The organism is Variovorax sp. RO1, assembly GCF_002849325.1.
GTDB lineage: Bacteria > Pseudomonadota > Gammaproteobacteria > Burkholderiales > Burkholderiaceae_C > Variovorax.
This window is the reverse complement of sequence record NZ_PKMT01000001.1, coordinates 1734606-1847272: the sequence shown is the minus strand read 5'-3', so window position 1 is coordinate 1847272 and position 112667 is coordinate 1734606. Positions and strand designations below refer to the sequence as shown.

Genomic DNA, 112667 nt, shown 5'->3' with positions numbered 1-112667 from the left:
CGCGCCGCTCAAGTCGACCGGCGTGCTGTTCCAGGTGAGCCCGATGTCGGTCATGGGCTTCAGCGAGAAGAACATCAAGACGCCCAAAGACATCATCGGCAAGACCGTGGCCGTGACGCCCGGCGACTCGATGTCGCAGATGTGGCCGCTGTTCCTCAAGGTCAACAACATCAAGGCCGACCAGGTGAAGATCGTCTCGGGCGACGGCCAGACCAAGCTCAATGCCGTGACCAACGGCCAGGCCGATCTGCTGCTGGGCTACGTGATGGACCAGGCCATCAAGCTGCAGGACGCCACCGGCAAGCCCGTGACGCCGATCCGCTTTGCCGACTCGGGCGTGAACCAGATCAGCTCCGGGATCATCACCAACAAGAACCTGCTGACCGAAAACCCCGACCTCGTGAAGCGCTTCATGCGCGCCTCCACCAAGGCCGCCGAAGCCGCCGAGAAGAGCCCCGAAGCCGCGGTCGACGCGATGCTCAAGGCCAACCCGAAGGCCGGCGTGCGCGACACGCTCATCGTCGGCATGAAGCAGAGCGTGGCGCTGTATCACACGAAGGACACAGCCAACCAACGGCCGTTCCGCGTGGCGATGAAGAACGTGAACGACTCACTGGACCTGCTGGTGCAGTACGGCGGCATGGATGCGTCCACGCGCGGCAAGCCCGAGGACTACGTGACGCTCGACTTCCTGCCGAACTGATTCCCTGTCCTGCACGCGCTCGCTGTTGTCACCTTTCACGCACCCCATGTCCCAAGTCAACCTGATAGAAGCGCGCGGCGTCTCGAAGACCTACCAAAGCAAGGACGGCCCGGTCGAGTCGCTCAAGCCACTGGACTTCGCCATCGAGGAAGGTGAGTTCGTCTCCGTCGTCGGCCCCTCGGGCTGCGGCAAGAGCACGCTGCTCAAGATGGTCGCGGGGCTGCTGCCCATCAGCGGCGGCGAGCTCACGCTGGCCGGCAAGCCGATCAACGGGCCGCAGAAGGACGTGGGCATCGTGTTCCAGAGCGCCGTGCTGCTGCCCTGGCGCAGCGTGGAAGACAACATCCTGCTGCAGGCCGAAATGCGTCATCTGCCCAAGGCCGCCTCACAGACCCGGGCACGCGAGCTCATGGAAATGGCCGGCCTCAAGGGCTTCGAGGGCAAGTACCCGTGGCAGCTGTCGGGCGGCATGCAGCAACGCGCTTCGATCTGCCGCGCGCTGCTGCACGACCCGTCGGTGCTGCTCATGGACGAGCCCTTCGGCGCGCTCGACGCGATGACGCGCGAGAAGATGAACCTCGAACTGCAGCGCATCTGGATGGCCTCGAAGAAGACCGTGATGCTCATCACCCACAGCATCCCCGAGGCGATCTTTCTCTCGGACCGCGTGATCGTGATGAGCGAGCGCCCCGGCTCGATCGCCGCCGTCTACGACATCGACCTGCCGCGCCCCCGCACGCTGGACATGATGGCCTCGCCCGAGTTCGGCCAGTACACGAAGCTGGTGCGCGCGCATTTCTTCTCGCAGGGCATCCTGGACCACTGAAGCGGCCATGACCGACGCGCCCCGTTTCCACATCGAAGAGATCCGCTTTTCCGAGCGCGACGTGGCCCTGCGCCTGCCGTTCCGCTTCGGCGCCGCCACCGTCACGGCCTGCCCGCAGGTCTACGTGCGGGCGCGCATCCGTTTCGAGAACGGCGGCACGGCCGAGGGCTGCGCCGCCGAGATGATGGTGCCCAAGTGGTTCGACAAGAACCCGGCCCTCACCAACGAGCAGAACTTCGAGCAGCTGCGCTTTGCGCTGCGCGATGCACGTGACGCGTACGTCGGCGAAGACGACGCGCAGACCGCATGGACGCACTTCGCCTCCAACTACGCCGCGCTGCAGACCCGCGCGAAGGCCAAGGGTTTGCAAGCGCTGGTGGCGAGCTACGGCCCCGCGCTGATCGACCGCGCCGTGATGGACGCGCTGTGCCTGCACACCGGCACCAGCTTCGCAACGGCCATGAGCGCCAACCTCTGCGGCATCGACATCGCAGGCAGCGGCCTCGCCGACGACCTCGCGGGCTTCGACATGCCCGCGTTCCTCGCCCGCCAATCGCCGCGCAACAGCATCGCCGCACGCCACACCATCGGCCTGGCCGATGCGATCGACGACGGCGACGCGCTGCCCGACGCACCGACAGACGGCCTGCCCACCACCCTCGCTGCGGCCGTGAAGCGCTACGGCCTCACCCACTTCAAGCTCAAGCTCTGCGGCAACACCGCGCAGGACATCGACCGGCTCCAGCGCATCGCCCGCGTGATCGACGGCCACGCGCAGCTCGTGACGCTCGATGGCAACGAGCAGTACGCCGATGCCGACGACTTCGCCGTCTTCCTCGACCGCATGCTGTCGACGCCCGTGCTGTGGAAGCTCGCGCAGAAGACGGTCTTCGTCGAGCAGCCGATCCGCCGCGATGCCGCGCTGGAGCGCAGCGTGTCGGCGCTGGGCAAGCGCATTCCGCTGCTGATCGATGAATCCGACGCCGCGCTCGACGCCTTCGTGCAGGCGCGCGCGCTCGGCTACACAGGCGTATCGAGCAAGAGCTGCAAGGGCTTCTACAAGTCGGTCGTCAACGCGGCACGCTGCGCGCACTGGAATGCGGCAGAAGACAAGCCGCGCTACTTCCTCTCCGGCGAAGACCTGACCATGCAGGCCGGCATCGGCGTGCAGCAGGACCTGGCGCTCGTCGGCTGGCTCGGCCTGTCGCATGTCGAGCGCAACGGCCACCACTACGTCAACGGCCTCGCGGCCGTGCCCGAGGCCGAGCAGCAGGCGCTGTCGCAGCTGCACCCCGGCCTCTACAAAACCAGCGACGGCGCCACGCGCCTCGCCCTGCGCGACGGACAGTTGTCCCTGTCCTCGCTCGCCACCGCGCCCGGTTTTGCCACCGGCAAACCCGGCGCCGGCATCTCGTGGGACGCCATGCGTTCCGTCTACTGAAGCACTCCTCTCGCATCCCAAGGAAGAAAACGATGGCCACCCAACGTCTCGGAATCATCATGCACGGCGTCACCGGCCGCATGGGCATGAACCAGCACCTGATCCGCTCCATCTGCGCGATCCGCGCGCAAGGCGGCGTCACGCTGTCGAACGGCGACAAGGTCATGCCCGACCCGATCCTCATCGGCCGCAACGCCGAGAAGATGGAAGCGCTCGCCAAGACCCACAACATCGCACGCTGGGGCACCGACCTCGACAAGGCGCTCGAGAACAAGGACGACACGATCTTCTTCGACGCCGGCACCACGCAGATGCGCCCCACGCTGCTGGCCAAGGCCATCCGCGCCGGCAAGCACGTGTACTGCGAGAAGCCGATCGCCACCAACCTCAATGAAGCCGTCGAAATCGCGCGCCTGGCCGAAGGCTCGGGCCTGAAGCACGGCGCGGTGCAGGACAAGCTCTTCCTGCCCGGCCTGCGCAAGCTCGACATGCTGCGCCGCGCGGGCTTCTTCGGCCGCATGCTCAGCGTGCGCCTGGAGTTCGGCTACTGGGTGTTCGAGGGCGACCTGCAACCGATCCAACGCCCGAGCTGGAACTACCGCAAGGAAGACGGCGGCGGGATGATCCTGGACATGATGTGCCACTGGCGCTATGTGCTGGACAACCTGTTCGGCGAGGTGAAGTCGGTGTCGTGCATCGGTGCCACGCACATCCCCACGCGCTGGGACGAAGCCGGCAAGCCGTACGAAGCCACCGCCGACGACGCGGCCTACGCCACCTGCGAACTGACGGGCCACAACGGCGAACCGGTGATCGCGCAGATCAACATGAGCTGGGCCACGCGCGTGCGCCGCGACGACCTCGTGACCTTCCACGTCGACGGCACCGACGGCTCGGCCGTGGCCGGCCTGTCGAGCTGCCGCGCCCAGTCGCGCGTCGCCACGCCGCGCCCGGTGTGGAACCCCGACGAGAAGCAGATGATGAATTTCTTCGACCAGTGGCAGGAGATTCCGGATTCGCAGGTCTACGACAACGGCTTCAAGATCCAGTGGGAGCATTTCATTCGCCACGTGGTCGAGAACGAGCCCTACAAGTGGACGCTGCCCGAAGGCGCCAAGGGCGTGCAGCTGGTCGAGGCCGCGCTCGAGTCGTGGCAAGACCGCCGCTGGGTCGACGTGCCCGCGCTGAAGGTCTGACGAAGCACACGCCATGGCACTGTCGCTGACCCTCCCCACCGCGAGCGGCACGCTCGCACCCTACGCCCTGCGCGGCACCGCGCCGGTGAAGCCCGAAGCGGGCGTCAAGTTCAACCGCATCGCCTACTCAGCCGCGCACGTCGTGGCCGACCCGCTCGCGGCCGTCGACCCGTGGCTGCAGGCCGCGGTCGACTGGGACACCACCATCGCCTACCGCCGCCACCTGTTCTCGCTCGGCCTGGGCGTGGCCGAGGCCATGGACACCGCGCAGCGCGGTATGGGCCTCGATTGGCCCACGTCGCTCGAACTGATCCGCCGCTCGCTCGACGCCGCGAAAGATGTGCCCGGTGCACTGGTCGCCTCGGGCTGCGGCACCGATCACCTGAACCTCGACGACGTGAAGAGCGTCGACGACGTGATCCGCGGCTACGAAGAACAGATGGCCGCCATCGAAGCGCTCGGCGGCAAGCTGATCGTGATGGCCAGCCGCGCGCTGGCCCGCGTGGCGAAGAGCCCTGCCGATTACGAGCGCGTGTACGACCGCATCCTCAGCCAGGCAAAGCAGCCTGTGGTGCTGCACTGGCTGGGCGACATGTTCGACCCGGCGCTGGCGGGCTACTGGGGCACGAAGGACGTCGATGCGGCCATGGACACCGCCGTGGGCATTATCGCGGCGCATCCGGACAAGGTCGACGGCATCAAGATTTCGCTGCTCGACAAGGACAAAGAAATCGCCATGCGCCGCCGCCTGCCGAAGGGCGTGCGCATGTACACGGGCGACGACTTCAACTACGCCGAGCTCATCGCCGGCGACGGCTTCGGCGACGAGCCGACGCATGGCAAGAGCGATGCGCTGCTGGGCATCTTCGACGCCATCGCGCCTGCCGCGAGTGCTGCGCTCGGTGCCCTGGCGCAAGGCAACACCGAGAAGTTTCACGCGATCCTCGGCCCCACGGTGCCGCTGTCGCGCCACATCTTCGCGGCGCCCACGCGCTTCTACAAGACGGGCGTGGTGTTCATGGCCTGGCTCAACGGCCACCAGAAGCACTTCACGATGGTGGGCGGCCAGCAGAGCACGCGTTCGCTGCAGCACTTCGCGGAACTGTTCCGTCTCGCGGATGCGGCCAATCTGCTGGAGCAGCCCGAACTCGCGGTGCGCCGCATGAAGACCTTGCTGGCGCTGCACGGCGTGGAAGGCTGAGCGACCTCATGCGCGATTTCTCGCAGAACCACGACTGGCTGTCGATCAACACGGCGACCATCCGCAAGCAGTCGGGCGCCGAGGTGCCGCTCGACCGCCTCATCGACCAGTGCGCCGAACGCGGCATCCGCGCCATCAGCCCGTGGCGCGACCAGGTCGCGGCCGTCGGGCTCGACAAGGTGGCGAAGCAGCTGAAGGCGCACGGCATCGGCCTCTCGGGCTACTGCCGCGGCGGCTTCTTCCCCGCGCCTGATGCGGCAGGACTGAAGGCCGCGCTCGACGACAACCGCCGCGCCATCGACGAAGCCAAGACGCTCGAGGCGCCCTGCCTCGTGCTCGTCGTCGGGGCGCTCCCCGGCGCGCTCGAGGGCAAGGCGGCGTACACCGACATCGCCCGCGCACGCAGCGAGGTGCGCGACGGCATCGCCACATCGCTCGAATACGCCCGCGAAGTCGGCATGCCGCTCGCCATCGAGCCGCTGCATCCGATGCAGGCGGCCGACCGCGCCTGCATCAACACGCTTGAACACGCGCTCGACCTGTGCGACGAACTCGACGCGGGCAAGACCGGCATGCTCGGCGTGGCGCTGGACATCTATCACGTGTGGTGGGACCCGAAGCTGCAGCAGCAGATCGCCCGCGCCGGCCGCGAACGGCTGCTGGCGTACCACGTCTGCGACTGGCTCACGCCGACGCGCGACCTGCTCTCTGATCGCGGGATGATGGGTGACGGGGTCGTCGAGTTGAAGAAGATTCGCGGTTGGGTCGAGGACGCGGGCTTTGCGGGGTTCAGCGAGGTCGAGATCTTCTCGAACCTCGACTGGTGGCAGCGCCCCGGCGCCGAGACGCTCGACGTCTGCATCGAACGACACCGCAGCGCGGTCTGATCGATCCTGCCGAAGCGAAAGGCAGCCGCTTGTGCTGCAATCCGCCCCATGGCTGACCCGACCCTCGACGACCTGCGCCGCTACGCCGTCGCGCGCACCCTCTTCACGCCCACGACGCTCCCCGCCGCGATCCGCAAGCTCGGCTTTGTGCAGGCCGACCCGATCCGCGCGCCGGCGCGGGCGCAAGACCTCACGCTGCGCCACCGCGTGAAGGACTACCGTGCGGGCGATCTCGAAAGCCGCTACGCGCGGCTGGCGATCGAAGAAGACTGCCTCGTCAACTACGGCTTCCTGCCGCGCGAGCACCTCGCGCTGATGCATCCGCGCCAAGCCAAGCAGGCCTGGGACGCCGACACGCGCCGCAAGGCCACCGACGTGCTGGCCTATGTGCGCGAGCACGGGCCGGTGCATCCGCGCCAGGTCGAGCAGCACTTTGCGCATGGCCGCATCCAGAACTACTGGGGCGGCTCCAGCAACGCCACCACGCACCTGCTCGACGGCATGCACTACCGCGGCCTGCTGCGCGTGGTGCGACGCGACAGCGGCACGCGGGTCTATGAAGCGGTGAACCATCTGCCCGCCGACGACAGCCCCGCCGGGCGCGCGCAGCGTGCGGCGGCGCTCATCGAACTGGTGGTGCGCAAGTACGCGCCGCTGCCGGCCACGAGCCTGACGTACCTCGTGCGCCTGCTCGGCTACGGCGCCCCGCACCTTGCCGCGCAGACGCAGGCGGCGCTGCGGCTGGCGCGCGAGGAGCTGGCCAGTTGCCGCATCGACGGCACCATCTGGTACTGGCCCGGCGACGAGAACCCCGCCTCGCGCCGCCATGCGCCCGACGATGCGGTGCGCCTGCTCGCGCCCTTCGACCCGGTGGTGTGGGACCGCCGCCGCTTCGAGCTGCTGTGGGGCTGGACGTACAAGTTCGAGGCCTACACGCCCGCGCCGAAACGGCAGTTCGGCTACTACGCGTTGCCGATGCTGTGGCACGACCGCGTGATCGGCTGGGCCAACGTGAGCGCGCCTGAAGGTCGGTTGCAACCTACCTTCGGCTACGCCGATGCGAAGAAGCCGCACGGCGCGGCCTTCCGCGCGGGCCTCGACGACGAACTGCACCGCATGACGCAGTTCCTCGCCGGCCGCTGACGCGGCCTTTTATAATCGCCCGCCTCAGCCAGCCGCTCGCGCCCGCCGCGAGCCCGCCAGCCGTCTTCGAAGGAACGAAGACGCAGCAGCCCGAGCGACGACACCTCCCGTCGTCGCCCCCGGCCACTGCCCCCACGACGCCGTAGACACACAACACCAGCCGGTGCGCTTTCCTTTCGGAATGCGCCACGGCACGCGCTCGTTCGTTTCCGTTTTTTCGCTCGCACCCGAGAAGCCATGGCACGCCCCGACCGCGCGCCGCAGCCACTCCCCCGCCCTAGACACATCCGACGCAGGACCCAGGAGAAGCTGCACATGACATTCAAGAACCGTTGCCCCGGAACGCCGCTCACGCGGCGGGGCTATGCCACGCTCGCGGTCACCGCCGTGGCACTCGCCGCCAGCGCACACGCCCATGCACAAGAAGCCGCCGCGGCCGACACACGGCAGGCGCTGCCCACCGTGACCGTCTCGGGCGATGCCGGTGAAACCGCTACCGGCCCCGTGACGGGCTTCGTCGCCAAACGCGGCAGCACCGCCACCAAGACCGACACGCCGCTGATCGAGACGCCGCAGGCCATCTCGGTCGTCACGCGCGACCAGATCGAGGCCCAGGGCGCGCTCACCTTGCGCGAGACCACCAACTACACGGCCGGCGTGGTGTCGAGCTACTTCGACAGCCGCGGCGACTCGTTCAAAGTGCGCGGCGGTGACGCAGTCCAGTACCTGGACGGCATGCAACGCACCTACGGCGTCTACAACAGCAGCAAGCCCGAGCCGTACATGCTCGAGCGCGTCGAGCTGCTGCGCGGCCCCTCGTCGGTGCTCTATGGCCAGGGTGGCGTCGGCGGCGTGCTGAACCTCGTGTCGAAGCGCCCGCAGGCCGAGACGCAGCGCGAAGTGCAGTTGCAGCTGGGCAGCAACTCGCGCAAGCAGATCGCCGCCGATTTCACCGGCTCGCTCGATCCCGAGAGCAAGTGGATGTACCGCCTCGTGGCCGTGAACCGCGACAGCGGCACGCAGGTCGACCACGTGTCGGACGACCGCATCGCCATCGCACCCTCGCTCACCTGGCGCCCGAACGCCGACACCTCGCTCACGCTGCAGGCCTCCTACCAGAAGGACAAGAGCGGCTCGCTGATCGGCTTCTTCCCGTGGCAGGGCACGCTGCTGCCCTCGCTGTACGGCCGCATCCCGACCTCGACCTTCACCGGCGAGCCGGGCTTCGACCGCTTCGACACGCGCAGCACCTCGCTCGGCTACCTGTTCAGCCACCGCATCAACGACACCTGGACGGTGCGCCAGAACCTGCGCTCGACGGAGAGCAAGGTTTGGTACAACACCTCGTACACCAGCTTCGCGGCCAACCGCCTCACGGGCCGTCCGGCGCGCCCGGTGTTCAATGCCGACCAGCGCACCATTGAGCGCGACCTGAGCAGCGACATCAACGGCGGCAAGATGCTGCTGCTCGACAACCAGGCCGAAGCGCACTTCAAGACCGGTGAGGTCGAGCACACGCTGCTGCTGGGCGCCGACTTCCAGCGCAACACCACCTCCAAGCTCTCGGGCCGCGGCCGTGCGGGCGCGCTCGACGTGTACGCACCGGTGTACGGCAACTACACGGCGCCGACCAGCTACACACGCGCGCCCGAAGTGGTGCAGAAGCAGGCGGGCCTGTACGTGCAGGACCAGGTCAAGTACGGCCGCTGGATCGGCCTGCTGGGCCTGCGCCATGACAAGGCCACCACCGACACCGAAGGCCGCCCCGCCGCGGCGGCCGACGACAAGGCCACCACCAAGCGCGCCGGCCTGGTCTACCTGGCCGACGGCGGCTGGGCACCGTACCTGAGTTACGCCGAATCGTTCCTGCCGCTGGGCGGCGTCGACACGTCGAACAACCCCTTCAAACCGCAGCGCGGCAAGCAGTGGGAAGCCGGCGTGAAGTGGGAGCCCGCGGGCCAGCGCACCTCGTTCATGGCGGCGGTGTACGACCTGCGCGACACCAACCGCAAGACCACCGACCCGACCAACCCGCTCAACAGCGTGCAGCTCGGCGAAGTGCACGTGAAGGGCCTGGAGCTCGAGTACAAGGGCAGCATCGCGCGCGACTGGGACTGGACCACTTCATACGCCTACACCGACGCGCGCGTGTCGAAGAGCAACGGCTCCGACCTGGGCAAGCGCATCTCGGGCGTGCCCAAGCACACGGCATCGGCCTGGGTGACCAAGCGCTTCTCGATCGGCGGCCTGCACGGTTTCTCGGCCGGCGGCGGCGTGCGCTACATGGGCAAGTCGTACGACGGCATGGACAACAACCCCGTGCCCGCGGTCACGCTGTTCGACGCGATGTTCGCGTGGGACAACGGCCCGCTGCGCCTGGCGCTCAACGTGGCCAACCTGACCGACAAGGTGCAGATCACCACCTGCCTGGCGCGCGGCGACTGCTTCTACGGCCAGCGCCGTACCCTGACCGCCAGCGCCACGTACCGCTTCTGAAGAAAATCCCCGCGCGGGCGAAGGTCTGGCGCGCGGGTGACAACCCCGCGCTGCAAGGGGCTTCTAGAATCGCGCCGTCGTCCGGTTCGCCGGATGGCAAGCGTTCTCAGGGCGGGGTGCAATTCCCCACCGGCGGTGATGGCGACGAAAGTCGCACAAGCCCGCGAGCGCCTCGGACCTGCCACAGGTCCGAGGGTCAGCAGATTTCGGTGCGATTCCGAAGCCGACGGTCACAGTCCGGATGAAAGAGAGCGCGAAATGCGGGCATGCCCGCGCGCCTTGCTTTGCTTTTTTGAGGCAAACCGGCGCGCGAGCGGGCCTGTGGTTTCGTGCGCCCTGATTCAGGAAACCTGCTTTCTAGAGGCACACCATGAGTCAGATCAACGACCTTCCCCTTTCTGCCGTCACCGCGTCGGGTTCGCCGCGCGGCCAGCGCATCGCATTCGTCGAGGCGCAATGGCATTCCGACATCGTCCACCAGGCACGTGACGCGTTTCTCGAAGAGATGGCGCGGCTCGGCGTGGCGCGCGAGCTCATCGACATCTTCGATGTGCCCGGCGCCTTCGAGATTCCGCTGCACGCCAAGCGCCTCGCCAACTCGGGCAAGTACGCGGCCATCATCGGCTGCGCGCTGGTGGTGGACGGCGGCATCTACCGCCACGAGTTCGTCGCCAACACCGTCGTCAGCACGCTGATGTCGCTGCAGCTGGAGACCGACGTGCCGATCTTCTCGGCCGTGCTCACGCCGCACCATTTCCACGAGCACGTGGAGCACCGCAAGTACTTCCACCGCCACTTCGCGATCAAGGGCACGGAAGTGGCCGAGGCCTGCTTCAAGACGCTCGAGGCGCTGGACAAGGTCGACGCGCTGCTCGCCGCCTGACCCCGCAGTTGGCAAGCGGCGCAAGCCTGCAGTAACCTGCGCGGATGGCCTCTCCATCCGCTCCAGCGGCCGCAGCAGCTGCCGACCGCTACACCCTCTATGGCGCGCCCGGTTCGGGCGCCACGCCCGTCCATGCCGCGCTGACGCTGATCGGCGCGCAGGTCGACACGGTCGACATCGCCCCCTGGGAGGGCGAGTCCGAGCGCGAGCGACTGACCGATGTCAACCCGATGCAGCAGGTGCCCGCGCTCGTGCTGCCTTCGGGCGAGGTGATGACCGAGAGCGCGGCCATCCTCATCTGGCTCGGCGACCGCTACCCCGAAGCCGGGCTCTGCCCCGCGCCCGACGATCCGCTGCGCACGCGCTACCTGCGCTGGATGGTCTATTTGCCGGCGTCGATCTATTCGATGTTCTGGGTGCGCGACGACCCGCAGCGCCTCGTGCCCGACCCCGCCGCACAGGCCGCGATGCTCGAACGTTCGGCCGAGCGCATCGCGCACTGCTGGCACCTGATGGACACGCAGATCGACGAACCCGCGCCCTACCTGCTCGGCGAAAAGCTCAGCATGCTCGACCTGTACGTGACCGTGATGTCGCGCTGGACGCCGACCCGCCGGCGCTTCTACCGCGTGGCGCCGCGCATGGCGCGCGTGGTGCGCCGCGTGGACGCCGACCCGCGGCTCGCGGAATTCTGGGCGGCGCGCTTTCCCTTCTCGCTGGATACGAGCGCGCCGGGCAGCTGAGGCAACCCAGTTTTCTATCATCGACCCCATGACCGCACGCACACCGACCACCGCCTACCCGATGACGATCTATCACAAGCCCAACTGCAGCACGTCGCGCAACGTGCTGGGCTTGATCCGCGAAAGCGGCGTGGAGCCCGAGATCGTGCTGTACCTGGAAACGCCGCCCTCGAAGAAGAAACTGCGCGAGCTGACGAAGGCGATGGGCCTGACGGCGCGCGACCTGCTGCGCACCAAGGAAGCGCCCTACGAAGAACTGAAGCTGGCGGACGAGAAACTGACCGACGACCAGCTGTTCGACGCGATCGTGGCGCACCCGATCCTCTTGCAGCGGCCCATCGTGGTGTCGCCGCGCGGCACGCTCATGTGCCGGCCGTGGGAGCGCGTGCGCGAGATTCTTCCGGCCTGACGTCTTCCTGCGCCAGCCCCCACGCGACATGCTCGCGCACCAGTTCACTCGGATGCTCGGCACGCGTGGCCAATGCCTCCTTCGCACCGGCCTCGCCTGACCGCACCGCATTGCCCAGCGCCACCGCGATGTTGCGCAGCCAGCGCTCGTGGCCGATGCGGCGGATCGGGCTGCCTTCGGTGCGGCGCAAAAAGTCTTCCTCGCTCCACGCAAACAACTCGGCCAGCGTGCGCCCCGTGAGCCCCTCGCGCGCGTCGAAGTCGGGCAGCGTGCTCTTCTTCGCGAACTTGTTCCAGGGGCAGATCAGCTGGCAGTCGTCGCAGCCGTAGATGCGGTTGGCCATCAGCGGGCGCAGTTCCGTCGGAATGGCGCCGGCATGCTCGATCGTCAGGTACGAGATGCAGCGGCGCGCATCGAGCCGCTGCGGCGCGACGATCGCGCGTGTCGGGCACACGTCGATGCAGGCGCTGCAGCTGCCGCAGTGCGCGCTGACGGGCTCGCTCGGCGGCAGCGCCATGTCGACGTAGATTTCGCCGAGAAAGAACATCGAGCCCGCGTCGCGGTCGAGCACCAGCGTGTGCTTGCCGCGCCAACCCTGGCCGCTGCGCGAGGCCAGCTCGGCCTCGAGCACCGGCGCCGAATCGGTGAAGGCACGGTGGCCGAAGGGGCCCACCTCTTCGGCGATCTGCTCGGCCAGTTTGGCGAGGCGGTTGCGCAGCACCTTGTGATAGTCGCGGCCTCGCGCATAGACCGACACGATGGCCTCGCCGGGCCGCGTGAGGCGGTCGAACTCGACGGCCTGCCAGTCGTCCGGCGTGGCGCGCGGCAGGTAGTCCATGCGCGCGGTGATCACGCTCACCGTGCCCGGCACCAGCTCCGCGGGCCGCGCGCGGCGGGTGCCGTGTGTTGCCATGTATTGCATCTCGCCATGGAACCCATGGGCCAGCCATTGCATCAGACCGTCCTCGGCGCTCGACAGATCGACGCCCGCGATTCCGATTTGGGAGAATCCGAGTTCCCGGGCCAAGGCCTGAATACGAGCAATGAGTGGATGGCTGACGATCACTTGCCGATTGTAGAAACGCATGCCCATGCCCGCACCCTGCGCTGGCATGGCGAAGACGACACCGACGCACTGGCGCGCGCGCTCGCCGCATCGCCCGCGTTGCGCGACGCGTTCATCGCGCTGCAGGGCGACCTCGGCGCCGGCAAGACCACCTTCGTGCGCCACCTGCTGCGCGCGCTCGGCATCACCGGGCGCATCAAGAGCCCCACCTACGCGGTGGTCGAGCCGCACGAGGCGCCCGACGGGCTGGCCATCTTCCACTTCGACTTCTACCGCTTCGCCGATCCGCGCGAATGGGACGACGCGGGCTTTCGCGACATCTTCGCGGGCCCCGGCCTCAAGCTGGCCGAGTGGCCGGAAAACGCCGCGGGGCGCACCCCACCTGCCGACCTAGCTATTAAAATAGAAGCAATGACCGACGACACCCGCAGCGTGACTCTTCTTGCGAACACCCCTCGCGGCAGCGATCTGCTGGCGTGCCTCGCCGCATGAAGGCGACCGGCCTGAAACGGCGCGTGCTGCTGCAAGGCGGCAGCATCGCGCTGATGCTGGGCGTGCACCAGATCGCGCGCGGCGCCAGCATCCTCGCCGTGCGCGTGTGGCCCGCCGCCGACTACACCCGCGTGACCATCGAGTCCGACGCCCGCCTCAACTCGCAGCAGCTCGTGGTCGGCAGCCCGCCCCGGCTGGCCGTGGACATCGAGGGCATCGACCTCAACACCGAGCTGCGCGACCTGGTCGGCAAGATCAAGCCCGGTGACCCGTTCATCAACGGCCTGCGCATCGGGCAGAACGCACCGAAGGTGGTGCGCATCGTGTTCGACCTGAAGCAGACCGTGCGCCCGCAGGTGTTCTCGCTGGCGCCCGTGGCCGCCTACAAGCACCGGCTGGTGCTCGACCTGTACCCCGAACAGGCCATCGACCCGATGGAAGCGCTGATCGCCGAGCGGCTGCGCGATGCGCCCAAGAACGGCAGCAGCACCAGCGCGCCGAGCAACGGCCCCGCCGTGGCAAGCGCCCCGCCCGCCGCGCCATCACCAGGCCCCGCGCCCGTGCGCCCCGCCATGCCGCCCGTCGACCCGCTGGGTGACCTGATGGCGCAGCAGGCCATGCGCCCCGGCCCGTCGACGCCCGCGCCGGCCCTGCCGCCCGGCGGCATGCCACTGCCGATGCCGCCGGCACCGCCGCCCGTCGTGGCCGCGGCGCCGCCGGCGCGACCCGTGACACCGCCCGGCCCCCCGCCCCGCGCGACGGCCAGCCGCACCGACCGCATCATCATCGTGGCGCTCGACCCCGGCCACGGCGGTGAAGACCCCGGCGCCATCGGCCCGAACGGCACGCGCGAGAAAGACATCGTGCTGCAGGTGGCGCACCGCCTGCGCGACCGCATCAACGCGGCCAGCGTCAACGGCAGCCCGATGCGCGCCTTTCTCACGCGCGACGCCGACTTCTTCGTGCCGCTGGGCGTGCGCGTGCAGAAGGCGCGGCGCGTGCAGGCCGACCTGTTCGTGAGCATCCACGCCGACGCGTTCACCACGCCCGCCGCGCGCGGCGCCAGCGTGTTCGCGCTGAGCCAGAGCGGCGCCTCGAGCAGTGCCGCACGCTGGCTCGCCAACAAGGAAAACGACGCCGACAAGGTCGGCGGCGTGAACGTGGGCACCCACGAGGCGCAGGTGCAGCGCGCGCTGCTCGACATGAGCACCACCGCGCAGATCAACGACAGCCTGAAGCTCGGCGGCGCGATGCTCGGCGAGATCAAGGGCATCGGTGCGCGGCTGCACAAGGCGCAGGTCGAGCAGGCCGGCTTCGCGGTGCTCAAGGCGCCCGACATCCCGAGCGTGCTGGTCGAGACGGCCTTCATCAGCAACCCCGAGGAAGAAGCCAACCTGCGCCGCGCCGACTACCAGGAAAACCTGGCCGACGCGCTGATGCGCGGCATCCAGCGCTACTTCGCGCAGAACCCGCCGCTGGCGCGCAGCCGGCAGCTCTGACCTAGAAGCCAGCGACGCGGGCGACCCACGCGGCCGCATAGAGGCCGGCGCCGAAGACCGCGTGCGTGACCAGGCTCTGGAATCGCGCCATCGCAGGGCGCGGCGTGCGGCGCGCGGCAAAGCCCGCGCCCATCGCGGGCTGCATCACGCAGAACGGCACGAGCACGGTGCCGATGCCGACGATCAACGCAGGGGCGAGCGTCGGCTGGCGGGCCCATTCCAATCCCCAGCCCGCGAGCAGCACGGCCGCGAACGCGATGCCGAGCAGGTAGTGCGCAGTCCAGCCGATCACACCCTCGCCCGCCACGCGCGGCGACTTGCCGATGGGGTCGTGAAAGAAGCGCCCGCGCGGCAGGTGCACGAGCCAGCGGCCGACGAGGGCGTAGTCCAGCGAGGGAATACCGAACAGGCGCTGGCGCAGCACCGCCCACAGGTCCATCACCACCGTCGCGCCGGCGCCGACCCACAGCGTGCGGACCACGAACTCGATGGTCTCAGACACGGTCGCGCTCCTGCTCCGAGGCACGCGCGGCGATCATCCAGCAGGCCGCGACAAAGCGCACTTCGTCGCCCTGCACATACGGCGCGAAGGCGGCGTGCAAGGTCTCCACGACCTGCGCGCGCGTCTGTGCATCCGTCTCCTGCAGGATCAGCCCGACCGGTCCGAGCCGCGTGAAGTAGTCGACCAGCGCCGTCGCAGGGAACGCGCACTCGACCTCGAACGGCTGGATGTCGACCTCGCCCCACCCGCTCGCCTCGAGGATGCCCGCGACCCTCGCGCGGTCGGCAAACGCGAACTGGCCCGGCGCGTTCGGCCGGCGCGGCGGCAGGCCGGGCAGCAGCGGTGCGGCGGCGCGCTCGGCCGTCGTCATGAACGGGTTGTCGGCTCCGCCGCGCCAGGCGATGCAGCGCAAGGCCGCACCGTCCGTCGTGGCTCGCCGCAGGTTCGCGAAGGCCCGCACCGGGTCGTCGAAGAACATCACGCCCAGGCGTGAGATGACCATGTCGAACGCGGCCGGCTCGAAGGCATGACTCTGCACATCGGCGCAGACAAAGCGGGCCGACGGCAACACCTCGCGCGCGGCGCGGGCCTTCGCCGCCTCGATCATCGGTGCCGAGATATCGACGCCGAGGCACTGACCGGTCGCGCCGAGCTGCCGCGCCACGGCGAGCGTCGTGCGGCCGGTGCCGCAGCCCACGTCGAGCACGCGGCGGGCGCCCACGGCGCGCACCGCATCGGTCAGCCGCGCTTCGAGCGGCTGGAACATCGCGTCGAGCACGGCCTGCGTCTGGACCCAGGCGCTGCCGGCGCGGCCGTTCCACAAGGCGGCCTGTTCGGCATTGGCGGGAGATGTGTCGTCCATGATCGTTTTCCTCAAGGTGCCTTCAAGCGGCGAAGGCTAGACTGTGCCAATTCAAGTCGACTTGAAGTCAAGGGGGGCCTGCACATGGACATTTCGGAAGTCGCGCAACGCGCCGGCGTTCCCGCCTCGACGCTGCGTTTCTATGAAGAAAAAGGGCTGATCGCCTCGACCGGCCGGCACGGCCTGCGCCGCGTGTTCGCGCCCGACGTGCTGGAGCAGCTGGCGCTCATCGCGCTGGGCCGCGCCGCCGGTTTCTCGCTGGAAGAAATCGGCCGCATGTTCTCGCCCGAAGGCAAGCCGCGCATCGACCGGCAGGTGCTCGCCGACAAGGCACAGGACCTCGACCGCACGATCCGCCAGCTCACGGCGATGCGCGACGGCCTGCGGCACGCAGCGGTCTGCCCCGCGCCCAGCCACATGGAATGCCCCACCTTCCGCCGCATCCTGCGGGCGGCGTCGTCGGGTGCATTGGAAACGGCGCCGAAGAAGAAGGTGCCGAAGCCGCGCGCCACGTAGCCACACCCGCTTTCAGGCGTTGCGTCCCGCAACACGCGCCCTGTCCCACGCCACGCGGCCCGCCACCGCGCACAGGCACGTGCGGCAGGCTCCTACACCGCGAAATGCATACTTTTGACCATGATGAGCCATCACTCCTCGAAAGGTGGACACCATGTTGAAGACACGTCTCTGGATCGCCGCTGCAGCTGCCACTTCGGTCATGACGCTGGCAGGCTGTGCGAGCGGTCCCAACCAGAACCTCGGCACCGGTATCGGCGCACTCGGCGGCGCGGCGGTGGGCCATGCGATCGGCGGCAACACCGGCGCAACGCTGGGCGGCGCAGCCATCGGCGGCGTCATCGGCAACCAGGTGGGCCGCAACGTCGACGAACGCAACTACTACAACCAGCAGCGCTATCCGCGCGGCAGCGGTTACTACCCGGACAACGGCCCGCGTTACTGATCACCCACACCCTCAACGAAAAAACGCGCCCTCGGGCGCGTTTTTTTGTGGGTGAGTTTGCAGCGACTCAGGCCTGCGATGCCGCCGCCCGTGCCTTCTCGGCCTTCGAGGCGCGCCACGCGCCGAAGATCGCCAGCAGGCCGGGCACGAAGATCAGCGCCCAGATGATCTTGTCCAGGTGCAGCCGCACGAACGGCAGGTTGCCGAAGAAGTAGCCCGCGGTGGCGATGCCCAGCACCCAGAGCAGTGCGCCGCCCACGTTGTAGGCCGTGAACTTCGCGCGGTTCATCTCGGCCACGCCGGCCACGAAGGGCGCGAAGGTGCGAATGAAGGGCATGAAGCGCGCGAGCACGATGGTGATGCCGCCGTAGCGCTCGTAGAAGCTGTGGGCCTGGTCGAAGGCCTTGCGGTTGAAGAAGCGCGAGTTCTCCCACTGGAACACCTTGGGCCCGAAGTAGCGCCCGATCGAGTAGTTGCACTGGTCGCCGAGGATGGCCGCCACGATCAGGATGCCGCAGGCCAGCGGGAAGCTCATGAGCCCCACGCCGCACAGCGCGCCGACGATGAACAGCAGCGAGTCACCCGGCAAGAACGGCATGACCACCGCGCCGGTCTCGACGAACACGATCAGGAACAGCAGCGCATAGACCCAGGGGCCGTAGGCGACCACGAAGGCCTCGAGGTGTTTGTCGACGTGAAGAATGAAGTCGACGAGAAAGCTGATGATTTCCATGGGCGCGGATTATCCTTGTTGGCATGCTGCCCCCTTTTCGAATCACCCCATGATCCAGATCCGCGAAGCCCTCGATGCCGACTGGCCCGCCCTCTGGGCCGTCCTCGAACCGACGTTTCGCCGCGGCGACACCTACACCTACACCTACCCGCCCGATGTCACGGAAGAAGAAGCCCGCCACTCGTGGATGAAAGTGCCCACGCATACCTTCGTGGCCTGCAATGAAGAAGGCACCGTGCTGGGCACCTATGTGATCCGCGCCAACCAGCCGGGCCAGGGCGCACATGTGAGCAACTGCGGGTATGTGGTGTCCGAGGCTGCGCGCGGCCTGGGCGTGGCCTCGGCGCTGTGCGAACACTCGCAGCAGCAGGCCCTGCGCATGGGCTTCCTGGCGATGCAGTTCAACTTCGTCGTGTCGACCAACGAGCGCGCGGTGCAGCTGTGGCAGCGCATGGGCTTCGCCATCGTCGGCACCTTGCCGGGCGCGTTCCGGCATCCGCAGCATGGCTTCGTCGACGCCTTCGTCATGTTCAAGCAGTTGCAGCCGCTGCCCGGCGCGGCATGAAGAAGATCGAGCCCCGGCTCCTGCAGGCCTTTGTGGCCGTGGCCCGCGAGGGCTCGGTGTCGCGCGGCGCGCAGCGCCTGTTTCTCACGCAGCCGGCCGTGAGCCTGCAGCTCAAGGAATTGGGCGCGCTGGTCGAGCTGGAGCTGTTCCAGCGCACGCCCACCGGCCTGCTGCTCACGCGCGACGGCGCGGCGCTGCTCAACCATGCGGAGCATGCGCTCGAAGGTTTGAACGATTTCGCGGTGGCGGCCGAGAGGCTCAAGGGCGGCGTGCGCGGCTCACTGCGCATCGGCACCATCCTCGACCCCGACTTCACGCGGCTCAGCCCCTTCCTCACCGAACTGGTGGCGCTGGCGCCCGAACTCGAGACCGAGCTGCACCAGGGCACGAGCGGCGACGTGCTCGCCCAACTGCTCAACAAGGAACTGGACATCGGCTTCTACCTCGGCGACCCCGAAGCGACCGACCTGCCGCAGGCCAGCGCGGCCGCACGCCGCCAGGAAGGCGGCCTGCTGTTCCATTCGCAGGTGCTGACGCGCTTCAACTACCAGGTGATCGGCCCGAGCGGCTGGGCGCCGCAGGTGCTGGGCCGCGAGTGGCCCGAGCTGGCCTATTTGCCGTGGGTACTGGCACCGCCGACCTCGTCGCATTCGCGGCTGCTGGCGCCGGTGCTGCAGGCCCACAAGCTGGTGCTGAAGAAGGCTGCGCAGGCCGACCAGGAGATGTCGATGCTGGCGCTGGTGCGCGCCGGCGTCGGCATTTCGCTGGCGCGCGATGCGCTGGCATTGCAGGCCAGCCAGCGCGACGGCCTGGTCATTGCAGACCGCGTGAGCATCGGCTGCGACCTGCGCTTTGTCTGCCTGGCCGGCGCGCTCAAGCGGCCGGAGGTGGACTGCGCGTGGCAGGCGCTGTCGCGCGTCTGGCGACAGGCCTTCTGATCAGCTAGGCGCGCGCCCGACCGTCGCGCACGGCCGCAGGCGCTGCCGCCGCCCCGCTCTTCTTCGCCACGCGCCAGCCCTTGGGCATGAGCGCCAGCATCAGTGCGGCCAGCAGCGCTGCACTGCCCAGCGTGTACAGCCCCGCGGCCGAGCCGCCGTGGTTCTGTTCCACGTAGGTCCGCAGGTTGGGCGCCACGAAGCCGCCGAGGTTGCCGATGGAGTTGACCAGCGCAATGCCCGTGGCAATGCCCAGGCCCGACAGCCGCTCCGACAGGAAGGCATAGAAGATCGGCGTGCCCGACAGGTAGGTCGACGCACCGATCGACAGTGCCGCGATCGCGAAGACCGGCGAGCCGTGCGCCGACAGGCACACGCACACACCGAAGATCGTGTACAGCGTGGCCACGGTGACGCGGCGACGGTCGTGGTGACGGTCGGACCAGCGCGTGACGAAGTACACGACGAACAGCGCCAGCAGCCACGGGATGCTGGTGACGAAGCCGACCAGGAGGCCGATCTTCTGGCCCAGGATCTGCGCCACCTGGGTCGGGAGATAGAAGATGAGGCCGTAGGCCGCGATCTGCACGATGAAGAAGTTCAGCGCGAAGAACATGACGCGCGGATTGCACAAGGTCTGCCACACGGTCTGCGGGCTGTCGGCCGACTTTTCTGCCGCTTCCTGGTCGAGCACGGCCTGCAGCGCGTTCTGCTGCGCGGTCGTGAGCCAGGGCGCGTTGTGCGGCCGGTCGACGATGACGAAGAAGGCCACGATGCCCACCACCACAGCCATCAGGCCTTCGATGAGGAACATCCACTCCCAGCCCTTGAGGCCGCCGATGCCGTTCATGTCGAGCAGCGCACCGGAGATCGGCCCGCCGATGACGAGCGCGCCTGCAAAGCCGAACAGCAAAATGCCGTTGGCCTGTGCACGCACCTTCGCCGGGAACCAGTAGGTCAGCGTGAGCAGCACGCCGGGGTAGAAGCCCGCTTCCGCGATGCCGAGCAGGAAGCGCAGCACGTAGAAAGAGGTCTCGCTGGTCGCGAACATCATGGCCGACGCCACGAGCCCCCAGGTGACCATGATCCGGCACAGCCAGATGCGCGGACCGACGCGCGACAAAATCACGTTGCTCGGCACTTCGAAGATCGCGTAGCTCACGAAGAAGATGCCGGCGCCGAGCGCGAAGGCGCTGTTGCTCAGGCCGGTGTCGATCTGCAGCGCCTGCTTGGCGAAGCCGACGTTCACGCGGTCGAGAATCGACATGATGTACATGACGATGAGCATCGGCAGCAGGCGCCAGCGCGCCTTGTGGATGGCGCCTGTGACCAGCTCGCCGTAGGGACTCGTGGTTGTCATTGTTGTTGTCTCCTGAATAGGTATGTCTGTCTGAAAGCCGCCGAGGCTAGCCGCGTGCGACCGCGCCGTGGACGGGGTTCGTCACCGAACCCAACCCATCGATCTCGACCGAGACCACGTCGCCGCGCTTCAGGAAGCGTGGCGGCTTGAGGCCCAGGCCGACGCCGGCGGGCGTGCCGGTGAGGATCAGGTCGCCGGGTTCGAGCGTGATGGCGCGAGAGAGGTACGCCACGAGGAACGCGACCGAGAAGATCATTTCGCTCGTGTTGGACGACTGCACGGCCTCGCCGTTGACGAGGCAACGGATGCCCAGCGATTGCACGTCGGCCACTTCGTCGCGCGTGACGACGGTGGGCGCGAGCGGGCAGAAGCCGTCGAGCGACTTGCCGCGCACCCATTGCGCCTCGCCCAGCTGCACGTCGCGTGCGCTCACGTCGTTGGCGGCCACGTAGCCGAACACATGCGAGAGCGCGTCAGACTCGCTCACGCCTTGCGCGCGCTTGCCGATGACAACGCCGAGTTCGGCTTCCCAGTCGACCTTCTCGGTGAAGCCTTCGGGCCAGGTGATCGCGTCACCGTCGGCTGCCAACGTGTTGGTGAACTTGGCGAACACGACGGGCTTCTCGGGGATGGCCAGGCCGGTCTCGATGCAATGGTCGCGGTAGTTGGCGCCGATGCAGATGATGTTTCTCGGGGCGAACGGCAAGGTGGGCTTGACTTCGGCGAGGGGGATCGGTTGGCCTGCATCGTTCCAGGCTTTCCCTTCGACGATGTCCTGCATGCGGGCCGCGTCGACGGGCTGCAAAGCGCCGTCCTTGATGTAGCCCACGCGGGGGCCCTGCGGCGTTTGAACGCTCATCCACTTCATGTCTGACTCCTTCTTTGATTTGAAAAAAAATCTTGTGCGGATTTGTTCAGGGCGTGTGCTCAGGCCACCGGGTACTTCCCTCCGCGAATGTCCCCCGGGCTTCGCCCTCCTCCTTGATTTCGCTGCGGGAAGCACCCAGTGTCCTGAGCACGATGGGCGCGGTCGTTATGCGGGCCGATCAACAGATGCTCTGAACACGCTCACGTCGATGGGGTGCCTTGCGCAGCGAAATCAAGGAGGAGGGGCGCAGCCCCGGGGGACATTCGCGGAGCAAGGCTCCCCGTCGGCGGGAGCGTCGCCCTGAACAGCAACCGTCCTCAGTGATTCCGACGCGGAATCCCGGCGGTCTGCGCCACGCGCTGGTACTTGGTCGCGGGCTTCAGCACCATGCCTTCGGAGAGCGTGTCCACCATCGCGCGCTGGATCTCCTGCCATGGCGTCTGGCTCGCGGGAATCGGGTAGCCGCCCTTCGCCTCGAGGTCGCGGGCGCGGGTTTGCAGCACCTCGTCGTCGACGAGCATGTTGACGGTGCGCTCCTTCAGGTCCACGCGCACCTTGTCGCCGGTCTGTAGCAGCGCCAGGCCCGTGCCTGCGGCGGCTTCGGGCGAGGCGTTGAGGATCGACGGCGAGCCCGAGGTGCCCGACTGACGGCCATCACCGACGCAGGGCAAGGCCGACACGCCGCTCTTGAGCAGGTGCGACGGCGCGCGCATGTTGACCACTTCCGACGAGCCCGGGTGCCCGATGGGGCCGACGCCGCGCATGAACAGGATGCAGCTCGCGTCGATGTCCAGCGACGGGTCTTCGATGCGGGCCTCGAAATCTTCCGGGCCGTCGAACACGATGGCACGGCCCACGAAGGCGTCGAGGTCGCCGGCCTTGCTCAGGTAGCGCGCGCGGAACTCGTCGGAGATGACGCTGGTCTTCATGATCGCGCTGTCGAACAGGTTGCCCGACATCACGAGGAAGCCGGCGTTCTCGCGCAGCGGCTGTTCGAAGGGGCGGATGACGTCGGCGTCTTTCACCGGCGCGTCGGCGCAGTTGACGGCCAGGGTGTGGCCGTTGACGGTGCATGCGTCGGTGCGGATCAGGCCGTGGCGGTGCAGCTCGGCCACCACCGCGGGTACGCCGCCTGCGCGGTAGAACTCTTCGCCGAGGTACTTGCCGGCGGGCTGCATGTCGAGCAGCAGCGGCACCTCGAGGCCGACCGTTTCCCAGTCCTGGATATTCAGCTCGACACCCGCATGCTTGGCGATGGCGATGAGGTGGATCGGCGCGTTGGTCGAACCGCCGATGGCCGAGTTGACGACGATCGCGTTCTCGAAGGCCGAGCGCGTGAGGATGTCCGAGGGCTTGAGGTCTTCGCGCACCATGTCGACGATGCGCCGGCCCGTTTCGTAGGCCATCTGGCCGCGCTCGCGGTACGGCGCGGGAATGGCCGCGCAGCCGGGCAGGCTCATGCCCAGGGCTTCGGCCAGGGCGTTCATGGTCGAGGCCGTGCCCATCACGTTGCAGTGGCCGGCCGAGGGCACGGTGGAGCCGACGAGGTCGATGTAGCCGGGGAAGTCGATGCTGCCCTTGGCGAACAGCTCGCGCGCCTTGAACAGCGTGGTGCCGGTGCCGGTGCGCTGGCCTTCGTGCCAGCCGTTGAGCATGGGGCCGCCCGACAGCACGATGGCGGGAATGTTGGCGGTGGCCGCGGCCATCAGCGCGGCGGGCGTGGTCTTGTCGCAGCCGGTGGTCAGCACCACGCCGTCGATCGGGTAGCCGGTGAGGATTTCGACGAGCCCCAGGTAGGCCAGGTTGCGGTCGAGCGCGGCGGTCGGGCGGCGGCCGTTCTCCTGGATCGGGTGCATCGGAAATTCCATCGCGATGCCGCCCATCTCGCGGATGCCTTCGCGCACGCGCAGCGACAGCTCGCGGTGGTGGCGGTTGCAGGGCGTGAGGTCGGAACCGCTTTGCGCGATGCCGATGATCGGCTTGCCCGATTGCAGCTCTTCGCGGGTGAGGCCGTAGTTCAGGAACCAGGCCAGGTGCAGGACCGAGAGTTCGCTGTGTTCGGGGTTGTTGAACCAGGCGGCGGAGCGCAGGGGGCGGGGTGTCGTCATGGCGTCGGCTTTCAGGGTGGTCGGCGAACGCGCGCGGCGGCCCCCTGCGCGGCATGGCGGCGTGCCATGGCGGTGTCCTGGGTGTCTCCGGTGCGTTCTTGTTTGTTGTGCGAATACGTTGGCGAAGGGGAGCTTAGGTTTTCGCCTTCGCCAAAGCCAATGAGATCGGTTGAGGATCGGTATAAGCGCACCAAATACACCCCGATACCCCGCCAGCCGCCCGGTCGGCGGCCCGCTTCTAGAATGTTTCCGGTGAGTGCCCTACCCTCTTCCCTCCCCCCCGCCGAACGCCGCCCGATCCGTGAACTCCCCGACGAGCTGATCAGCCAGATCGCCGCCGGTGAAATGGTCGAGCGCCCCGCCTCGGTGGTGCGCGAACTGCTCGACAACGCGCTGGACGCCGGCGCGCGCCAGATCACCGTGCGGCTGGCCTCGGGCGGCGTGCGGCTGATCTCGGTCGAAGACGACGGCCTGGGCATTCCGCGCGAAGAACTCACGGTGGCCCTGCGCCGCCACGCCACCAGCAAGATCGCGAGCCTGAGTGACCTCGAAACGGTCGGCACCATGGGCTTTCGCGGCGAGGCGCTCGCGGCCATCAACGCGATTGCCGAACTCAGCATCCTCTCGCGCTTCACCGGCGCCGACAGCGCCTTCGTGCTCGACGGCGGCACCGGCGAGCTGCGGCCCGTAGCGCGCTCGGTGGGCACCACGGTCGAGGTGCGCGAGCTGTTCTTTGCCACGCCCGCGCGCCGCAAATTTTTGAAGACCGACGCCACCGAGCTGGCCCACTGCATCGAGGCCGTGCGCCGCCATGCGCTGGCACGGCCCGAGGTGGGCTTTTCGGTCTGGCACGACGGCAAGCTGATCGAACAGTGGCGCGCCGCCGCCACACCCGAGCAGCGGCTGGCCGATGCGCTGAGCGACGACTTCGTGTCGCAGAGCGTCTCTGTGCTGCGCGAAGGCGGCCCGGTGCGCGTGGTCGGCCGTGCCGGCATTCCCGACGCGGCGCGCTCGCGCAACGACCAGCAGTTCTTCTACGTCAACGGCCGCTTCGTGCGCGACAAGGTGCTGTCGCACGCCGTGCGCAGCGCCTACGAAGACGTGCTGCACGGCCAGCGCCAGCCGGTGTACGTGCTGTACCTCGAGATCGACCCCGCGCGCGTCGACGTCAACGTGCACCCGACCAAGATCGAGGTGCGCTTCCGCGACGGGCGCGAGGTGCACCAGGCGGTGCGCCACGCCATCGAGGACGCCCTGGCCGCGCCGCGCGCCGGCGATGCCCTGGCACCGGCCGACGCGCCACCGCAGCCCTTCTTCAAGCAGACGCCGCTGCCGCCGAGCGCGAGCTGGTCGCAGCCCGCGATTGCGTTCCAGGCGCGCGAGCGCGGCACCGGCGACTTCGAGGCCATGTGGCCGCGGCGCTCCGAAGAACAAGGCCATGCGCCGGTCACGGGCGCGTCGCAGTGGCAGACCGAAGCGCCAGCGATGTCGTTCCGCGCACCGGTCGGGCTGCCGGACGACGGGGCCGCAGCGCCCGCCCCGGCTCCGGTCATGAACCAGGACGCTTGGCCGCTGGGCCGCGCGCTGGCTCAGCTGCAAGGCATCTACATCCTGGCCGAGAACAGCCAGGGCCTGGTGATCGTCGACATGCATGCGGCGCACGAGCGCATCGTCTACGAGCGGCTCAAGACCCAGCTCGACGGCGCGGCCATCACGAGCCAGCCGCTGCTGATCCCGGCCACCTTCGCGGCCACGCCGCAGGAAGTGGCCACGGCCGAGGCCTGCGCCGACGTGCTGCCCACGCTGGGGCTGGAGATCACGCCCTTCTCGGCCCGCACGCTGGCGGTGCGCGCCGTGCCCGGCACGCTGGCCGACGGCGACCCGGTGGAGCTCGCGCGCAGCGTGCTCGCCGAACTGGGCCAGCACGACGCGAGCACCGTGGTGCAGCGCGCGCAGAACGAGCTGCTGTCGACCATGGCCTGCCACGGCGCGGTGCGCGCCAACCGCAAGCTGACCATCGACGAGATGAACGGCCTGCTGCGCCAGATGGAGGCCACCGAGCGCTCCGACCAGTGCAACCACGGCCGGCCGACCTGGCGCCAGCTGTCGATCCGCGAGCTCGATTCGCTGTTCATGCGCGGGCGCTAAGCCCTTCGTCGGTCGCTGCGCCGACATGCCGCAGCGTGACGGCAGCCAGCACCGCAAGGATCGCAATGCTGACGGCGCTGGTGGCTGCGGCTGCATTCAGTCCCGCGAGGAAGGCGGCTTGCGCCTGCTCCAGCACGCCGGCAGGCAGTTCGCGCGCCACCGAGGTGGCGCCGGCCAGGCTGTCCGATACCGCGCGTTGAACCACCACGCTCATGCCGTCGATCGGGTCGCCCATTCGCGTGCGATACACCGCCGTCGTCAGACTGCCCAGCGTGGCGATGCCCACGGCCAGGCCCAGCTCCTGCACCGTTTCGGACAGGGCCGAGGCCGACCCGGCCTTCTCGGGCGGCGCAGCGCCCACGACCAGGTCGGTGCCCAGCGCAGCGATGGTGCCCAGGCCGAGATACACGAGCGAGAACGAGGCGGTCACCAACGCGGTGCCATGCGGCGTGCGATCGAGCTGCCTCAGCATCAGATACCCCACGACCGACAACCCCAGCGCCCCCGCCATCACATGGCCCGGCCGGATGCGCCTTGCGAGCAGCGGCGCCGTGATGCCGGCCACCAGCATGGCAAGCGCCGGCGGCCCCATCCACAGCCCGGCCGCGAGCGGTGACAGGCCCGCCACCAGTTGCAGGTACTGGGTCACCAGCAGCATCGTGCCGCCGACACCGACCAGCCCCACGAGCAACACCACCAGCGCGACGCTGAAAGCCCGGCTGGCGAACAGGTCGAGGTCGATCAGCGGATGGCGCAACCGCCGTTGCCGCCGGACGAACAGCAGCGCGAAGGCCAGCCCACCGACGAGCGCCAGCACGGCCTCCACACCGATCCCGTCCTTGGCGACCTGCTTGATGCCGTAGACCACCGGCAGCAAGGCGAGCAGCGACAGCGCGACGCTGGGCAGATCGAGCCGGCCCTGTTGCGGCGCGCGGTACTCCGGCAGCAGGAACGGCGCGGCCACCAGCAGCAGCCCGACCACCGGCAGCGCGACGAGAAAGGCCGCGCCCCAGCCGTGGTGCGCGAGCAGCAGGCCACCCACGACCGGCCCGGCCGCCATGCCGAGCGCGAACATGGTTGCCCACAGCCCGATGGCCAGTGCGCGCTGGTGCGGGTGCAGGAACATGTTGCTGATCAGGGCCAGCGTCGACGGCATCAGCGTCGCGCCCGCCACGCCGAGCACGGCACGTGCCGCGATCAGCTGGTTGGCGCTGGTCGAACAAGCCGCCAGGACCGACGCCACGCCGAACGCCGCCGCGCCAGCCATGAGCAGCTTGCGCCGCCCGATGCGGTCGCCCAGCGTGCCCATCGTGACGAGAAAGCCGGCAATCATGAAGCCGTAGGCATCGACGATCCACAGCGCCTGCGCGCTTGTGGGGCGCAGGTCGAGGGCCAGTGCGGGCAGCGCGAGGTGCAGCAGCGTGAGGTCGAGGCCGAGCAAAAGGGTTGGCAACGCCAGCAGCGCGAGCCCGGTCCATTCGCGGGCGCCTGCAAGGCCTTCGCGCCTCGCGGTCGGAAGGCCTTCGGAAAGGGAAAGTAAATCGCAAGGTGCTGTCAAAAGGGGCCTCCGGGTGCGCGTTCGGGTTGCGGAAGACCCATCTTCAGGACAAGATCATCACATTACAATTTAAGTGTTTATCCTATTACTGGAGACAACAGCCGTGATCGAACGCAGCCTCAGCCGCACCAAGAACGAGCTGTCGGAGTTCCTGACCCGGCACCGCCGGAAGCTGAAGCCCGCCGACGTCGGCCTGCCCTCGCAGGGCCGGCGCCGCACGCCCGGCCTGCGGCGCGAAGAAGTCGCGGTGATGGCCGGCGTGGGGCTCACCTGGTACACGTGGTTCGAGCAGGGGCGCGAGATCCAGGTGTCGCAGAAGTTTTTGCTCGGCGTGGCGCTTGCCTTGAAGCTCGACGACGCCGAATGCAGCCACCTGTTCCTGCTGGCCCACAAGCGCCCACCGCCGCCCGAGGCCCATCAGCAGGTGTCGGTCACGCCCCACATCCAGCAGCTGATGGACGACCTGCCGACCCGCCCTGCTTACGTGTGCAACCTGCGCTGGGACGTCGTGGCCTGGAACGCCGCGGCCGAGGCGCTGTTCGGCTTCAGCGCGCGCGAACGCGAGGTGCGCAACCTGCTGCGCATGGTGTTCGCCGACCCCGAGCTGCGGCGGCGCCTGCCCGCCTGGCGCGACGATGCGCCCCAGCTGCTGGCGCAATTCCGTTACGACTTCGCCATTGCACCCGACGATCCGGCCATGTTGGGCCTGGTCGCGGACCTGAAAGAACTCTCGCCCGACTTCCGCCGCTGGTGGGACACCCCCGACAGCGCGCCCGCCCGGCGCGGCCTCGGATGCGTACGGATGGCCGACACCGGGCCGTTGGACTTTCACCACGAAACGCTGGTGGTCGACGCGCACCGGCACCTGCGGATGGTGGTGTATTTCGCGCAGCCGGCACCGGCCTGAGCACAGCGGCTCGCGCGCCAGATAGGCGCCGTCAGCGCCCGTTTTGAGGGTTTTCGAGGGTTTTTGCGCGTCATCCGCGGCGCGGGCACGCACGTTGCATGGTCTCGTGCGAAGCGCCGGCGAGCGCCGCACAGGGGGAGCTGACACGCGATGCCGACGCGTTTCAGAAAGCAAGCAGATGAACTTTCGGCCGACTTTCGCTGTCCCTCCACGCAATGATCAAACGCTGGCCCCTCCTCGCGTCCATCTTTTCGCTCTGTGCCCTCCTGGCCGCCGGCTGTTCGACCCTCGACGAACGGCAACGCGAATGGATCTTCCAGCCCAGCGACCGCAGCTGGGGCAACTCGGCCCAGATGACCGAAGGCATGCAGGACGTCTGGATCGACTTTCAATCGTCCATCACCGGTGAACCCGCACGCCTGCACGGCCTGTGGCTCGGCGGCGCCCCCGAAACCACCGAGACCCCCGTGCTGCTGTACCTGCATGGTGCGCGCTACAACGTGGCCGGCTCGGCGCCGCGCATCCAGCGCATGCACGAGCTGGGCTTCTCGGTGCTGGCCATCGACTACCGCGGCTTCGGCAAGAGCTCCAAGGGCCTGCCCTCGGAAGCCTCGGCCCGCGAAGACGCCCGCGCCGCCTGGACCTGGCTCGCCGCGCGCCATCCGCGCCAGCACCGTTACATCTTCGGCCACTCGCTGGGCGGCGCCATCGGCATCGACCTGGCGGCCACGGTGGGCGACGAGAGCGGCACCATCGTCGAGAGCACCTTCACCTCCATCGCCGACGTGGCCAGCAGCTTCAAGTGGGGCTGGCTGCCCTTCGGCCCGTTCATCACGCAGCGCTTCGAGGCCATTCGCACCGTCAAGGACATCGGCGCGCCGCTGCTCGTGGTGCATGGCACCGCCGACAGCCTGATCAACCCGACGCTCGGGCGCAAGCTGTACGAGGCGGCCACAGTGCCGAAGATGTTCGTGCTGGTCGAAGGCGGCTCGCACCACAACACCAACTCGGTGGGCGCGACGCAGTACCGCGCGGCGCTGTCGCAGCTGTTTCGCATGAAGCCCGAAGGCAGCAGCACCGTGGCGGACAGCCGGCCGCAGCCGCGGCTGGTGTCGCCGCAGCCGTCGCTGCCTTCTTCACTGCCCTCCGCCGCGCTGTCGCCGCAAGAGGTGCGGGGCGAGGCGCACACGCCGCCCGCCCCCGCTGCCATCTAACTAAAAAATAAACCGGCTTTTCAGCCGGTTCCGTTCCCGCGTCAGGCCGAGGCCAGGTCGAACGGCAACTGGCGCAACGGCTTGCCCGTCAACCGCGCCACGGCATTCGCGAACGCAGGCGCCAGCGGTGGTAGGCCCGGTTCTCCCATGCCCTTGGGCGCATCGGCGCTCGGCACGATGTGCACATCGAACTCGGGCATCTGCGTGATGCGCGCCACCGTGAAGTCGCCGAAGTTGCCCTGCTGCACGACGCCGTCCTTCAACGTGATGGCGCTGCCCTGCAGGCAGGTCGACAGCCCCATCACCGCCGCGCCCTGCACCTGCGCTTCCACGCTGCGCGGGTTCACGGCCAGGTTGCAGTGCACGCCCGAGGTCACGCGGTGCAGCACCGGCTGGCCGTCTTTCACCGACGCTTCCACCACATAGGCCACCACCGACTCGAAGGACTCGTGCACCGCCACGCCCCAGGCGCGGCCTTCGGCCAGCTTCTTCTTGCCGTAGCCGCTCTTGTCGACCGCGAGTTGCAGCGCGGCGCGATGGCGCGGGTGCTTGTCGCCGAAGAGGTTCATTCGGTAGGCCACCGGGTCTTGCTTGGTCGTGCGGGCGACCTCGTCGATGAGCGTTTCCATCACGAAGGCGGTGTGCGTGGACCCCACGCTGCGCCACCACAGCACGGGCACGTTGACCTGCGGGTGATGCACCGTGAGGCGCATCGGCACGGGGTACGGATCGCGCATGCCTTCGACGGCCGTGGCGTCGATGCCGTCCTTCACCATGGAGCCGGCGAACACCGTGCCCCCGGTGATCGACTGGCCCACGATGACGTGGTCCCACGCGAGGATCTTGCCGCGCTCGTCGAAGCCGATGCGTGCGCGGTGCAGGTGCATGGGGCGGTAGTAGCCGCCCTTGATGTCGTCCTCGCGGCTCCACAGCAGGCGCACGGGCGCGTCTTTCAGGCCGGCGGTGCGCGCGGCCTTGGCGATCTCGCAGGCCTCGACCACGAAGTCGCTCGAGCCGACGAAACGCCGGCCGAAACCCCCGCCCGCCATCTGCACGTTCACCTTCACCTGCGCGGAATCGAGCTTCAGCGTGCGCGCCGCGGCCTGGCCGTCGAGGTCGGCGGACTGCGTGCCGACCCACAGCTCGGCGCGACCGTCCGTCAGCTTCACGGTGCAGTTCAGCGGCTCCATGGGCGCGTGGGCCAGGTAGGGAAACACGAACTCGGCGTCGAGCTTGTGCGGCGCGCTGGCCAGCGGCGCCATGTCGGCGTCGAACTTGCGATTGCCGGGGCGGCCGGCGAGTTCGCGGTACTGCACGAGCTGCTTCTCGCTGTCGACCTTTTCCACGGCGGACGTGTTCCATTCCAGCTTCAGCGCGTCGCGGCCCAGCTTGGCCGGCCAGTAGCCGTCGGCCACCACGGCCACGCCCTCGGCGCCGCGGTCCAGCGGAATGCGCAGCACGGCCTTCACGCCCTTGACGGCGCGCGCCGCGCTGTCGTCCACCGAGGCCAGGCGGGCACCGAACACGGGCGGATGGGCCACCACGGCCGTGAGCAGGCCGGGCTGCTTCACGTCGATGCCGAAGTCTTGGCGCCCGCTGCTCTTGGCGCGTGCGTCCAGGCGCGTGGTCGGACGGCCGATGATGCGGAAGTCCTTCGGGTTCTTCAGCGTGACCTTCTCGGGCACCGGCAGCGCCATGGCTGCTTCGGCCAGTTCGCCGTAGCCCGCCTTGCGGCCGCCCGGGCCGATGACCGTGCCGGCCTGCGTGCGCAGCGTGGCCACGTCGACCTTCCAGCGCTGTGCGGCTGCCGACAGCAGCATGGCCCGCGCACGCGCACCCAGTTCGCGGTACTGCGTGTAGCTGTTCTTGATCGAGTTGGAACCGCCGGTCAGGTGCATGCCGAACAACGGGTCGGCGTAGGCCGCATCGTTGGTGCCGTTGCGGCTGCGCACCAGGGCCCAGTCGGCATCGAGCTCTTCGGCCAGGATCATCGGCAGGCCGGTCTGCACGCCCTGGCCGAACTCGAGGCGGTTGATGGTTACCGTGACCTCGCCGTTGGGCGCGATCTGCACGAAGGCCGAGGGCTGTTGCGTCGGCTTGAGTGCGCCGCCGGCCTTGGCCGGGCCGTCGGCCTGCGCCATGGCCATGTGGGGGAAGGCGCCGAGCACGAGGCCACCGGCGCCGGCCATCTTCAGGAAGCTGCGGCGCGGCAGCGTGGCGGCCTCGTCGGATGCATCCGTCGCAGGCCGGGCCATCAGGCGCTGCAGCGCGCGCGGCAGTTCGTTGTAGTCGATGTGGGGCAGCATGTCGGCTCCTTCAGGCGAGGGTCTTGGCCGCATCGGCCACGGCGGCGCGGATGCGGGCGTAGGTGCCGCAGCGGCAGATGTTGCCGGCCATGGCCGAGTCGATCTCGTCCGTGCTCGGCTGCTTGCCCTTGGGCAGCGACTGCAGGAAGGCGGTCGCGCTCATGATCTGGCCGCTCTGGCAGTAGCCGCACTGCGCGACGTCGTGCTTGACCCACGCGGCGTGCACCGCCGCACCCACGCGGTCGCTGCCGCCGGTCACGGCTTCGATGGTGGTGATCTTCTTGCCCTCGGCCGCCGAGATCGGCGTGATGCACGAGCGGATGGCCTGGCCGTCCATGTGCACGGTGCAGGCGCCGCACAGCGCCGCGCCGCAGCCGAACTTGGTGCCGGTCATGCCCAGCGTGTCGCGCAGGGCCCAGAGGATGGGAGTGCCGGGGTCGGCGTCGACCGTGTGGTCACGGCCGTTGACGTGGAGCGCGCTCATGTTGTTGTTCTCCGTGGGTTGAGTTGAAGGATTCGATTCACTTGGCGCCGTCGAGCACCCATTGCGCGAGCGCCTGCAGGTCGGCCTCGGGCACCTGGGGTTGCGCGGGCATCGGCATCGCGCCCCACTTGCCCGAGCTGCCGCCCTTGATGCTGGCCGCCAGTTGCGCGGCCGTGCCCTTGCCGTCGCCGTAGCGCGCGCCGATCTCTTTCCAGGAAGGGCCCACCACCTTCACGGCGGGCTGGTGGCAGGCCACGCACGCGTTTTTCTGCGCCAGCGCGGTGCTGGCGACAGCGGGTGCGGGCCAGGCGATGCTCACGCCGACAGCCAGTGCGGCCACGAGCGAGGCGGTGATGCGGCGGTCGATGCCGCGAAGCGGGTTTCGTTCGTCGTGGGTCATTTCTTTTTTCATCATCGTGGAGGGGAAGCACGGTCCTCGCGCCGCGCGCGGCAGGACTTCACGGCGGCCAGTGTCCGACGAAGCGTCCACGGCCACTTGCCCAATCCGCGCGCGTTCTTGCCTGAAACAACGAGACTGCGCCGGAAACGCCAGTCGCATGAGAAGCGCCCGATAGACTTTGCGCAAGCAGCCGAAAGGATTCAGATGGAAGTGCTACAGCCGACGCAGCCGGACGATTCGGCCGTCCTCGGTGCCCTGGCCACGGCCGTCGGGCGCATTGCCCGAAACGACGGCGACCACGCCACCGCCATTCCCGAACTCTCGCTGCACCGTCGCAGCGCCGCGACCGAGCCCGTGCATTGCATCTACGGCTTCGGCCTGGGCATCACCGTCGGCGGACAGAAGCGCGCAGCGCTCGGCGAGGAGATCTATGAATACGCCGCGGGGCAGTCGCTGCTCATCACGGCCGACCTTCCCGTGGTCGCGCACGTCACCCGCGCCAGCGCGGCGCAGCCCTTTCTGGGCCTCATGCTCAAGCTCGATGCGCGCGCCATCGTGCAGGTCGCGACCGAGATGGCCTTGCCGCCGCCGTCCAGGGAGCCCCACAACCACCGCGCCCTGTCGCTGGGCGCACTCGACCCGACGCTGCTGGGCACGGTGACGCGGCTCGTCGAGCTGCTGGCCGAGCCCCAGCTCGTACCCCAGCTCGCGCCGTTGCTGCAGAAGGAAATCATCGTGCGCCTGCTCGCGGGCCGCCACGGCCCGCAGCTGCAGCGCCTTGTGACCGTCGGCTCGCCGAGCCAGCAGGTGGCGCAGAGCCTGGCGTGGCTCAAGATGAACTTCACGAAGCCCGTGCTGGCCGACGAGCTGGCCGCGTCCGCGCACATGAGCCCGTCGACCTACCGCCAGCATTTCCGCGCCGTGACTGGCATGAGCCCGATGCAGTACCTGAAGCAGCTGCGCCTGCAGGAAGCGCGGCAGCTGATGCTGAACCAGAACATCGATGCGGGCACGGCCGGCGTGCGCGTGGGCTACGAAAGCGCCTCGCAGTTCAGCCGCGAGTACGCGCGCCTGTTCGGCGCGCCGCCGCTGCGCGACATCCGCCGGATGCGGGACGCGACTGTCGTCGTCGCCTGAAACACTGCGTCGCGAGCAAACCCCGCGCTGCCGGCCGGCGCGCGCCATTTGCTACCCTCGACGCATGCCCCCCGCTTCCCCTGTTCCCCCGCGCTACATCGCGCTCGCCGGCCCCACCGCCTCCGGCAAGACCGCCGTGGCCCTGGCCGTTGCGCAATTGCAGCCGGTCGAGATCGTCAGCGTCGATTCGGCGCTGGTCTACCGCGACATGGACATCGGCACCGCCAAGCCCACCGCCGCCGAGCAGGCGGCCGTGCCGCACCACCTGATCGACATCCTCGATGCGCGCGACAGCTACAGCGCCGCCGCCTTCGTGGCCGACGCCACAAGGCTCATCGACGCCATCCGCGCACGTGGCGCGCTGCCGCTGCTCGTGGGCGGCACCATGCTGTACTTCAAGGCGCTGTTCGACGGCATCGACGCCATGCCCGCGGCCGACCCCGCCGTGCGCGCGCGCCTCGACGCCGAAGCCGCCACACTCGGCTGGCCCGCGATGCATGCGCGGCTCGCGCAGGTCGACCCCGTCACGGCCGCGCGGCTCGCGCCGCAAGACAGCCAGCGCATCCAGCGCGCGCTCGAGGTGTGGGAAAGCAGCGGCCAGCCGCTGTCGAGCTTCCATGCCAGCGACACCAAGGCTGCCAAGGCCGTCGACGGCGGCGTGCTCGTGTCGCTCGAACCCGCCGACCGCGCCTGGCTGCACGGCCGCATCGCCGAGCGCTTCGATGCCATGCTCGCGGCCGGCTTTCTCGACGAGGTGAAGGCGCTGCGCGCGCGCGGCGACCTGTCGCCCGACCTGCCTTCGATGCGCTGCGTCGGCTACCGCCAGGCCTGGGAGATGCTCGACGCCTGCGGCGACGCACCGCCCGATGCCAAGGCCCTGAACGAGTTGCGCGAGCGCGGCATCGCCGCCACGCGCCAGCTCGCCAAGCGGCAGATCACCTGGCTGCGCAGCATGCCGCAACGCACCGTCATCGCCTGCGATGCGCCCGACGCGGTGCAGACCGCCGTGCAGCACATCGCACAGATCGCCCACATCGCACGCGGGGCAACGCCCGCATGACCCTGCACCTCTCCAACCTCGGCAAGCACTACGGCGACGCGCCCGTCTTCGAACACGTGAGCCTGCAGGTCGCGCCCGGCGAGTTCGTCGCCATCGTCGGCGAATCGGGCGTGGGCAAGTCGACCCTGCTCAACTGCATGGCCGGCCTCGACAGCTGGGACGAAGGCAGCGTGTCGCACGACGGCACCGACATCGGCGCGCTCGACGGCGAAGCCCGCGCACTCTGGCGCCGCCAGCACGTGGGCTTCGTGTTCCAGGCTTTCCATGTGCTGCCCCACCTCGACGTGGCGCAGAACGTGTCGCTGCCATTGATGCTGCTGGGCCGCCCGCGCGAAGACGCGCGCGTCGCCCACATGCTCGAAGCCGTCGGCCTGCCCGGCATGGGCGCACGGCTGCCGCAGACGCTGTCAGGCGGCCAGCTGCAACGCGTGGCCATCGCACGCGCGCTGGTGCACCGGCCCGCGCTGCTGCTGGCCGACGAGCCCACCGGCAACCTCGACCCCTCCACCGCCGCGAAGGTGATGGACCTGCTGATCGGCCAGACGCGCGAGCATGGCGCGTCGCTGGTGCTGGTGACGCACTCCGAGAGCGCGGCGGCGCGTGCGGACCGGTTGCTGCACCTGACGGTGAGCGGCATCCGGGCCTGACGGGTGAAGCGCCCATCGACACCCGTTCCGGGCGCGTTGGTGATGATCGCCGTGCTCTACCTGGCCACCGAGCTGTGGCAACTCGCCACACGCCCCACCGTCATGGTCGGCGTGCGCATCCTGATCTATGCCTTCGTGTTCCGTGCGGCGCTGCGTGGCAGCCCGTGGGCGGCCGGGCTGTGGGGCATCGCGAGCGCGGTGGCCACGGCCGCGTGCGCGTATGCCCTGTGGATCATTGCCCGGCACGGTGCCGTCGGCGTCTCGGCATCCAGGCTCGCCTACCTTTCTCTCATGACGGTCTTCTTCGCCGCGGGCACGCTCTACATCGTCCGCAGCCAGAACCTGAAGGCCTTCCAGCGATCGCGCCGCATCGGCGCACCGCCCGATGGCGCGCGCGTCACGCTGCGCCGCGGCCATCTCACGCTGATTCGCTACAGACGCCCCGAGGTGCGCGTCGCGCTGGACGCCATCGAGCGGATCGCGGTGCGCTCGCACACGAAGGTGGACAACCGGCCGCACGTGTGGATCGAGCTGTGGACCGACAGCGACCGCGACGCCCCATCTGCCGAGGTCGGCACGCTCGCCGACGACTTCACGCAATTCGAGGCCTGGCTGCTGGCGCTGCCGGACTTCGATGCGGCCGGCTACCGTCAGTTGCTCGACTGCGGCGAGAACGCGCGCCGCGTCGTGTGGCAGCGCGCGACCTGAGGCTCAGGCCGTGCCGCTCAACAACGCGGCGTAGCGAGACAGGTCGACGTTCCCGCCGCTGATCACGATGCCCACGCGCTGACCTTCGATGGCCTTCGCCGCAGCAATCGCGCCCGCGAACGCGAGGCACCCCGTCGGTTCCACCACCATCTTCATGCGCTCCGCAAAGAAGCGCATCGCCTCGACGAGCTGGTCGTCGGTGACGGTGAAGATGTCGTCGACATCGCGCTGGATGATGCCGAAGGTGTACGCGCCCAGATGCTGCGTCTGCGCGCCGTCGGCGATGGTCTTGGGCGTTTCGATGTGCACGATCTTCCCGGTGCGCAGCGACTGCTGGCCGTCGTTGCCGGCTTCGGGCTCCACGCCGTAGACCTTGCAATCGGGCGCCAGCGCGCGCGCCGACAGCGCCGAACCCGACAACAGCCCGCCGCCGCCCAGGCACACGAAGAGGTGGTCGAGCGGACCTGTCTCTTCGATGAGTTCCTTCACCGCCGTCCCCTGCCCGGTCAGCACATCGGGGTGGTCGTAAGGCGGGATCATCGTCATGCCGCGTTCCTGTGCAAGCCGCTTCGTCAGCGCCTCGCGGTCTTCGGTGAAGCGGTCGTACATCACCACCTCGGCGCCGTAACCCTTGGTGGCCGCGACCTTGGCGGCGGGCGCGTCCTTGGGCATGACGATCACGGCCGGCATCGACAGCAGCCGCGCCGACAGCGCGATGGCCTGCGCGTGGTTGCCCGACGAGAAGGCGATCACGCCGCCCTTGCGCTGCGCCGCGTCGAACTTCGACAGCGCATTGAACGCACCGCGAAACTTGAACGCGCCCATGCGCTGAAAGTTCTCGCACTTGAAGAAGAACTGCGCGCCCCAGCGTTCATTGGCGGTGGTCGATTGCAGCACCGGCGTGCGGTGGGCATGGCCTTCGAGCCGCGCGGCCGCGGCGATGACATCGTCGTAGGTAGGGAGTTGCATCGCGCAAGCTTAGCGGCTGCTGGCCGCTGACGCACGCGCGGGAGATGCGGCTTGCGCCCTCACCCATTCCGAAAACGCCTGCACCGCCGGCCGCCGCATGGCGCCCGGCTTGCTCACCAGGTAGTAGGCAAAGCGGGCGGGCCAGCGCTTGTTCAATGCGACGACCAGGCGGCCTTCGTCGAGGTACTCCTGCGCATGCGTGTCCTGCACGAGCGCAATGCCCTGGCCGGCCGCTGCGGCGCGCAGCAGCAACAGGTCTTCCTCGAAACCCGGGCCGCGCAGCGCGGCATCGACAGCCTCGACACCATGGGCCTGCAGCCACAGCGCCCAGTCCGCGCGGTCGCTGTCGTGCAGCAGCGTGTACTTCAGGCAGTCGGCGGGTTTGCGGATCGCCGGGCCTTGGGTCAGCAACGACGGGCTCGCCACCGGCACGAGCACGGGCGCCATCAGCCGCTCGACCTGCAGGCCGGGATACACGCCCAGCCCGTGGCGGATCGCGACATCGACCCCGTCGCGCTGCAGATCGGCGAGCTTGGACGAGGCCTCGACCCGCACCTCGATCTCCGGGTGCAGCGCCGAGAACGCGCCCAGACGCGGCACGAGCCAGCTTGCAGCGAAAGACGCGACGGTGCTCACGGTAAGGGTCTGCTGCTTCGACGCAGCTTCCAGCACCGACACGGCATGTTCGATCTGGTCGAACGCGCGCACCAGGTTCGGATGGATCCGCGCGCCCGCCTCGCTGAGCTGCACGCCGTATCGCTCGCGCACGAACAGCGACACGTTCAGGCGCTGTTCGAGCACCCGGATCTGCTGGCTCACCGCGCCCGGCGTCACGCCCAGGACTTCGGCGGCGGCCTTGAGGCTGCCGCGCCGGCCGGCTTCGGTGAAGGCGCGCAAGGCGAGCAAGGGCAAGACGCTTCCCATGGGGTTTCCAGTCATTAGAAAAACTGACTTCTTGATCGACAAATCATCGTTTGTCGGTCGGATTCTCTCTCCCTAGCATCGGTTCATCGACAGCGAATGCAATCAGATTTTCTATCTTCCATGACGCACAGCCTCTCGCTCTACACCGACAGCTCGCCCAACGGCTTCAAGATCACCATCGCGCTGGAAGAACTCGCCCTCCCCTACACGCTGCACCACGTGCGCATCGACCGTGGCGAGCACCGGCTTCCCGCGTTCCTGGCGCTCAACCCGCATGGCCGCATTCCGGTGCTCGTGGACCACGCGGCCGGCATCACCGTGTTCGAGTCGGCGGCGATCCTGCTGTACCTGGCCGACAAGGCCGGGCGCCTGCTGCCGACGGAACCCGCCGCGCGCTGGAAAGCGATCACGTGGCTGATGTTCCACGCGTCGAGCATGGGGCCGCTGCTGGGGCAGCGTGTGCATTTCGAGCGCTTCGCCGCACACCGCAACCCCGAGGCCATCGACCGCTATCGCGCACTGACCGAGGCCGCGTTCTCGACCTTGGACGGTCACCTCGCCACCCACCACTGGCTGGCAGGCGACGCGTACTCGGTGGCCGACATCGCGACCTTCGGCTGGACGCACATCGCGCGGATCGTCGACTTCGACTTCAGCCACCACCGCCATCTGACCGCGTGGCACGAACGCATGGCCGCGCGGCCGGCCGTGCAACGCGGCATCGCGTTGCCCGAACCCGCGACGGACGCCTGACGCCGCGCGCTCCTTTCCTCTTTCTCTTCCAACCTCCGACATGCAAGCTTCTCTGCCCACCGGCGCCTCCGCCCACGCCTTCGCCACCCACCCCGGCTACCGCCGCATGTTCGCGCCCGACGCGCTCACGCTGGGCATCTTCCTGCCGCTGCGCTTCTTCGAGGGCGACATGGCCGTGCTCGAGGGCCAGTCGGCACTGCTGGCCGACATCGACCGTCAGGGCTTCGCGGCGATCTGGGCGCGCGACGTGCCGCTGTTCGATCCGCGCTTCGGCGACGCAGGCCAGGTGTTCGATCCGTTCACCTACCTGGCCTTCCTGGCCGCGCGCACGCAGCGCGTGTCGCTGGCGATCGGGAGCGCGATCTTTTCGCTGCGCCATCCGATCGATCTCGCGAAGGCGGCGGTCACGATCGATCAGCTCTCCGGCGGCCGATTGGTGCTCGGCGTGGCGTCGGGCGACCGACCCGTCGAGTTCCCCGCCTACGGCCTGGAACACGGCACGCGCGGCGCGCGCTTCGCGCAATCGGTCGCCTACTTCCGGCAGCTGCTGCAGCCCGGTGCCGGCCCCATCGCCTCGCCGCTGGGGCAGCTCAGCGATGCAACGCTGTTGCCCCGGCCCGCGAGCGGCGCGATCCCGCTGATGGTGACTGGCTCCTCGCAGCAGTCGCTCGAGTGGATCGGCACGCACGCCGACGGCTGGCTCACCTACCCGGGCTCGACGCAGAACGTCATGGGGCCGCGCCAGCTGGCCGAGAAGATCCGCGCCTGGCGCGCGCTGATTCCCGGCGGCGGGTTTCGCCCGCACATGACCAACGAATGGATCGACCTGAGCGAAGACCTCGACCATCCGCGCACGCCGATGAACGGCGGCTACGTGCTCAAGACCGGTCGCAAGGGGCTGATCGCGCTGCTGACGGAATGGCGCGACGCCGGCGTCAACCACGCCGCGCTCGGTATTCAGTTCTCGCGCCGCCCCGCGAAAGAAGTCCTCCAGGAACTGGCCGAAGACGTGCTGCCGCACTTTCCTTCGCACGAGGGCGTCGCGCCACTGCGAGCGCCCTGGTAACGCACCGCCGCTTGGGTGAAACCCCCAGTGCGCCCCGCCGCCGAAGTCCGTACTCTGTATACAGAGTTCAGAAAAGGCCCCTCATGCCCGCCCAGTTGCTCAGCATCGAAGTCGCTCCCGACCTCGTCGATCAGGTCTACCGTGCCCTGCTCGGCGCCATCAGCAGCGGCGCGCTCGCGCCCGGCGAACGGCTCACGCAGGAGGACATCGCGGCCCGGCTCGCGGTGTCGCGCCAGCCGGTGCTGCAGGCGCTGCGGCTGCTCAAGAAAGACGGCTTCGTGCAGGACGCGCCCGGCCGCGGCGTGCTGGTGGCACCGCTGGAGGCCGAGGCGATGCGCAAGGTCTACCAGGTGCGCGGCGCGCTCGATGTGCTGGCCGCGCGGCTGGCCGCGCGGCTGGCGGCGCAGCAGCGCTTTCGCATCGACCCGAAGCTCATCGAACGCGGCCGGCGCGCGGCGCGCGGACGCAATGTCGAAGCCATGATCGATGCCGACGTGGCCTTTCACCAGGCCATCTACGCCGCCTCGGGCAACCCGCTGATCGGCCAGAGCGCCGACCCGCACTGGCGTCACCTGCGCCGCGCGATGGGCGCGGTGCTGCAGGCCGAGCCGCAGCGCGAGTCGCTGTGGGACGAGCACGAGGCCATTGCCGACGCCATTGCCGCGGGCGATGTCGAACGCGCCGCGCGCCTGAGCGACGAGCACGTCTCGCGCGCCAGCGACGCACTGGCCGAGCGCCTCTCGCAGCAGCTGGCACGCACCACTGCATCCGCATCTGGAATCCCCACCAAAAAAGGAGACAAGGCATGAAGCTGACCCCCGAGCAACGCGCGCAGTTCGAGCGCGAGGGCTACCTGTTCTTCCCCGGCCACTTCTCACCCGAAGAGACGAAGGTGCTGACCGAGGCGGTGCCCGACCTGTACAGCAAGCGCGCGGCCTTCAACGTGCGCGAAAAAGGCTCCGACGCCGTGCGCACGAACTTCGCGGCGCACCTGATCAGCGAGCCCTTCGCGCGGCTGGCGCGGCACCCGCGCATGGTCGGGCCGGTGATGGACCTGTTCGACGAAGCCGTCTACATGCACCAGTTCAAGATCAACGGCAAGATGGCCTTCGAAGGCGACGTGTGGCAGTGGCACCAGGACTACGGCACCTGGCTCAACGACGACCTGATGCCCACCGAGCGCGCGATGAACGTGGCCATCTTTCTCGATGAAGTGACCGAGCACAACGGCCCGCTGATGTTCATTCCGGGCAGCCACCGCAAGGGCGTGGTCGACGCAAAGCATGACCTCACGACCACCAGCTACCCGCTGTGGACGGTCGACAACGACCTGATCCGCCAACTGGTCGATCGCGCCGGTGGCACGCAGGGCGGCATCGTCTCGCCCAAGGGGCCGGCCGGTTCGATGATCCTGTTCCACAGCTGCCTTGTGCATGCCTCGGGCAGCAACCTCTCGCCGTTCAACCGCGTGGCCGTGTACCTGAGCCTGTGCGCGGTCAGCAACCACATCCGCCGCCACAAGCGGCCCGAGTACATCGCGCATCGCGACTTCACGCCGATCGAGATGCTGCCCGACGACTGCCTGCGCCAACCTTACCCCGTCGACGTGCCGTGGAAAGACGGCCTGCCCGAGAGCGCGCTGCGTACCTCGCTCGACGTCATCGACTCCGTGGAAGCCTGAACACCATGAGCCTGCATACCCGCCTGCAACAACGCGCCGCCGAAGGCCGCCCCATCCGCATCGGCCTGATCGGCGCCGGCAAGTTCGGCGCCATGTACCTGGCCCAGATTCCGCGCACGCCCGGCGTTCAACTGGTCGCCATTGCCGACCTCTCACCCGCCGCCGCGCGCGTCAACCTCGAGCGCGTGGGCTGGCTGGCCGAGCGCAGCAATGCCGGCTCGGTACAAGAGGCGCTGAAGACCGGCGCCACCTGGATCACCGATGACTGGCAGGCCGTGACGCGCGAGCCCAGCATCGACATCGTGGTCGAGTGCACCGGCAACCCGATTGCCGCGGTCGACCACTGCCTGGATGCGTTTGCGCACGGCAAGCACGTGGTCAATGTGACGGTCGAGGCCGACGCCTTCTGCGGCCCGCTGCTCGCGCACAAGGCGCAGCAGGCCGGCGTGGTGTATTCGCTGGCCTTCGGCGACCAGCCCGCGCTGATCTGCGACCTGGTCGACTGGGCGCGCACCTGCGGCTTTCCCGTGGTGGCGGCCGGGCGCGGCCACAAGTGGCTGCCGCACTTCACCGAATCGACGCCCGAGACGGTGTGGGGCAACTACGGCCTCACGCCCGAGCAGGCGCTGCGCGGCGGGCTCAACCCGAAGATGTTCAACAGCTTCCTCGACGGCTCGAAACCGTCGATCGAAAGCTCGGCCGTGGCCAACGCCACCGGCCTGGGCGTGCCCTCCGACGGTCTGCTCTACCCGCCCGCAAGCGTGGAAGACATTCCCTTCGTCACGCGTCCGCGCAGCGAAGGCGGCGTGCTGGAACGCAAGGGCATGGTCGAGGTGATCTCGTCGCTCGAAGCCGACGGCCGCAAGATTCCGTATGACATCCGCATGGGCGTGTGGGTCACGGTCGAGGCCGAGACCGACTACATCAAGAACTGCTTCGAGGAATACAACGCCCACACCGACCCGAGCGGGCGCTACTTCACGCTGTACAAGCGCTGGCACCTGATCGGGCTGGAAGTGGGTATGTCGGTCGCCAGCGTGGCGCTGCGCGGCGAGCCCACCGGTGTGGCCACGGGCTGGAACGCCGACGTGGTCGCCACCGCCAAGCGCGACCTCTCGGCAGGCGAGATGCTCGACGGCGAAGGCGGCTACACCGTCTGGGGCAAGCTGCTGCCGGCCGAGCGCTCGCTGCGCCTGGGCGGCCTGCCGCTCGGGCTGGCGCACAACGTCAAGCTCGTGCGCCCCGTGAAGAAGGGCCAGAGCCTGAGCTGGGCCGACGTGGCGATGGACACCACCACCGCCGCCTACCGGCTGCGCCAGGAAATGGAAGCGCTGTTCACGCCGGCAGTGCGCGACCGGGCTGCCTGAGCGCGACCTGAACGGGCCCCGTGATAGCGGGGCCTCTCGTTGCGCCAAAGGGCGAACAGATCAAGAATCTTCTGCTCGGCACCGTTCCGGTGTCGAAATGACCGGTTGCGGGCCGTCATTGTGGTGAGCGCTCTTGCTCGGCAAGTTTTCCCTTCCAGGAGAAACACCATGCAGTACATGTTGATGTTCTACCAACCCGCCACCGAATTCGAACAACGTGACGACCCCGCCTCGCAGGCCTACCGCGCGAGCTGGGTCGCGTACGCCGACGCGGTGCGCCAGTCGGGCGTCGCGCTCGGCGGCCACGGCCTGTTGCCACCCATGACCGGCACCACGCTGCGCGTGCGCGGCGACAAGCGCCAGGTGCAGGACGGCCCCTTCGCCGACACCAAGGAGCAGCTCGGCGGCTACTTCGTGGTCGACGTGCCCGACCTCGACGCCGCGCTCGAATGGGCCGCGCGCGCGCCCTGCGCCGCCAGCGGCGGTGTCGAAGTGCGGCCGGTCTTCACCGCCACCGCGGCAGCGGGTACGAGCCAGACGTGACCACGCCGGCGGCACACCACGCCGCCGAACAGGCGGCGCACGATTCAGCCGAACGCGCGGCACGCGCGTCGTACGGGCGGCTGCTGGCCATCCTGTCCGCACGCACGCACGACATCGCCGCCTCCGAAGACGCCCTGGCCGACGCCTTCGCCCGCGCGCTCGAACGCTGGCCCGCCGACGGCGTGCCGGTGCAGCCCGACGCCTGGCTGTTGAGCGTTGCGCGGCACCGCAAGCTCGACGCCTGGCGCCACAGCCGCGTGCAGGACGACGCCACGCAGACGCTGCTGCTGCTCGCGGGCGAGATGGACGAGGCCGACCCCGATGCCGCCACCGTGCCCGACGAGCGGCTGCGCCTGCTGTTTGTCTGCGCGCACCCGGCCATCGACGCCGCCGCGCGCGCGCCGCTCATGCTGCAGACCGTGCTCGGGCTCGACGCGGCGCGCATGGCCGGCGCCTTCCTCACCTCGCCTTCCGCGCTGGGCCAGCGGCTGGTGCGCGCCAAGGCCCGCATCCGCGCGGCCGGCATCTCGTTCGAATACCCACAGGCGCGCGACCTGCCGCACCGGCTGCGCGACGTGCTCGACGGCATCTACGCCGCCTACGGCACCGGCTGGGACGACGTCGACGGCGCCGACGCCCTGCCCCGCGGGCTCACGACCGAGGCCATCGACCTGGGCCGCATCCTGTGCCGCCTGATGCCCGCCGAGCCCGAACCGCTGGGCCTGCTCGCGCTGATGCTGTTCTGCGAGGCGCGCACCGCCGCACGCCGCACCGAGGCCGGCGCCTACGTGCCGCTCGACCAGCAGGAGATCACGCGCTGGGACCACGCGCTGCTCGCCGAGGCCGAGCACCACCTGCGCATCGCGTCGGCCATGCAGTCGCTCGGGCCTTACCAGCTCGAAGCCGCGATCCAGTCGGCCCACTGCGAGCGCCGCGCCGGCGCACCGGTGCCGCCCGAAGTACTGGTGTCGCTGTACGAAGGCCTGCTCGCGCTACGGCCGAGCATCGGCGCGCAGGTCAGCCTGGCGTGTGCGTTGGCGAATGCGCGCGGGCCCGAGACCGGGCTGCGCGCGCTCGATGCGATCCCGTCGGACGAAGTGGCGAGCTACCAGCCGTTCTGGGCAGCGCGTGCGCATCTGCTCGCGGCCGGTGGCGCGCGCGTGGCGGCGCGGCAGGCCTACGACCGGGCGATCGGGTTGAGCAGCAATGGCGCGGTGCGGGCGTACCTGCACGCGATGTCGGAGCGGGCCTGAGGCGCTCAGTCCTGTAGCACTGCAGCAGCGCCAACGCGCCGCCCTTCGAGCCGGCTGCCACCCTGTGTCAGCGTGACCCCAGTCACCTCACCGCCCCCGCCGCGCCGAAACACGAACTGTGCACCGATCGCCGTCACCGCAAAGCGATCCGGCCCGGTCGGCGTGAGCCCGTTGTAGCCCTTGCCCGCTTCGCGCGCCAGCAAACGCCCGTCGCGCACGGTGAAGCCCAGCACCTGCGCCTTGCCAACGCGGAACTCGCCTGCGTAGTCGGCCAGGCGCTTCGGATCGATCGGCACTTCCGCCGTCGGCACCGGGTAGCGGCTCTTTCCGATGGCGAGCATCACGGGCTGCAGCGGGGCGCGCTGGTTGCTGGCGAGCACGATGAGCGCCTCGGCGGTGTCGGGCGCCAGCAGCCAGAGCGTGCGGTAGCCCTCGGTGACGCCTGCGTGGTAGTAGGTGCGCCGGCCGGTCTCGGGGCCGCGCACCATGACGGCGTAGCCGATCTCGGCGCCCTCGTAGCGCGCGAGCGGCGTGAGCAGGCGCGCGGCGGCCGGGCCCAGCGGGCCCTGGGCGCCGGCGAGGATGGCGCGGCTGAAGGCCAGCATGTCGGCGGCGGTCGAGCGCAGCGCGCTGGCCGGCGCGTAGGCATGCATGTCGAAGCGCTGCTGGCGCTGGTCGCCGGCGAACGGCGGCGCCATGCGCGAGGCCTTGTCGCCGAGCGGAATCACGGTGTCGTTCATGCCCAGCGGCTCGGTGATGCGCGCGCGCACCAGCTCGCCCCACGAGGTGCCGTAGCGCAGCGCCAGCAGCTGCCCAAGCAGCGCCATGCCGAAGTTGCTGTAGCGCGCCTCGCACGGCGCCGCGACGGCGGTGAGTCGGATGCGCGCGAGCGCGGCCCAGAACATCGGCAGGTCGAAGCTGCGGAACTGCTCGGCCAACGGAGCGCCGCCGGTGACGCCATCGGCCATCACGGGCAGGCAGCCGGTGTGCGTGACGAGCTGCCTCAGCGTGATCGCGGCCACGGCGGGCGGCACGCCTTCGGCCTGGCCGGCGAGCAGCTTGCCCACGCTGTCGTCGAGCGCCACGTCGCCGCGCTCCACGGCCTGCGCCAGCAGCAGGCCGGTGAAGACCTTGGTGACCGAGCCGATCTCGAACATCGGCTGCTCCGCGCTGGCAGGCGCAATGGCGCGTGCCACCAGCGGCTCGGGGTTGTGGGCGATGCCGTAGCCGGCCTTGTCGCCGCGCAGCACGCCGACCACCAGCGTGCCGCGCTCGGCACCGAGCGCGGTGCGGGCCAACACGGACGGGTCGCTGGCCAGCGAGAGCGGTGCGGAGGGTGCGGACGGCGGTACGAGCTGCGCGCTCGCCGCGCCCACCAGCCAGGGCGCGAGAAGCCAGGGTGCCAGCCAGCGGTGGCACCAGGCGGAGGGCAGAAGCCGCATCGTCGGAATCCTCGGGCGTGAAGTCGGAACAGCCGCCATCCTGCCACGGCGGCCACAATGACCCCATGCGTGCATTGCTTTCGACTTTCTCCTGGCAGGAACTGCGCCACCACCCCTGGCGCAACGCGGCGGCCGTGCTGGCCGTGATGCTGGGCGTGGCGCTGGCGTTTTCGGTGCAGCTCATCAACGCCTCGGCGCTCGACGAGTTCTCCAGCGCGGTGCGCTCGGTGAACGGCCAGCCCGACCTCGAAGTGCGCGCGGCGCAGGGCAGCTTCGACGAGGCCGTGTTCGGCCGGCTCGCGCGCCGGCCCGAGGTGGCGCTGGCGAGCCCGGTGCTCGAGTTCCAGGGCCTCGCGCTGGGCGGCGACGGGCGCCAGGTGCCGCTGCGCGTGATCGGCGTCGATGCGCTCGCGCTGCCCACCATCGCACCCGCGCTGATGCCGCAGTCGGCGGCCGGTGCCGAGCGCTTCGCGCTGTTCGCGCCCGGCCATGTGTTCCTCAACGCGGCAGCGCGCCAGGCGCTGCAGCTGCCGCTGCAGCCCGCGCCCGGCGAAAGCCTTCAACTGCGCAGCGGTGCCACGTGGCAACGCCTCGCGGTGTCGGGCCACGTAACCGCCGGCGGCGCGGCGTTGGCGGTGATGGACATCGCCGCCGCGCAAGAGCTGTTCGGCCAGCTCGGCCAGCTGACCCGCATCGATCTGCGGCTCGCGCCGGGCACCGACCGCGCGGCCTTCGTGGCCGCACTCGAAAAGTCGCCCGACTGGCCCGCGGGCCTGAAGTTCGCCGAGCCGGGCGATGCGGCCGAACGCGTGAGCAACCTGTCGCGCGCCTACCGCGTCAACCTCACGGTGCTGGCGCTGGTGGCGCTGTTCACGGGCGCGTTCCTGGTGTTCTCGGTGCTCGCGCTCAGCGTGGCCAAGCGCGCGCAGCAGTTCGCGCTGCTCGGCGTGCTGGGCCTCACGCCGCGTGAACGGCTGCGGCTGGTGCTGGCCGAATCGCTGGTGCTCGGGATCATCGGCAGCGCCGCCGGCCTGGCGCTTGGCACCGCGCTCGCGGCCTTCGCGCTGCGCGTGCTGGGCGGCGACCTCGGCGGTGGCTACTTCGAAGGCGTGGCGCCCCGGCTGCACTGGAGCGGCGCCGCCGCGCTGCTGTACGGCGGGCTCGGCGTGATCGCCGCGCTCGTGGGCGGCTGGTGGCCCGCGCGCGCCGCGCAGGCGCTGCCCGAAGCGCAGACGCTCAAGGGCCTGGGCGCCGCACCCGCGCAAGGCCGACACCACTGGCTCGCACTCGGCCTCATCGGCGCGGGCGCGGCGCTGGCCAACCTGCCGGCGATCGGCGGCATTCCGGTGGCGGCGTACCTGTCGGTGGCCTGCCTGCTGGTGGGCGGCATCACCGCCCTGCCCTGGCTCATCGCGCTGCTGTACGACCGTGTGGCACCCGCGTTTGCGCGGCGCGTACTGCCGATGCTCGCCATCGAGCGCGCGCGCCGCATGCGCGGCACGGCGGCCGTGGCGGTGAGCGGTGTGGTCGCGAGCCTGAGCCTCGCGGTGGCGCTGACGGTGATGGTCGCGAGCTTTCGCGAATCGGTCACGCACTGGCTCGACGTGGTGCTGCCGGCCGACCTGTACGTGCGCGCCACTTCGGGCGGGCGAGGCAGCGGCAACAGCGGCGGCACCAGCAGCACCGACACCGCGACCTTCGCGCCGGCCTTCGTGCAGGCGCTGGCGCAGTTGCCCGGCGTGGCGCGCACCGGCACGCTGCGCACACAGTCGCTGCAACTCGACCCCGCGCAGCCCGCCGTGACGCTGATTGCGCGCAGCCTCGAAGGCGGCGTGGCGCGCGGGCTGCCGCTGGTCGGCGAGGCGCTGCCCGTGCCGCCCGGGCAGACCGGCATCTACGTGAGCGAGCCGATGGTCGAGTTGTACGGCGCGAAGCCGGGCACCGCGTTTGCGCCGCTGGCCGATGCGATGCGCACGGCCACGCCGCAGGTGTTCTTCGTGGCCGGCGTGTGGCGCGACTACGCGCGGCAGTTCGGTGCCATCGCGATGGACGCGCGCGACTTCGAGCGCATCACCGGCGAGCACGACGTGAGCGACGTCGCACTGTGGCTCGCGCCCGGTGCGTCCGAAGCAGAAGTACAGGCGGCCGTGCGCGAACTCGCATCGCGGACCTCACGCGACGGCGCGGTCGAGCTGGCCTCGGTCGGCCAGATCCGCGCGACCTCGCTGCGCATCTTCGATCGCAGCTTTGCCGTCACCTATTGGCTGCAGGCCGTGGCCATCGCCATCGGCCTGTTCGGCATTGCCGCCAGCTTCAGCGCGCAGGTGCTGGCGCGGCGCAAGGAGTTCGGTCTGCTCGCACACCTGGGCTTCACGCGGCGGCAGGTGCTGGCCGTGGTGGCCGGCGAAGGCGCGGCCTGGACCGCCATCGGCGCGGTCGCGGGGCTGCTGCTCGGGCTGGCCGTGTCGGTGGTGCTGGTGAAGGTGGTGAACCCGCAGAGCTTCCACTGGAGCATGGACCTGCTGGTGCCGTGGGTGCGGCTGCTGGCGCTGTGCGCCGCCGTGGTGGCGGCGGGCACGTTCACGGCGTGGATGGCCGGGCGCGCCGCGGCAGGGCGCGACGTGGTGCTGGCGGTGAAAGAGGACTGGTAGCGCCCTCTTCCATCGCCATTCCTCCTAGCGCCCTGGCGTCAGCTGGATTCTTTCCACCGTCTCTTTCTCGACGGCCCCGCGGCTGTAGACCAGCGGCACGTACTTGCCTTCGAGCCACAGCGGCGCCAGGTCGCGGTAGTTCGGGCTGTCGGGGTTGCCCGACTGGCCCGGCGTGTTGATGACGCGCGACGCGTCCCAGTTGCCCACGTCGAGCACCATGCGGAACGACGCGCCCGAGGTCAGCTTGTAGTCGTTCGCGCGGTAGGTGGCCGCCATCGGCGTGAACGACGAGCCGGACATCGGCCAGTCGCCCACCTCGAGCTTCTTGCGCGTGGCCGCATCGACCACGCCGCCCAGCGGATGCCGGAACTCGGCGCGGTGCAAGGCGCCCCACTTCCACGCCGACGGGTCGGGCCCGAGCTTGGTGGACAGCTCCTGCATGGCGGCGGGCAAGGTCGTCAGCAGCAGCGCATCGCGCTGCGCGTTGCTGACCCAGCCGGACGGGTTCTCCAGCAGCAGCACCATGCGCGTGTTGTCGCCGGGCGCAGCCAGCGCGGCAGCGGCATCGCCCGCTCCTGCCTTGAGCACGGCCTGGCGCAGGAACTTGCTGCTCCACACCTCGTACAACGCGGCCGCCGCGCTGTCGCGGTCCATGGCGCCGTTCCAGCTTTGCAGCAGGCGCAGCGCCGCGGCGGTCTGTGCGTCGTCGCTGCGCTGGCCGGCCAGCAGCTTCAGCAAACGCTGCGCCGGCGTCGCGACGATGTCGTTCTGCATGCGCTCCGAGTCCTCGATGGTGAAGCGTGAACCTGCTGCCACCTTGGCCGCGAACAGCTCCTTGAGCCGACGCGCGCGGGCCGCATCGCTCCACTCGTAGCCCACGCCCTTCTTGGCGGCCGGATGGTCGGGCGGGATGTTGTTCTCGTTGGCCGTGACCACGTAGCCGCGCGCGGGGTTGAACTCCGACGGCAGCTCGTCGCCATTGCGGAAGCCCGACCATTCATAGCGGCCGTCGCCCGGCACGGGCATGAGACCGTCCCAGTTCGGACGGATGGGCGTGAGGCCGCCCGGAATCCAGCCGACGTTGCCGCTGCTGTCGGCATACACCTGGTTTTCGCCGGGTGCGCCCCAGCGGTTCATGGCCGCGCGGAACTGGTCCCAGTTGCGTGCGCGCATGTAGTCCATCGAACCGAAGTACGGCGCCATGCCGGGCTCCAGCCAGGCGGCGCGCAGGGCGAAGGCGCGGCGCTTGCCGGGCTCTGCCACCAGCACGGGGCCGTGGCGCGTGAAGGTGTTGACCACCTCGCGCGGCGCGCTCTCGCCCTTGACCGCGATGCGCTCGGTGACGCGCGTCATCGGCTCCCAGCGGCCCTGGTAGCGGTACTCCTCGGGGTTGCCGGGGTTGAGCTCGTACACGTACAGGTCTTCCTGGTCCATGTAGAAGCGCGTGAGGCCGAAGGCGATGGTGCCGTTGTGGCCGATCGACAGGCCCGGCAGGAAGGGCTCGCCCGCGCCGATCGCGTCCATGCCGGGCGCGCTCAGGTGCGTCATGTAGCGCAGGCTCGGCGCACCGTGCGAGCGGTGCGGGTCGTTGGCCAGAATCGGTCGGCCCGTGGACGTGAGCTTCGGCGCGATGACCCAGTTGTTGCTGCCGTAGGCGGCCGTGGGGTCGCCTTGCGATGCGCGTTGCTCCGCTTCTTCCTGCTCAGCCTTTGCAGCGATCGACTCGGCGCTGCCGGGCAACAGCGCGACCGGCGTGGAGGACGCGCCCGCGTTCATGCCCACGCGCGTGTTCTCCTTGGTGAAGCGCGGCGAATCGGTGGCCCGCAGGTAGGCCGCGCGCAGCTCTGCCGCAGGAAGGGTGCACGGGTCGAAGCCGTCGGGCACCTTGGGCGTGACCGGCGGATCGAGTTCGCGGCGCAGCCAGTCGGCCTTGGCGCCCGGCGCGCCGGCGCAGAAGGCGCGTGCGCGGTCGACCTCGGACGTGAAGTTGAGCGTGAGCCCGTGGTGCCGGATGCGCACCACGTCCTCGGGCGACCAGGCGGCCGGCTGGTAGCCCAGCAGCGCAAACTCGGTCGGCAGCAGCGCGGGCTGCGCGCGCACCTGCGCCACGTAGGCATTGACGCCGGCCGTGAAGGCCTCGGCCACGCGCTTGGCGTCGGAGCCGTAAGCGAGCCATTCGCGGTACATGTCGCCGCGGTAGAGCACGGCGCGCGCGGCGCGGTCGCTCTCGACCCAGGCGGGGCCGAAGTCTTTGGCCATTTCGCCGAGGCCGCGCTTGCGCCACAGGTCCATCTGCCAGAGCCGGTCGCGCGCGGCGATGAAGCCCTGCGCCACGAAGGCGTCGTAGAGCGTGCCGGCGTACAGGTGCGGCACGCCCCAGCGGTCGACCAGCACTTCGGCGGGCTTCTCGAGGCCGGGCACGGTGAAGGATGAGGCGGGGCGCGTGGGGGTGTTGATGCCGGGGGAAGTGGACGCACAGCCTGCGAGTGCCAGCACCGCCAGCGACACGGCGCCCAGGGAAAGCCGATGGCTCGTTCTCTTCATGTCTCTCGTCTCCTGTCTTGTTGTGGATTGGCAGCGCACAGTATCCCGATTTCCGCCGCTTTGCGTCACCCGCCGGGTTACAGGGCATGACTTGTAGACTGGCACGCTATGCAGCCCACCCCTTCATCCTCCTCCTGCGGCGACTGGCTCTCCGGCGCGATCCACCGCATCGAAGCCGACTACCAGCGCAGCGCCGACACGCACCTCATTCCGCTGCCGCTGCCCGCGCTCGCCGCGCACGGCATCGACCTGTACCTGAAGGACGAATCGACGCACCCCACCGGCAGCCTCAAGCACCGGCTCGCGCGTTCGCTGTTTCTCTATGCGCTGTGCAACGGCTGGGTGCGCGAAGGCACGACCATCGTCGAAGCCTCGAGCGGCTCCACCGCCGTGAGCGAGGCCTACTTCGCGCGGCTGCTGGGCCTGCCCTTCATCGCGGTGATGCCGCGCAGCACCTCGCCCGAGAAGGTCGCGCAGATCGCCTTCTACGGCGCGAGCTGCCACTTCGTCGACCACGCGGCGCAGGTGTACGACGAGGCCCGCGCGCTGGCCGAGCGCAGCGGCGGCCACTACATGGACCAGTTCACCTACGCCGAGCGTGCGACCGATTGGCGCGGCAACAACAACATCGCCGAAAGCATGTTCCAGCAGATGGCGCACGAGCGGCACCCGGTGCCCGCGTGGATCGTGGTGGGCGCCGGCACCGGCGGCACCAGCGCCACCATCGGACGCTATGTGCGCTTTCGCTGCCACGACACGCAGGTGTGCGTGGCCGACCCCGAAGGCTCGGTGTTCTCGGCCTACCACCGCTGCGGCGACACCACGCTGACCGCGCCCGGTTCGCGCATCGAAGGCATCGGCCGTCCGCGCGTGGAGCCCAGCTTCGTGCGCACGCTGGTCGACCGCATGCTCGAAGTGCCCAACCTCGACTCGGTGGCCGCCATGCATGCGCTGTCGGCGCTGCTGGGGCGCAAGGTCGGCCCGTCGACCGGCACCAACTTCGTCGGCATGCTGGCCGTGGCGCACGAGATGCGCACGGCCGGCCAGCAGGGCTCGATTCTTTCGCTGTTGTGCGACGCAGGCGAACGCTACCTGCCGAGTTACCACGACGCCGACTGGGTGCGCAACGCCTTCGGCGACATCGCGCCGGCGCAGCAACGCATCGACGCGCTGGTGGCAGGTTGACGATGTCCACGCGCGCACCCGGCGGCCTCATCGCGCGGCGGCAGCTCTTGCTGCTGGCCGCGCTGGCCGCCTCGGCCGCGCCGCATGCCGGCTGGGCCCTGCCCGCGAAGGCGCTGCAGTTTCCGCGCGACTTCGGCAGCCACCCCGAACTGCGCACCGAGTGGTGGTACATCACCGGCCACGGCCAGACCGCCGCGGGGCGCGCGTTCGGTTTCCAGGTGACCTTCTTCCGCTCACGCGTCGACGCCACGCAGGCCATGCGCTCGGCCTTCGCTGCCAAGCAGCTGGTGTTCGCGCACGCCGCCGTCACCGACCTCGAAGGCCGCGTGCTGCGGCACGACCAGCGCATCGCCCGCGCGGGCTTCGACGTGGCCTCGGCCAGCGAAACCGACACCGACGTGCGTCTGCGCGACTGGTCGCTGGTGCGCGATGCTGGCAGCGGCGCCTACACCGCACGCATCCCCGCCGGCGAGTTCACGCTCGACCTGCGCTTCGCGCCGTCGCAGCCGGTGCTGCTGCAGGGTCGCGAAGGCCTGTCACGCAAAGGCCCCGATCCCGAGCAGGCGAGCTACTACTACAGCGAACCGCAACTGCAGGCGCAAGGCCGCCTTACGCTGCAGGGCCAGGCCCCGTTCGAGATCACCGGCACCGCGTGGCTCGACCATGAATGGAGCGAGGCGCTGATGCACCCCGAGGCCGTGGGCTGGGACTGGATCGGCATGAACCTCGACGACGGCAGCGCGCTCACCGCCTTCCACCTGCGCCGCCGCGACGGCAGCGCGTTGTGGTCCGGCGGTTCGTTCCGCCCGCGCGGCGGCGCGGCGCGCATCTTCCAGCCCGGAGAGGTGCGCTTCGACGCCCTGCGCAGCTGGACCAGCCCGCGCACCCGCGCGAGCTACCCCACGCACTGGCGCATCGACACGCCCGCGGGCCGCTTCGAGGTGCAGGCACTGCTCGACGACCAGGAACTGGACAGCCGCGGCTCCACGGGCGGCGTGTACTGGGAAGGCTTGAGCGAGCTGCGCGACGCGCAGCAAGGCAAGCGCGTGGGGCGCGGGTACCTCGAGATGACGGGGTATGCGGCGCCGCTGCGGTTGTGAGCCGAAGCACAGCGCGAAGGGCTACTTCACGCCCTGGCTCAGCGCCTGCGCCGTGTTGCGCGACAGCGCGCGGACGTAGTCGTCGATCGCCGAAGCAACCGGCGCGAGCTCGGTGCTGCTCAACCGCTTGAGGTCGCGCGGTTCCTGGAAATCCTTGAGTTGCCGCACCCGTTGCCGCTGCTGGGCGAGCATCGGCTCGTAGGCCGCGAGGTTCAGCGGCGGGTCCATGACGAAGACCTTGGCTTCGATCGCGGGCACCGCGAAGTACCGCGTCGACGCCAGCATGCCGCGCGTGAAGAGGCCCGAGTTCTGCATGAAGCTCTCGTCGCAGGGGCCCCCGGTGCACTCCATGCGCGCCTGCGTTCGCGTCGCCTCGATGAGGACCACCGCAGAGATCTGATCTTCCTTCAGCTTGCGTGCAGCCCACGCCTGCGCAGGATTCGCGATCCAGCGACCGTCCTTGAAGATGGCCAGCGCGTTGACGGAGGTCGTGGCAAAGCTCGTCAACCGAACCACCTGGAAGCCTGCCTTCTCGAGCTCCGACGTGAAGGCCTCGTAGACCTTGGCCGTGGGGTTCCAGGGGAACGGGTACGTGGTCGAGAAGTTGTTGAAGACGGTCGTGCCCACGTGCATGTGTTCCGCAGAGGCGGGCATCCGTACGAGCAGGCCGACCTTCGCGCCCTTCGCGAGCTTGCCGCCGTTCGGCGGCAGCGTCGGCGGGGTCATGCACCCCGTCAGCGCGAGCGCCATGAAAAGTGCGAGCAGCCATCTGCGCATGGGGGTCTCCTTCTTCTTGTCGGTGTGGGCCTGTGCGGCCGGGTGCGGACGATTGTGCCGAGCGCTGCATGCGGCGTAGCCACCGGAACCGGTGGTTTTGGATAGAGTCGGCCTCACGTCATGCCAAGCACCCCACCGTCCATGAACGCCACACGTCATCAGAAGCTTCGCTCGGCGCTCATCGCGATCGCCGTGTTCGCGGGGATCGCCATCGCAGGCGCGCTGTTCGGCTTCAGCCGGAGTGGCAATTCGACGGGCCTCGCAGGCCGCGAGATCTGCCGCGCCACGTGCATCGCGCGCGGTTGGCAAGACGGAACGATGGAGCCACCATCGCACGCAACGACTGGCTCCACGCAAGGACCGAAGACTTGCCAGTGCCGATGACGACCGCGCATCACGCGGAAACCGTCACCCCATTGCGCTCCAGCACCGCCAGCAGCTTCGGAATGTCCGGCGCCGGCCCCACCGGAATCTCGCGATCGATCGCCGCGAACATCTGCGCAGCCATCGCGTCCTGCCCCGTGATCTCGAGCATCTGCCCGCCGCCCTTGCCGTAGTGAAAGCCGTGCACCGTGCCGCGCGGCACGTGCACCAGCGTGCCGGGCTGGCACAAGTGGGCCTGGCCGTCGCAATGGAACTCGACCTCCCCGCCGAGCACGTAGAACGACTCGTCCCAGTCATGGCTGTGCGGCGGCGGGCCCGTGCCTTCGTCACCGCGCTGGAAGGTGACGCCGTAGCTCTGCGTCGCGGCGTTCGACGCCAGCACCGTCACCTGCGTGCCGAGCACGTTCAGCGGCGTTTCGCGCCGCTCGGGTGACAAGACGAAGTACGGAAGAAGGGCCATGGCCGGCTCCTCGAAGTGGGAGCAGGATTCTGCGCCCCGGTCGCAGGGGGCACAAGCGGCGCAGGGTAACCACCCCGCTTTGACGCGCTGCCCTGGCGGCACAGACGATGCACACGCACCGCCCGCGGCCGTCACGGCCTTTGCATCACTGCTTCGTGCGACGCCGATCGATGAAGGCGATGATCTCGCCCATGATGCCCTTGCGGAAGGCCAGCACGCAGATCACGAAGATCAGGCCCGTGACCATGGTCACCGACTCGCCCAGCGTGTTGAACCAGTCGATGGTCGTGATGCGCGCCAGGAAGCTGCCGAGTTCGCCGATCTTGTTTTCGAGCAGCACCACCACCGCCGAGCCCACGATGGGACCCGACAGCGTGCCCAGGCCGCCGACCAAGGTCATCAGGATGACCTGGCCCGAAGCGGTCCAGTGCACGTCGGACAGCGTGGCAAAGCCCAGCACCAGCGTCTTGAGCGAACCGGCCAGGCCCGACAGCGCGGCCGAGATCACGAAGGCCAGCAGCTTGAAGCGGCCCACGTCGTAGCCCAGCGAGAGCGCACGCGGCTCGTTTTCCTTGATGCCCTTGAGCACCTGACCGAACGGCGAGTGGATGGTGCGCACGATCAGCAGGAAGGCCAGCACGACCACGACCAGCGCCACGTAGTACATGGTGAGGTCGTTCGACAGGTCGATGACGCCGAAGAGCTTGCCGCGCGGCACGCCCTGCAGGCCGTCTTCGCCGCCCGTGAACTTGGCCTGCAGCGCGACGAAGAACATCATCTGCGCGAGCGCCAGCGTGATCATCGCGAAGTAGATGCCCTGGCGCCGGATGGCCAGCACGCCGAACAGCCAGCCCAGCAAGGCGCCGGTGAGCGTGCCCGCAATGAGGCCCAGCTCCGGCGTGAGGCCCCAGACCTTGATGGCGTGGCCCGCCACGTACGCGGAGCCCCCCAGAAAGGCCGCATGGCCGAAGGACAGCAGACCCGTGTAGCCCAGCAGCAGGTTGAAGGCCGCGGCGAACAGCGCGAAGCACATGAGCTTCATCACGAACACCGGGTAGGCACCGAAGAACGGCGCCAGCACCAGGGCCACCAGCAGCAAGGCGTAGACGACAGTGGAGATTTTTTTCATGTTCATGCCGTTCGCCTTACTTCTCTTTGCCGAACAGGCCGGCGGGGCGAATCAACAGCACGATGACCATGATCACGAACACAACCGTCGAGGAAGCCTCGGGATAGAAAACCTTGGTGAGCCCTTCGATGACGCCCAGGCCCAGGCCCGTGAGGATGGCGCCCATGATGGAGCCCATGCCGCCGATCACGACCACTGCGAACACCACGATGATGAGGTTCTGCCCCATCAGCGGCGACACCTGCATCACCGGTGCGGCCAGCACGCCGGCGAAGGCGGCGAGCGCACAGCCGAAGGCGTAGGTCAGCGTGATCATCAGCGGCACGTTGACGCCGAAGGCCTCCACGAGCCGCGGGTTCTCGGTGCCGGCGCGCAGGTAGGCGCCCAGGCGGGTCTTCTCGATCACGTACCAGGTCGCGAAGCAGATCACCAGCGAGGCCACGACGACCCAGGCACGGTAGTTGGGCAGCACCATGAAGCCCAGGTCGGTGGCGCTCGACAGCGCATCGGGCGCGTCGTAGGGCAGCCCCGACACGCCGTAGACCGAGCGGAACACGCCTTCGATCAGCAACGTGAGGCCCAGCGTGAGCAGCAGGCCGTAGAGGTGATCGAGCTTGTAGATCCAGCGCAGCAGCAACCGTTCGATGACCACGCCGAACAGGCCGATGAGGATCGGCGCGGCGATCAGCATCACCCAGTAGTTGACGCCGAGGTACTCCATGGCCATCCAGGTGAGGACGGCCCCGAGCATGAACAGCGCGCCGTGCGCGAAGTTGATGACGTTGAGCAAACCGAAGATCACCGCCAGCCCGAGGCTCAGGATGGCGTAGAACGAGCCGTTGACCAGCCCCAGAAGGAGCTGGCTCAACAAGGCGGGAAGGGAAATGTTCATAAGCGTTTCAACGAACCCGGGCGCCGCAAGGACGCCCGCGGGAGGTCACTTCCAGAGGGCGCAGCGGCTTTCGGCCTTGGTCGTGAAGACTTCTTCGCCCTTGAGCTTCTGGATCACCTTGTAGTAATCCCACGGCTGCTTGGATTCGGCCGGCGACTTGACCTGCACCAGGTACATGTCGTGCACGAAGCGGCCGTCGGCGCGGATGTTGCCCTTGGCGTAGAAGTCGTCGATGGGCGTGGACTTCAGCGTGGCCATCACCTTGTCGGCATCGACCGTCTTGGAGGCCTGCACGGCCTTCAGGTAGGTCATGGTGGCCGAGTAGTCGGCGGCCTGGATGTCGGTGGGCATGCGCTTGGTCTTCTCGAAGAAGCGCTTGCCGAAGGCGCGCGTCTTGTCGTCGAGGTTCCAGTCCCAGCTCGTGGTGAGCAGCAGGCCTTCGGTGTTCTTCAGGCCCAGGCTGTGCACGTCGGTGACGAACACCAGCAGGCCCACCATCTTCATGTTCTTGGTGATGCCGAATTCCTTGGCCGCCTTGATCGAGTTGATGGTGTCGCCGCCGGCATTGGCCAGCGCCAGCACCTGTGCCTTGGAGTTCTGCGCCTGCAACAGGAACGACGAGAAGTCGGACGTGTTCAGCGGGTGCTTCACGCTGCCCAGCACGGTGCCGCCCTTTTCCTTTACGACCTTGGTCGCGTCGCCTTCGAGCGCCTGGCCGAAGGCGTAGTCGGCGGTCAGGAAGTACCAGCTCTTGTCGCCACGGCCGATCACGGCCGAGCCGGTGCCCTTGGCGAGTGCCACGGTGTCGTAGGCGTAGTGCACGGTGTAGGGCGTGCACTGTTCGTTGGTGAGCGCCGAGCTGCCGGCGCCGTTGACGATGAAGACGCGCTTCTTCTCGTGCGCCACCTTGGCCATGGCCAGGCCGGTGCCCGAGCTGGTGCCGCCGAACAGCATGGTCAGGCCCTGCGTGTCGATCCACTCGCGCGCCTTCGAGGCGGCGATGTCGGCCTTGTTCTGGTGGTCGGCCGTGAGCAGCTCGATGGGCATGCCGTTGACCTTGCCGCCGAAGTCGTCGATGGCCATCTGGATGGCCAGCGCGCCGTTCTTGCCTTCGACGTCGGCGTACAGGCTCGACATGTCGGTGATGAAGCCGATCTTAACCTTGTCCTGCGCCTGGGCCTGGGCAGCGCCGGCGGCCAGCGCGGCGGCGGCGAAAACGGCGGAGAGAGCGAATGTGGTGATCTTCATGAAAGGTGTTCCTGTGGGGGTGTTCGGGGGTGTCGCGTCACTTCCAGAGCGCGCACTTGGAATCGGCCTTGGTGGTGAAGACGGTGTCGCCGGGCAGCTTCTTCACGAGCTTGTAGTAGTCCCACGGCGTCTTCGATTCGGCGGGCGACTTGACCTGCATCAGGTACATGTCGTGCACGTAGCGGCCGTCGGGACGGATCTGGCCGGAGCCGAAGAAGTCGTTGATCTTCATCTTCTTGAGCTCGGCCATGACCTTGTCGGCATCGTCGGTCTTGGCCGCGTCCACGGCCTTGAGGTAGGTCATGGTGGCCGAGTAGTCGGCGGCCTGGATTTCGGTGGGCATGCGCTTGGTCTTGTCGAAGAAGCGCTTGGCGAACTTGCGCGTGTCGTCGTTCAGGTCCCAGTACCAGCTCGTGGTGAACTGCAGGCCTTCGGTGTTCTTCAGGCCCAGGCTGTGCACGTCGCTCAGGAAGATCAGCAGGCCGGCCAGCTTCATGGACTTGCCGATGCCGAATTCTTTCGCCGCCTTGATGCTGTTGACGGTGTCGCCGCCTGCATTGGCCAGGCCGAGGATCTGTGCCTTGGAGTTCTGCGCCTGCAGCAGGAACGAGGAGAAGTCGGACGCATTGAGCGGGTGGCGCACCGCGCCGACGATCGTGCCGCCCTTGGCCTTCACGACGGTGGAGGTGTCGGCTTCGAGTGCGTGGCCGAAGGCGTAGTCGGCCGTCAGGAAGAACCAGGTCTTGCCGCCGCCGTCGACCACTGCGGCGCCGGTGCCCTTGGCGAGCGCGACGGTGTCGTAGGCGTAGTGCACGGTGTAGGGCGAGCACTGTTCATTGGTGAGCACCGACGAGGCCGCGCCGTTGTTGAAGTACACGCGCTTCTTCTCGGCCGCGACCTTGGCCAGCGCCAGGCCGACACCCGAGTTGGTGCCGCCGAAGACCATGCTCAGGCCTTGCGTGTCGATCCACTCGCGCGCCTTCGAGGCAGCGATGTCGGGCTTGTTCTGGTGGTCGACCGTGAGCAGCTCGACCGGCTTGCCGGCCGCCTTGCCGCCGAAGTCGTCGATGGCCATCTGGATCGCCAGCGCGCCGTTCTTGCCTTCGAGGTCGGCGTACAGGCTCGACATGTCGGTGATGAAGCCGATCTTGACCTTGTCCTGGCCTTGCGCCTGGGCGGACGCTGCGAGCGCCAGTGCGGTGAAAGCCAGGGCGAAAGCGGTGAGCTGATTTTTCATGGATGTCTCCGGCAGTAGCAAGAAGGGGTGAAAGAACTCAGACGCCGAGCAGCTCGGTCAGCACGGGCATCTTGGCTTCGAGCTCGGCAGCGCCGAATTTCTCGACGATGCGGCCGTGCTCCATCACGTAGAAACGGTCGGCCAGCGGCGCGGCGAAGCGGAAGTTCTGCTCGACCATGACGATGGTGTAGCCCTTGGCGCGCAGCGTGGTGATCATGCGGGCCAGCGCCTGCACGATGACGGGCGCAAGGCCTTCGGAGATCTCGTCGAGCAAGAGCAGCTTGGCGCCGGTGCGCAGGATGCGCGCCACGGCCAGCATCTGCTGCTCGCCGCCCGACAGGCGCGTGCCCTGGCTGTGGCGGCGCTCGGCGAGGTTGGGGAACATGGCGTAGATCTCGTCGACCGACATGCCCGGCCCCGCGCCTTTCAGCTCGGGCGGCAGCATCAGGTTTTCTTCGCACGAGAGGCTGGCGAAGATGCCGCGCTCTTCGGGGCAATAGCCGATGCCCAGGTGCGCGATGCGGTGCGTCGCCATCGAGATGGTCTCGACGCCGTTGACCTTGATGCTGCCCTTGCGGGCGCCGGTAAGTCCCATCACGGCGCGCATCGTCGTCGTGCGGCCCGCGCCATTGCGGCCCAGCAGCGTGACGACCTCGCCCGGCTGCACGACCATGTCGACACCGTGCAGCACGTGCGATTCGCCGTACCAGGCCTGCAGGCCCTTGATTTCGAGTGCAGCGGTCATGTCAGTGCGCGCCCTGCATCTGGCCGTCGGTGGTGCCCATGTAGGCCTCCATCACCTGCGGGTTCTTCGAGACTTCGGCATACGGGCCTTCGGCCAGCACGGCGCCGCGCTGCAGCACCGTGATGGTGTCGGCAATGGTCGAGACCACGCTCATGTTGTGTTCGACCATCAGGATGGTGCGTCCGGCCGACACGCGCTTGATGAGTTCGGCCACGCGGTGCACGTCTTCGTGGCCCATGCCCTGCGTGGGTTCGTCGAGCAGCATCAGTTCGGGTTCCATGGCCAGCGTGGTGGCGATCTCGAGCGCGCGCTTGCGGCCGTAGGGCAGGTTCACCGTTTGCTCGTCGGCCAGGTCTTCGAGGCCCACCTCGGCGAGCAGTTCGCGGGCGCGCGCATCGAGCGGCTTGAGCGACTTCTCGCTCTTCCAGAAGTGGTACGAGGTGCCGAGCTTGCGCTGCAGGCCCAGGCGCACGTTCTCGAGCAGCGTGAGGTGCGGGAACACGGCGGAGATCTGGAACGAGCGGATCACGCCGCGTCGCGCGATCTGCGCCGGGCGTTCGCCTGTGATGTCGTGCCCGTTGAACAGGATCGTGCCCGCGGTCGGCTCGAGGAACTTCGTGAGCAGGTTGAAGCAGGTCGTCTTGCCGGCACCGTTGGGGCCGATGAGCGCGTGGATCGAGCCGCGCTTCACCGAGAGGTCAACCTTGCTGACCGCGGTGAATCCCTTGAATTCCTTGGTGAGCTGGCGTGTTTCAAGAATGACGTCGCTCATCTCGCGGCGTCGTCCGTGTGCGGAAAAAAGAAATCGGTCATGCGGTCCATCTCAATGCGTGCGCCACCAGCGAGCGCGGACCGATTGTTGGGGGCTGCTATGCAATTGCATACTGGGGCAAATGCCTATGCTGCACTGCAACCATTCACAAGGCGCACCACCCCCGGGCAAACGACTGTCGTCCCGACGACATTGCGCACCGCAACACGCACACCGGCGAACGCGCGAGGCGTGCACGTGCGCAGTGATGAGGCGCTCGCGCACGCCGACGCCCTTCGTGGAAAACTTGCGCGCCCGCTGCACTGCAACGATGCTCTTTCACCCGGATTGAATCCACCACCGCCATGCCGAACCTGCCGAACTTCCGCTCGCCCGAATTCCTTACCGGCCACATCGCACACACGCTGGCGTTCTACGCGCCGCGCAGCCGCGATGCCTCGGGCGGCTTCTTCCATTTCTTCAAGGACGACGGCACGGTGTACGACCGGCGCACGCGCCACCTCGTGAGCAGCACGCGCTTCGTGTTCAACCACGCGATGGCATGGCGCCGCTTCGGCCGGCCCGACGACCTCGCGGCGGTGCGGCACGGCCTGGCGTTTCTGCAGACCGCGCATGCGCAGCCGAATGGTGGCTATGCATGGCAGATCGACTGGGATGGCCATCAATCTACGGTGCAGGACGGCACGCAGCACTGCTACGGCATGGCCTTCGTGCTGCTGGCGCACGCGCATGCGCTGATGGCCGGCGTCGAGGAAGCACGCGCCGGCCTCGCGCGCACCCGCGACCTGATGGAACAGCATTTCTGGGAGCCGGCGCATCAGCTGTACGCCGACGAGGCCACGCCAGGCTGGCAGGTCGGCCCCTACCGCGGCCAGAACGCCAACATGCACGCCTGCGAGGCGATGCTCGCGGCCTACGACGCCACGCGCGAGCCCTTCTACCTCCAGCGCGCGCGCACGCTGGCCGAAAGCATCACGGGCCGGCAGGCCGCACTCGCCGACGGGCTGGTGTGGGAGCACTACCGCGCAGATTGGTCGATCGACTGGGACTACAACCGCGGCGACAAGACCAACATCTTCCGGCCTTGGGGCTTCCAGACCGGCCACCTCACCGAGTGGGCCAAGCTGCTGCTGCAGCTCGCCAGCCACCTGGGCCCCGACGCGCCCGGCACCGAATGGATCGTGCCGCGCGCGCGTCATTTCTTCGACACCGCGATGCAACGCGGCTGGGACGCCACGCACGGCGGGCTGGTCTACGGCTTCGGTCCCGACGGCACGGTGTGCGACGGCGACAAGTACTTCTGGGTGCAGGCCGAGAGCTTCGCCGCCGCCGCCCTGCTCGCGGTGCGCACGGGCGACGCCGGCTACTGGGACTGGTACGACCGGATCTGGGCCTACAGCTGGGACCACTTTGTCGACCACACGCACGGTGCGTGGTACCGCATCCTCACGCCGCAGAACGCGAAGATCAGCGACGAGAAAAGCCCGGCCGGCAAGACCGATTACCACACGATGGGCGCGTGCCATGACGTGCTGAAGGCGCTGGGCCACGGCGTCAAATAGCCGCGTCACCCGTCACGATTCGCACATATCTTGTGCGGCGGCGCCTCTACCCCGCAGCGCGCAGGCTGCCTACGCTTCAGGCCTTCTTTCACTCACGCAGGGAACGCATGAAGCACCCCAGCATCCGCAGCCTCACCGGCGCCGTGCCCACGAGTCGCCTTGACCCCGCCACCACGGCGCTGATCGCGATCGATTTCCAGAACGAGTACTTCGACGGGCGCATGCCCATTCCCGACGGAGGGACCGCCCTGCGCCAGGCGCGGCGCCTGATCGATGCCGCCGACCGGCATGCGGTGCCGGTGTTCCATGTGCAGCACGTGGCGCCCGCCGACAGCCCGATCTTCGCGGACGGCAGCCGTGCCTTCGGTATCCACGACGCGCTGCGCCCCGCCCCGCAGCACACGGTGCTGCGCAAGGCCACGCCGAGCGCCTTCGCGGGCACCGCGCTCGAGGCCGAGCTGCAGGCGCGCGGCGTCACGACGCTGGTCCTCACGGGCCTCATGACGCACATGTGCGTGTCGGCCACCGCCTTCGACGCCGCACCGCGCGGCTACCAGAGCCTCATCGTGGGCGATGCCTGCGCGACGCGCGATCTCGACCTGGAAGAAGGCGGCGTGCTGGGCCACCGCGAGCTGCACCGCGCGGCGCTGCGCGGCGTGTCGGATGTGGTGGCCGAGGTGCGCTCGACCGACGAGGTGTTGCGGCTGCTGGAGGCGGGTGCCTGAACGGCCTCAGTCGCCCTGCCCGTCCGCGGGCAGGTAGCGCGCGGCAGCAAAGTCGACGAACGCCCGCACCTTCGGCGACAGGTGCCGGCTCTGCGGATAGAGCGCGTACAGGTTCAGCGGCTGCTGGCGAAACCCGGGCAGCACGCGCACCAGCTCGCCGCGCGCCACGTGTGCGCGCACGAGGAACGCCGGCGATGCCGCCAGCCCCGTGCCGGCCAGCGCGGCGCTGCGCAGCACGATCCCGCTGTTGGCCTGCAGCCGCCCGCCGACGTCCACGGTGTGGACGCTGCCGTCCGGCGCGGTGAAGCTGGGTTGTGCGGCCTTCGCGGCCAATGAATAGTTCAGGCAGTCATGCGCCACCAGGTCGGCCGGCGTCTGCGGCGTGCCGCGCCGCTGCAGGTAAGCCGGCGACGCCACCCACCACTCCTCGAAGCTCGCGAGGCGCTTGACGATCAGCGTCGAATCCGAGAGTGCATACGCCAGTCGCAGACCGACGTCGAAGCCTTCTTCGATCAGGTCGACGAAGCGGTCGTTGCAGACCAGGTCGGCCTTGACCTGCGGGTGCGCGTCGAGAAACGCCGGCAGCCACTGCGCCAGCTCCTCCAGCCCGAAGGACATCGGCGCGTTGATGCGCAGCAGGCCCGTGGGCTCGACCTGGTGCTGCGCCACGACCAGCGCGGCCGTCTCGACCTGGTCGAGGATCTGCCGCGTGTGTTCGTAATAAGTCTGCCCCGCCTGCGTGAGCGCGAAGCGGCGCGTGGTGCGGTTGAGCAGCTGCACGCCCAGCGCGGTTTCCAGCTGCTTGACGTGGCGCGAGACCACCGTGTGCGACACGTCCATCGCGTCGGCCGCGGCGGTGAAGCCGCCGGCCTCCACGACGGCGCGGAACGCCTTCATGGCCGCGAACTGGTCCATGCGCGGGCCGTGCGGGTCAGTGCGCGCCGGCGGCTGCGTCGCCGCCCGCGCCGCCCTTTTGCGGCCGCGCCAGCCACACCAGCGGAATCAGCAGCAGGAACAACACCGCCGAGGCATAGAAGATGTCGTTCGTTGCGAGCATGAACGACTGCTGGTCGACGAGGCGGTTGATCTGCCCCAGCACCTGCTCGGTGCTCAAGCCGCTGCCCGTCAGCCCCGCGATGGCGCTGGTGGCCGCGCTGTTGCCCGGGTTCACCGACTCCACGAGCTGCGCGTGGTGCATGGCTGCGCGGCTGTCCCACAGCGTGGTGGCGATCGAGGTGCCCATGGCGCCCGCCGTGATCCGCAGGAAGTTCGACAGCCCCGACGCGGCCGGAATGCGGTCGGGCGTGAGGCCCGACAGCGTGATGGTCACGAGCGGAATGAAGAAGAACGCCATCGCGATGCCCTGGATGATCGTCGGGATGATGATCGTCACGAAGTCGGCCTGCGTGTTGAAGTTCGAGCGCATCCACAGCACCAGCGCGAACACGAGGAACGAGAAGGTCGCGTAGCGGCGCGGGTCGATCTTGGCCACCGTGAGGCCCACCACCGGCGAGAAGAAGATCGCCAGCATCCCGACGGGCGCCATGATCATCCCCGCCTGCGTGGCGGTGTAGCCCATCCACTGCTGCAGCCACAGCGGCAGCAGCACCACGTTGCCGAAGAACAGGCCGTAGGCAATGGCCGTGGCCACCGCGCCCGACCAGAAGTTGCGGCGCTTGAACAGCGACAGGTCGACCACCGGGTGCTTGTCGGTCAGCTCCCAGACCAGGAAGAAGGCGAAGCCGACCACGGCGACCACGGCCATCGTGACGATCTCGGCCGAGTGGAACCAGTCGAGCTCCTTGCCCTTGTCGAGCATGAGCTGCATCGAACCCACCCACAGCACCAGCAGCGCCAGGCCGATGGCGTCGATCGGCACCTTGTGCGTCTTGCTCTCGCGCTTGTGATACAGCGTCCAGGTGATGGCCGCGGCCACGATGCCGACAGGGATGTTGATGTAGAAGATCCACGGCCACGAGATGTTGTCGGTGATCCAGCCGCCGAGCAGCGGCCCCATCACCGGCGCGACCAGCGTGGTCATCGACCACATGGCCATGGCCAGGCCGGCCTTGGCGCGCGGGTAGCTCGACAGCAGCAGCGTCTGCGACAGCGGGATCATCGGCCCCGCCACGAAGCCCTGCAGCGCGCGGAACAGGATGAGCGTGGTCATGTTGGGCGCCAGGCCGCACAGCAGCGAGGCGATCATGAACAGGATCACGCTGGCCATGAACAGGCGCACCTGGCCGAAGCGCTGGGTCATGAAACCCGTGAGCGGCACCGCGATGGCGTTGGCCACCGCGAAGCTGGTGATGACCCAGGTGCCTTGCGTGGTGCTCACGCCAAGGTCGCCCGAGATGGCCGGCAGCGACACGTTCGCGATCGACGAGTCGAGCACGTTCATGAAGGTGGCGGCGGACAGCGCGACCGTGCCCCAGACGCGGGCGGAGCCCTCGAGCGGGGGGTGCGCGATGTAAGCGGGAGCAGCGGTGGCCATGGCGCGGGCTGTGAAGGTTCAGCGAATCAACGCTGCGATCAGCCCGGCTGGCCCTGCGTGGCGACGTGCGCGGCCGGTGCCGCAGCGGCCGGGCGGCTCACGGCCGCAGTGGGCGCGCCGCGGCCGAGGTTGGCGGCGACGATGCGCTCCACCTCGGCGTCGGCGCCGCGGTCGAGCTGGCTGTAGACCTGCGTCTGCGCGAAGGCGGTGCTGCGCGGTGCGTCGGCCAGCATCTTGCCGGTCTTCTGCGTGATGTCGATCTCGGCGTCCATCGACAGGCCGATGCGCAGCGGGTTGGCCTTGAGCTGCTCGGGGTCGAGCGCGATGCGCACGGGCACGCGTTGCACCACCTTGATCCAGTTGCCGGTGGCGTTCTGCGCCGGCAGCAACGCAAAGGCGGCGCCGGTGCCCACGCCCAGGCCGGCGACCTTGCCGGTGTACTCGACCTTCTTGCCGTACACGTCGGCCGTGAGCTTCACGGGCTGGTCGATGCGGATGTTGCGCAGCTGCACTTCCTTGAAGTTGGCGTCGACCCACAGCTGGTGCAGCGGCACGATCGACATCATCGGCGTGCCGGCGGCCACGCGCTGGCCCAGCTGCACGGTGCGCTTGGCGACGTAGCCGTCGACCGGCGCGGGCATGGCCACGCGCTGCGTGGCGAGGTAGGCCTCGCGCACCTTGGCGGCGGCGGCCAGCACGCTCGGGTGCTGGGGCACGCTGGTGCCTTCGGTGAGCGACTGGTTGCTGGCCAGCGCCTCGCGCGCGGCGACCACGCCGGCCTGTGCGGCGGCCAGTGCGCTCTTGGCGTTGGCCAGCTGCGTCTCGGCGTGGTTGAGTTCTTCCTTCGACACGGCGCCGTTGCCCGACAGCGCGCGGCGGCGCTGCAGGTCGTCCTGCGCCTTGGCGATGTCGCTCTGGGCCTTGGCGATGTCGGACTGGCGCAGCGTGACCTGCGCGGCCAGCGAGCCGTTGTTGGCGTACAGCGTGCGCACCTGGCGCACGGCCTGCGCGAGCGCGGCCTCGGCCTGCTCGAGCGCGACCTTGGCGTCGGCCGGGTCGAGCTGCACCAGCGGCTGACCGGCCTTCACGAAGTCGGTGTCGTCGGCGCCGATGGCCATGACGGTGCCGCCGATCTGCGGCGTGATCTGGATGACGTTGCCCTGCACGTAGGCGTTGTCGGTGTTTTCGTAGTGGCTGGCGACCAGCCATTCGTACAGGCCCCAGCCGCCACCGGCGACCACCACCACGGTGGCGAGGACGGTGAGTGCGCGGCGGCGCTTGCCGTTGCTTGCAGGCGCCTCGGGCGCTGCGGTGGTGGGCCCGTTGGAAGACGGGATGGAAGCGGATGTCGGAGTGTTGTTATCGCTCATGATGGAGTTCTTTCCGAAGAAGGCGGATCAGCAAATCAGTTCTGGGTGGCGGCCGTCGGCGCCGACGCCGTGGCGGTGGCCGGCGGCTGCCAGCCGCCGCCCAGGGCGCGCGCCAGGCCCACCTGCGTGTCGAGGGCGCGGGCCGCCAGGTCGACCGCGAGGCGGCGCTGGGCCAGCACGGCGGTTTCGGCGGTCAGCACGTTGAGGTAATTGCCCAGGCCCGCGCGGTAGCGCTGCACGGCAATGTCGTAGGCGCCTTCGGCGGCCGTCTGCGCGGCGCGCTGCTCGGTCTGCTGGCGCGTGATCGACTGCGCGCTCGACACCTGGTCGGCCGCGTCGCGCACGGCGTCGAGCACGGTGGCGTTGTAGCTTTCGATGGCCACGTCGAGGTCGGCCGATTTGCCGCGCAGGTTGGCGCGCAGGCGCCCGCCTTCAAAAATCGGCAGGTGGATGGCCGGGCCCACGCCCCACTGCTCGCTGCCCGACTTGAGCAGCTTGCCTAGCCCCAAGCTCTGGAAGCCGGCAAAGGCCGTGAGGTTCACGTTGGGATAGAACTGGGTCTTGGCATTGGCCACGTCGCTGGTGGCCGCTTCGACGCGCCAGCGCGCGGCGGCGATGTCGGCGCGGCGGCCCAGCAAGTCGGCCGGAATGTTCGCCTGCAGCGCCATCGGCTTCACGCCGGCGAGCACCGGCGACTTGAGCGAGGCCGACACGTTGGGCTGGCCCACGAGTGCATCGAGCGCGTGCTGCTGCAGCGCGATCTGCTCGTTGAGCGCTTCGATCTGCTGGCGCGCTTCAGGCAGGCCGCCTTCGCTCTGGCGCAGTTCGAGGCGCGTGTCGAGGCCGGCCGAGACGCGGTCGCGCACCAGCTTGAAGGTTTCGTCGCGCTGGGCCAGCGTGCGCTTGGCCACTTCGACCTGTTCGTTCAGGCGCGCCCACTGGAAGTAGCTGCGCGCCACGTTGCTCGCGAGCAGCACGCGCGCGGCATCGGCGTCGGCTGCGGCGGCATTGGCTGCGCCGAGGGCGGTGTCGAGTGCGCTGCGGTTCTTGCCGAAGAAGTCGAGCTCCCAGCTCGCACCGAGCTGCAGCAGGCCGATGTTCTGCGTCGAGCCGCCCAGCGGCGCCGGGTAGATGTAGTTGCTGTTGAACTTCTGGCGGTTCAGGTTCAGGTCGGCACCGACCTTGGGCAGCAGCGCCGCACCGGCAATGTCCGCCGAGGCCTGGGCACGCACGAGGCGCGCACGCGCGACCTGCAGGTTCGGGTTGCCGGCCACGGCCTGGTCGACCAGCGCATTGAGCTGGCTGTCGCCGAAGGCCTGCCACCACTGGCTGTCGAGGCTGGGGACGGTGGCGCGCGCGGGGTCGGCCGCGATGCCGAGCGTGGACGCATCGCGCAGCGTGGCGTGCGAGCCGATGCCGGCCATGTCGGCGCAACCGGCGAGTGCGACCACCGCCAGCGCGGCGGCCACGACAGGCGTGCGACGCAGCGCGCGCACGGCGAAAGACTCAGTCATTCTTCTCTCCACGGGCCGCGAGGCCCTGTGCGTTGTCGAGGATGCGGCGCAAGTAATCCTTGAGCTGCTCCCATTCTTCGGGGCTGAAGCCGGCCAGGTACTCGTTCTGCACCCGGCTCAGCACATAGGGCACTTCCTTCGCGGCCGCACGGCCTTCGTCGGTGAGTTCGATGTTGACCACGCGGCGGTCTTCGAGCGAGCGCACGCGGCGGCACAGGCCCTTGGCTTCGAGGCGGTCGAGCAGGCGCGTCATGGCGCCGGTGTCGAGCTCGCAGGCGCGGGCCAATTCGGCCACGGTGGTGGCGGCGCCGACGTGCAGCTTGTACAGCGGCACCCACTGCGGGTACGTGGGGCTGCCGGGTTCGCACATGCGCGTGCCGACCGTCTGGCCCACGGACGTGACGATGCGGCGCATCAGGTAGCCGATGCTCTCTTCGGCGCGGTAGTCCTCGGCGCGATAAAAGTCGGCCGGCGGGCGCACGGCCTCGTCGGGCGTCGGAGGAACCGGGGAAATGGGGGCATCGCTCATGCCGAAAATATTAGCTGCCATGGCAATTACTGTCAAGGCGACCTTTGTGAAGGCAAGGGCTCGGTAGAATCCGCGCCCATGGCTTCTTCCCCTCCGTCGTCCTCCGCAGCCAAGGGTTCGCCCCGCTCGCTGTCGGGGTTGCGCCCCTTCCTTCGCCCCTACCGCGTGCAGATCGTCCTGGCGGGGGTCTTCCTGGTAATGGCGGCCGTCACGACGCTGGCGTTTCCTATCGCCCTGCGCAGCCTGATTGACGGCGGCTTGGTCAGCGCCGACAAGGGCGCGCAGACCATGGCGCTGCGCGAGCACTTCGGCGCCCTCTTCGCGGTGGCCGTGGCACTGGGCCTGTTTTCGGCCGCGCGCTTCTATACGGTGAGCTGGCTCGGCGAGCGCGTCACGGCCGACCTGCGCAACGCGGTCTACGGCCACGTGCTGCAGCAGAGCCCGGCCTTCTTCGAGACCACGCAGACCGGCGAGGTGCTGTCGCGCCTCACGGCCGACACCACGCTCGTGCAGACGGTCGTCGGCTCGTCACTGAGCATGGGCTTGCGCAACGCCGTCATGGGCGTGGGCGCGCTGGCGGTGCTGGTCTGGACCAACCCTTATGTGATGGTGCAGGTGCTGGGCATCCTGGTGCTGGTGGTGCTGCCGAGCATGTGGTTCGGCCGCCGCGTGCGCAAGCTGTCGCGTGCCAGCCAGGACCGCGTGGCCGACTCGAGCGCCATCGCGGCCGAGGTGCTGAACGCGATTCCCGTGGTGCAGAGCTACACGGCCGAAGGCCGCGAGGCCGACCGCTTCAACAGCTCGACTGAAAACGCCTTTCAGACCGCCGTGCGCCGCACGCGCGCGCGCTCGGTGCTCGTGGCTTTCATCATCATTGCCACCTCGGCCGCCCTGCTCTGGGGCCTGTACGAAGGCACGCAGGCCGTGCTGCGCGGCGACATCACCGCCGGCCACCTGGGTCAGACCGTGGTGTACGTGGCGATCCTGGCGAGCGCCACCGCGGTGCTCGGCGAGGTGTACGGCGACCTGCTGCGCGCGGCCGGCGCCACCGAGCGCCTGATGGAGCTGCTGCACGCGCCGACGGCCATCGCCTCACCCGCACGGCCGGCGGTCGCACCCGTTCCCGCCGCGGGCAGCGCCATCCGCTTCGACGCGATCACCTTCCACTACCCCTCGCGGCCGGGCACGCCGGCGCTGCGCGACTTCAGCCTGGACATCGCGCCAGGCGAAACCGTGGCGCTGGTGGGATCGAGCGGCGCGGGCAAGAGCACCGTGTTCCAGCTGCTGCTGCGCTACTACGACCCGCAGTCGGGCCGCATCGTGCTCGACGGCGCATCACTGGACGCACTCGCCCTGCACGACCTGCGCACCCGCATCGGCCTCGTGCCACAGGACGCGGTGATCTTCTCGGCCAGCGCCTTCGAGAACATCCGCTACGGCCGGCCCGAGGCCAGCGCCGATGAAGTGCACGCGGCGGCGCGCGCTGCCTTCGCGCACGACTTCCTGCAGGCCCTGCCCGAGGGCTACGACACCTTCCTGGGTGAACGCGGCGTGCGGCTGTCGGGCGGCCAGCGCCAGCGCATCGCCATCGCGCGGGCCATCCTGAAGAACCCGCCGCTGCTGTTGCTCGACGAAGCCACGAGCGCGCTCGATGCCGAGAGCGAACGCATGGTGCAGGCCGCGCTGGAATCGGCGATGGAAAACCGCACCACGCTCGTGATCGCCCACCGCCTGGCGACCGTGCAGAAGGCGGACCGCATCATCGTGCTGGACCACGGCGGCATCGTCGAACAGGGGACGCACGCGGCGCTGGTGGCGCAAGGCGGCGTGTACGCGCGGCTGGCCGCGCTGCAGTTCACGGCCTGAGCGGGCCCCGGACGGGCTCGTCGAGCCCGTCGGTTACTGCAGGGTTTCTTTGAGCGCCGCCGGGATCGGCAGCGCCATCACCGGAATGCCTTCGTCGAGCAATGCTTCGGTCTGCTCCGGCGTGGCCTGGCCTCGGATGCCGCGCTCGGCGGTTTCGCCGTAGTGCATCCTGCGCGCCTCGTCGGCGAAGCGGTCGCCGACGTCTTCGGTCTTGGCCAGCACTTCACGCACGGCGCGCATCCAACGGGCTTCGGGTGAAGTCGCGGTTGCGGATACTTGAGTGGATGGCGATGCAGGCGCCGACGGCGTGTGAGCCGCGTCGCGCCCTTCTTCCTTCGGCGCCTTGGCGTTGCTCAGGTTCAGGCGCGGCGCGCTCAGCAGCTTGACGATGGCGGTGTCGCCGCAGACCGGGCACTCGACCAAGCCGCTTGCGAGCTGGCTGTCGAACGCCTCGTTGGACGCGAACCAGCCCTCGAAGCCGTGGCCGTGCGTGCAGCGGAGATCGAGGACCTTCATGCGCGGATTATCCCGCGCCGCCTTGCGAGGCTGCGGCCTGCCAATCCAGTGCCCATGCGCCCGAGAGGACGTTCTGCAGCCACAGGGCGCAAGTGAGCGTCTTTGCGTCGGTCACGGTGCCGTCGCGGCACCAGCCAATGAGCTCCTGCGGCGTGGCAGTGAACACGTCGAGAAACTCGCCATGGTCGAGCTTGCGCTCGCCCAGCGAGAGGCCGCGTGCAAAGTAGATGTGGATGATCTCGGTCGAGTACGCCACTGCCAGGTGCGTGGCGCCGGCATGCGCCCATTCGCGCGCGGTGTAGCCGGTTTCTTCGAGCAGTTCGCGTTGGCCGCACAACAGCGGATCTTCGCCGGCGTCGAGCTTGCCCGCGGGAAACTCGACGATCACGCGATCCACCGGGTAGCGAAACTGGCGCTCCAGCACCACGCGGCCGTCGTCGAGCAACGGAATCACCACCACCGCACCCGGATGCACCACGTACTCGCGCGTCGCGCTGTGGCCGTCGGGCAGGCGGATGGTGTCTCGCTTGGCGTGCAGGAACTTGCCCTTGAAGAGCTCTTCGCTGCTGACGAGCGCTTCCTTCAGATGCGAATCGGCGATGGGAGAAGTCATGTCAGTGCCTGTGCTTCATCAGGTAGCGCCAGGTGAATCCCGGGAAGGCCAGCACGACGAACAGCGAGGCCGTCACCGCGTAGAACTCCCAGCCCTGGGGCGCGATCTGCCCTGCCCTGCGTTCGAACAGCAGGCCGATGCCGCCGGCAATGAAGTACAGCACCACCAGTTCGCCGAAGCGGATGGCGAGCGACTTGTGCTTGGCCGACAGCGGCACCGCTCCGAACAGGCGCTCATTCAGGAACGGCAGGTTGGCGGCCGCCAGGGCCACCAGCAGCACCACCCAGACCGATGCGGTTTGCGACACCTGTGCGGGCCGCGTCAGTGGGCCAGCGTGGCCGCGATGGCGTCGTAGCACAGCGTCATCAGACCGCCGGGCAGCACGCCAAGAATCAGGATCAGCGCGCCGTTGATCGTGAGCACGGTGCGCACGTCGAACGAGGCCGACACGGTGGTCGCCGTGACAGGCGCGTCGAAGTACATGACCTTGACCACGCGCAGGTAGTAGAAGGCGCCGATCAGCGACATGATCACGGCGAACACCGCCAGGCCGATGTAGATGGCGGCACCCGAGGCGATCAGCGCCTGCAGCACAGCCAGCTTCGCGTAGAAGCCGACCAGCGGCGGCAGGCCGGCCAGCGAGAACATCGCGATGGCCATCACGCCGGCGTAAAGCGGGCTGCGCTGGTTGAGGCCGGCCAGGTCGGTGATCTCTTCGCTTTCGAAGCCTTCGCGCGCCAGCAGCAGGATGATGCCGAAGCTCGCCAGCGTGGTCAGCACGTAGGTGATGACGTAGAACATCGAGGCGCTGTAGGCGGCCTGCGCGTTCTGCGTGCCCTGCTGGTCGGAACCTGCCACCAGGCCCAGCAGCATGAAGCCCATCTGCGCGATGGTCGAGTAGGCCAGCATGCGCTTGAGGTTGCTCTGCGCAATGGCGGCCAGGTTGCCGATCACCAGCGAGGCGATCGCCAACACGGCGAGCATCTGCTGCCAGTCGATGGCCAGGGGCTGCAGGCCGTCAACCAAGAGGCGGATGATGATGCCGAAGGCAGCCAGCTCGGGCGCGGCACCGATCAGCAGCGTGACCGCCGTCGGCGCGCCCTGGTAGACGTCGGGCACCCACATGTGGAACGGTGCAGCACCGACCTTGAAGGCCAGGCCCGCCACGATGAAGACCAGGCCGAACACCAGCACCTGGTGGTTCACCTTGCCGGTCGAGATCGCCTTGAAGACTTCGTTCAGGTCGAGCGAGCCGGTCGCGCCGTACATCATCGACAGGCCGTACAGCAGGAAGCCGCTGGCCATGGCGCCGAGCACGAAGTACTTCATGGCGGCTTCGCTGGCCACCGCGTTGTCGCGGCGCAGGGCCACGAGCGCGTAGCTCGACAGTGTGAGCAATTCGAGGCCGAGGTAGATCAGCAGGAAGTTGCTGCCACCGATCATCACGAACATGCCCAGCAGCGCCAGCATGCTGATCGTGAACAACTCGCCGCCGCGCAGCATCTCGCGGTCGGCCGCGTAGGGACGGCCGTAGACCAGCGTCACCATCAGGGCGAGCGAGGCGAAGCACTTGAGCCAGTTGCCCATCGAGTCGCTCACCACCATGCCGCCGAAGCCGTAGGCGGTCTTGCCGCCGACAGCGGCCAGGCCCGTGAGCACAGCCACGGCCGCCAGCGTGAGCAGCGTCAGGATGTAGGTGCGAGTGCGGCGCGGGCTCGTGTCCGACAGGTCGACCAGCGCAATGATGCAGGCCATGACCAGCAACACGATTTCGGGGTAGATCGTCACCCAGCTGAGTTTGTCAATCATCTCGTTCTCTTCTTCAGCGTGGCATCAGACGGGCAGCTTCGAAATCGCCACGTGGCGCAGAAGCTCGACGACGGAGGCATCCATCGCGTCGGTGAAAGGCTTCGGGTACAGGCCCATCCAGAGCACCGCGATCGCCAGCAGCGACAGCATCAGGAACTCGCGGGCGTTGATGTCCTTCAGTTCCTTGACGTGGTCGTTGGCGACCGGGCCCAGGTACACGCGCTTGTACATCCACAGGGTGTAGGCGGCACCGAAGATCAGTGCGGTGGCAGCGCCAAGACCGATCCAGAAGTTGGCCTTCACGGCGCCCAGGATCACCATCCACTCGCCCACGAAACCGGCGGTGCCCGGCAGGCCGCAGTTGGCCATGGCGAACAGCAGCGCGAACGCGGCGAACTTGGGCATGGTGTTGACCACGCCGCCGTAGTCGGCGATCTGGCGCGAGTGCACGCGGTCGTACAGCACGCCGATGCCCAGGAACATCGCGCCCGAGACGAAGCCGTGGGCAATCATCTGCACGATGCCGCCGGACACGCCGAGCTCGTTGAAGATGAAGAAGCCCAGCGTCACGAAGCCCATGTGAGCGACCGACGAGTACGCCACCAGCTTCTTCATGTCCTGCTGCACCAGCGCAACGAGGCCCACGTAGATCACGGCAATGAGCGACAGCGCGATCATGAGCCACGCCCATTCGTGCGAAGCGTCAGGCGCGATGGGCATCGAGAAGCGCAGGAAACCGTAGGCACCGAGCTTCAGCATGACCGCGGCCAGCACGGCCGAACCGCCCGTGGGGGCCTCGACGTGCACGTCGGGCAGCCAGGTGTGGACCGGCCACATCGGCACCTTGACGGCGAAGGCCGCGAAGAAAGCGAAGAACAGGAAGGTCTGCGCGGTCGAACCCAGTGGCAGCTTGTGCCAGCTCAGGATGTCGAAGCTGCCGCCCGACTTGTTGTACAGGAAGATCAGCGCGACCAGCATCATCAGCGAGCCGAGCAGCGTGTACAGGAAGAACTTGAACGCCGCGTAGATCTTGTTCGGGCCGCCCCAGATGCCGATGATCAGGTACATCGGGATCAGCGTGGCTTCGAAGAACACGTAGAACAGGATGCCGTCGAGCGCGGAGAACACGCCGATCATGAAACCCGACAGGATCAAGAACGCGCCCATGTACTGGTTCACGCGCTCGGTGATCACTTCCCAGGCCGAGATCACGACCACGACCGTGATGAACGAGGTCAGCAGCACCAGCCACAGCGACATGCCGTCGATGCCCAGGTGGTAGTTGACGTTGAAGCGCGAGATCCAGCTCGTCTTCTCGACGAACTGCATCGCGGCGGTTCCGTTCTGGAAGCGCATGAACAGCGGCACCGTGACCAGGAAGCTCACGATGGCACCGACGAGCGCGACCCAGCGCACGCCCTTGGCGTGCTCGTCGCGGCCAAACGCCAGCAGCGCGGCGCCGAATGCGATCGGCACCCAGATGGCAAGGCTCAACAAACCCATTTTTCTTTTTCTCCAGCGTTCGGGCTCAACGTTTGAACCAGACGAAGTACGTCATCAGGATGAAGATGCCCAGCAGCATCGCAAAGGCGTAGTGGTAGATGAAGCCCGTCTGCAGCCAGCGGATGACACCTGCGACGCGCCCCACCACCTTCCAGGACCCGTTGACGATCGTGCCGTCGATCAGGCCTTGGTCACCGCCCTTCCACAGGCCGGTACCGAGCATGCGGGTACCGCGGGCAATGACGTTCTCGTTGAACCAGTCCATGTAGTACTTGTTCTCGAGCAGACGGTAGACCGGGCCGAACGTCCGCTTGATGGCGGCCGGCAGCGCCGGGTTCATCATGTACATGTAGTACGAGAGCGCCACGCCGGCCAGCGCCAGCCAGAACGGTGCGGTCTGCAGGCCGTGGATCGCCATGGCGACCGGGCCGTGGAAAGCTTCCTTCAGCTCGCCCATCGCGTGGTGCTTGGCACCATCGACAAAGATCGCGTCCTTGAAGAAGCTGCCGAACAGCATCGGGTCGATGGTCATGAAGCCGATCACCACCGAGGGGATCGCCAGCAGCACCAGCGGCAGCCAGACCACCATCGGCGATTCGTGCGGCTTGTGGGCATCGTGGCCATGGCCATGGCCGTGATCGTCGTGACCATGGGCATCGTGCGCATGGTCGTCATGGTGCGCATCGGGGTTCTGGTCGTAGCGTTCCTTGCCGTGGAAGACCAGGAAGTACATGCGGAACGAGTAGAACGCCGTCACGAACACGCCGGCCAGCACCGCGTAGTAGGCGAACTGCGCGCCCCACAGGTGGCTTTCGTGCACGGCCTCGATGATGCTGTCCTTCGAGTAGAAGCCCGAGAAAAGCGGCGTACCGATGAGCGCGAGCGACCCCAGCAGCGAGGTGATCCAGGTGATGGGCATGTACTTGCGCACGCCGCCCATCCAGCGGATGTCCTGGTTGTGGTGCATGCCGATGATCACCGAGCCCGCGCCGAGGAACAGCAGCGCCTTGAAGAAGGCGTGCGTCATCAGGTGGAACACCGCGACCGAGTAGGCCGAGGCACCGAGCGCCACCGTCATGTAGCCGAGCTGCGAGAGCGTCGAGTACGCGACCACGCGCTTGATGTCGTTCTGGATGATGCCCAGGAAGCCCATGAACAGCGCGGTGATGGCACCGATCACGAGGATGAAGCTCAGGGCCGTGTCGCTCAGCTCGAACAGCGGCGACATGCGCGCCACCATGAAGATGCCGGCCGTCACCATGGTCGCCGCGTGGATCAGCGCCGAGATGGGGGTCGGGCCTTCCATCGAGTCGGGCAGCCACACGTGCAGCGGGAACTGGGCGCTCTTGCCCATCGCGCCGATGAACAGGCAGATGCAGATCACCGTGATGAGCATCCACTCGGTGCCCGGGAAGGTGATGCCGGCCAGCATGTTGGCCTTGGCGAAGGCTTCGGTGTAGTTCAGCGTGCCTGCATAGGCGGCAATCAGGCCGATGCCCAGGATGAAGCCGAAGTCGCCCACGCGGTTGACCAGGAAGGCCTTCATGTTCGCGAAGATGGCCGTGGGCTTGTTGAACCAGAAGCCGATCAGCAGGTACGACACCAGGCCCACCGCTTCCCAGCCGAAGAACAGCTGGAGCATGTTGTTGCTCATGACGAGCATCAGCATCGAGAAGGTAAAGAGCGAGATGTACGAGAAGAAGCGGTTGTAGCCGTCGTCTTCTTCCATGTAGCCGATGGTGTAGATGTGGACCATCAGTGACACGAAGGTCACGACGCACATCATCATGGCCGTGAGGCCGTCGACCAGGAAGCCGACTTCCATCTTCAGGCCGCCGACGATCATCCACTCGTAGAGCGTCTGGTTGAAGCGGGCACCGTCGACGATGACCGACTTCAGCGTCAGCGCCGAGATCACGAAGGCGACGAACACGCCCAGGATGGTCAGCGAATGCGTGACCTTGCGGCCGATGTGGTTGCCGCCGAACTTCGTGCCGAACAGGCCGGCAAGTGCGGCGCCGACCAGGGGTGCCAGCGGCACGGCCAGCAAGGTGGATGCGGAAAGGGTTGCGCTCATACTGCTGTCAACCCTTGAGCGAGTTGAGTTCGTCGACGTTGATGCTCGACTTGTTGCGGAACAACAGGACCAGCAACGCGAGGCCGATGGCCGATTCGGCCGCCGCCACCGTCAGGATGAAGAACACGAAGATCTGGCCGTGCATGTCGCCCAGGTAGTGCGAGAAGGCCACGAAGTTCATGTTGACCGCGAGCAGCATCAGCTCGATGGCCATGAGCAGCACGATCAGGTTCTTGCGGTTCAGGAAGATGCCGATCACCGACAGCGCGAAGAGCATCGCGCCGAGCGAGAGAAAGTGTCCGAGCGTGATCGTCATGCCTTGTTTTCCTTTGCAGCATCCGCTGCCGGGGCCTCAACCACCGGCTCGGCCGCACGCGTGACGGGCATCTGCACGATGCGCACGCGGTCACGCGCCTTCACGCGCACCTGGTCCGACGGGTTGACGTACTTGCTGTCCTTGCGGGTGCGCAGCGTCAGTGCAATGGCGGCAATGATGGCCACCAGCAGGATGACCGCGGCGATTTCCAGCGGATAGAGGTATTCGGAATACAGCAGCTTGCCGAGCTCGAGCGTGTTCGAGCTGTTGGGCGAGGTCGTCGCCATGGCGCGCGGGCCTTCGCCCAGGCGGAAGCCGCCCATGAGCACGGCCGCCATTTCGAGCGCAATGAGCGCGCCCACGCCTGCGGCCAGCGGGAAATGCTTCCAGAAGCCCTCTCGCAGGCCGTCGACGTCGATGTCCAGCATCATCACGACGAACAGGAAGAGCACCATCACGGCGCCGACGTACACGAGCACCAGTGCGATCGCGAGGAACTCGGCACGCAGCAGCAGCCAGATGGCCGAGGCCTGGAAGAAAGCCAGCACCAGGTACAGCGCGGCGTACACGGGGTTGCGGGAAGTGATGACGCGGAAGGCTGCAAACAGCAGCACCGCGGCAAAGAGATAGAACAGACCGGTCTTGACGTCCATTGGAATTCGATTGGTACGGGTTTCGAGCGGAGCCGGCTCAGCGGTACTTGGCGTCGGCCGCCTTGTTCGCCGCGATTTCTTTTTCGTAGCGGTCGCCCACGGCCAGCAGCATGTCCTTGGTGAAGTACAGGTCGCCGCGTTTTTCGCCGTGGTATTCGAAGATGTGCGTCTCGACGATCGAATCGACCGGGCAGCTCTCTTCGCAGAAGCCGCAGAAGATGCACTTGGTCAGGTCGATGTCGTAGCGCGTGGTGCGGCGCGAGCCGTCGTCACGCACGTCGGATTCGATGGTGATGGCCAGCGCGGGGCACACGGCCTCGCACAGCTTGCAGGCGATGCAGCGCTCTTCGCCGTTCTCGTAGCGGCGCAGCGCGTGCAGGCCGCGGAAGCGCGGCGACAGCGGCGTCTTCTCTTCGGGGAACTGAACGGTGATCTTGCGCGCGAACGCGTACTTGCCCGTGATGGCCAGGCCCTTGAACAGCTCGAACAGCATGAAGCTGCCCAGGAAGTCCTTGAGCGAGAACGGGGCGGAGGCCAGCTTGGAGGAGCGCGAGAGTCCCCCGGCGGTATGTGAAGCAGTCATGATGTCGTCGCTTCCTGCTTATTTCCAGATGTTGAACGGCGTCTGCATCCAGCCACCGACCACGACCAGCCACACCAGGGTGACGGGAATGAAGATCTTCCAGCCCAGACGCATGATCTGGTCGTAACGGAAGCGAGGGAACGTCGAGCGCACCCACAGGAACATGGTGACCACGCAGAAGGTCTTGAGGCCCAGCCAGATCCAGCCCGGAATGAAGCTCAGGAACTCGAACGGCGGCAGCCATCCGCCGAGGAACAGGATGACGGTCAGGATCGAGACCAGCCACATGTTGGCGTACTCGGCCAGGAAGAACATCGCGAAGCTCATGCCCGAGTACTCGATCATGTGGCCGGCCACGATTTCGGACTCGCCTTCCACCACGTCGAACGGGTGACGGTTGGTTTCGGCCAGGCCCGAGATGAAGTAGACGACGAAGATCGGCAGCAGCGGCAGCCAGTTCCACGACAGGAAGCCGATGCCCAGGTCCTGGAACATGCCCTTGCCCTGCACCGTCACGATGTCGGACATGTTCAGGCTGCCGGTGACCATCAGCACCACGACGAAGCAGAAGCCCATCGCGATTTCGTAGCTCACCATCTGTGCCGAGGCACGCAGCGCACCCAGGAAGGCGTACTTCGAGTTCGAGGCCCAGCCGGCGATGATCACGCCGTACACCTCGAGCGAGGTGATGGCCATCACGAACAGCAGGCCGGCGTTGATGTTGGCCAGCGCCACATCAGGGCCGAAGGGAATCACGGCCCATGCGGCGAGCGCCGGCATGATGGTCATGATCGGGCCGAGCAGGAACAAGCCCTTGTTGGCGACCGTCGGAAGGATGATTTCCTTGGTCATCAGCTTGAGCGCGTCGGCGATCGGCTGCAGCAGGCCCAGCGGCCCGGTGCGGTTCGGGCCCACGCGGATCTGCGTGAAGCCGATGGCCTTGCGTTCCCACAGCGTGAGGTACGCCACGGCACCCATCAGCGGAATCACGACGACGATGATCTTGATCAGCGTCCAGATCACCGGCCAGACAACGGCGGTCCACCAGCCTGCGGCAACCAGCCCCAGGCCGAAGCCATGAATGGAATCGATCATGCCAGTGCCTCCTCGGCCTGAGCCGGCGCACCCGGTGCGGTCGATGCGTTGCGCGCGTCGGCCGTCAGTTGCAGCGATGGTGCGCGACGCACGATCGAGTCGAGCTGGTAGATGCTCGCGACCACGGGTGCGGCCACGGCGCCGCTAACCGCGACGGCCTTGGCGGACGTGGCATTGCTCAGCGCGTTCGCCGGCACGGTGCCCTTGTCACCCACGGTGGCGAGCACCTCGGCGGTCGATTCGAAGGCGAAGCCCGGCAGGCCGAGCAGGTTCGCCAGCACGCGCAGCACCTTCCACGCCGGACGCGTTTCGCCTTGCGGCTTCACGACGGCATGGAAACCTTGCAGGCGGCCTTCGGCATTGACGAAGGTGCCGGGCGTTTCGGTGAACGGGGCGATGGGCAGCAGCACGTCGCTGAACGCGAGGTTGGCCTTGAAGGGGCTCAGCGTGACCACCATCTGCGCATTGCCGATGACATCGGCGGCGGCAGCGCCGGCGGCCGAGTCGAACACCGGCTCGGTGTTCAGCAGCAGCACGGCCTTGAGGCCGGAGCCGGCGGCGAGCATGCGGCCGGCATCGAGGCCGCCGTTCTGCGGGAAGGCGCCCACGAGCTGTGCGCCCACGGTGTTGCCCGCTTCGGTCAGGTAGCCGACGGTGGCGCCGGTCTGTGCGCCGATCCAGTTCGCGAGGGCCAGCAGGCTGCTGGCTTGCGCGTGGTGCGCGGCGGCATTGCCGAGCAGGATCGCCTTGCGTTCGCCGCTCAGCAGCGAGGCTGCGATGGCTTGCGCGGCCGCGTCGGGCGCGTTCTTCGGTGCCAGCGGTGCGGCAGCGCCATTGGTCTGGGCGATGGCAGCGGCGACTGCGGCCAGCGCCTCGACCCACTGGTCGGCTTCGACGATCGATGCTTGCGCCACGTCGATGGCCCAGGCACCGCGGTCGGCCATGAGGCTGGACGAGGTGATCACCGACAGCGCGGCGCCCTTGCGCACGGCCTGGCGGATGCGCTGCGCGAACAGCGGGTGTTCCTTGCGCAGGTTGGAGCCGACGACCAGCGCGCGCTGCACTTGCGTGAGCGAGGCGATCGAGGTGCCGAGCCAGCGCACGCCTTCGAAGGCCGAGAACTCGGCGTTGCGCAGGCGGTAGTCGATGTTGTCGCTGCCGAGTTCACGCGTGAGCATGGCGGCGAGCTGCAGCTCTTCGAGCGTGCTGTGCGGGCTGACCAGCGTGCCGATGCTTTGCGCACCGTGGTCGGTCTTGATCTGCTTGAGGCCGTTGGCGACGTATTCGAGCGCCGTCTGCCAGTCGACCTGCTGCCACTGGCCGCCCTGCTTCAGCATGGGCTGCGTCAGGCGTTCCGTGCCGTTGAGCGCTTCGTACGAGAAGCGGTCGCGGTCGGCGATCCAGCATTCGTTGACGTCTTCGTTCTCGAGCGGCACCACGCGCATCACGCGGTTGTTCTTGACCTGGACGATCAGGTTGGCACCGGTGGAGTCGTGCGGGCTCACTGACTTGCGGCGCGACAGTTCCCAGGTGCGGGCGCTGTAGCGGAACGGCTTGCTCGTGAGCGCGCCGACCGGGCAGATGTCGATCATGTTGCCCGACAGCTCGGAGTCGACCGAGTCGCCGAGGAAGGTTTCGATTTCGGAGTGCTCGCCGCGGTGCGACATGCCGAGCTCCATCACGCCGGCCACTTCCTGGCCGAAACGGACGCAGCGCGTGCAGTGGATGCAGCGGCTCATTTCTTCCATGCTGATCAGCGGGCCGACGTCCTTGTGGAACACGACGCGCTTTTCTTCTTCGTAACGCGAAGAAGAACCGCCGTAGCCCACGGCCAGATCCTGCAACTGGCATTCACCGCCCTGGTCGCAGATGGGGCAGTCGAGCGGGTGGTTGATCAGCAGGAACTCCATGACGGACTGCTGGGCCTTGATGGCCTTGTCGCTCTTGGTGCGAACGATCATGCCCTGCGTGACGGGCGTGGCGCAGGCCGGCATCGGCTTGGGCGCCTTTTCCACGTCGACCAGGCACATGCGGCAGTTGGCCGCGATGCTGAGTTTCTTGTGATAGCAGAAGTGCGGAATGTAGGTGCCCGCCTTTTCGGCCGCATGCATCACCATGCTGCCTTCGGTCACTTCGACCTTCTTGCCGTCGAGTTCGATTTCGATCATGTCTGTGTTTCTTCTCGCACTCAGGCCTTGACGGGCGCCGTCGGGACGTGGCCCGGAATCAGGGCCTCGAACTCATGGCGGAAGTGCTTGATCATGGCGCGCACGGGCATGGCCGCCGCATCGCCGAGCGCACAGATGGTGCGGCCCATGATGTCGCCGGCCACGGAGTCCAGCAGCTGCATGTCGCTGGGCTTGCCCTGTCCGTTGTGGATGCGGTCCACCACGCGGTAGAGCCAGCCCGTGCCTTCGCGGCAGGGGGTGCACTGGCCGCAGGACTCGTGCATGTAGAAGTACGAGAGGCGCTTGAGCGACTCGACCATCGAGCGGCTGTCGTCCATGACGATCACCGCGCCCGAGCCCAGCATGGAGCCAGCCTTGGCGATGGAGTCGTAGTCCATGGTGCAGGCCATCATGATGTCGGCCGGCAGCACCGGGGACGACGAGCCGCCGGGAATCACGGCCTTGAGCGTGCGGCCCTTGCGCACGCCGCCGGCCAGTTCGAGCAGCTTGGAGAACGGCGTGCCCATCGGCACTTCGTAGTTGCCGGGCAGCTCGACGTCACCGCTCACCGAGTAGATCTTGGTGCCGCCGTTGTTCGGCTTGCCGCACTCGAGGTAGGCCGGACCGCCGTTGCGGATGATCCAGGGCACCGCCGCGAAGGTCTCGGTGTTGTTGATGGTGGTCGGCTTGCCGTACAGGCCGAAGCTCGCCGGAAACGGCGGCTTGAAGCGCGGCTGGCCCTTCTTGCCTTCGAGCGATTCGAGCAGCGCGGTCTCTTCGCCGCAGATGTAGGCACCGAAGCCGTGGGCGGCGTGCAACTGGAAGTTGTACGTGCTGCCCATGATCTTGTCGCCGAGGTAGCCGGCGGCTCGCGCCTCTTCGAGGGCGGACTCGAAGCGGTCGTAGCTCTGGAAGATCTCGCCGTGGATGTAGTTGTAGCCCACGCTGATGCCCATCGCATACGCGGCGATGGCCATGCCTTCGATCACGATGTGCGGGTTGAACTGCAGGATGTCGCGGTCCTTGCACGTGCCGGGCTCGCCTTCGTCCGAATTGCAGACGAGGTACTTCTGGCCCGGGAACTGGCGGGGCATGAAGCTCCACTTCAGGCCGGTCGGGAAGCCCGCGCCGCCACGGCCACGCAGGCCCGAAGCCTTCACTTCGGCGATCACCTGGTCGGGCGTGAGGCCCTCGGTGAGGATCTTGCGCAGCGCCTGGTAGCCGCCGCGCGCTTCGTAGTCGGCCAGATGCCAGTTGGTGCCGTCGAGGCCTGCATAGATCTGAGCGCCGATGTGGCGGTCATGGAAGCAGGTCTGGACACCGGTGGCCTGGAATTGCGAGAGAACCTGTTCGGGCGTCATCACGAAGCCTCCCCTGGCTTGGCACTGCGCAAACCGTCGATGAGCTGGTCGAGCTTGTCGTTGCTCATGAAGCTGCACATGGTGCGGTCGTTGACCAGCATCACGGGCGAATCGGCGCAGGCGCCGAGGCATTCGCTCTGCTGCAGCGTGAACAGGCCGTCGGGCGTGGTCTCGCCCATCTTGATGCCGAGCTTCTTCTCGAGATGAACCAGCGCGGTCACACCATCGCGCAGCTGGCACGGCAGGTTGGTGCACACGTTGAGCTTGAACTTGCCCACCGGATGCTGGTTGTACATGTTGTAGAAGGTCGTCACTTCGTGCACGGCGATGGGCGCCATGCCGAGGTAGGCGGCGATCTCGCGCTCGCGCTGCACGCTCACGAAGCCTTCGTCCTGCTGGACGATGGCGAGGCAGGCCATCACGGCCGACTGCTTTCCGGCTTCGGGGTACTTCGCGACCTCGCGCGCAAAGCGCTCGAGGATGGCGGCCTTCAACGGCGCCGAAGGCACCGCGTCATGGTGATGGGTTGAGGAAGTCGTCATTCGCTCTTTCTCACCTGTCGATTTCGCCGAACACGATGTCCATCGTGCCGATCACCGCGACAGCGTCGGCGATCATGTGGCCGCGCGACATTTCGTCGAGGGCAGCGAGGTGCGGGAAGCCCGGGGCGCGGATCTTCAGGCGGTACGGCTTGTTGGCGCCGTCGCTCACGAGATAGATGCCGAACTCGCCCTTGGGGTGCTCGACGGCGGCATACGCTTCGCCTTCGGGCACGTGGAAGCCTTCGGTGAAGAGCTTGAAATGGTGGATCAGCTCCTCCATGTTCGCCTTCATCGATTCGCGCGCAGGCGCGGCGACCTTGTGGTTGTCGGTGATGACCGGGCCTTGATTCACACGCAGCCATGCCGAGCACTGCTGGATGATCTTGTTGGCCTGGCGCATTTCTTCCACACGCACGAGGTAGCGGTCGTAGCAGTCGCCGGTCTTGCCCACGGGCACGTCGAACAGCATCTGGTCGTAGACGTCGTAGGGCTGCTTCTTGCGCAGGTCCCATTCGACGCCCGAGCCACGCAGCATCGGGCCGGTGAAACCGAGGTTCAGCGCGCGCTCCGGCGTGACCACGCCGATGCCTACGGTGCGCTGCTTCCAGATGCGGTTGTCGGTGAGCAGCGTCTCGTACTCGTCGACCATCTTCGGGAAGCGCTTGCAGAAGTCGTCGATGAAGTCGAGCAGCGAACCCTGGCGGTTCTCGTTCAGGCGCTCGATCGCCTTCGCGTTCTTGATCTTGCTGACCTTGTACTGCGGCATCGAATCCGGCAGGTCGCGGTAGACGCCGCCCGGACGGAAGTACGCCGCGTGCATGCGCGCGCCGGACACGGCCTCGTACATGTCGAACAGGTCTTCACGCTCGCGGAAGCAGTAGATGAGCATGTTCATCGCACCGCAGTCGAGACCGTGCGCACCCAGCCACAACAGGTGGTTCAGCAGGCGGGTGATCTCGGCGAACATCACGCGGATGTACTGCGCGCGGATCGGCACATCCAGGCCCATCATCCGCTCGATGGCGAGGCAGTAGGCGTGCTCGTTGGACATCATCGACACGTAGTCGAGGCGGTCCATGTAGGGCAGCGACTGGATGAAGGTGCGCGATTCGGCGAGCTTCTCGGTCGCGCGGTGCAGCAGGCCGATGTGGGGGTCGGCACGCTGGATCACTTCGCCGTCCAGCTCGAGCACCAGGCGCAGCACGCCGTGTGCTGCGGGGTGCTGGGGACCGAAGTTGAGTGTGTAGTTCTTGATTTCGGCCATATCTGTCAGTGCAAACCGCCGCCGTAGTTGTCTTCGCGGATCACGCGCGGCGTGATTTCGCGCGGCTCGATCGAGACCGGCTGGTAGACCACGCGCTTCTGCTCTTCGTCGTAGCGCATTTCGACGTGCCCCGACACCGGGAAGTCCTTGCGGAACGGGTGGCCGATGAAGCCGTAGTCGGTCAGGATGCGGCGCAGGTCGTCGTGGCCGTCGAACACGATGCCGTACAGATCGAAGGCTTCGCGCTCGAACCAGGTGGCGGCGCTCCAGACGGGCTGGAGCGAATCGACCACGGGCAGGTCTTCATTCGGCGCGAACACCTTCAGGCGCACGCGCTGGTTGAGGCTCACGGAAAGCAGGTGCGAGACGACGCAGTAGCGCTCGCCCTGCCACTCGCCTTCGCGGTAGTCGGAATAGTCCATGCCGCAGAGGTCGATCAGCTGTTCGAAACGGCAGCCGGGCGCATCGCGCAGCAGCCGTGCCACATCGATGTAGTCGGCGGCGCTGACCACGACGGTCACTTCTTCGAGCGCGAGCGTCACGCTCTTGGCCTTGGCGCCGAGAGCCTCGGCGATCGTGGCGCGCAGCACCTCCGGCGAAATTGCAAAGTCAGTCATCGTCGGCAATCTCTCAGGCGCGGGCAATGGTGTTGGTGCGGCGAATCTTCTGCTGCAGCTGGATCACGCCGTACAGCAGTGCTTCAGCGGTGGGCGGGCAACCCGGCACGTAGACGTCGACCGGCACGATGCGGTCGCAGCCACGCACCACGGAATAGCTGTAGTGGTAGTAGCCGCCGCCGTTCGCGCAGGAGCCCATCGAGAGCACCCAACGCGGCTCGGGCATCTGGTCGTAAACCTTGCGCAACGCCGGCGCCATCTTGTTGCACAGCGTGCCGGCCACGATCATCAGATCGGACTGACGCGGGCTGGGGCGGAACAACATGCCGAAACGGTCGATGTCGTAGCGGGCAGCGCCCGCGTGCATCATTTCGACCGCACAGCATGCGAGGCCGAACGTCATCGGCCAGAGAGATCCGGTCTTCGCCCAGTTCACGACCGAGTCGTAGGTCGTGGTGACGAAGCCTTCTTTGAGAACGCCTTCAATGGCCATCGTGTTGCTTCCTTGTCATTCCCAGTCGAGCGCGCCTTTTTTCCACTCGTAGACAAAGCCCACGACGAGGATGGCGAGAAAGATCATCATGGCCCAGAAGCCAACAGCGCCGATTTCCTTGAGCGCAATGGCCCACGGAAAGAGAAAGGCAATTTCGAGATCGAAGAGGATGAAGAGAATCGCGACGAGGTAATAGCGCACGTCGAACTTCATGCGCGCATCCTCGAAGGCCTCGAAGCCGCACTCGTAAGGCGCGTTCTTCGCAGCGTTGGGCCGATTGGGCCCAAGGATGTATCCGATGACTTGCGGGGCGACGCCTACGCCGACCCCGACCAAAATGAACAAAAGGACGGGAAGGTAGGAATCGAGGTTCATCGAGAAATTTTCACCGCTTGCCACCGACAGAAGAGCCTCTGGATAGAGATCTTCTGCCGGTGAGATTTGGTGCGGTCGGCGAGACTCGAACTCGCACAGCTTTCGCCACTACCCCCTCAAGATAGCGTGTCTACCAATTTCACCACGACCGCGGTTTTAAACTGTCCAGATGGCATGAGGTGCCGGTGAGGCATTTGGCTTTCTGAACAGATTTAGAGTTTACCCTGAAATGAAGCCGTTTCTCACAGACGGCTGCATGAAAACAACCTGATTACTTGGCCGGAATCTGACCGGCGCCCGAAACGGGCGCCGCGGGCGCCGAAGCGGCCTTCGCAGGTGCTGCTGCAGAGGGGATTTCGCCCGCAGCGCCAGTCGCAGGAGCGGCCGGTGCAGCAGGCGTACCCACGGCTGCGCGCTCCAACAGGCTGCCACCGCCCGCAGGACGTGCGTGGCTGAAGTAGGCCAGCAGCAGCGTGCAAGCAAAGAACACCGCAGCCAGCACGGCCGTCGTGCGCGAGAGGAAGTTGGCACTGCCGCTGGCACCGAACAGGCTGCCTGCACTGCCGCTGCCGAAGGCCGCGCCCATGTCGGCACCCTTGCCGTGCTGGATCAGGATCAGGCCGATCATGGCCAGCGCCGACAGCATTTGCACGCCGACCAAAAGATTGAGGACCACGTTCATTCGTTCTTACTCCTAAGTGATGGCTGCCGTTGCCGCGATCAGCGTGCAGCGGCAGAAATGATCTGCAGAAAGTCGGGCGCCTTGAGCGAGGCGCCACCGATGAGGCCGCCGTCGATGTCGACCTGCGCCAGCAGTTCGGCGGCATTCGCCGCGTTCATGCTGCCGCCGTACAGAATCTTGATGCCCGCGGCGTGTTCGCTCGCCGCATGGTGCAGTTGCGCACGCAGCACGGCATGCACCGCCTGCGCCTGCTCCGGCGAGGCCGTCTTGCCCGTGCCGATGGCCCAGACCGGCTCATAGGCCACGACGATCTCGCTGATGCAATGGCCGTTCAGATGGATCACCGCAGCCAGCTGACGCTTGACGACCTCTTCGGTCTGCCCTGCTTCGCGCTGTGCGAGCGTCTCACCCACGCAGACGATTGGCGTGATGCCGTTCGCCAGCGCCGCCGCCGTCTTGGCCGCCACCACGTCGTCGGTTTCGCCGTGGTACTGGCGACGCTCCGAATGACCGACGATGGCATAGCGCACACCGAAGTCCTTCAGCATCGCCGCCGACTGCTCGCCGGTGAACGCGCCTTGCGGATGCGCCGAGATGTCCTGCGCACCAAGCGCCAGCGACGGCGTGTCCGCCAGCAGCGATTGCAGCTGGGCAAAGTACGGCGCAGGCGCACACAGTGCAACACCGCAAGCCGCGGGGCTGGTTGCCAGCCCTTGCTGCAGGGCCTTCACCAGCGCCTCGTTGGCGGCCAGGCCGCCATTCATCTTCCAGTTGCCGGCAATCAGTTTCTTGAAGGTTGTCATCGCGTTGTTCGTCTCACCAAGTCAGCACGATCTTGCCGATGTGCTGGTTCGATTCCATCAGGGTGTGCGCCTGGGCCGCGCCGCTGGGCTCACCCGCTGCCGCATAGGTGCTGTGGATCACGGGCTTGACCGCGCCGCTTTCGAGCAGCGGCCAGACCTTCTCGCGCAGCGCCTTGGCAATGGCGCCCTTGAACGCCACCGGCCGCGGACGCAGCGTCGAGCCGGTGATCGTGAGCCGCCGACGCAGCACGAGGCCCGCGTTGATCTCGCTCTTCACACCGCCCTGCACTGCAATGATCACGAGCCGGCCGTCTTCGGCCAGGCATTCGATCTCGCGCGCCACGTAGTCGCCGGCCACCATGTCGAGCACCACATCCACGCCCTTGCCGCCCGTGAGCTGCTTCGCCACTTCGACGAAATCGCTCGTGCGGTAGTTGATCGCGTGGTCGGCGCCGAGCTTCAGGCAGGCTTTGCACTTGGCGTCGCTGCCGGCCGTGACGATCACGGTCGCGCCCAGCGCCTTGGCGATCTGGATCGCCGTGACGCCGATGCCACTCGAGCCGCCCTGGATCAGCAGGGTCTCGCCCTTCTGCAGGCGGCCGCGCTCGAACACATTGCTCCAGACGGTGAAGAAGGTTTCGGGCAGCGAGGCCGCCTCGATATCGCTCCAGCCCTTGGGCACCGGCAGGCATTGCGCCACAGGCGCCACGCACAGTTCGGCGTAGCCACCACCGGCCACCAGCGCGCACACGCGGTCGCCGACCTTGAAGCCCGCATCGGCCAACGCCTTGGCGTCGCCCGACACGATCTCGCCGGCCACTTCAAGGCCCGGCAGATCGGAAGCGCCCGGCGGCACGGGGTAATGCCCCATCCGCTGCAGCACGTCCGGGCGATTGACGCCGCTGGCCGCCACGCGGATCAGGAGCTCGCCCTCGCCGGCGACCGGGTCGGGACGCACAGCGACGCGCAGCACCTCGGGGGCGCCGTACGAAGTGATCTCAATGGCTTTCATGGGGTCTCCGAGACTCGGATGCCCGCACGGGGGCGGGCATCATTGGCTGTCCACGAGAGGCGACGGCACCAGGCCGTCGCGCCTCACTGCTTACTCCTGCGGTTCGCGCGGAGCTTGCTGCTGCGACTCGCCGGCGGGCTGCTGTTGCTGCTCGCCGCGGGGCTGTTGCTGCTGGTCGTTGAAGCGCGGTGCGCGCTCGCCACGATCACCACCACGGTCGCCGCCGCGATCGCCGCGGTCCGAACGCTCACGGCGGTCGCCGCCACGGTCACCGCGATCGCCGCGGTCTTCACGCGGCGGGCGCTCGCTGTATTCCATGCCGGCCGGACGCTCGGTCAGGGCCTTCATGGACAGCTTGACGCGGCCCTTTTCGTCCGTCTCGAGAACCTTGACCTTCACGATCTGGCCTTCGCTCAGGTAGTCGGTCACCTTCTCGACGCGCTCGTGCGCGATCTGGCTGATGTGCAGCAGCCCGTCCTTGCCGGGCAGCAGGTTGATGAGCGCGCCGAAGTCCAGGATCTTGGTGACCGGGCCTTCGTAGACCTTGCCGATTTCGACTTCAGCGGTGATCTGCTCGATGCGGCGCTTGGCGAACTCTGCCTTTTCCGGATCGGTCGAGGCGATGGTGATGGTGCCGTCTTCGTCGATGTTGATCGTCGTGCCGGTTTCTTCCTGCAGGCCACGGATGACCGAGCCGCCCTTGCCGATCACGTCGCGGATCTTTTCCGGATTGATCTTCAGCGTGGTCAGGCGCGGTGCGAAGCTGGAAACTTCGGCCTTGGCCTCGCCCATCGCTTCTTGCATCTTGCCCAGGATGTGCATGCGCGCCTCCTTGGCTTGCGCCAGTGCGACCTGCATGATTTCCTTGGTGATGCCCTGGATCTTGATGTCCATCTGCAGCGCGGTGATGCCGTTGGTCGTGCCAGCCACCTTGAAGTCCATGTCGCCCAGGTGATCTTCATCGCCCAGGATGTCGGTCAGCACCGCGAAGCGGTTGTCTTCCTTGATCAGGCCCATGGCGATACCGGCCACGTGCGCCTTCATGGGCACGCCGGCGTCCATCATCGAGAGGCAACCGCCGCAGACCGAAGCCATCGACGAGGAGCCGTTCGACTCGGTGATTTCCGACACGACGCGAACCGTGTACGGGAATTCTTCCTTGGTTGGCAGCACGGCGACGAGCGCGCGCTTGGCCAGACGGCCGTGGCCGATTTCGCGGCGCTTGGTCGAGCCCATGCGGCCCACTTCGCCGGTGGCAAAGGGAGGCATGTTGTAGTGGAACAGGAAGCGGTCTTCGTACTCGCCGGCCAGCGCGTCGATGCGCTGTGCGTCGCGTTCGGTGCCCAGCGTGGTGATGACCAGCGCCTGCGTTTCACCGCGCGTGAACAGGGCCGAGCCGTGGGTGCGGGGCAGCACCGAGTTGCGGATTTCGATGGGACGCACGGTGCGCGTGTCGCGGCCGTCGATGCGGGGTTCACCCGACAGGATCTGGCTGCGAACGATCTTCGATTCGATCGAGAACAGCAGGTCGTTGACCTTGCCGGCGTCGAAAGGCTCGCCGCTTTCCTTCAGCGATGCCATCACGCTGGCATTGGCTTCGCGCAGGGCTTGCGTGCGGGCTTGCTTGCTGCGAATTTGATAGACAGCGCGCAGCTTTTCTTCGGCCAGGCCCTTGACCTTGGCGACGAAGGCCTCGTCTTCGGCAGGTGCTTGCCAGTCCCACACCGGCTTGCCGGCGTCGCGCACGAGGTCATGGATCGCGTTGATCGCGATGTTGGCTTGTTCGTGGCCGAACACCACGCCGCCGAGCATGATTTCTTCGCTCAGTTGCTGGGCTTCGGACTCGACCATCAGCACGGCAGCTTGCGTGCCGGCGACGACGAGGTCCATCTGCGAATCCTTGCGGGCCGTCTGACCCGGATTCAGCACGTACTGGCCGTTGATGTAGCCCACGCGGGCGGCACCGATCGGGCCGCTGAACGGGATGCCGGAGATCGACAGAGCGGCGCTCACGCCGATCATGGCGGCGATGTCGGCGTCGACTTCAGGGTTCAGCGACACGGTGTGGATCACCACGTGCACTTCGTTCAGGAAACCTTCGGGGAACAGCGGGCGGATCGGGCGGTCGATCAGGCGGCTGGTCAGGGTTTCATGCTCGCTGGGCTTGGCTTCGCGCTTGAAGAAGCTGCCGGGGATCTTGCCCGCGGCGTAGGTCTTCTCGATGTAGTCGACGGTCAGCGGGAAGAAATCTTGACCCGGCTTGGCCGACTTGGAGGCAACCACGGTCGCCAGGATCACGGTGCCGTCGATGTCGACCAGCACGGCGCCATTGGCCTGACGGGCGACTTCGCCCGTTTCCATGACGACAGTCTTGTCGCCCCATTGGAAGGACTTGGTGATTTTGTTGAAGAGGCTCATTTTTGCTCCTATTTTGACAGCGAATCACACAGGACTCGCAAGGGTCGGAGGCTGCTCAGAACACGATGCCATTCCAGCGAAGCTCGGGGCGAACTTCATTGGAATGACACAGCTTCGCTCTGTTGGGCACTCCGAAAGTGGATCGCGAAGTAAAAAACGCCTGAGCTAGCGGACTAACCCAGGCGTTTTTTCATGCGATTCGAATTACTTGCGCAGACCCAGCTTGGCGATCAGCGCGGTGTAACGCTCGGCGTCCTTGGACTTGAGGTAGTCGAGGAGCTTGCGACGGCGGCTGACCATGCGCAGCAGGCCGCGACGACCGTGGTGGTCCTTGGCGTGCGTCTTGAAGTGGGGGGTCAGCTCGTTGATACGGGCGGTCAGCAGTGCGACTTGCACTTCAGGGCTACCGGTGTCGTTGGCTGCACGGGCGTTGTCCTTGACAACTTCGGCCTTGATGGAGGCTGCGATCATGTTGAATTTCCTTGTTCCGGGATGTTTGACTTGCGGTGAGCACTGGAACTGCCCTCACCGTGCGCCTTGCGGCATGCAAAGCTTTGGGAGTATACATCGGCCGGCTTGACCGCTCCTTCCCGCCGCCTTCCGTCGAGTGAAACCAGCCCCACGGCCCCCAGCACGCAGGCGGCGCCGGCGATCTGAGGCCACCCCACCGCCTCCCCCAGCCACCACGCGGCCAGGACCAGGGCCGACACCGGCATCAGCGCCGTGAACAGCGCCGCCTCGGCGCCCCGCAGCCGGGCGGCGCCCGCATACCAGAGCAGGAAGCCCGCCACCGTCGGCACGAGCGCGTAGTAGGCGACGCCAGCCAACGCCTCGGCCGGCACCGGCTGACGCCAGGCACGCTCCAGCAGCGCCGGAACCACAGACAGCAGCAGCCCCAGCGCGACCATCGCCGTCGATTGAACCAGCGGCGCCAGCGGCACGCGCAGCCGCTTGTTGAGCAGGATGAACAGCGACTCGAGCGCCACCGCGCCCAACACCAGCAGGTTGCCGAGCAGCGCGGTCGGCGTGCGCTCGCCGCCCTCCCCACCCGGGCGCAGCGTGATCGCCAGCACACCCAGGCTCGCGAGCACGATTCCCCCGATCAGATAACGCCCCGGCCGTTCGCGCAGCGCCAGCACGGCCACCAGCGCGGCCATGGCCGGCAGCGTGCCGGTCACCACGCCCGCATCGGCGGCGGGTGCCCAGCGCACACCCAGGATCAGCAACACCGTGTAGCCGACGCTGCCCGCCGCCGCCTGGCACAGCAGCAGCACCGCGTCGTGGCGGTCGGGACGCGGCCAACGGGCGCGCATGAACCACATGAGCGCCGCAAAGACGGGCAGCGCCAGCCCAAAGCGCAGCGCGGTCGCCGTGAACGGCGGCAGGCCGCTCGCGATGAGCTTGCTCGCGACCACCGTGCTGCCGACAGTGACCATCGCGAGCGCGCACAGCCACATTCCCTTGCTTCGTTCCGACATGTTTCTTCGCCTTCCGATTGCGTTGGCAACCACAAAGGCGCGAGCGTCTCCCACCGAGGCGTCGGCGGTCTTGAACGAAATTGCAGGGAGGAAGGAAGGGAAGGATTCAGCCGCAGCGCGCCGCCGCATACGCCCCGGGCGTGAAGCCCAGGAAGCGCACGAAGGCCCGCGTCATGTGGCTCTGGTCAGCGAAGCCCGCGTCGGCGGCGGCATCGGCCAGCGCCCGGCCCTGCACGATCAGCCGGCGGGCGCGCGACAACCGGCACTGTTGCAGCCAGGCATGCGGCGGTAAGCCGAAGGCAGCCGCAAAGCCACGCAGCAGTTGATAGCGGCTCAGGCCCGCGTCGCGCGCGAGTTCGGCGAGCGTGGGCGCATGGATGCAGTCGTCGGCGATACGAGCACGCGCGCGTTCCATCGCTGCCGGCGCCACACGTTGCGCTGACTCCAGGTCCCGCGCGCCAGGCGCATCGCGCAGCAGTTGCAGCACGCCCTGCTCCAGCGCCAGCACGTCGTCGCCTTCGACAACGGCCGTGAACAGTCGATCAAAGCCCCGCCGCAGCGCCGGATCACTCAACACCGGCCGTGTCAGCTCGAACCCCGGCGACACACCGTCCGACAGCAGCGCAGGCGCCAGATGCAGCATCCGCCAGGCCCGCGCTTCGCCGCGCATCGCGACACCGTCATGCACCTCGCCCGGATTGACCGTGATGACGTCGCCACGCACCGCCTCGACCGCGCCGCGCCCGCTGGCCGAGCGTTGCCCGCCGCGGTCCATCACGCCGATGCCGAACACGTCGTGCATGTGGCGCGGAAAGCTGCGGTCCGATTCGGCCGCGATCGCCTGCAGGCCCGGCAGCGCCGATCCGCGGATGCGCACGGCATCGACGGGCGCGGACCTCGATGCCATGCCGATAAGCCTCAGCGCGCCTGCTTCGCCAGCCAGCCGCGCAGCCGCTCGACGCCCTGCACCAGCCGCTGCGGGTCTTTCGACGCGAAGCACCAGCGCAGCCAGCCCTGCGCCTCGGGCGCGAAGGCGTTGCCCGGTGCGAGCCCCAGGCCCGCTTCGGCAACGAGGCGCTTGGCGAGTTCGAGCGAATCGCCAAAACCTTCGAGCCGGAAGAAGGCGTACATGCCGCCCTTGGCCGGCGCCACCTGCACGCCCGGCACCGCCGCCAGCAGCGGCACCAGCGTGTCGCGGCACTGCTTCAGGTGCGCGACCACGCGCGGCGTGATGTCCGCCGTGTGCGCGAGCGCCGCGATGGCGGCGCGCTGCGTGAACACGCTCGCGCACGAGGTGTTGAACTCGATCAGCTTGCCGATGCCGTCGACCATCGCCGGCGGCAGCACCAGCCAGCCGAGGCGCCAGCCGGTCATGAGGAAGCTCTTCGAGAAGCTGTGCGTCACGACCAGGCGGTCATCGGGCGTCGAGATGTCGAGGAAGCTCGGCGCACAGCCATTCGGCGTGGGCTCGAAGTACAGGCGCTCGTACACCTCGTCGGCCAGGATCCAGGTGCCGGTCTCGCGGCAATGGTCGAGCACGGCCTGCTGCTCGCCGCGCGTCATCGTCCAGCCCGTGGGGTTGTTCGGCGCATTGACGATCAGCAGCTTCGTCTTCGGCGTGACCGCGGCGCGCAATGCGGGCAGGTCGAGCGTCCACTGTCCGTTCACCGGCACCAGCGACACGGTGCGCACCTGCGCGCCCATGATCGCCGGCTGCGCCGTGAGGTTGGGCCACACAGGCGTGACGGCGACCACGTCATCGCCTGCGTCGACCAGCGCCTGCACCGCGAGCATCAGTGCGCTCACCCCGCCCGAGGTGACGGCGATGCGCGAGGCATCGACCGCCGGATGCAGGCGGCTGGTGTAGCGCGCAATGGCTTCGCGCAGCTCAGGCAGGCCGAGGTTGTGCGCGTAGAAGGTTTCGCCGCGCTGCAGCGACTCGATGGCCGCCTGGCGGATCACCTCGGGAGTGACCTCGTCGCTCTCGCCGAACCAGAAGGCGAGCACGTCGTCGCGGCCCATGCCGGCATTGGCGACTTCGCGAATCTTCGAGGCTTCGAGGTGGTGGATGGCTTCACGCATGTCTGGGGGTTCCTGTGCTGTCGGGGTCGTCTGTTTCAAGGGCGCTTCATCTTGCAGGACGTGGGCTGCTCGGCGCGCTCGGGCGCGATCGTCTTGATCACGCGGAAGCCGTAGCCCGAGCCCTCGACGTCGAACTGCACGCCGGGCTTGCCCTGCTTGTCCATCACACCGACCACGAGCTGCTGCTGGAACTGGTGGTCGGCCGCGCGCATGCGGCCGCGCTGGCCGTACAGGCTCACGTCGGCCTGCTCCAGCGCACGCGCCAACGGCACGGCCTCGGCGCTGCCAGCGCGTTCCAGCGCCTGCGCGAGCGACTCGACCAGCAACTGCATGCGCATGTGCACGTAGTCGTCGGCCGGGCGCGGAAAGCGCGTGCGGAAGGCACGGTAGAAGGCTTCGGACTGCGGCGTCTGCACGTTCGGCAGCCAGTCGGCCACGGCGACCACGCGGCCGATGCCCGCGTCGCCGATGGCGGCGGGCGCGCCCAGTGCGTTGCCGTAGAAGGTGTAGAAGGTGCCGTTGAAACCGGCTTCGCGCGCAGCCTTCACAAGCAGCGTGAGGTCGTTGCCCCAGTTGCCGGTGACCACGGCCTGCGCACCGCTGGCGAGGATCTTGGTGGCGTAGGGCGCGAAGTCCTTCACCTTGCCCATCGGGTGCAGCTCGTCGCCGACGATCTCCACGTCGGGGCGCTGTGCGCCGAGCTGGCGGCGCGATTCGCGCAGCACGGCCTGGCCGAAGCTGTAGTCCTGGCCGATCAGGTAGACGCGCTTGAGTGCCGCGTCGTCCTTCACCACGTCCATCAGTGCGGCCACGCGCATGTCGGCATGAGCGTCGAAGCGGAAGTGCCAGAAGCTGCAACGCTCGTTGGTCAGCACCGGATCGACCGCCGAGTAGTTCAGGAAAATCGCGCGCCGCGATGGGTCGCGCTCGTTGTTCTTGTCGATGGCATCGATCAGCGCCGCCGCCGTCACCGACGAGTTGCCCTGCAGCACGATGCGGGTGCCATCGTCCATGGCCGCGCGCAGTGCCGACAGCGCCTCTTCGTTCTGGCCCTTGCTGTCGTAGCGGTCGAGTTGCAGCGGTCGCGCGCCACCCGGCAGCTTCACGCCGCCGCGTGCATTCACGCGCTCCACGGCCCACAGCAGGTTGCGGAACACGGCCTCGCCGGTGTTCGCGAAGGGGCCGCTCATGCTCTCGATGAGCGCCAGCCGGATCGGGGCGGGTTGCGGGGCCTGCGTGAAGCCGGCGAACGGGGTCGCGCATAGCGCCGCCGCTGCGAATTTCAAGGCCTGGCGGCGCCAAATAAAGGGGGTTTTCATTGTCTTGAAACGCGTGCCGATGCGCCTAGATGAGGTGTCAAGCGGCACTCACGATGGAAAGGCCGCGCAGTGTAAGGGACACACATTCCATGTCCCCGTTGTGTTCATTCATCCAGGAGTTTCAGCCATGTTTTTCGCCCCCACCCACCGCACCGCCCATTTCGCTCCCCGTGCCCATGACCGCGCTTTCGAGCGCTTCGTGAACGACGCCTTTGCCGGCGCCCGTCGCTCGCCCCTGGTCGAGCAGGACGACAAGAGCTGGACGCTGTCGCTCGACGTGCCCGGCCTGTCGCGCGAAGACCTGTCGGTGGCCATCGAAGGCGCCGTGGTCCGCATCGAAAGCAAGGCCGAAGCCAAGCGCCAGATCAAGCTCGCCTACGAGTTGCCGCAAGCCATCGACCTGGCCACCAGCGACGCCAAGCTGGAGAACGGCGTGCTGACCCTGAAGCTCGGCAAGCTGGTGCCGGCAAGCCAGGTTTCGAACTTGCAGATCAACTAGTCCGAGCGATGCCCCCACGAAGAAAATGTTAGTGACAGCTTGTTTTGACTTTAAACAAGCGTCGTATTCACAATAGTGCCGTATAACGTCACATGATGTGACGATTTATTAGTACTTTCTTCTTCGTGGGCATCTCGTAAACGCATCGAGTTCCCGGGGCGGTGCGGACAGCGGGTGTGCCTCAAGGCACCATGAAAACGCACCTGCAGTCAGCCAATGACACCGAACAGTCCGACACGCTCCTGATCTTCCTGCCAGGGGCGTACCTCAAACCCGAAGAGTTCGAGCGCGAGGGCTTCATCAGCGCCGTGCGCGAGCGGCACCTCGCGGCCGACGCGCTGCTGGTCGATGCGGACGTCTCCTACTACTACGACCAGACCCTCAGCGAGCGGCTGCATGCCGACGTCATCGAGCCGCAGCGGGCCAAGGGCTACACCTCGATCTGGCTGGTCGGCATTTCCATCGGCGGTTTCGGTGCGCTGATCCACGAACTGGCGCGGCCGGGCTCGGTGGACGGCATCGTGGCGCTGGCGCCCTACCTCGGGCGCCGCGTGCTCGGCGCGGAGATCAAGAAGGCCGGCGGGCTGCGCACGTGGCAGGCGCCCACCGGGCCTCAGCCCGACGAGGAACCTGACCGCAAGCTCTGGCCCTTCTTCCAGCAGTACCTGGCGGCGAAGCCTTCCAAGGACCTGCCGCCGCTCTACCTGGGTTTCGGCCTGGCCGACCGTTTTGCCAGCAACCACAAGCTGCTGGCCGACGCCCTGCCACCGGGACGCGTGTTCACCACCGAAGGCGGCCACGACTGGCCCGAGTGGCGCCAGCTCTGGCGCAATGTGCTCGATGTGCTGCCGTTGCCCTCGCTGCCCGCGCTGGTGCGCGGCGCACGCGCGCCGGCTATGCGGTTTCCGGCTGTGGCGCCTCGGGCGTCATCAGCGATGCCATCGGCCATCGCGGCTTGACGTCGAAGGCATAGCGCTCCGAGGCCTGCGACAAGCCCGACTGCAGCCGCATCGCAGCCGCCATGGCGATCATGGCGCCGTTGTCGGTGCACAGGTGCAGCTCGGGGTAGTGCACGCGCACCTTGCGCTTCGCGCAGGCCGCGTTCAGCTGCTCGCGCAGGTTCTTGTTGGCCCCCACGCCGCCCGCCACCACCAGCCGCTTCAGGCCGGTCTGGTCGAGCGCCGCGAGCGACTTCTTCAGCAGCACCTCGACGATCGCTGCCTGCGTGGACGCCGCCAGGTCGGCCTTGCGCACGTCGAGCTGGTCGCCGAGCTTCTTGGCCTGCGTGAGCACGGCCGTCTTCAGGCCGGCAAACGAAAAGTCGAGGTCGCCGCTGTGCAGCAGCGGTCGCGGCAGCTTGAAGGCTGCGGCGTCGCCGTCTTCGGCCAGCTTCGCGAGCCAGGGGCCGCCGGGGTACGGCAGGCCCATGAGCTTGGCGCTCTTGTCGAAGGCCTCGCCGGCCGCATCGTCGATGGTTTCGCCGAGCAGTTCGTAGCGGCCCACGCCGTCGACCCGCATCAACTGCGTGTGGCCGCCCGACACCAGCAGCGCCACGAACGGAAATTCGGGCGGGTCGGCGCTCAGGAACGGCGACAGCAGATGCCCTTCGAGGTGATGCACGCCCAGCACCGGCTTGCCCAGCGCCACGCCGAGCGCACAGGCCACGCCCGCGCCCACGAGCAGCGCGCCGGCCAGGCCCGGGCCGCGCGTGTAGGCCACCACGTCGATCTCGGCGAGCGAGCGCCCGGCTTCGGCCATGACGGCTTCGGTGAGCGGCAGCACGCGGCGGATGTGGTCGCGGCTGGCCAGCTCGGGCACCACGCCGCCGTAGGCCTGGTGCATGGCGATCTGGCTGTGCAGCGCGTGCGAACGCAGCAGCGGCAGCGCGTCGCCGTGCGACTCGACCAGCGCCACGCCGGTCTCGTCGCAGGATGATTCGATTCCCAACAAGAGCATGGCGCCGAGTGTAGGGGTCGCCCGTCGGCGGCGCCCGCGAAGGGGCAAGCGAGGCACGGAAGTTGCACGAGTGAAGTGCGCTCCTCCTACTCCCCCACGAATGACTTCCGGCCTGAGCTTCCTGATCGCCGCGCGCCGATGCGAGATCGACGCGCTGGACCAGCTCGCGCGCACCAGCGAACTGGTCGGCGCGATCGGGCGGCTCGTGCATGCGCTGCAGCGCGAGCGCGGCATGTCGAACGTGTTCCTGGCCTCGCACGGCGGGCGCTTCGCCGACCAGCGCGGTCCGCAGATCGCCGAATGCCTTGCGCTCGAGCAGCAGGTGCGCGCCGGCTTCGACCGGCTCGAGGCCGAGCACCACCGCGTGGTGGGCGCCGGCCACGGCGCGCGCCTGTTCAGCCGCATCGCCTGGGTGCTGCCGGGCCTGGACGCCCTGCCCGCGCTGCGCCAGCGCATCGACGCGCTCGACCTCCAGCCGGCGCAGGCCGTGGCCGCCTTCGCCAAGCTGGTCGCCGGCCTGCTGGCCGTGGTGTTCGAGGCGGCCGACGGCGCCACCGACCCCGAGATCTCGCGCCTGCTGGTGGCGATGTTCAACTTCATGCAGGGCAAGGAGTTCGCGGGCCAGGAGCGCGCCTTCGGCGCCGCCGCGTTCGCGCTGGGCCGTGGCGACGAGGCGCAGCGCCAGCAATGGCGGCACCTCATCGAGTCGCAGGAGCGCTGCTTCCAGGTGTTCATCGATTTCTCGGGAGACGCCGTGCGCACCCTCTGGCACGACAGCCAGTCCGACGCCGTGCTGGCCGAGCTCGAACGCCTGCGCCGCAAGGGCGCCACCTCGGTGCCGGCCGATGCGCTGCTGAGCCAGGCCTGGTTCGACTGCTGCACCCGGCGCATCGACGCCATGCAGACGGTCGAGAACCGCCTCTCGGCCGACCTGCGCGCGCTGTGCGACCACAAGACCGCCCAGGCCCGCAGCGAGCTGGCCGCCTACCGGCAACTGCTCGGCACGCTGGCCCCGCAGGCCGGCGGCGCGCTGTTCTTCGACGATGCCCAGCAGGCGCACGACGCCACGCCGGCGCAGCTCGGGCGCCACCTCGAACGCTCGGTGCTCGACATGGTCCAGGAGCAGTCGCAGCGCCTGCAGGCCATGAGCGACGAACTCGACACCGTGCGTGCCTCGCTCAACGAACGCAAGATCGTCGAGCGCGCCAAGGGCCTGCTGATGGCGCACCGGCGCCTGAGCGAAGCCGAGGCGCACAAGATGCTGCGCCAGACCGCCATGAACCAGAAGCGCCGCCTCGTCGACGTGGCCGAGTCGATGCTGGCCATGGCCGACTACCTGCCGCTCGAACCTGCACCGCGGCGCTGACCCGGGCCGCTTGGATTGGTGCAGCGCACAACAGTTGTGCGTCGCCCCGTTTTGCCAGCCCGCAGGAACTTTCCCCTGCACCGGCGCGCCCTGCCAGCTATCTTTTCCATAGCTCCCACCGGCGATTCAGGCCTGGCACACCGCTTGCATGGAGCTTGTCACAGACCGCAAGGTCTTGAGGCAGGTTGCACCCAACGGCGGGTGCGGCCCACCGAACCGGACAAAGGCGTCCCCATCCCGCAAGGGCTCGTTCACGAGCAGCCCCTGCGCGGTGCGGACGCCTTTTCGTTTTTGTCTTTCACTTCTGGAGCCCCGCCCATGTCCGATCTGCTGCTGAAAACCAAACTGAGCCGGCGCCGCGTGCTGCAGGCCGCCGCCCTCGGCGCCGTGGGCATCGACCCCGCGCTGCGCGCCGCCGTCTGGGCCCAGGGCTCGGACAAGCCGGAGAAGGAAGAAGTGAAGATCGGCTTCATCCCGCTGACCGACTGCGCCAGCGTGGTGATGGCCTCAGTGCTCGGCATCGACAAGAAGTACGGCGTGAAGATCGTCCCCAGCAAGGAAGCCAGCTGGGCCGGCGTGCGCGACAAGCTCTCCAACGGCGACCTCGACATGGCCCACGTGCTCTACGGCCTGGTGTACGGCATGCACCTGGGCCTGAGCGGCCCGAAGAAGGACATGGCCGTGCTCATGACCCTGAACAACAACGGCCAGGCCATCACGCTGTCGAAGAAGCTGGCCGACAAGGGCGCGGTCGATGCGGCCTCGCTCGCCAAGCTCATCGCCACCGAGAAGCGCGAGTACACCTTCGCGCAGACCTTCCCCACCGGCACGCACGCCATGTGGCTGTACTACTGGCTCGCCTCGGCCGGCATCGATCCGTTCAAGGACGTGAAGAACATCACCGTGCCGCCCCCGCAGATGGTCGCCAACATGCGCGTGGGCAACATGGACGGCTACTGCGTGGGCGAGCCCTGGGGCCAGCGCGCCATCATGGACGGCATCGGCATCACGGCCATCACCACGCAGGACATCTGGAAGGACCACCCCGAGAAGGTGCTGGGCTGCACCGCGGAGTTCACGAAGAAGTACCCGAACACGGCACGCGCCGTGACTGCCGCGATCCTCGAAGCCAGCAAGTGGATCGACACCGGCCTGCAGAACAAGAACAAGATGGCCGAGACCATCGCTGACAAGAGCTACGTCAACACCAGCGTGGACGCCATCAACCAGCGCATCCTGGGCCGCTACGTCAACGGCCTGGGCAAGAGCTGGGACGACCCCAACCACATGAAGTTCTACAACGGCGGCGCCGTGAACTTCCCGTACCTGTCGGACGGCATGTGGTTCCTCACGCAGCACAAGCGCTGGGGCCTGCTGAAGGAGCACCCCGACTACCTGAAGGTGGCCACCGAGATCAACCGCATCGACATCTACAAGCAGGCCGCCGCCGCCACGCAGACGCCCGTGCCCAAGGACACGATGCGCAGCAGCAAGCTCTTCGACGGCACCGTCTGGGACGGCAAGGACCCGAAGAAGTACGCGGACTCGTTCAAGTTGCATGTCTGAGGAGAAACACACCATGGTCAGCGCCGTCTTTCACTCGCCCCTGAATGCATCCCTCCCTCTCCCGCATGCGGGAGAGGGCCGGGGTGAGGGTGTGGCCCATGCCAAGGCCGCCCCACTCCCCCGCGCGGAGAAAGAGAAGAAGCCACGCACGCCTCTCGACCTGCGCGCCTTCTGGATGCGCGTGCTGCCGCCGTTCCTGGGCTTCGGCCTGCTCGTGCTGGTCTGGGAAATCGTCGCTATGAAGAGCACCACCGGTTTCCCCACGCCGCTCGCCACCTGGCAGCAGGCGCTCACGGTGTTCAGCGATCCGTTCTACAGCAAGGGGCCGAACGACCAGGGCGTGGGTTGGAACGTGCTGTCGTCGCTGCAGCGCGTGGCGCTGGGCTTCGGGCTCGCGGCAGCGGTCGGCATTCCGGCCGGCTTTGCCATCGGGCGCTTCGAGTTCCTCTCGCGCATGTTCAATCCGCTGATCAGCCTGCTGCGCCCGGTGTCGCCGCTGGCCTGGCTGCCCATCGGCCTCTTGGTGTTCAAGGGCGCCAACCCGGCCGCCATCTGGACCATCTTCATCTGCTCGATCTGGCCGATGGTCATCAACACCGCCGTGGGCGTGCAGCGCGTGCCCAGCGACTACATGAACGTGGCCAAGGTGCTCAACCTCAGCGAATGGAAGATCCTCACCAAGATCCTCTTTCCCGCCGTGCTGCCCTACATGCTCACGGGCGTGCGCCTGGCCGTGGGCACCGCGTGGCTGGTGATCGTCGCGGCCGAGATGCTCACGGGCGGCGTCGGCATCGGCTTCTGGGTGTGGGACGAGTGGAACAACCTCAACGTCGCCAACATCATCATCGCGATCTTCGTGATCGGCATCGTCGGTCTGGTGCTGGAGTTCGCGCTCATCAAGCTCGCCACCGCATTCACGTTCGAAGAGGTGAAGTCATGAACGACGATTCGAAGTACATCGAGATCCACGGCGTCGAGCAGGCGTTCAAGACACCCAAGGGCCGCTTCGTCGCACTGCGCGACGTGAACCTGAACGTGGCCAAGGGCGAGTTCGTCACGCTCATCGGGCACTCGGGCTGCGGCAAGTCGACGCTGCTGAACCTGATCGCCGGGCTGACCACGCCCACGCAGGGCGTGCTGCTGTGCGCCAACAAGGAGATCAAGGGCCCGGGCCCCGAGCGCGCCGTGGTGTTCCAGAACCATTCGCTGCTGCCCTGGCTCACCTGCTTCGAGAACGTGTACCTCGCGGTCGAGCGCGTGTTCGCGGCCACCGAGAGCAAGGCGCAGTTGCGCGAGCGCACCGACGCGGCGCTCGCGCTGGTGGGCCTCACGCCCGCCGCGCAGAAGCGGCCCGGCGAAATCTCGGGCGGCATGAAGCAGCGCGTGGGCATCGCCCGTGCGCTGTCGATGGAACCCAAGGTGCTGCTGATGGACGAGCCCTTCGGCGCACTCGACGCTCTCACCCGCGCCAAGCTGCAGGACGAACTGCTCGCCATCGTGCAGAAGACGCGCAGCACGGTCGTGATGGTCACGCACGACGTCGACGAGGCCGTGCTGCTCAGCGACCGCATCGTGATGCTCACCAACGGCCCGGCCGCCACCATCGGCGAAGTGCTGGCAGTGGACATCGCGCGCCCGCGCAACCGCGTGGCGCTGGCCGAAGACCCGGCCTATGTGCACGCACGCAAGGCGGTGATCGATTTTCTCTACACGCGCCAGGCGCATGTGGAGAAGGCCGCGGCCTGAAGCACGCCCCGGGTGCATGACATCGTGTCGATCCTTCGAGAGACACCGCGGAACCGGCTTCGCCGGGCCGCTGGTGTCGCCCCCTGCAAGGGGGTAGGAGAAGCGACACGAAGTGCGCGAAGCCTGGGGGTTTGCCAGGTGATTCAGGACATGATGACCTGCAGGCTGTGCTCGTACCACCCGGTCAGGCGCTCGAAGGTGTCGACCAGCGCCTCGCTGGAACGCACCAGCGTGGCGCGCCCTTCGGGGCTGTCGAGCGCCTGCACGCCGCCGACGAGGCGCAGCCACTCGTCGCGCGCGCTCACCAGCCCGGCGCGGATCTCGGGCGAGCTGAGCGGCGCGCGCTCCAGCTCCAGCAGCGCGGCCTCGAACTCGTGCATGGTCGGCAGCAGCCGGTCGCGCGAAGCGCCGGCCGCGAGCGTCGAGGCCAGCAGCGCGTCCTTGGCGAGCCGCTGCGCGCGCATGCGCTGCCGTCCGCAGATGTTGACGATGCGCAGTGCGCGCCGTGCGCCCGAAGCTTCCAGCGCGTCTGTCAGCGCCTCGGCCGCCGACAGCAAGGCCTCACCGCGCGCATCGATCGCAGCAAGCCCCGTCGACGCGGGCTTGGCGCCCAGCAGCGCAGCCAGCCCAGTCCACGCGGCCTGCACCTCGCCGAGCGCTTGCACGCCGGCCGGGCCCAGTTCGAGGGCCGTCAGATGATCCAGCGTCTGCTGCACCCGCTCGGTCGATTGGGTGCGCAGCACGCGCGCACGCTGCGCGTCGATGCCGGCCGCGAGCTGCGCCGCCACACGCACCAGCCGCTGCGAGAGCATGCGCAGCTGGCCCGCGCGGTTGATCGCCTCGGCCCACTGCGCAGCCTCGATGACCGAGCGCGACACCTCGCCCAGCCGCAGGTTGGCGTGCATCGCCGCGCCGCGCAGCAGGCCGAAAGCTTCGTCCTCGCCGATGCCGCGCGCGGACATCAGCAGGCCCTTGGCACGGTCGACCCACTTGCGCTCGTCCATGCGTGTGCGCAGGCCGTCGAGTTCGGTGCGCAACGCGGCCTCGCGCGTCCAGCGGGCCTGCGCTTGTGCGATCAGTGCGGCGAGCGAATCGACGCCCTCGTGGGGTACCCACGCGTGCACGCCCGCGGCCACGAGCGCCGCGTGCTGCGCGCCGTCCAGCGGCGCGCTCATCACGCCCAATGCGCAGGGCGGTGCACCGCTCCATGCGGCCAGCGCTTCGAGCAGCACATCGAGTTGCGGCTCTGTTTCATCCAGATGCACCAGGACCATCGACGGTGCAAGCGCCTGCGTGCGCTGCACCAGCGTGTGGCAGCCCGCACGCCCCAGCACCGTGACACCCGCGACGCCCGCGGCATCGATCGACTGCTGCAGCGTTGCCGGCAAGGGCTCGCCTTCAGCGGGTTCAGGGGAAAGGACGACGAGAAGGGACATGGCGGCAAGGAGTGGCAAGGCCCGGGAAGCATAGGTCACGCCAGCCTGCATTCGCGGGCACGCCTCTTGCATCGAACAGGGCACGGTGTAACGAAGCACCGCTTTGGTGAGGCTGCAGGTTCCTGCATCCGCCCCGGCCGTTTCCAGGCCGGGCCCACCCCCATGCCGACGGCGTTCGCCGCCGGCCTCCCGACTCCACCCCTGTCCGTCGACACGACCCTCTCCGGGTCGCGCCGCGGCTTTTTGCACGTTTGAACACCATGTCAGGTTTCAGGAATTTCTTGCAGTCAGGCCACAGTCCGACCCTGTTCGCGGCCTTCCTGTACTTCTCGTTCTCCTGCTGCATCTGGGTGCTCAACGGCGCCATGGCGCCCTTCATCGGCGAGACCTTCGACCTCTCGCCCGCGCAGAAGGGCCTGATGCTGTCGGTGCCGATCATCGCGGGCGCGCTCATGCGCTTTCCGCTGGGCCTGCTCTCGCAGTACATCGGCCGCAAGAAGGCCACGCTGGTCGAGATGGGCCTCATCGCCGTGGCGATGCTGTTCGGCTTCTTCTTCGTGAAGAGCTTCAACGACCTGCTCGCGATGGGCGTGCTGCTGGGCATCGCCGGTGCGAGCTTCGGCGTGGCGCTGTCGCTGGGTTCGGGCTGGTTCCCGCCGCAGCACAAGGGCCTGGCCATGGGCCTGGTGGGCGCGGGCAACGTGGGCACGGCCGTGTCGGTGCTGGTGGCGCCGCCGCTCGCACTGTGGCTGGGCTGGCAGGCGGTGTACGGCGTGGCCGCGGTCGCGATCCTGATTCCGATGGTGGTGATGGTGGTGTTCGCGAAAGAGCCGCCGGACGTGGACCCTCACGGGACGTTCCGCGCACACATCGCCTGCCTGTTCGAGAAAGACGGCTGGGTCTTCAGCCTGATCTATGGCGTGACCTTCGGCGGCTTCATCGGCCTCACGACCTTTTTGCCCTCGTACTACTACGACCAGTTCGGCGTGAGCAAGGTGCAGGCCGGCCAGCTGACGATGCTCGCGGCCTTCATGGGCGCGGCGGTGCGCATCGTGGGCGGCTGGCTGTCCGACCGCTGGGGCGGCGTGAACACGCTCACGGTGGTGCTGCTGGTGGTGGCCGTGGGCCTCGTGCTCGTGGGTTTTTCGTCAGGCTCGCTGGCGCTCACCACGCTGCTGCTCATCGTGTGCTTCGCCGCGCTGGGCGCAGGCAACGGCGCGCTGTTCCAGCTGGTGCCGCTGCGCTGGCCCGCGAGCACGGCAGTGGCCGGCTCGATGATCGGCGAGATCGGCGCCCTCGGCGGCGGCCTCGTGCCCAACGCCATGGGCCTGTCGAAGCAGTACCTGGGCAGCTATGCCTGGGGCTTCGTGTTCTTCGCGCTGCTGTCGCTCGTGATGCTGGGCGTGATGCGCGTGATGCAGATCCGCTGGACGCGCACCTGGGCCGAAAAAGGCGGGCGCGCGCGCGTCACACCCGCCCCTGCTGCTGCAAAGCCCTCGCCCGTTCGCAAGGCCGCCCGCTCATGACCCTGCTCGCCCGCCCCCGCTCAACGTGGCAGGAACAAGAGCCACACGATGAGCAGCACGTTGAACAGCACCGACACGCCGAGCGCGAGCTGGTACAGCGCGAGCGGGTCGCGGCGGATCAGCGGCGTGGCGGCGGGCGCGTTCACGGGGCGCGAGGCGCCGCGCTCCAGCGCGAGCAGCATCTCCTCGGCGGTTTCGAAGCGTTCGCGCGGATCGCGGGCCACGGCCTTGCGCACGAGGTGGTCGAGCCACACGGGCACGTCGGGCCGCAGGCGCGAGAGCGCGACCGGATCGCGCCGGTAGCGCGCCACCTGGTAGGGCTCGATCTCGCCGTAGGGCAGGTGCCCGCCGAGCCACTGGTACAGCGTGGCACCGAGCGCGAACAGGTCGCTGCCCGCATCGGCCACGCCGCCCTCTTCCCATTGCTCGGGATTGATGTAGCTCGGCGTGCCCGCATGCAGCTCGCGCTGCGCTGCGCCCTCGCGGCCCGAGATCGCCACGCCCAGGTCGAGGATGCGCCAGCGCCCGTCGTCGCCTCGGTGCAGGTTGCCCGGCTTGATGTCGCGGTGGATCACGCCGTGGCGGTGCAAGCGCCCGAGCGCGCGGCTCACCTCGATGGCCGCGGCGACCACCTCGGCCACGGTGCCGCGCGCGCCGTCCTTGCGCATCTGCTCGAGCGTGCGCCCGCCGTGCCAGTCGAACACGATGTAGAGCGCACTCGCATCCGCGGCGCGCTCGTGCACGCGCACGAACCCGCCGCCCTCGCCCACGCGCTGCCCCAGCCACGCTTCGTGCGCCAGCATCGCGCGCTCTTGCGGGTCGCTGGCGCGCGAGGGATGCAGGGTCTTGAGCGCGACCAGTTCGCGCGTGACCGGATGGCGCGCCTGGTACAGCAGGTGCACGCCGGTGTCGGCCACGGGCGCGGTAATGACGTAGCCGTCGAGCACGTCGCCCACCTTCAGCACGGGTGGCGGCGCGAGGCGTCGGCCGTCGCCGAGTTCGTCGTCGAGCTGGCGCGCGTCGAGCCCCACCACGCGGATCACCAGCGCGGTCGCGTTGTCGCGCGTGCCGGCGTCGAGTGCCGCCTGCACCAGCGCTTCGCTGGCTGCCTCGGCGTCGCCCTGCAGCGCGAGCGCGGCCACCTGCTGCGGCTTGAGCACGCCGTGCACGCCGTCGGTGCTGAGCACGAAGCAGTCGCCAACGCGCACGTCGCCTTGCACGTAGTCGACACGCACCTGGTCGTCCAGACCGATGGCGCGCGTGAGCCGGCTGCGCATGTCGGGATGGTCGAAGGCATGGTCCTGCGTGAGCAGCTGCGCGGGCTCGCCGTCGGCGCGCACGCGCCAGGCGCGCGTGTCGCCCACATGCGCGAGCGTGTAGCTCTGGCCGTGCAGCACCAGCGCGGTGAGCGTGGTGAGCGCCGTGCCGGCGCCCTCCTGCTTGCCCTGGCGCCGGCGATTGTGGTCGGCAAGCCAGCCGTTCTGCGCGCCGATCAAACGGTCGAGTGCGGCGGTCGGCTCCCAGGTCGCGGGCGTGGCGAAGTAGTCGGCCAGCAAACCCATCACCGTGGTCTGCGCCGCTTCGCGGCCGCGTCCGCCACTGGACACCCCGTCGGCAATGGCTGCGATGAGCCCGCGCGCTTCGTCGCCGGCGGGTGCATGCACCGCGCCGGCGAAGTCTTCGTTTGCGTCGCGCGGCCCGCGCTGGCTGCTGTAGCCGATGTCCACTTCAAAGCTCATGGCGCGATTCTGACCGCGCGCCGCGGGCCGTCGTTCGGTTGATTTCCCTGAAAGGCCCCGCCCCATGAAGAAAATGAAACTCGTGATGGTCGGCAACGGCATGGCCGGCGTGCGCACGCTCGAAGAGCTGCTGAAGATCGCACCCGACCTGTACGACATCACCGTCTTCGGCGCCGAGCCGCACCCGAACTACAACCGCATCCTGCTGTCGCCCGTGCTGGCTGGCGAGCAGACGGTCGACGAGATCGTGCTCAACAGCTGGGAGTGGTACACCGACAACCACATCACGCTGCACGCCGGCAAGAAGGTGGTCGAGGTCGACCGCGTGAACCGCATCGTGCGTGCGGAAGACGGCACCGAAGCGCCCTACGACCGCCTGCTGATGTGCACCGGCTCCAACCCCTTCATGCTGCCGGTGCCCGGCAAGGACCTGAAGGGCGTGATCGCCTACCGCGACATCGCCGACACCGACTACATGATCGAGACCGCGCGCACGCACAAGAACGCGGTGGTCATCGGCGGCGGCCTGCTGGGCCTCGAAGCGGCCAACGGCCTGATGCTGCGCGGCATGACCGTGACGGTGGTGCACGTGATGCCCTGGCTCATGGAACGCCAGCTCGACGACGTGGCGGGCAAGCTGCTGCAGAAGTCGCTCGAAGACCGCGGCCTGAAGTTCCTCATGGGCGCGCAGACGCAGGACCTCGTCGGTGGCGACGATGGCCGCGTCAAGGCCATCCGCTTCAAGGACGGCACCGAAGTCGCGGCCGACCTGGTCGTGATGGCCGTGGGCATCCGCCCCAACGTCGAGCTGGCCGAGAAGATGCGCCTGCACTGCAACCGCGGCATCGTCGTGACCGACACCATGCAGACGGTGACCGACGCGCGCATCTACTCGGTCGGCGAATGCGCGGCGCACCGCGGCATCGCCTACGGGCTGGTCGCGCCACTGTTCGAGCAGGCCAAGGTCGCGGCCAACCACCTCGCGCTGTTCGGCATCGGCCGCTACCTGGGCTCGCTCACGTCCACCAAGCTCAAGGTGACGGGCATCGACCTGTTCAGCGCCGGCGAGTTCATGGGCGGCGAAGGCACCGAAGAAATCGTGATGAGCGACCCCTTCGGTGGCGTCTACAAGAAGCTGGTGCTGAAAGACGACAAGCTGATCGGCGCCTGCCTGTACGGCGACACGGTGGACGGCAGCTGGTACTTCAAGCTGCTGCGCGACGGCCGCAGCGTGCACGACATCCGCGACAAACTGATGTTCGGCGAATCGAACATCGGCGACACCGGCCACGAGGGCCACAGCAAGGCCGCGAGCATGCCCGACGACGCCGAGGTGTGTGGCTGCAACGGCGTGAACAAGGGCACCATCTGCAAGGCCATCAAGGAGAAGGGCCTGTTCACGCTCGACGAGGTGAAGAAGCACACCAAGGCCAGCGCGAGCTGCGGCTCGTGCACCGGGCTGGTCGAGCAGATCCTGATGTTCACGGCCGGCGGCGACTACTCGGCCACGCCGAAGAAGAAGGCGATCTGCGGCTGCACCGAAGCCAGCCACCAGGACGTGCGCGACGCCATCCGCAAGGAGCACTGGCTCACGCACGACGACGTGTACCGCGCCATGGGCTGGCGCACGCCCAACGGTTGCGCCACCTGCCGTCCGGCCGTCAACTACTACCTCATCAGCACCTGGCCCAAAGAGGCCAAGGACGATCCGCAGAGCCGCTTCATCAACGAGCGCAGCCACGCCAACATCCAGAAGGACGGCACCTACTCCGTCATTCCACGCATGTGGGGCGGCCACACCACGCCCGACGAGCTGCGCCGCATTGCCGACGCGGCCGACAAGTACAAGATCCCGACCGTCAAGGTCACCGGCGGCCAGCGCATCGACCTGCTGGGCGTGAAGAAGGAAGACCTCGAAGGCGTGTGGAAGGATATCGGCATGCCCTCGGGCTTCGCCTATGCCAAGTCGCTGCGCACGGTGAAGACCTGCGTGGGCAGCGAGTGGTGCCGCTTCGGCACGCAAGACTCCACGCAGATGGGCAAGGACCTGGAGCGCGCGCTGTGGGCCATGTACTCGCCGCACAAGGTCAAGCTGGCCGTGTCGGGCTGCCCGCGCAACTGCGCCGAGGCCGGCATCAAGGACGTGGGCGTGATCGGCGTCGACTCGGGCTGGGAGCTCTACGTGGGCGGCAACGGCGGCATCAAGACCGAAGTGGCGCAGTTTCTCGTGAAGGTGAAGACCGCCGAGGAAGTGATGGAACACGCCGGCGCCTTCCTGCAGCTGTACCGCGAGGAAGGCTGGTACCTGGAGCGCACGGTGCACTACATCGGCCGCGTCGGGCTGGACTACGTGAAGAAGAAGATCCTCGAAGACGTTGAAGGCCGCAAGGCGCTGTGGGAGCGGCTGCAGTTCGCGCTCGACGGCGAGCCCGATCCGTGGTTCGAATCAGCCCAGGCCTCGGTGGATGTGCGGCAGTTTGCGCCGCTGAGCGTGTGACCGGAGAGCCCACTTGAAACGACGACTCTTCATTGCTTCTTCCGCCCTCGCCGCACTCGCCCCGGTGGGCGCCCGCGCGCAGGTGGCCGACCTCAACGACGCCATCAACAAGGCCGGCCGCCAGCGCATGCTGTCGCAGCGCGCGAGCAAGGCCTACCTGGCGCTGGTGCAGAAGGTGGAACCGCGCAGCGCGCAGCAGGTGCTCGACCGTTCGGTGGCGCTGTTCGAGCGGCAGCTCGGCGAGCTCAAGGCCTTTGCGCCGACGCCAACGCTGCGCGCCACCTACGACGGCCTGGACGGCGCCTGGCGCGCGTTCCGCTCCGAGCTGGCCGACGCAGCGCCCGGCCGGGACGCCGCCGCGCGGGTCGTGGCGCTCGACGCCGCCGTGCTCGCGCTGGCCCACCAGGGCACGGCGCAGTACGAGGCCGCGTCGGGCAAGCCGGTCGGCCGGCTGGTCAACATCGCGGGGCGCCAGCGCATGCTGTCGCAGCGCATGGCCAAGTGCTACCTGGCCGCGGCGATGCAGATCGACCCGGCTAGCAGCACCGCCGAGATCGCCAAGGCGCGCACCGAATTCCTGGCCGCGCTCGAGCTTCTGCGCAATGCGCCCGAAGCCACCGCGCAGATCCGCCAGGAGCTGGTGCTGGCCGATGCGCAATGGATGTTCTTCAACCGCGGCCTGCAGCGCCTGGACGGTGCGGGCGCGTCGCCCGCGCTGATGTCCGACGTGTTCGTGAGCAGCGAGAACCTGCTCGCGATCATGGACCGCGTGACCGGCCTGTACGCCGAGATCAAGACCTGACCCGCGCCCGAACACAAGACAAGAGAGCCCCACCATGAGCGATTGGAAAGCCATCTGCCGCCTCGACGACATCCCCGTGCTCGGCGCGCGCCGCGTGATGCGGCCCGCCGGCCTGGATGTGGCCG

The 112667-nt window shown here is 68.0% G+C and carries 105 protein-coding genes, 1 tRNA gene and 1 riboswitch (2 of these 107 cut by a window edge); of the genes, 48 read left to right on the top strand and 58 right to left on the bottom strand.

From position 1 onward, the window contains the following. From CY658_RS08910 to arsC, 11 genes are all read left to right on the top strand, one after another. A protein-coding gene (locus CY658_RS08910) for an ABC transporter substrate-binding protein (RefSeq protein WP_101489767.1) crosses the window boundary here: on the top strand, positions 1-703 show its 3' portion. 305 nt of this gene lie to the left of the window's left edge; the window shows 703 of its 1008 coding nt (coding positions 306-1008); its start codon lies beyond the left edge, outside the window; the stop codon is at positions 701-703. A 46-nt stretch (positions 704-749) separates the two neighbouring features. Next, the gene (locus CY658_RS08905) at positions 750-1529 is read left to right on the top strand and encodes an ABC transporter ATP-binding protein (RefSeq protein ID WP_101489766.1); all 780 of its coding nucleotides are present in this window, start codon (positions 750-752) and stop codon (positions 1527-1529) included. Between the two features lie 7 nt (positions 1530-1536). Next, the gene (locus CY658_RS08900) at positions 1537-2970 is read left to right on the top strand and encodes an enolase C-terminal domain-like protein (RefSeq protein WP_101489765.1); all 1434 of its coding nucleotides are present in this window, start codon (positions 1537-1539) and stop codon (positions 2968-2970) included. 32 nt (positions 2971-3002) lie between these two features. Continuing rightward, on the top strand, positions 3003-4166 hold the full coding sequence (locus CY658_RS08895) for a Gfo/Idh/MocA family protein (RefSeq protein WP_101489764.1): 1164 nt from the start codon (positions 3003-3005) through the stop codon (positions 4164-4166). Between the two features lie 13 nt (positions 4167-4179). Beyond that, positions 4180-5367: a dihydrodipicolinate synthase family protein gene (locus tag CY658_RS08890; RefSeq protein ID WP_101489763.1), complete on the top strand. Its 1188-nt coding sequence runs from the start codon at positions 4180-4182 to the stop codon at positions 5365-5367. 8 nt (positions 5368-5375) lie between these two features. After that, positions 5376-6254 (top strand): sugar phosphate isomerase/epimerase family protein, encoded by an 879-nt coding sequence (locus CY658_RS08885; RefSeq protein WP_101489762.1) that lies wholly within the window; start codon positions 5376-5378, stop codon positions 6252-6254. A 48-nt stretch (positions 6255-6302) separates the two neighbouring features. Further along, on the top strand, positions 6303-7397 hold the full coding sequence (locus tag CY658_RS08880) for a DNA glycosylase AlkZ-like family protein (RefSeq protein WP_101489761.1): 1095 nt from the start codon (positions 6303-6305) through the stop codon (positions 7395-7397). A gap of 315 nt (positions 7398-7712) precedes the next feature. Then, the gene (locus CY658_RS08875) at positions 7713-9893 is read left to right on the top strand and encodes a TonB-dependent siderophore receptor (protein ID WP_101489760.1); all 2181 of its coding nucleotides are present in this window, start codon (positions 7713-7715) and stop codon (positions 9891-9893) included. Positions 9894-9991: 98 nt separating this feature from the next. Beyond that, positions 9992-10150, top strand: a riboswitch (FMN riboswitch). Positions 10151-10263: 113 nt separating this feature from the next. Beyond that, a complete protein-coding gene (locus CY658_RS08870; RefSeq protein WP_070061276.1) occupies positions 10264-10776 on the top strand; it encodes a 6,7-dimethyl-8-ribityllumazine synthase in 513 nt (170 codons plus the stop codon). Positions 10777-10820: 44 nt separating this feature from the next. Beyond that, on the top strand, positions 10821-11519 hold the full coding sequence (locus CY658_RS08865) for a glutathione S-transferase family protein (RefSeq protein ID WP_101489759.1): 699 nt from the start codon (positions 10821-10823) through the stop codon (positions 11517-11519). Between the two features lie 28 nt (positions 11520-11547). Next, entirely contained in the window at positions 11548-11928 is a 381-nt protein-coding gene (gene arsC / locus CY658_RS08860) for an arsenate reductase (glutaredoxin) (RefSeq protein WP_101489758.1), read from the top strand. Here arsC and queG read toward each other — a convergent pair. Beyond that, complete coding sequence (queG, locus tag CY658_RS08855; RefSeq protein WP_180838897.1) at positions 11882-13015, bottom strand: tRNA epoxyqueuosine(34) reductase QueG; 1134 nt, start codon at positions 13013-13015, stop codon at positions 11882-11884. The genes arsC and queG overlap by 47 nt on opposite strands. On the opposite strand from queG, the gene tsaE reads away from it, so the two are divergent. Both tsaE and CY658_RS08845 read left to right on the top strand, forming a co-directional pair. After that, entirely contained in the window at positions 12980-13486 is a 507-nt protein-coding gene (gene tsaE / locus CY658_RS08850; RefSeq protein ID WP_101489757.1) for a tRNA (adenosine(37)-N6)-threonylcarbamoyltransferase complex ATPase subunit type 1 TsaE, read from the top strand. The two genes, queG and tsaE, sit on opposite strands and share 36 nt — an antisense overlap. Beyond that, positions 13483-14985 (top strand): N-acetylmuramoyl-L-alanine amidase, encoded by a 1503-nt coding sequence (locus CY658_RS08845; RefSeq protein ID WP_101489756.1) that lies wholly within the window; start codon positions 13483-13485, stop codon positions 14983-14985. Before tsaE ends, CY658_RS08845 begins: the two co-directional genes overlap by 4 nt. A gap of 1 nt (position 14986) precedes the next feature. Here the strand turns inward: CY658_RS08845 and CY658_RS08840 are convergent, their stop codons facing one another. Next, positions 14987-15487, bottom strand: coding sequence for a DUF2938 domain-containing protein (locus CY658_RS08840; RefSeq protein WP_101489755.1), 501 nt, complete (start codon positions 15485-15487; stop codon positions 14987-14989). Next, a complete protein-coding gene (locus CY658_RS08835; protein WP_101489754.1) occupies positions 15480-16349 on the bottom strand; it encodes a class I SAM-dependent methyltransferase in 870 nt (289 codons plus the stop codon). The genes CY658_RS08840 and CY658_RS08835 overlap by 8 nt, the downstream gene beginning before the upstream one ends. Positions 16350-16433: 84 nt before the next feature. Between CY658_RS08835 and CY658_RS08830 the strand changes: the two genes are divergently transcribed. Beyond that, entirely contained in the window at positions 16434-16865 is a 432-nt protein-coding gene (locus tag CY658_RS08830) for a helix-turn-helix domain-containing protein (protein WP_101489753.1), read from the top strand. 154 nt (positions 16866-17019) lie between these two features. Beyond that, positions 17020-17310, top strand: coding sequence for a glycine zipper domain-containing protein (locus tag CY658_RS08825; protein WP_235510096.1), 291 nt, complete (start codon positions 17020-17022; stop codon positions 17308-17310). A 67-nt stretch (positions 17311-17377) separates the two neighbouring features. Here the strand turns inward: CY658_RS08825 and CY658_RS08820 are convergent, their stop codons facing one another. Next, entirely contained in the window at positions 17378-18043 is a 666-nt protein-coding gene (locus CY658_RS08820) for a DedA family protein (protein WP_101489752.1), read from the bottom strand. Positions 18044-18092: 49 nt separating this feature from the next. On the opposite strand from CY658_RS08820, the gene CY658_RS08815 reads away from it, so the two are divergent. Next, positions 18093-18608 carry a GNAT family N-acetyltransferase gene (locus CY658_RS08815; protein WP_101489751.1) on the top strand — a complete coding sequence of 172 codons (516 nt, stop codon included), beginning with the start codon at positions 18093-18095 and terminating at the stop codon, positions 18606-18608. Beyond that, a complete protein-coding gene (locus tag CY658_RS08810; RefSeq protein WP_101489750.1) occupies positions 18605-19546 on the top strand; it encodes a LysR family transcriptional regulator in 942 nt (313 codons plus the stop codon). Before CY658_RS08815 ends, CY658_RS08810 begins: the two co-directional genes overlap by 4 nt. A 4-nt stretch (positions 19547-19550) precedes the next feature. Here the strand turns inward: CY658_RS08810 and CY658_RS08805 are convergent, their stop codons facing one another. From CY658_RS08805 to CY658_RS08795, 3 genes are all read right to left on the bottom strand, one after another. After that, positions 19551-20903 (bottom strand): MFS transporter, encoded by a 1353-nt coding sequence (locus CY658_RS08805; protein WP_099790921.1) that lies wholly within the window; start codon positions 20901-20903, stop codon positions 19551-19553. Between the two features lie 46 nt (positions 20904-20949). After that, positions 20950-21771 (bottom strand): fumarylacetoacetate hydrolase family protein, encoded by an 822-nt coding sequence (locus CY658_RS08800; protein ID WP_101489749.1) that lies wholly within the window; start codon positions 21769-21771, stop codon positions 20950-20952. A 317-nt stretch (positions 21772-22088) separates the two neighbouring features. Then, positions 22089-23879, bottom strand: coding sequence for an IlvD/Edd family dehydratase (locus CY658_RS08795; protein ID WP_101489748.1), 1791 nt, complete (start codon positions 23877-23879; stop codon positions 22089-22091). Positions 23880-24131: 252 nt separating this feature from the next. Between CY658_RS08795 and mutL the strand changes: the two genes are divergently transcribed. Then, complete coding sequence (gene mutL, locus CY658_RS08790) at positions 24132-26027, top strand: DNA mismatch repair endonuclease MutL (RefSeq protein ID WP_101490291.1); 1896 nt, start codon at positions 24132-24134, stop codon at positions 26025-26027. Here mutL and CY658_RS08785 read toward each other — a convergent pair. Beyond that, on the bottom strand, positions 26011-27585 hold the full coding sequence (locus CY658_RS08785) for an MFS transporter (protein WP_101489747.1): 1575 nt from the start codon (positions 27583-27585) through the stop codon (positions 26011-26013). The genes mutL and CY658_RS08785 overlap by 17 nt on opposite strands. Positions 27586-27688: 103 nt before the next feature. Between CY658_RS08785 and CY658_RS08780 the strand changes: the two genes are divergently transcribed. Both CY658_RS08780 and CY658_RS08775 read left to right on the top strand, forming a co-directional pair. Then, positions 27689-28492, top strand: a complete 804-nt coding sequence (locus CY658_RS08780) for a helix-turn-helix transcriptional regulator (protein WP_101489746.1) — start codon at positions 27689-27691, stop codon at positions 28490-28492. 215 nt (positions 28493-28707) lie between these two features. After that, positions 28708-29706 (top strand): alpha/beta hydrolase, encoded by a 999-nt coding sequence (locus CY658_RS08775; RefSeq protein WP_180838896.1) that lies wholly within the window; start codon positions 28708-28710, stop codon positions 29704-29706. Positions 29707-29747: 41 nt separating this feature from the next. Here CY658_RS08775 and CY658_RS08770 read toward each other — a convergent pair whose 3' ends face one another. Genes CY658_RS08770 through CY658_RS08760 form a run of 3 tightly spaced genes read right to left on the bottom strand, consistent with a single transcriptional unit; the run spans position 29748 to position 32896 of the window. Then, positions 29748-32012, bottom strand: a complete 2265-nt coding sequence (locus CY658_RS08770) for a xanthine dehydrogenase family protein molybdopterin-binding subunit (protein ID WP_101489745.1) — start codon at positions 32010-32012, stop codon at positions 29748-29750. Between the two features lie 10 nt (positions 32013-32022). Beyond that, positions 32023-32496, bottom strand: coding sequence for a (2Fe-2S)-binding protein (locus CY658_RS08765; protein WP_101489744.1), 474 nt, complete (start codon positions 32494-32496; stop codon positions 32023-32025). A 37-nt stretch (positions 32497-32533) separates the two neighbouring features. After that, complete coding sequence (locus tag CY658_RS08760) at positions 32534-32896, bottom strand: c-type cytochrome (protein WP_101489743.1); 363 nt, start codon at positions 32894-32896, stop codon at positions 32534-32536. A gap of 204 nt (positions 32897-33100) precedes the next feature. Here CY658_RS08760 and CY658_RS08755 point away from each other — a divergent pair, with 204 nt between their 5' ends. From CY658_RS08755 to CY658_RS08740, 4 genes are all read left to right on the top strand, one after another. Then, entirely contained in the window at positions 33101-34033 is a 933-nt protein-coding gene (locus CY658_RS08755) for an AraC family transcriptional regulator (protein ID WP_101489742.1), read from the top strand. A 64-nt stretch (positions 34034-34097) separates the two neighbouring features. Next, positions 34098-35093, top strand: coding sequence for a tRNA (adenosine(37)-N6)-dimethylallyltransferase MiaA (miaA, locus tag CY658_RS08750; protein ID WP_101489741.1), 996 nt, complete (start codon positions 34098-34100; stop codon positions 35091-35093). After that, positions 35090-35740 carry an ABC transporter ATP-binding protein gene (locus tag CY658_RS08745; RefSeq protein ID WP_099790939.1) on the top strand — a complete coding sequence of 217 codons (651 nt, stop codon included), beginning with the start codon at positions 35090-35092 and terminating at the stop codon, positions 35738-35740. Before miaA ends, CY658_RS08745 begins: the two co-directional genes overlap by 4 nt. A 42-nt stretch (positions 35741-35782) precedes the next feature. After that, positions 35783-36448 (top strand): hypothetical protein, encoded by a 666-nt coding sequence (locus CY658_RS08740; RefSeq protein WP_101489740.1) that lies wholly within the window; start codon positions 35783-35785, stop codon positions 36446-36448. 3 nt (positions 36449-36451) lie between these two features. On the opposite strand, the gene CY658_RS08735 is transcribed toward CY658_RS08740, so the two are convergent. Together CY658_RS08735 and gcvA are read right to left on the bottom strand one after the other, a co-directional pair. Then, the gene (locus CY658_RS08735; protein WP_101489739.1) at positions 36452-37417 is read right to left on the bottom strand and encodes a threo-3-hydroxy-L-aspartate ammonia-lyase; all 966 of its coding nucleotides are present in this window, start codon (positions 37415-37417) and stop codon (positions 36452-36454) included. Positions 37418-37426: 9 nt separating this feature from the next. After that, positions 37427-38341: a transcriptional regulator GcvA gene (gene gcvA, locus CY658_RS08730; protein WP_101489738.1), complete on the bottom strand. Its 915-nt coding sequence runs from the start codon at positions 38339-38341 to the stop codon at positions 37427-37429. Between the two features lie 120 nt (positions 38342-38461). Here gcvA and CY658_RS08725 point away from each other — a divergent pair, with 120 nt between their 5' ends. The 7 genes from CY658_RS08725 (at position 38462) to CY658_RS08695 (ending at position 45004) form a co-directional block, all read left to right on the top strand. Next, a complete protein-coding gene (locus CY658_RS08725; RefSeq protein ID WP_101489737.1) occupies positions 38462-39094 on the top strand; it encodes a glutathione S-transferase family protein in 633 nt (210 codons plus the stop codon). Between the two features lie 40 nt (positions 39095-39134). After that, on the top strand, positions 39135-40160 hold the full coding sequence (locus CY658_RS08720) for an LLM class oxidoreductase (protein WP_101489736.1): 1026 nt from the start codon (positions 39135-39137) through the stop codon (positions 40158-40160). Between the two features lie 83 nt (positions 40161-40243). After that, the gene (locus CY658_RS08715; protein ID WP_101489735.1) at positions 40244-40969 is read left to right on the top strand and encodes a GntR family transcriptional regulator; all 726 of its coding nucleotides are present in this window, start codon (positions 40244-40246) and stop codon (positions 40967-40969) included. Next, positions 40966-41841 (top strand): phytanoyl-CoA dioxygenase family protein, encoded by an 876-nt coding sequence (locus CY658_RS08710; protein WP_099790947.1) that lies wholly within the window; start codon positions 40966-40968, stop codon positions 41839-41841. The genes CY658_RS08715 and CY658_RS08710 overlap by 4 nt, the downstream gene beginning before the upstream one ends. A gap of 5 nt (positions 41842-41846) precedes the next feature. After that, the gene (locus CY658_RS08705) at positions 41847-43208 is read left to right on the top strand and encodes an NAD(P)H-dependent oxidoreductase (RefSeq protein WP_101489734.1); all 1362 of its coding nucleotides are present in this window, start codon (positions 41847-41849) and stop codon (positions 43206-43208) included. Positions 43209-43376: 168 nt separating this feature from the next. Then, positions 43377-43751 carry a YciI family protein gene (locus CY658_RS08700; protein WP_101489733.1) on the top strand — a complete coding sequence of 125 codons (375 nt, stop codon included), beginning with the start codon at positions 43377-43379 and terminating at the stop codon, positions 43749-43751. Then, entirely contained in the window at positions 43748-45004 is a 1257-nt protein-coding gene (locus CY658_RS08695; RefSeq protein ID WP_257884787.1) for an RNA polymerase sigma factor, read from the top strand. Before CY658_RS08700 ends, CY658_RS08695 begins: the two co-directional genes overlap by 4 nt. 5 nt (positions 45005-45009) lie before the next feature. Here CY658_RS08695 and CY658_RS08690 read toward each other — a convergent pair whose 3' ends face one another. Continuing rightward, on the bottom strand, positions 45010-46446 hold the full coding sequence (locus tag CY658_RS08690) for a serine hydrolase domain-containing protein (RefSeq protein ID WP_101489731.1): 1437 nt from the start codon (positions 46444-46446) through the stop codon (positions 45010-45012). A 65-nt stretch (positions 46447-46511) separates the two neighbouring features. Between CY658_RS08690 and CY658_RS08685 the strand changes: the two genes are divergently transcribed. Beyond that, entirely contained in the window at positions 46512-49097 is a 2586-nt protein-coding gene (locus CY658_RS08685) for an FtsX-like permease family protein (protein ID WP_101489730.1), read from the top strand. A 24-nt stretch (positions 49098-49121) separates the two neighbouring features. Here CY658_RS08685 and CY658_RS08680 read toward each other — a convergent pair whose 3' ends face one another. After that, complete coding sequence (locus tag CY658_RS08680) at positions 49122-51641, bottom strand: penicillin acylase family protein (RefSeq protein ID WP_101489729.1); 2520 nt, start codon at positions 51639-51641, stop codon at positions 49122-49124. A gap of 108 nt (positions 51642-51749) precedes the next feature. Between CY658_RS08680 and CY658_RS08675 the strand changes: the two genes are divergently transcribed. Together CY658_RS08675 and CY658_RS08670 are read left to right on the top strand one after the other, a co-directional pair. After that, on the top strand, positions 51750-52826 hold the full coding sequence (locus CY658_RS08675; RefSeq protein ID WP_101489728.1) for a PLP-dependent cysteine synthase family protein: 1077 nt from the start codon (positions 51750-51752) through the stop codon (positions 52824-52826). A gap of 2 nt (positions 52827-52828) precedes the next feature. Next, the gene (locus CY658_RS08670) at positions 52829-53926 is read left to right on the top strand and encodes a lipocalin-like domain-containing protein (protein WP_101489727.1); all 1098 of its coding nucleotides are present in this window, start codon (positions 52829-52831) and stop codon (positions 53924-53926) included. Between the two features lie 21 nt (positions 53927-53947). On the opposite strand, the gene CY658_RS08665 is transcribed toward CY658_RS08670, so the two are convergent. Further along, positions 53948-54703 (bottom strand): hypothetical protein, encoded by a 756-nt coding sequence (locus CY658_RS08665; protein WP_101489726.1) that lies wholly within the window; start codon positions 54701-54703, stop codon positions 53948-53950. Positions 54704-54844: 141 nt separating this feature from the next. Here CY658_RS08665 and CY658_RS32425 point away from each other — a divergent pair, with 141 nt between their 5' ends. Continuing rightward, the gene (locus CY658_RS32425) at positions 54845-55087 is read left to right on the top strand and encodes a hypothetical protein (RefSeq protein WP_143713631.1); all 243 of its coding nucleotides are present in this window, start codon (positions 54845-54847) and stop codon (positions 55085-55087) included. 10 nt (positions 55088-55097) lie between these two features. Here the strand turns inward: CY658_RS32425 and CY658_RS08660 are convergent, their stop codons facing one another. From CY658_RS08660 to CY658_RS08630, 7 genes are all read right to left on the bottom strand, one after another. Then, positions 55098-55547 carry a cupin domain-containing protein gene (locus CY658_RS08660; RefSeq protein ID WP_101489725.1) on the bottom strand — a complete coding sequence of 150 codons (450 nt, stop codon included), beginning with the start codon at positions 55545-55547 and terminating at the stop codon, positions 55098-55100. A gap of 145 nt (positions 55548-55692) precedes the next feature. Beyond that, positions 55693-56682 carry a branched-chain amino acid ABC transporter permease gene (locus CY658_RS08655; protein ID WP_180838895.1) on the bottom strand — a complete coding sequence of 330 codons (990 nt, stop codon included), beginning with the start codon at positions 56680-56682 and terminating at the stop codon, positions 55693-55695. A gap of 10 nt (positions 56683-56692) precedes the next feature. Further along, positions 56693-57568 carry a branched-chain amino acid ABC transporter permease gene (locus CY658_RS08650; RefSeq protein WP_101489724.1) on the bottom strand — a complete coding sequence of 292 codons (876 nt, stop codon included), beginning with the start codon at positions 57566-57568 and terminating at the stop codon, positions 56693-56695. A 45-nt stretch (positions 57569-57613) separates the two neighbouring features. After that, positions 57614-58816 (bottom strand): ABC transporter substrate-binding protein, encoded by a 1203-nt coding sequence (locus tag CY658_RS08645; protein ID WP_101489723.1) that lies wholly within the window; start codon positions 58814-58816, stop codon positions 57614-57616. Positions 58817-58853: 37 nt separating this feature from the next. Beyond that, positions 58854-60053: an ABC transporter substrate-binding protein gene (locus CY658_RS08640; RefSeq protein ID WP_101489722.1), complete on the bottom strand. Its 1200-nt coding sequence runs from the start codon at positions 60051-60053 to the stop codon at positions 58854-58856. A gap of 37 nt (positions 60054-60090) precedes the next feature. Then, entirely contained in the window at positions 60091-60798 is a 708-nt protein-coding gene (locus CY658_RS08635; protein ID WP_099790983.1) for an ABC transporter ATP-binding protein, read from the bottom strand. A gap of 1 nt (position 60799) precedes the next feature. After that, positions 60800-61570, bottom strand: a complete 771-nt coding sequence (locus CY658_RS08630; RefSeq protein WP_099790985.1) for an ABC transporter ATP-binding protein — start codon at positions 61568-61570, stop codon at positions 60800-60802. A gap of 344 nt (positions 61571-61914) precedes the next feature. On the opposite strand from CY658_RS08630, the gene CY658_RS08625 reads away from it, so the two are divergent. Beyond that, positions 61915-63132 (top strand): AGE family epimerase/isomerase, encoded by a 1218-nt coding sequence (locus tag CY658_RS08625; RefSeq protein WP_101489721.1) that lies wholly within the window; start codon positions 61915-61917, stop codon positions 63130-63132. Between the two features lie 107 nt (positions 63133-63239). Further along, a complete protein-coding gene (locus CY658_RS08620) occupies positions 63240-63857 on the top strand; it encodes a cysteine hydrolase family protein (RefSeq protein WP_101489720.1) in 618 nt (205 codons plus the stop codon). A 6-nt stretch (positions 63858-63863) separates the two neighbouring features. Here CY658_RS08620 and CY658_RS08615 read toward each other — a convergent pair whose 3' ends face one another. Genes CY658_RS08615 through CY658_RS08595 form a run of 5 tightly spaced genes read right to left on the bottom strand, consistent with a single transcriptional unit; the run spans position 63864 to position 69764 of the window. Then, positions 63864-64772: a LysR family transcriptional regulator gene (locus CY658_RS08615; RefSeq protein ID WP_101489719.1), complete on the bottom strand. Its 909-nt coding sequence runs from the start codon at positions 64770-64772 to the stop codon at positions 63864-63866. Between the two features lie 16 nt (positions 64773-64788). Next, positions 64789-66351: a DHA2 family efflux MFS transporter permease subunit gene (locus CY658_RS08610; RefSeq protein WP_101489718.1), complete on the bottom strand. Its 1563-nt coding sequence runs from the start codon at positions 66349-66351 to the stop codon at positions 64789-64791. Between the two features lie 38 nt (positions 66352-66389). Then, a complete protein-coding gene (locus tag CY658_RS08605; RefSeq protein ID WP_101489717.1) occupies positions 66390-67721 on the bottom strand; it encodes an HlyD family secretion protein in 1332 nt (443 codons plus the stop codon). 35 nt (positions 67722-67756) lie between these two features. Next, positions 67757-69235 carry an efflux transporter outer membrane subunit gene (locus CY658_RS08600; protein WP_101489716.1) on the bottom strand — a complete coding sequence of 493 codons (1479 nt, stop codon included), beginning with the start codon at positions 69233-69235 and terminating at the stop codon, positions 67757-67759. Beyond that, the gene (locus CY658_RS08595) at positions 69228-69764 is read right to left on the bottom strand and encodes a MarR family winged helix-turn-helix transcriptional regulator (RefSeq protein ID WP_101489715.1); all 537 of its coding nucleotides are present in this window, start codon (positions 69762-69764) and stop codon (positions 69228-69230) included. The genes CY658_RS08600 and CY658_RS08595 overlap by 8 nt, the downstream gene beginning before the upstream one ends. A gap of 78 nt (positions 69765-69842) precedes the next feature. Here CY658_RS08595 and CY658_RS08590 point away from each other — a divergent pair, with 78 nt between their 5' ends. Next, entirely contained in the window at positions 69843-71630 is a 1788-nt protein-coding gene (locus CY658_RS08590) for an ABC transporter transmembrane domain-containing protein (RefSeq protein WP_101489714.1), read from the top strand. A 33-nt stretch (positions 71631-71663) separates the two neighbouring features. On the opposite strand, the gene CY658_RS08585 is transcribed toward CY658_RS08590, so the two are convergent. From CY658_RS08585 to CY658_RS08455, 27 genes are all read right to left on the bottom strand, one after another. Then, on the bottom strand, positions 71664-72146 hold the full coding sequence (locus CY658_RS08585) for a DUF1178 family protein (RefSeq protein WP_101489713.1): 483 nt from the start codon (positions 72144-72146) through the stop codon (positions 71664-71666). Positions 72147-72153: 7 nt separating this feature from the next. After that, positions 72154-72759 (bottom strand): NUDIX domain-containing protein, encoded by a 606-nt coding sequence (locus tag CY658_RS08580; RefSeq protein WP_101489712.1) that lies wholly within the window; start codon positions 72757-72759, stop codon positions 72154-72156. Between the two features lies 1 nt (position 72760). Beyond that, positions 72761-73066, bottom strand: a complete 306-nt coding sequence (locus CY658_RS08575) for a DUF2818 family protein (RefSeq protein WP_101489711.1) — start codon at positions 73064-73066, stop codon at positions 72761-72763. A gap of 14 nt (positions 73067-73080) precedes the next feature. Beyond that, positions 73081-74568 carry an NADH-quinone oxidoreductase subunit NuoN gene (gene nuoN, locus CY658_RS08570; protein WP_099791003.1) on the bottom strand — a complete coding sequence of 496 codons (1488 nt, stop codon included), beginning with the start codon at positions 74566-74568 and terminating at the stop codon, positions 73081-73083. A gap of 24 nt (positions 74569-74592) precedes the next feature. Further along, a complete protein-coding gene (locus CY658_RS08565) occupies positions 74593-76071 on the bottom strand; it encodes an NADH-quinone oxidoreductase subunit M (protein WP_101489710.1) in 1479 nt (492 codons plus the stop codon). Between the two features lie 25 nt (positions 76072-76096). Further along, positions 76097-78148, bottom strand: a complete 2052-nt coding sequence (gene nuoL, locus CY658_RS08560) for an NADH-quinone oxidoreductase subunit L (protein ID WP_101489709.1) — start codon at positions 78146-78148, stop codon at positions 76097-76099. 7 nt (positions 78149-78155) lie between these two features. Beyond that, positions 78156-78464, bottom strand: coding sequence for an NADH-quinone oxidoreductase subunit NuoK (gene nuoK / locus CY658_RS08555; RefSeq protein WP_099791009.1), 309 nt, complete (start codon positions 78462-78464; stop codon positions 78156-78158). After that, complete coding sequence (locus CY658_RS08550) at positions 78461-79117, bottom strand: NADH-quinone oxidoreductase subunit J (RefSeq protein WP_099791011.1); 657 nt, start codon at positions 79115-79117, stop codon at positions 78461-78463. Before CY658_RS08550 ends, nuoK begins: the two co-directional genes overlap by 4 nt. A 37-nt stretch (positions 79118-79154) precedes the next feature. Beyond that, a complete protein-coding gene (nuoI, locus tag CY658_RS08545; RefSeq protein WP_101489708.1) occupies positions 79155-79700 on the bottom strand; it encodes an NADH-quinone oxidoreductase subunit NuoI in 546 nt (181 codons plus the stop codon). An 18-nt stretch (positions 79701-79718) separates the two neighbouring features. Continuing rightward, on the bottom strand, positions 79719-80795 hold the full coding sequence (gene nuoH / locus CY658_RS08540; RefSeq protein WP_101489707.1) for an NADH-quinone oxidoreductase subunit NuoH: 1077 nt from the start codon (positions 80793-80795) through the stop codon (positions 79719-79721). Continuing rightward, positions 80792-82963: an NADH-quinone oxidoreductase subunit NuoG gene (gene nuoG, locus CY658_RS08535; protein ID WP_101489706.1), complete on the bottom strand. Its 2172-nt coding sequence runs from the start codon at positions 82961-82963 to the stop codon at positions 80792-80794. The genes nuoH and nuoG overlap by 4 nt, the downstream gene beginning before the upstream one ends. 20 nt (positions 82964-82983) lie before the next feature. Continuing rightward, positions 82984-84324 carry an NADH-quinone oxidoreductase subunit NuoF gene (nuoF, locus tag CY658_RS08530; RefSeq protein WP_101489705.1) on the bottom strand — a complete coding sequence of 447 codons (1341 nt, stop codon included), beginning with the start codon at positions 84322-84324 and terminating at the stop codon, positions 82984-82986. Beyond that, on the bottom strand, positions 84324-84866 hold the full coding sequence (locus tag CY658_RS08525) for an NADH-quinone oxidoreductase subunit NuoE family protein (protein WP_101489704.1): 543 nt from the start codon (positions 84864-84866) through the stop codon (positions 84324-84326). The genes nuoF and CY658_RS08525 overlap by 1 nt, the downstream gene beginning before the upstream one ends. Positions 84867-84876: 10 nt before the next feature. Then, the gene (locus tag CY658_RS08520) at positions 84877-86130 is read right to left on the bottom strand and encodes an NADH-quinone oxidoreductase subunit D (protein WP_101489703.1); all 1254 of its coding nucleotides are present in this window, start codon (positions 86128-86130) and stop codon (positions 84877-84879) included. Between the two features lie 5 nt (positions 86131-86135). Further along, positions 86136-86747: an NADH-quinone oxidoreductase subunit C gene (locus tag CY658_RS08515; protein ID WP_101489702.1), complete on the bottom strand. Its 612-nt coding sequence runs from the start codon at positions 86745-86747 to the stop codon at positions 86136-86138. 13 nt (positions 86748-86760) lie between these two features. Further along, the gene (locus CY658_RS08510; protein ID WP_007837763.1) at positions 86761-87240 is read right to left on the bottom strand and encodes a NuoB/complex I 20 kDa subunit family protein; all 480 of its coding nucleotides are present in this window, start codon (positions 87238-87240) and stop codon (positions 86761-86763) included. A 15-nt stretch (positions 87241-87255) separates the two neighbouring features. Next, positions 87256-87615, bottom strand: coding sequence for an NADH-quinone oxidoreductase subunit A (locus CY658_RS08505; RefSeq protein ID WP_099791025.1), 360 nt, complete (start codon positions 87613-87615; stop codon positions 87256-87258). Positions 87616-87682: 67 nt separating this feature from the next. Beyond that, positions 87683-87767, bottom strand: a tRNA-Leu gene (locus tag CY658_RS08500). A 119-nt stretch (positions 87768-87886) separates the two neighbouring features. Then, positions 87887-88297 carry a preprotein translocase subunit SecG gene (gene secG, locus CY658_RS08495; protein WP_101489701.1) on the bottom strand — a complete coding sequence of 137 codons (411 nt, stop codon included), beginning with the start codon at positions 88295-88297 and terminating at the stop codon, positions 87887-87889. A 38-nt stretch (positions 88298-88335) separates the two neighbouring features. After that, complete coding sequence (gene tpiA / locus CY658_RS08490) at positions 88336-89100, bottom strand: triose-phosphate isomerase (protein WP_101489700.1); 765 nt, start codon at positions 89098-89100, stop codon at positions 88336-88338. A 13-nt stretch (positions 89101-89113) separates the two neighbouring features. Then, positions 89114-90112 (bottom strand): NAD(P)H-quinone oxidoreductase, encoded by a 999-nt coding sequence (locus CY658_RS08485; RefSeq protein ID WP_101489699.1) that lies wholly within the window; start codon positions 90110-90112, stop codon positions 89114-89116. A 90-nt stretch (positions 90113-90202) separates the two neighbouring features. Then, a complete protein-coding gene (gene pnp, locus CY658_RS08480) occupies positions 90203-92530 on the bottom strand; it encodes a polyribonucleotide nucleotidyltransferase (protein ID WP_101489698.1) in 2328 nt (775 codons plus the stop codon). Between the two features lie 204 nt (positions 92531-92734). Next, the gene (gene rpsO / locus CY658_RS08475; RefSeq protein ID WP_056579564.1) at positions 92735-93001 is read right to left on the bottom strand and encodes a 30S ribosomal protein S15; all 267 of its coding nucleotides are present in this window, start codon (positions 92999-93001) and stop codon (positions 92735-92737) included. After that, the gene (locus CY658_RS08470) at positions 92998-94008 is read right to left on the bottom strand and encodes a DMT family transporter (RefSeq protein ID WP_101489697.1); all 1011 of its coding nucleotides are present in this window, start codon (positions 94006-94008) and stop codon (positions 92998-93000) included. Before CY658_RS08470 ends, rpsO begins: the two co-directional genes overlap by 4 nt. Before the next feature lie 106 nt (positions 94009-94114). Beyond that, positions 94115-94915 carry an AraC family transcriptional regulator gene (locus CY658_RS08465; RefSeq protein WP_101489696.1) on the bottom strand — a complete coding sequence of 267 codons (801 nt, stop codon included), beginning with the start codon at positions 94913-94915 and terminating at the stop codon, positions 94115-94117. A gap of 11 nt (positions 94916-94926) precedes the next feature. Beyond that, a complete protein-coding gene (locus CY658_RS08460; RefSeq protein WP_257884786.1) occupies positions 94927-96129 on the bottom strand; it encodes a pyridoxal phosphate-dependent aminotransferase in 1203 nt (400 codons plus the stop codon). Further along, positions 96126-97409 carry a branched-chain amino acid ABC transporter substrate-binding protein gene (locus CY658_RS08455; RefSeq protein WP_101489694.1) on the bottom strand — a complete coding sequence of 428 codons (1284 nt, stop codon included), beginning with the start codon at positions 97407-97409 and terminating at the stop codon, positions 96126-96128. The genes CY658_RS08460 and CY658_RS08455 overlap by 4 nt, the downstream gene beginning before the upstream one ends. Positions 97410-97536: 127 nt before the next feature. Between CY658_RS08455 and CY658_RS08450 the strand changes: the two genes are divergently transcribed. Beyond that, positions 97537-97908 carry an Hsp20/alpha crystallin family protein gene (locus CY658_RS08450; protein WP_101489693.1) on the top strand — a complete coding sequence of 124 codons (372 nt, stop codon included), beginning with the start codon at positions 97537-97539 and terminating at the stop codon, positions 97906-97908. Positions 97909-98099: 191 nt separating this feature from the next. Then, positions 98100-98867 (top strand): alpha/beta hydrolase-fold protein, encoded by a 768-nt coding sequence (locus tag CY658_RS08445; RefSeq protein WP_101489692.1) that lies wholly within the window; start codon positions 98100-98102, stop codon positions 98865-98867. Here the strand turns inward: CY658_RS08445 and tsaD are convergent. Further along, positions 98803-99864 carry a tRNA (adenosine(37)-N6)-threonylcarbamoyltransferase complex transferase subunit TsaD gene (gene tsaD / locus CY658_RS08440; RefSeq protein WP_101489691.1) on the bottom strand — a complete coding sequence of 354 codons (1062 nt, stop codon included), beginning with the start codon at positions 99862-99864 and terminating at the stop codon, positions 98803-98805. The two genes, CY658_RS08445 and tsaD, sit on opposite strands and share 65 nt — an antisense overlap. Positions 99865-99964: 100 nt before the next feature. Here tsaD and CY658_RS08435 point away from each other — a divergent pair, with 100 nt between their 5' ends. From CY658_RS08435 to CY658_RS08420, 4 genes are all read left to right on the top strand, one after another. Continuing rightward, entirely contained in the window at positions 99965-101230 is a 1266-nt protein-coding gene (locus tag CY658_RS08435) for a nitrate regulatory protein (RefSeq protein ID WP_101489690.1), read from the top strand. A 318-nt stretch (positions 101231-101548) separates the two neighbouring features. Beyond that, positions 101549-102796, top strand: coding sequence for a CmpA/NrtA family ABC transporter substrate-binding protein (locus tag CY658_RS08430; RefSeq protein WP_101489689.1), 1248 nt, complete (start codon positions 101549-101551; stop codon positions 102794-102796). A 13-nt stretch (positions 102797-102809) separates the two neighbouring features. Next, positions 102810-103736, top strand: coding sequence for a nitrate ABC transporter permease (ntrB, locus tag CY658_RS08425; protein ID WP_101489688.1), 927 nt, complete (start codon positions 102810-102812; stop codon positions 103734-103736). Then, positions 103733-104542 carry an ABC transporter ATP-binding protein gene (locus tag CY658_RS08420; protein WP_101489687.1) on the top strand — a complete coding sequence of 270 codons (810 nt, stop codon included), beginning with the start codon at positions 103733-103735 and terminating at the stop codon, positions 104540-104542. The genes ntrB and CY658_RS08420 overlap by 4 nt, the downstream gene beginning before the upstream one ends. Before the next feature lie 143 nt (positions 104543-104685). Here the strand turns inward: CY658_RS08420 and CY658_RS08410 are convergent, their stop codons facing one another. After that, positions 104686-105978, bottom strand: a complete 1293-nt coding sequence (locus tag CY658_RS08410) for a type IV pili methyl-accepting chemotaxis transducer N-terminal domain-containing protein (protein ID WP_101490288.1) — start codon at positions 105976-105978, stop codon at positions 104686-104688. Between the two features lie 260 nt (positions 105979-106238). Here CY658_RS08410 and CY658_RS08405 point away from each other — a divergent pair, with 260 nt between their 5' ends. After that, entirely contained in the window at positions 106239-107504 is a 1266-nt protein-coding gene (locus CY658_RS08405) for an MFS transporter (RefSeq protein WP_101490287.1), read from the top strand. Positions 107505-107524: 20 nt separating this feature from the next. Here CY658_RS08405 and CY658_RS08400 read toward each other — a convergent pair whose 3' ends face one another. Beyond that, positions 107525-109243, bottom strand: coding sequence for a bifunctional protein-serine/threonine kinase/phosphatase (locus tag CY658_RS08400; RefSeq protein WP_101489686.1), 1719 nt, complete (start codon positions 109241-109243; stop codon positions 107525-107527). A 64-nt stretch (positions 109244-109307) separates the two neighbouring features. Here CY658_RS08400 and nirB point away from each other — a divergent pair, with 64 nt between their 5' ends. The 3 genes in view from nirB to nirD are tightly spaced (at most 34 nt apart) and all read left to right on the top strand, a layout consistent with a single transcriptional unit that may run on beyond the window. Then, positions 109308-111740, top strand: a complete 2433-nt coding sequence (gene nirB / locus CY658_RS08395) for a nitrite reductase large subunit NirB (protein ID WP_101489685.1) — start codon at positions 109308-109310, stop codon at positions 111738-111740. A 13-nt stretch (positions 111741-111753) separates the two neighbouring features. After that, a complete protein-coding gene (locus tag CY658_RS08390) occupies positions 111754-112542 on the top strand; it encodes a type IV pili methyl-accepting chemotaxis transducer N-terminal domain-containing protein (protein WP_101489684.1) in 789 nt (262 codons plus the stop codon). Between the two features lie 34 nt (positions 112543-112576). Further along, positions 112577-112667, top strand: partial view of a nitrite reductase small subunit NirD gene (gene nirD / locus CY658_RS08385; RefSeq protein ID WP_101489683.1) — the 5' portion only. The gene runs 305 nt beyond the window's last position; the window shows 91 of its 396 coding nt (coding positions 1-91); it begins with the start codon at positions 112577-112579; its stop codon lies beyond the right edge, outside the window.

Coding starts and splice junctions, on each gene's coding strand:
- CY658_RS08765 (WP_101489744.1), bottom strand. CDS start 32,496: ATGAGCGCGCTCCACGTCAACGGCCGTGACCACACGGTCGACGCCGAC.
- CY658_RS08890 (WP_101489763.1), top strand. CDS start 4,180: ATGGCACTGTCGCTGACCCTCCCCACCGCGAGCGGCACGCTCGCACCC.
- CY658_RS08680 (WP_101489729.1), bottom strand. CDS start 51,641: ATGAAGAGAACGAGCCATCGGCTTTCCCTGGGCGCCGTGTCGCTGGCG.
- CY658_RS08770 (WP_101489745.1), bottom strand. CDS start 32,012: ATGCTGCCCCACATCGACTACAACGAACTGCCGCGCGCGCTGCAGCGC.
- ntrB (WP_101489688.1), top strand. CDS start 102,810: ATGGTCAGCGCCGTCTTTCACTCGCCCCTGAATGCATCCCTCCCTCTC.
- CY658_RS08895 (WP_101489764.1), top strand. CDS start 3,003: ATGGCCACCCAACGTCTCGGAATCATCATGCACGGCGTCACCGGCCGC.
- gcvA (WP_101489738.1), bottom strand. CDS start 38,341: ATGGGAAGCGTCTTGCCCTTGCTCGCCTTGCGCGCCTTCACCGAAGCC.
- CY658_RS08725 (WP_101489737.1), top strand. CDS start 38,462: ATGACGCACAGCCTCTCGCTCTACACCGACAGCTCGCCCAACGGCTTC.
- CY658_RS08690 (WP_101489731.1), bottom strand. CDS start 46,446: ATGCGGCTTCTGCCCTCCGCCTGGTGCCACCGCTGGCTGGCACCCTGG.
- CY658_RS08900 (WP_101489765.1), top strand. CDS start 1,537: ATGACCGACGCGCCCCGTTTCCACATCGAAGAGATCCGCTTTTCCGAG.
- CY658_RS08635 (WP_099790983.1), bottom strand. CDS start 60,798: ATGACCGCTGCACTCGAAATCAAGGGCCTGCAGGCCTGGTACGGCGAA.
- CY658_RS08810 (WP_101489750.1), top strand. CDS start 18,605: ATGAAGAAGATCGAGCCCCGGCTCCTGCAGGCCTTTGTGGCCGTGGCC.
- CY658_RS08565 (WP_101489710.1), bottom strand. CDS start 76,071: ATGGGTTTGTTGAGCCTTGCCATCTGGGTGCCGATCGCATTCGGCGCC.
- CY658_RS08605 (WP_101489717.1), bottom strand. CDS start 67,721: ATGAGCGATAACAACACTCCGACATCCGCTTCCATCCCGTCTTCCAAC.
- CY658_RS08820 (WP_101489752.1), bottom strand. CDS start 18,043: ATGGAAATCATCAGCTTTCTCGTCGACTTCATTCTTCACGTCGACAAA.
- CY658_RS08590 (WP_101489714.1), top strand. CDS start 69,843: ATGGCTTCTTCCCCTCCGTCGTCCTCCGCAGCCAAGGGTTCGCCCCGC.
- CY658_RS08880 (WP_101489761.1), top strand. CDS start 6,303: ATGGCTGACCCGACCCTCGACGACCTGCGCCGCTACGCCGTCGCGCGC.
- CY658_RS08835 (WP_101489754.1), bottom strand. CDS start 16,349: ATGGACGACACATCTCCCGCCAATGCCGAACAGGCCGCCTTGTGGAAC.
- rpsO (WP_056579564.1), bottom strand. CDS start 93,001: ATGATCGCAGCCTCCATCAAGGCCGAAGTTGTCAAGGACAACGCCCGT.
- CY658_RS08815 (WP_101489751.1), top strand. CDS start 18,093: ATGATCCAGATCCGCGAAGCCCTCGATGCCGACTGGCCCGCCCTCTGG.
- CY658_RS08550 (WP_099791011.1), bottom strand. CDS start 79,117: ATGGACGTCAAGACCGGTCTGTTCTATCTCTTTGCCGCGGTGCTGCTG.
- CY658_RS08830 (WP_101489753.1), top strand. CDS start 16,434: ATGGACATTTCGGAAGTCGCGCAACGCGCCGGCGTTCCCGCCTCGACG.
- CY658_RS08700 (WP_101489733.1), top strand. CDS start 43,377: ATGCAGTACATGTTGATGTTCTACCAACCCGCCACCGAATTCGAACAA.
- CY658_RS08580 (WP_101489712.1), bottom strand. CDS start 72,759: ATGACTTCTCCCATCGCCGATTCGCATCTGAAGGAAGCGCTCGTCAGC.
- CY658_RS08875 (WP_101489760.1), top strand. CDS start 7,713: ATGACATTCAAGAACCGTTGCCCCGGAACGCCGCTCACGCGGCGGGGC.
- nuoI (WP_101489708.1), bottom strand. CDS start 79,700: ATGACTGCTTCACATACCGCCGGGGGACTCTCGCGCTCCTCCAAGCTG.
- CY658_RS08755 (WP_101489742.1), top strand. CDS start 33,101: ATGGAAGTGCTACAGCCGACGCAGCCGGACGATTCGGCCGTCCTCGGT.
- CY658_RS08525 (WP_101489704.1), bottom strand. CDS start 84,866: ATGACGACTTCCTCAACCCATCACCATGACGCGGTGCCTTCGGCGCCG.
- queG (WP_180838897.1), bottom strand. CDS start 13,015: ATGCGTTTCTACAATCGGCAAGTGATCGTCAGCCATCCACTCATTGCT.
- CY658_RS08505 (WP_099791025.1), bottom strand. CDS start 87,615: ATGAACCTCGATTCCTACCTTCCCGTCCTTTTGTTCATTTTGGTCGGG.
- CY658_RS08845 (WP_101489756.1), top strand. CDS start 13,483: ATGAAGGCGACCGGCCTGAAACGGCGCGTGCTGCTGCAAGGCGGCAGC.
- CY658_RS08685 (WP_101489730.1), top strand. CDS start 46,512: ATGCGTGCATTGCTTTCGACTTTCTCCTGGCAGGAACTGCGCCACCAC.
- CY658_RS08485 (WP_101489699.1), bottom strand. CDS start 90,112: ATGAAAGCCATTGAGATCACTTCGTACGGCGCCCCCGAGGTGCTGCGC.
- CY658_RS08510 (WP_007837763.1), bottom strand. CDS start 87,240: ATGGCCATTGAAGGCGTTCTCAAAGAAGGCTTCGTCACCACGACCTAC.
- CY658_RS08720 (WP_101489736.1), top strand. CDS start 39,135: ATGCAAGCTTCTCTGCCCACCGGCGCCTCCGCCCACGCCTTCGCCACC.
- CY658_RS08795 (WP_101489748.1), bottom strand. CDS start 23,879: ATGACGACACCCCGCCCCCTGCGCTCCGCCGCCTGGTTCAACAACCCC.
- CY658_RS08675 (WP_101489728.1), top strand. CDS start 51,750: ATGCAGCCCACCCCTTCATCCTCCTCCTGCGGCGACTGGCTCTCCGGC.
- CY658_RS08760 (WP_101489743.1), bottom strand. CDS start 32,896: ATGACCCACGACGAACGAAACCCGCTTCGCGGCATCGACCGCCGCATC.
- CY658_RS08905 (WP_101489766.1), top strand. CDS start 750: ATGTCCCAAGTCAACCTGATAGAAGCGCGCGGCGTCTCGAAGACCTAC.
- CY658_RS32425 (WP_143713631.1), top strand. CDS start 54,845: ATGAACGCCACACGTCATCAGAAGCTTCGCTCGGCGCTCATCGCGATC.
- CY658_RS08800 (WP_101489749.1), bottom strand. CDS start 21,771: ATGAAGTGGATGAGCGTTCAAACGCCGCAGGGCCCCCGCGTGGGCTAC.
- CY658_RS08455 (WP_101489694.1), bottom strand. CDS start 97,409: ATGAAAACCCCCTTTATTTGGCGCCGCCAGGCCTTGAAATTCGCAGCG.
- CY658_RS08705 (WP_101489734.1), top strand. CDS start 41,847: ATGAGCCTGCATACCCGCCTGCAACAACGCGCCGCCGAAGGCCGCCCC.
- CY658_RS08885 (WP_101489762.1), top strand. CDS start 5,376: ATGCGCGATTTCTCGCAGAACCACGACTGGCTGTCGATCAACACGGCG.
- nuoF (WP_101489705.1), bottom strand. CDS start 84,324: ATGACGCCCGAACAGGTTCTCTCGCAATTCCAGGCCACCGGTGTCCAG.
- CY658_RS08630 (WP_099790985.1), bottom strand. CDS start 61,570: ATGAGCGACGTCATTCTTGAAACACGCCAGCTCACCAAGGAATTCAAG.
- CY658_RS08665 (WP_101489726.1), bottom strand. CDS start 54,703: ATGCGCAGATGGCTGCTCGCACTTTTCATGGCGCTCGCGCTGACGGGG.
- CY658_RS08400 (WP_101489686.1), bottom strand. CDS start 109,243: ATGAGCTTTGAAGTGGACATCGGCTACAGCAGCCAGCGCGGGCCGCGC.
- CY658_RS08625 (WP_101489721.1), top strand. CDS start 61,915: ATGCCGAACCTGCCGAACTTCCGCTCGCCCGAATTCCTTACCGGCCAC.
- CY658_RS08650 (WP_101489724.1), bottom strand. CDS start 57,568: ATGAACATTTCCCTTCCCGCCTTGTTGAGCCAGCTCCTTCTGGGGCTG.
- CY658_RS08620 (WP_101489720.1), top strand. CDS start 63,240: ATGAAGCACCCCAGCATCCGCAGCCTCACCGGCGCCGTGCCCACGAGT.
- CY658_RS08710 (WP_099790947.1), top strand. CDS start 40,966: ATGAAGCTGACCCCCGAGCAACGCGCGCAGTTCGAGCGCGAGGGCTAC.
- nuoK (WP_099791009.1), bottom strand. CDS start 78,464: ATGACGATCACGCTCGGACACTTTCTCTCGCTCGGCGCGATGCTCTTC.
- CY658_RS08870 (WP_070061276.1), top strand. CDS start 10,264: ATGAGTCAGATCAACGACCTTCCCCTTTCTGCCGTCACCGCGTCGGGT.
- CY658_RS08865 (WP_101489759.1), top strand. CDS start 10,821: ATGGCCTCTCCATCCGCTCCAGCGGCCGCAGCAGCTGCCGACCGCTAC.
- CY658_RS08610 (WP_101489718.1), bottom strand. CDS start 66,351: ATGGCCACCGCTGCTCCCGCTTACATCGCGCACCCCCCGCTCGAGGGC.
- tsaE (WP_101489757.1), top strand. CDS start 12,980: ATGGCTGACGATCACTTGCCGATTGTAGAAACGCATGCCCATGCCCGC.
- tpiA (WP_101489700.1), bottom strand. CDS start 89,100: ATGACAACCTTCAAGAAACTGATTGCCGGCAACTGGAAGATGAATGGC.
- CY658_RS08595 (WP_101489715.1), bottom strand. CDS start 69,764: ATGAGCGATGCCCCCATTTCCCCGGTTCCTCCGACGCCCGACGAGGCC.
- nuoG (WP_101489706.1), bottom strand. CDS start 82,963: ATGATCGAAATCGAACTCGACGGCAAGAAGGTCGAAGTGACCGAAGGC.
- arsC (WP_101489758.1), top strand. CDS start 11,548: ATGACCGCACGCACACCGACCACCGCCTACCCGATGACGATCTATCAC.
- CY658_RS08600 (WP_101489716.1), bottom strand. CDS start 69,235: ATGACTGAGTCTTTCGCCGTGCGCGCGCTGCGTCGCACGCCTGTCGTG.
- CY658_RS08660 (WP_101489725.1), bottom strand. CDS start 55,547: ATGGCCCTTCTTCCGTACTTCGTCTTGTCACCCGAGCGGCGCGAAACG.
- CY658_RS08435 (WP_101489690.1), top strand. CDS start 99,965: ATGACTTCCGGCCTGAGCTTCCTGATCGCCGCGCGCCGATGCGAGATC.
- pnp (WP_101489698.1), bottom strand. CDS start 92,530: ATGAGCCTCTTCAACAAAATCACCAAGTCCTTCCAATGGGGCGACAAG.
- nuoH (WP_101489707.1), bottom strand. CDS start 80,795: ATGATCGATTCCATTCATGGCTTCGGCCTGGGGCTGGTTGCCGCAGGC.
- CY658_RS08615 (WP_101489719.1), bottom strand. CDS start 64,772: ATGGACCAGTTCGCGGCCATGAAGGCGTTCCGCGCCGTCGTGGAGGCC.
- CY658_RS08465 (WP_101489696.1), bottom strand. CDS start 94,915: ATGGCATCGAGGTCCGCGCCCGTCGATGCCGTGCGCATCCGCGGATCG.
- CY658_RS08735 (WP_101489739.1), bottom strand. CDS start 37,417: ATGCAACTCCCTACCTACGACGATGTCATCGCCGCGGCCGCGCGGCTC.
- CY658_RS08645 (WP_101489723.1), bottom strand. CDS start 58,816: ATGAAGATCACCACATTCGCTCTCTCCGCCGTTTTCGCCGCCGCCGCG.
- CY658_RS08515 (WP_101489702.1), bottom strand. CDS start 86,747: ATGACTGACTTTGCAATTTCGCCGGAGGTGCTGCGCGCCACGATCGCC.
- CY658_RS08410 (WP_101490288.1), bottom strand. CDS start 105,978: ATGTCCCTTCTCGTCGTCCTTTCCCCTGAACCCGCTGAAGGCGAGCCC.
- tsaD (WP_101489691.1), bottom strand. CDS start 99,864: ATGCTCTTGTTGGGAATCGAATCATCCTGCGACGAGACCGGCGTGGCG.
- CY658_RS08825 (WP_235510096.1), top strand. CDS start 17,020: ATGTTGAAGACACGTCTCTGGATCGCCGCTGCAGCTGCCACTTCGGTC.
- CY658_RS08405 (WP_101490287.1), top strand. CDS start 106,239: ATGTCAGGTTTCAGGAATTTCTTGCAGTCAGGCCACAGTCCGACCCTG.
- CY658_RS08520 (WP_101489703.1), bottom strand. CDS start 86,130: ATGGCCGAAATCAAGAACTACACACTCAACTTCGGTCCCCAGCACCCC.
- CY658_RS08470 (WP_101489697.1), bottom strand. CDS start 94,008: ATGTCGGAACGAAGCAAGGGAATGTGGCTGTGCGCGCTCGCGATGGTC.
- miaA (WP_101489741.1), top strand. CDS start 34,098: ATGCCCCCCGCTTCCCCTGTTCCCCCGCGCTACATCGCGCTCGCCGGC.
- CY658_RS08670 (WP_101489727.1), top strand. CDS start 52,829: ATGTCCACGCGCGCACCCGGCGGCCTCATCGCGCGGCGGCAGCTCTTG.
- CY658_RS08805 (WP_099790921.1), bottom strand. CDS start 20,903: ATGACAACCACGAGTCCCTACGGCGAGCTGGTCACAGGCGCCATCCAC.
- nuoL (WP_101489709.1), bottom strand. CDS start 78,148: ATGAGCGCAACCCTTTCCGCATCCACCTTGCTGGCCGTGCCGCTGGCA.
- secG (WP_101489701.1), bottom strand. CDS start 88,297: ATGAACGTGGTCCTCAATCTTTTGGTCGGCGTGCAAATGCTGTCGGCG.
- CY658_RS08585 (WP_101489713.1), bottom strand. CDS start 72,146: ATGAAGGTCCTCGATCTCCGCTGCACGCACGGCCACGGCTTCGAGGGC.
- CY658_RS08430 (WP_101489689.1), top strand. CDS start 101,549: ATGTCCGATCTGCTGCTGAAAACCAAACTGAGCCGGCGCCGCGTGCTG.
- CY658_RS08640 (WP_101489722.1), bottom strand. CDS start 60,053: ATGAAAAATCAGCTCACCGCTTTCGCCCTGGCTTTCACCGCACTGGCG.
- CY658_RS08445 (WP_101489692.1), top strand. CDS start 98,100: ATGAAAACGCACCTGCAGTCAGCCAATGACACCGAACAGTCCGACACG.
- CY658_RS08655 (WP_180838895.1), bottom strand. CDS start 56,682: ATGAACATGAAAAAAATCTCCACTGTCGTCTACGCCTTGCTGCTGGTG.
- CY658_RS08450 (WP_101489693.1), top strand. CDS start 97,537: ATGTTTTTCGCCCCCACCCACCGCACCGCCCATTTCGCTCCCCGTGCC.
- CY658_RS08715 (WP_101489735.1), top strand. CDS start 40,244: ATGCCCGCCCAGTTGCTCAGCATCGAAGTCGCTCCCGACCTCGTCGAT.
- CY658_RS08420 (WP_101489687.1), top strand. CDS start 103,733: ATGAACGACGATTCGAAGTACATCGAGATCCACGGCGTCGAGCAGGCG.
- nirB (WP_101489685.1), top strand. CDS start 109,308: ATGAAGAAAATGAAACTCGTGATGGTCGGCAACGGCATGGCCGGCGTG.
- CY658_RS08740 (WP_101489740.1), top strand. CDS start 35,783: ATGATCGCCGTGCTCTACCTGGCCACCGAGCTGTGGCAACTCGCCACA.
- CY658_RS08745 (WP_099790939.1), top strand. CDS start 35,090: ATGACCCTGCACCTCTCCAACCTCGGCAAGCACTACGGCGACGCGCCC.
- CY658_RS08775 (WP_180838896.1), top strand. CDS start 28,708: ATGATCAAACGCTGGCCCCTCCTCGCGTCCATCTTTTCGCTCTGTGCC.
- nuoN (WP_099791003.1), bottom strand. CDS start 74,568: ATGATTGACAAACTCAGCTGGGTGACGATCTACCCCGAAATCGTGTTG.